Below are 115343 nucleotides of genomic sequence, written 5' to 3' on the forward strand. Positions count from 1 at the left end.
GCCGGTCGATGCCCGTCGGCTTCGCGGCTGAGTCCGCGGAGTGACCGGCGAGCGGTGTCGGCGGCGTTGCCACCGCTTCGGCGCCGGTCCCCCCGGCCTCCGGCACGGACTTCGTCCGTTCCTTCCGCCGGGGTCGAGTCCTTCCCCACCCCGCCCTGCAATGACTGCCGGATGCGGGTGGAGGTGGCTGGTCCTGCGTGTCCGGTTCGCTTTGGGGGTCGCCGGACATGAAATGGCCGTTCGGCCGGACACGGCCCCGGTCGTCGATGTCGCGGGCACGCTGGCGGTTGCGCCACGGCCAGCGGAGCGCCGGTGCCGATCCGCGCTCCTTGGACGTGGCTGGGAGCGACCCCCCATTTCGGCATGCCTCAATCGGCACCGGGGAGGATGAAGCCGGACAGCCCCATCCTCCCCGCCGTTGCGGGGTCACTCCCAACCAGCAGTCCTTCCAGGAAGGGGGTCGGGCGCCGCTTCGAGGCGGGGCATCACCAACTCGCCAGCCGAAGCCGCGGTGCTGCCTAGGCCGGGGCCATGGTCGGGGCGGACGTTGTCCGTGCGTGTGCGGCCAGGCATGTCGGATTTGGCCTTCCCGCGCGGGATTGCTGGACCGGGAGCGACCCCAGGCGAGGGGGGGATGGCCTGCACATCCCAACCGCCGCCGTGGCGTGTGAGGCGTGCCGAACACCCGGGTCGCTCCCGTCAACGGACGCAAGCGTCCGCCCGTCACCGGCCGCTCCGGCGGATTCGTCACAAACGCAACGACTCCAGCAACATGCGGCATCGGAGGCGTGTCACATCCAAGCGCGGTTTTCATGCACAACGACCCCGATGTCACACGGACACTCCTGGATCGGCAACGGGCCACGTCCACGGGCGTTCAAATCCCGACTCCGCCGAAGCGACTCGAACGCCATACCGAATAGCTGTCGATCATGCCTCCGGGGAGGCCCGACCGGAGCAAAGCCCTCATCTCGACGAGGCGGTGAAGGCAGCCGTTCCGCCAGCGCATTCCAGACCGCACGACCGCCGGTGAGGCAGTTGGCGCATCGTTCCAAGCCAAGTACTGTCCAACCACACAGGGACGCCAAGGAGCCAACGTGTAGGTGCAGCCATGCGAACGACCCCCAGGAAAGCGAAGCAGGCCCCAGGCGATCGGCCACTTCACCCGCGCTCGCGTATCGGAGGACTGGTTTCAGCGGCAACCGCCGCTCTCCTCATCGCCTGCGGACCCGACGCGCGCTCCTCCGACCGGATGCTCGACACCGTCGTGGAAACCATCGGCGATACCGGGGTTGTTCGCACGCTGGCCGGAAGCGTCTGGGTCGAGGAGGCGACGCTCGTGCCGGAGATCACGATCGGCATGCTCGACGGGCCCGAGGAGTATCTCTTCGGGCGCATCGGGTCGGTCGCCGTGAACGACGACGGCACGGTATACGTCTTGGACCGGCTGGAGCAGCATGTCCGCGTCTTCGACTCGCTCGGAGTCTATCTCGAAACCCTGGGACGCCGGGGTGAGGGCCCCGGCGAGTTCAGCAGCGCCGAGGCGATTGCTGCGTTGCCCGGCGGACGCCTCGCTGTGCGCGACCCCGAGAACCAGCGCGTCACGGTATTCGGTCCCGGCCCGGGGGAGACGGCCCTGTGGAGGTATTCGGCCAGTGCCGAAACCAGGGCACCGCTCTACACCGATGCCCGCGGCCGGACTCTACTACTCGCCAGCGATCCGACACCCGGGCGTGCGCTTGTCATGCAGATCATCGTTCTGGGTCTGGACGGGACGCCTCTCGACACGCTTCCGGAACCGTCGAACGACTACCAACCGCCCTTCGTGAGAGCTGAGGCTCCCGGGCTGTCGTTGAGTTACGGCGTCCCCTTCACTCCGCGGTTTCTCTGGACCGTCCACCCGAGCGGCCACTTCCTCACCGGCCTCTCCTCCGACTACCGAATCGACCTCGCCCGCAACGACGGCGTACTCCGGATCGAGCGCAGCCGGGACCCGGTCCCCGCGTCGACCGCGGAGCGGGCCTACCAGCGCGAACGCATCGTCGGGAGCATACGCCGGTTACTCCCGGGCTGGGAGTGGGACGGTCCGGCGATTCCGAGTCACAAACCGTTCTTCCGGGAGCTGCTGGCCGGCCGGGACGGGCGCATCTGGGTGCGGCTGTGGACCGAGGGACGACCGGTGGACAACGTGGATCACGATCCCGGCGATCCCGGGTCGCTTTCGATAATCTGGGAGGAAGAGGCCCGGTACGATGTCTTCGAGCCGGACGGGACCTATCTGGGCGTCGTTGTGACACCGGACGAGTTTTCCAGCTTCCCGGCCCCGGTATTCGACGGCGACCGTGTGTGGGCAGTGACGGCGGACGAGCTGGGAGTGGAACGGGTCGTGCGGTACCGGATCCAGACGGGGCGCCTGTGAACCTCCCCGACAGTGAGGCGTTGAGTTCACTGCGTCGTTATCTCAGGCTCCAGCGCGAAGGGCGATCCGCTTCGCGGCGCTTTGGAGCCACGCTGATGGCGAACCGTTGGTAAGTGGCCCCGAGCTTGCTGAAGTCTGGGGTGTTGGTGGTCATGGCGGGCCTTATCCTTTGCTTTCCCGAGCGAACGGGCAACCCACCAAGGGCGACGCCGGGGCACGGAATTGTCCTCCCGGTGGCCGTCTACCCTGGTAAGTAGCATCCCTGTCAAAGGGGTGCCGGCACTGGTCAAGACGCCTCTTCCCGGCGAAGTTTCGTTCGCGCAGATCGTGCAGTCCGTCTTCGAGGAGGAATCGAACGATGGCACGCACGAAACGAAGCCGCCGGAGCTACGGCGCCGGCGAATGGGGCCGGAACCGGGTAAGGGTGTTCCCCGATCCCAAGACCGGCATCTTCCAGATCGAGTGGCGCGAGAACGGGCGCAGGCTCACCCGGTCGCTGAAACACCGCGACTGGCGGCGCGCGAAGAGGCAGGCAGATCAGTTCGCCGCCGGGTTCATCGACGCGCCGAACGGCAAGGCCGAAGCGGAGTCCGAGCCGCTCACGCTGGAAAAGCTGTTTGACATCTACGGTGAGGAGGTGACGCCCGCGAAGGGCAGGCACACCCGGCTGCACGACAGGGCCGCCATGGCGATGTTCCTCGCGTGCTTCGGCAGGGACCGGAAGCCGGGAACGCTCTCGCAGCGCGACTGGGACCGGTTCATCCGGTTGCGGCGCGCGGGGAAGGTCGGTCCGAGCGGCGAGCCCGTGTCCGACCGGACGGTCGAGCGGGACCTGAGGTTCCTGCTCGCGGTCCTCAACTGGGCCGGGCGGTCGAGGGACGAGGAGGGAAGGCTCCTCCTCGAAGCCAATCCCCTGAGGGGCCTCAAGCCGCCCAGGGAGAAGAACCCGACTCGGGTGCTGCTCGCCGCCGCTGAGTACGAAGCCCTGTTGGAGGCGTCGCGGGAGATGGACTGGCGCTTCCGCGTCGCGCTGGTCCTGGCGCACGAGACGGGGCACCGCATCGGCGCGATCCGCCAACTCAGGTGGTCGGACATCGGCCTCGGAACCGGGGTCATTCGGTGGCGCGGCGAACATGAGAAGACGGGCTACGAGCACCGGACCCCGTTGACCGACGAGGCGCTCGCCGTCCTCGACGAGGCGCGGAGGCGGAACCCGGGGATCGGAAACGCTCCGCTGCTGCCCGCGCCGAAGAACCCCACGAAGTGCATGCACCGATGCCTGGTCGCCAAGTGGTGGAGGAAGGCCGAGGCGCTCGCCGGGCTGGAACCGAAGCGGGGGCGCGGCTGGCATTCGCTGAGGCGCAAGTTCGCTAGCGACCTCATGGACCAGCCCCTCAAGGTGCTCTGCGAGCTGGGCGGCTGGAAGACGGCCCAGACGGTGCTTCAGTGTTATCAGCGGGCCGACGAGGACAAGCTCAGGAAAGCCCTCGCGGAGCGCGGGCGCATGGCCTCCTAGCGCAATCAGCGGGAACAGAATAGCGGGAATCGGGCCAACGATTTCCGTAAGTTCATTGGTCGCATAAGATGTGGATTCGCGACCCCATGCCATTTTGGCAGACTTTTGCCTTTCGTCCCCCGGATCGCAACCCCGCCCCATCCCGCGCATCCGCCACCTGACAAAATGGCAGACTCGGGGCTGGCACGCTCCCTGCCACTGCCGGGGCCGAACGCGCATGACAAGCTCAGGCATCAGGAAGCCTGACGACGCGGATTTCAGTCACAAGAATCCAATGGAGAACACACATGACGACCATCGCCAGGTATCGTTCGCTTTCGCCCTCGCAGGTGCTGCGGGCCTTCAACGCCGCTCTTCCGAGTGGCCCGGCCTTTCCCTTCGGGGCCTTCATCAACACGGACTGGGTGCCCCCGGTCGACGTCGCGGAGACTGCGGACTCGATCCTCGTGACCGCGGAACTCCCGGGCGTCTCGTCCGACGACGTCGAGATCCAGGTCGAGGAGAACGTGCTCACGATCCGGGGCGAGAAGCATGAGGAGCGCGAGGAGGAGGACACCGAGCGCCACATGCACATCTCCGAGCGGATCACGGGGAGCTTCAGCCGCTCCTTCACCCTGCCGCGCAAGGTGGACATCGAGGGCATCAACGCCGACTTCGGCGAGGGGGTGCTGAAGGTCAGCGTCCCGAAGGCGCCCGAGACTCGCGCCCGCAGGATCGAGGTGAAGGCGCGCGCCTGACGAGTCGCGACCCGAGGCCCGCCCCTGCCGCGGCGCCGCACAACGCAGGACCCCATCGGACCCGGTTCCCGCCGGGTCCGATTCTCATGCCGGACCCAGGTTTGATGGCATCCCCGGGGATGCTACTTTGGTGGCGACGTTTCTCCGTTCCCGGGCAGGCGGGCATGAGCCCATCCGCCGATCCCGGTCCCGTCGGCGCCCGTAACCCGAGAAGAACCCGCGCATGACCCACGCCAGCACCCGGCCCCCGCCGGGATCGCGCGTCTTCAGCGGAATGCAGCCCAGCGGCGAAGCCCACCTCGGCAACTACCTGGGTGCGCTGCGCCAATGGGCCGCCATGCAGGACGACTACGACTGCATCTACTGCATCGTGGACCAGCACGCCATCACGGGGCGCTACGATGCCGCGGCGCTTCCCGGGGCGGTCTTCGATCTCGCGATCAGCTTTCTGGCCTCGGGGCTCGATCCCGAGCGCTCCATCATCTTCGTGCAGTCCGACGTCCCCGAGCACACCGAGCTGAGCTGGCTCTTCAACTCGGTGGCGCCCATCGGCGACCTGGAGCGCATGATCCAGTTCAAGGAGAAGTCCGAGCGCATGGAGTCGGTGCCGGTCGGCCTCCTCAACTACCCCGTGCTGCAGGCCGCGGACATCCTCATCTACCGCGCCGACGTGGTGCCCGTGGGGGAGGACCAGCGCCAGCACCTCGAGCTGACCCGGGACATCGCGCGCAAGTGGAACGCCCGCTTCGGCGACTACCTGCCGGAGCCCCAGGCCTACATACCGCGCGCGGGCCGCATCGTGGGGCTGGACGGCCGCTCCAAGATGAGCAAGTCGCTCGGCAACACGGTCGGCATCCTCGACGAACCCGACGAGATCCGCAGGCGCGTGCGCACGGCGGTGACCGACCCGGCGCGCATCCGCAAGACCGACCCCGGCCGCCCCGAGGTCTGCAACGTCTATTCGCTGCACGAACATTTCGCGGACGACGAGCGCCTCGACGACATCGCCCACCAGTGCCGCACGGCGCAGCGCGGCTGCGTCCAGTGCAAGGGCATGCTGGCCGAAGAGATCGACGAGGCCTTCGCCCCCATGCGGGAAGTCGCCGCGCACTATCGCGCGCACCCCGAGGAGGTGCGGCGGATTCTCGACGATGGAGCGCGGAGGGCCGGGGCCATCGCCCGGGAAACCATGGCGGAGGTGCGGTCGCGCATGGGGCTCGACTGGAAGCGCACCGCCCGAGCATTGACGGAGGAAACGGAGTCATGAACCTGGCCGGAGTCTTCATCCCCGCGGTTACGCCCTTCGACCCCGTGACCGGAGACGTGGACGTTGTCGCGATGCGCGCCAACCTGCGGAGCTGGCTGGCGCATCCGGTGCACGGAATCGTCATCGCCGGATCCACCGGAGAGGCGGTGCTGCTCAGCCGCGGTGAGCGCAGGCGCCTCATCGAGGCGGCGGCCGGCGTCATGAGCGACGACCGCCTGCTGATCGCCGGGACGGGGGTGGAGTCCACACGCGGCACCATCAGGCTCGGCCGGGAGGCCGCCGACGCCGGCGCCGACGCCGTGCTGGTGCAGCCCCCCGCGTATTACCTGGGCGCGATGACGCCGGAGGCCGTGCGCGACCACTACACCGCGGTGGCCGACGCTTCCCCGGTGCCGGTTCTCATCTACCAGGCGCCGCTGCGCTTCAGCACCCTCGACTTCCCCTCCGGGCTGGTGGCCGAACTCTCCCGGCATCCCAACATCGTCGGGATCAAGGATTCACGGGGAAGCCTGGAGAAGGTCGCCGAACTGCTGGACTGCACCGGGCGCGACTTCGCGGTGATCGTCGGCAACGGCGCAGGGCTGTATGCCGCCCTGGAGCTGGGCGCGGCGGGCGGGATTCTGGGAGTCGCCAACCTGGCTCCCGCCGAGAGCGCCGGGATCTTCCAGCGCTTCGCGGAAGGGCGCACCAGCGAGGCGGGCCGTCTCCAGGAGCGGGTCGCGCCGGTCCACAAGAAGTTGGTGGCGGGATTCGGGGTGCCGGGGGTGAAGGCCGGGCTGGATCTGCTGGGAGGGCATGGCGGAGCGCCCCGCCCGCCGCTCAGGCCGCTCCCGGCCGGCAAGGTCGGGGCGACGGAGGCCGTTCTGCGCCGGGCCGGGCTGCTCCGGCCGGAGCGCGCGCTTTCCGGTTCCGCCTCCGCATGAGGACGGGCTCGAACCGCCTCACACCGCACCCGCCGGGAGCCTGATCTTGTCGACGAACGCCGCCCGAGGCCGCTGCACGGTCGTGGTGGGTTGCCAATGGGGCGACGAGGGCAAGGGCAAGATCGTCGACGTGCTGGCGGAGTCGGCTGATATTGTCGCCCGCTACCAGGGGGGCGCCAACGCCGGTCACACCGTCCATGTGCACGGCGACGAGTTCATCCTGCACCAGATTCCCTCCGGCATCCTCCACCCCGGCAAGCGCTGTCTGCTCGGCAATGGCGTGGTCCTCGATCTGCCGAAGTTTTTCGCGGAGTACGATGCCCTGGTGGAGCGCGACATCGAGCTGGAGGGGCGGATCGGGATCAGCCAGCGCGCCCACCTGCTGCTGCCCTACCACCGCGCGCTCGACCACGCCGCGGAAGTACGCGCCCGCGAGAAGATCGGCACCACCGGACAGGGAATCGGGCCGGCCTACGTGTCCAAGTCCGGGCGGCGCGGGGTCCGCGTCACCGACCTGGGCAATGCCTCGCGCCTGGAGCGTCTGGTGGAGCGGGCCATGGGGGATGCCGTGGAGGAGCTGCAGGTCGGGGAGTTCACGGCCACGGAGCTCGAGGCCCGGGTATGGGCGGCGCTCGCACTGGCGGGCCGCACCCTGCCGCTGGCCACCGACACCGGCCGCGAGATCGTGGAAGCGCTCACCGCCGGGCGTTCGGTCCTGATGGAGGGGGCGCAGGGGACGGCGCTCGACCTCGACCACGGCACCTATCCCTTCGTGACGTCCTCCAACACCACCGCGGCCGCGGCCGCCACCGGGCTGGGGATCGGCCCGACCGCCATCAGCGCGGTGCTGGGCGTGGTCAAGGCGTACACGACGCGGGTGGGCAACGGCCCCCTGCCGACCGAGTTCGACGAGGAGATGGGCGAGCGTGTGCGTGAACTGGGCGGGGAGTTCGGCGCGACCACCGGCCGGCCGCGCCGCTGCGGCTGGTTCGACGCGGTGCAGGCGCGCTACGCGGCCCGGGTGAACGGGCTCACCGGCCTGGCGGTGACCAAGCTGGACGTACTCGACTCCCTGGACGAGATCCGGATCGCCACCGGCTACCGCGTCGACGGCGATCTCACCACGGAGTTTCCCGCCGATACGTGGTCGCTGTCCCGGGTGGAGCCCGTGCTGGAGCGGCACCCGGGGTGGCGCTTGCCGACCACGGAGGCCCGTCACATCGCCGACCTTCCGCCTGAAGCGCGCAGCTACCTCGACCGCCTGCAGGAGCTGACCGGAGTCCCCATCGAGATCGTCTCGGTCGGATCCCGGCGCGAGCAGATCATTCACGTCTGATCGATGTTCGACCGCCTGGGAAAGAGGCTCGACAGGGCCCTGGGGCGCTTTCGCCAGCGGGGCATCCTCACCGAGCCCATGATCCGCAAGGGGCTGCGGGAGGTGCGCCGCGCCCTGCTCGAGGCGGACGTCAACTTCAAGGTCACCCGGGACTTCCTGAAGCGGGTGGAGAAGCGGGCGGTGGGCGAGGGGGTCATCCGCTCGATCTCGCCTGGACAGCAGGTCGTCAAGATCGTGCACGACGAGCTGGCGGGGCTGCTGGGCGAGGAGGTGGCCGACCTGACCTGGGCGCGAAAGCCGCCCACGGTGATCCTCATGGCCGGCCTGCAGGGCTCGGGAAAGACCACCACGGCCGTGAAGCTGGCGCACCTGATCGCGCGCGAGGGGCGCCGTCCGCTGCTCGCCGGGTGCGACGTGTACCGCCCGGCGGCGGGGGAGCAGCTGCGCACCCTGTGCGGGCGCGCGGACCTGCCGGTGCTGGCGGGCGCGCGCGGCGACGACCCCGTGGAGGTGGCGCGGGCCGCGCTCGATGACGCCCGCGCGCGCGGGCGCGACGCGTTAATAGTCGACACGGCGGGCCGCCTGCAGATCGACGAGCCCATGATGGCCGAGCTGGGGCGCCTGCGGACGGAGCTGGCGGCGACCGAGGTGCTGCTGGTGGCCGACGCGATGACCGGACAGGAGGCGGTGAACATCGCCCGCGGATTCGACCGGGCGCTGGGCCTCACCGGGGTGGTGCTCACCAAGCTCGACGGCGACGCGCGCGGCGGAGCGGCGCTCTCGATCCGCGGGGTCACCGGCAGGCCCATCAAGTTCGTGGGCGTGGGCGAGGGACTGGACGACCTGGAGCGGGTCGATCCCCGCCGGCTGGCGGGGCGCATCCTCCAGATGGGCGACGTGGTGGGGCTGGTGGAGCGGGCCCAGCGCTCCATCGACGCCGAGGCCCAGGCGCAGATCGAGGAGAACGTGCTGCGCAAGGGACGCTTCACCCTGGAGGACTTCCTGGTGGCGCTTCGCCAGGTGCAGGCGATGGGCCCGCTGGAGCAGGTCATGAAGATGATCCCCGGGATGAGGCGCAAACTGCCGGTGGGCAACGTCGACCCGAAGAAGATCAGGCATGTGGAGGCCATCATCCTCTCGATGACGCCCGCGGAGCGGAGCGAGCCGCGCCTCCTCGACCGCTCCCGCCGCATCCGCATCGCCCGGGGGAGCGGCCGGCCGGTGTCGGAAGTCAACCGCCTGTTGAAGCAGTTCAAGGAAATGCAGAAGTTGATGAAGCAGATGCGGGGCATGGCGCCCCCGCTGAACCAGATGCGCTGACCGCCCGGGAGAGGCGGGCAGGCAAGAACCCGAGGAGACACATGTCGGTACGAATTCGACTTCGCAGAATGGGCCGGAAGAAGGCTCCCCACTACCGCGTGGTGGTGGCGGACGGCGACTCGCCGCGTGACGGGCGCTTCGTCGAGACCATCGGCTACTACAAGCCACTTTCCACGCCTGCCCGCGTGGTCGTAGACCTGGAGCGCGCCGACTACTGGCTGGGCCGGGGAGCGCAGCCGTCGGCCACCGTGAGGTCGCTGCTGAACAAGGCGCGCAAGGGCGGGGACGCCAGCGTGGCCGTGGGCGAGGCGGATACGGCCGCCGAGAAGGCCCGGCGCTCGGAGCAGTTGGCCGCGCGGCGCCAGGCGGAAGCGGACGCGCAGGCGAAGCTGGAGGCGGAGGCGAGAGCCGAGGCGGCGGCAGCCCAGGCCGCGGCTCGAGCGGAAGCCCAGGCCGCGGCCGAAGCTGGCGAAAACGGCGAATCCGGGTAGTACCGGGGTCCCGAATGGACTCCGCCCATCCTTCGCACCTCGTCGTCGGGCACCTCAACAAGGCGCACGGCACCAAGGGCGAACTCTTTCTCTGGCCGCTGACGGCCGATCCGGGCGAGGCGTTCGCCGCCGGAGCGGGGTTGCATCTGGCCGACGAAGCCGGGGAGAAGCCGGATCCCGCGTTCGCCGAGGTCCGCGTGCGGGGGGTCCGCCCCTTCAAGCGCGGCTTTCTGATCCGGCTGGAAGGCATCGATTCCCGGGACCAGGCCGAGTGGCTTGCGGGCCGCTACGTGCTCCGGCCGCTTGCCGACGTGCCCCCGCTCGAGGAAGGGGAGGTCTATTACCACGACCTGCTGGGCATGCGCGTGGAATCCGGCGACGGGGAGGCGGTCGGAGAGGTCGTCGAGGTCTACGAGCTGAGCCCGGTGCATCTGCTCCAGGTGGCGCGCGAGTCCGGCACCGCGCTGATTCCCTTCGCGCGCGACATGGTGCGCCGGCTGGACCGCGAGGGGAAGCGGCTGGTCATGGACCTGCCGGACGGCTTGCTGGACCTCTGAGGAGGTGCGGGCGGTGACGTCGGATGCCGGTTCGGGCGCGCAGCCCGGCACGCCCATGCGGCTGACCTTCGTGACGATCTTCCCGGAGTTCTTCGAGGTTCCGCTGGCCACCAGCATCCCCGGGCGAGCCGCCCTTGCGGGGGCCGTGCAGTACCAGGTCGTCGATCTGCGCGACTTCACCCGCGACCGACATCGCACCGTGGACGACGCGCCCTACGGGGGCGGCGGCGGGATGGTGATGAAGCCGGAGCCGTTCTTCGAGGCGGTGGAGTCTCTCGACCGGGCGGGCCGGGTGATCCTGCTTTCCCCCCGCGGCCGGCTCTTCACCCACCGCGACGCCGTGCGGCTCTCCCTGGAACCGTCCCTGACCCTGCTCTGCGGGCACTACAAGGACGTCGACCAGCGCGTCGCCGACCACCTCGCCGACGAGGAGATCTCGATCGGCGACTTCGTGCTGTCGGGGGGCGAGGCCGCGGCGCTGGTGGTCGCGGACGCCATCGTCCGGCTGCTGCCGGGGGTGCTTGGGGACCACGACTCGGCGGCTTCGGACTCGTTCTACGACGGCCGCCGGCTGAGCGCGCCCTCCTACACCCGTCCCGCCGAATACCGGGGTCTCCCGGTGCCCGAAGTGCTGCGCAGCGGCGACCACGCGCGCATCGAGGCCTGGCGCGAAGCGGAAGCCGAACGCATCAGCGCCGCACGTCGATCCGAGCCGCCCGGAAGGGGTGGCCGCTAACGTCAACGCACGCGCGCGACGAGGTGCCGGACTGGTAATTCGGATTGAGTTCTTACAGAATTATTATCCGCGCATTCTGCGCGCGCGGACGGGGTGGATGTGGGGTGGCGGGGAAACGTTACCCTTCGCAAGAGGAGCAGCGCATGAAACACAACCAATGTCCAACACGTAGGGTGTGGGGCGCCTTTGCGCTTCCCCTGCTGGCCGCCAGCCTGGCCTTTGCGCCCGGCCTGAGCGCGCAGCAGGGCGGAGTGATCACGGGCCGCGTCACGGAGGAAGGCTCCGGTCGCGCCCTTGCCTCCGCCCAGGTGTACGTCGAGGGCTCCGGCCTCGGAACCCTCACCAACTCAAGCGGGCAGTTTCTGCTGCTCAACGCCCCCGCCGGGGAGCACACGGTCACCGTCGAGCTGGTCGGCTACCGCTCCGCCTCGCAGACGGTGACGGTGGCGGCGGGCGAGACCGCCAGCGTCGACTTCGCCATCGCCGTGACCGCGCTCGCCCTCGACGAGATCGTGGTGACCGGAACCGGCGTCGCCACCGAGAAGCGCAGGCTCGGCCATACCATCGCGACGCTCGATGCCGCCGAACTCGAGAACGCCCCCATCTCCGACTTCAGCCAGCTCATCGCCGGCCGCGAGCCCGGCGTGGTGGCGCTGCCTTCCTCGGGCTACACCGGCGAAGGCGCCCGCATCCGCATCCGCGGGTCGGCGTCGCTCTCGCAGCTCAACGAGCCCATCGTCTACGTCGACGGGATCCGGGTGGACCGCTCCGCCGTGCAGAACTTCAACGGCCAGGGCAACCCATCCCGCCTGGACGACATCCCTCCAGAGTCCATCGAGCGGGTCGAGATTCTGAAGGGCGCCGCGGCCGCGACGCTCTACGGAACCGAGGCCTCGAACGGCGTGATCCAGATCTTCACCAAGCGGGGCAACGTCGGCGCGCCGCGCTTCACCTTCCAGACGGACCTGACCGGGATCTCGGTGCCTACCAACCGCATCCTGCCGGTCGCGGACTTCGCCGGGCGGGTATGCGCCAGCCCAGGATGCACCGGAGACGGTGACGCCAAGAGGCTGGCCGATGCAGTGAACCGGATGTCAACGCGCTGGGGACAGTCGGTCTCCCCCTGGGAGCCGGTCGAGCGCGACCTCATCCCCGAGCTCCTCACCACCGGTTTCGGCCAGACCTACTCCGGGTCGGTTCAGGGCGGTTCCAGCGTGTTCCAGTACTTTGCCTCGGCGCGCCTTGCCAGAGAGGACGGTCCCTACGATGCCGCGCGGAACTTCGACGCGGTGGAGGGAGTCGAGCCGGAGAACGACACCAACCGGCGGGCTTCGATCCATTCGAACTTCACGGTGGTCCCGAACGACAATCTCCGCATTGGCGTGACCACGCTCTATTCGGACATGGAGCACCACACGCCCGACAACTCCAACAACATCTACGGGGTGTTCTCGTCCGCGCTGATGTCACAGCCGCGGCTCGCCAACGCCGACCCGAACCTGGGGCAGATCAACTACTACGGCCAGCCGGCCTTCGCCACGCTGCGCGAGAACGCGTACCAGTTGAACTTCGTGAACTCGCAGCACTTCGCGGGTGCCACCAACATCAACTTCACGCCGACCGAGAACTTCCGCCTCGACGGAACCTTCGGCATCGACTTCACCTCCGACGACGCGGTCTCCTTCCGGCCCTACCGCTGGAACGTGGACGGCTTCTCCGGCTCGACGCCGGACGGCAGCAGGAACGTCAACGAGGACCGCAGCCGGGAGATCACGGCGGACGTCAAGGGATCCTACATCTTCAGCACCGACCGGATCGAGAACACGTTCCTGTTCGGCGGCCAGGGATTCCTGCGCCAGCGGCAGTCCGCGGGCGGAAGCGGACGCGATTTCCCGGGCCCGGGTCTGGAGACCCTGTCGGCGCTCGGTTCCGAGTCTTCCTACGAAAACTGGCTCAGGGTCACGCAGATCGGCGGATACCTGCAGGACCAGATCGGGTGGGACAACTGGCTTTTCCTCACCGTCGGTGGGCGCTGGGACGCGAACTCGGCGTTCGGTGAAGCGTTCAACTACGCCTTCTATCCGAAGGCCAACTTCGCGGTCGTACCCAGCGAGATGTGGGAGAGCGAGACCTTCTCCTCACTGCGCGTCAAGGGCGCGTACGGCACCTCCGGACTGCAGCCGGGCGCCTTCGACAAGTTCACGACCTTCTCGTCGCTGGGCACCGAGGTGGGTCCGGGCGTCCAGCCCTCCAACCTGGGCAACGACCAGTTGAAGCCCGAGGTGTCCACCGAGTTGGAATTCGGCTTCGACCTGGGGCTCTTCAACGATCTCTGGTCCGTTGAGGCGACGTACTGGGATCGCACGGTTACCGACGCCATGGTGGCACGCCAGTTCCCGGTGACGGGCGGATTCACCCAGACGCAGCTCGACAACATCGGCGAAGTGAAGGCTTCCGGCCTCGAGATCGGCGTGCGCGGCGCCCTGGTGCAGCGGCCGGGTCTCTCGCTGAACGTCTTCGCCAACACCGCCTACCTCAAGGAAGAGATCACCGACATGGGCGGTGCTCCTCCCCTGAAGACCGGGGGCAGCTACCCGCGCTACCGCAACTTCCTGACCGAGGGCTACACGCCCGGGGCCTTCTTCGGCGCCAGGGTCGCAGACCTGGCCATTCCGCTGAACATTCTCGCTCCGGTCAACGGCGAGTGCGTGGCTCCCACCCAACAGCAGGCTCTGGACTACTTCAGCGTGCCCCGCAACCCCAACAGCTTCAAACCGCTGGCGATCGGCAACGAAACCTTCGGTACGCCGAACGGCGGGCTGGCGTCCCACAACTGCGGAGCGGGGCTGCTCGACAGCTATCTCGGCAAGCCCACCCCGGACTTCGCCGGTTCCTTCGGATTCAACCTGGCGTTCCTGGGCAATTTCGAGCTCAACTCGCTGCTGGAGTACAAGATCGGTCACCAGGTGCAGGACCTGTCGGGGATGTTCCGGCGGGCCAACAACTTCATCGGCCGCAACACGCCGCGCTCCGCAGAGCTCTACGCGGCCATGCTGAACCCGAGTTCGTCCGCGCAACAGCGGCTCGATGCCGCGATCGCGTGGGCCCACGAGGTCGAAGGGCTCTCGCCGATGAGCGGGATGAACGGGGTGTACGACGCCGACTGGATCCAGTGGCGCGAGCTGTCGCTCACCTACCGGGTGCCGGCATCGGTCGTCGAGGGCTGGGGCCTTTCCACCGCCACCGTGAACCTGGGTGTGCGCAACCTCCGGCTCTTCATGCTGGGCGACTACCCGGGCATGGATCCCGAAGGCAACGTCCTCGGGCGCTGCAACTCGGGCCTGAGCTGCAATTTCCTGGACTCGACGGAGGGCTGGGGCATTCCGGTGCCGCGTCGCCTCACGCTGTCCACGCGCTTCACGTTCTGATCCAGGAGAGAGACTCATGAAGAACCGAAACATCAAGTCTTGCGCCGCGACGCTCCTGGCCGCTTTCGCGCTCGGGGGCTGCGACATCCTGGACGTCAACAACCCCAACAGCCTGGTCGAGGAGGACATCCGCTCCGAAGCGGCCGCGTCAGCGGTCGTCAACGGAGCGCTCACCCTCGTTTCGTCATCCGTTTCCCAGTCCTGGCAGCCGTATCTGGTCGCCTCCGACGAGATGCGCTGGATCGGGTCCAGGGACGCCTGGCTCTCGCTCGATCTGGGGTTCGTGAGCGATCCGCTGAACGAGTTCATCGACGGCCCGTTCCCCGCCATGGGGCAGGGGCGCTGGATGAGCGACGAGGCGATCGAGATCCTTACCGAACACCAGGCCAACAACCCTTCCACCGCGATCAAGACCGATCTGGCCCGGGCGTACCTTTACTCGGGCATCATGTACATGGTGATCGGCGAGATCCAAGAGGACTTCGCGTTCTCGGACAAGACCGAGAGCGGAGCTCCCATCGGGCCCGACAACATGTACCAGGTGCTGGACGGGGCAATCGAGAGGTTTTCGACCGCCATTTCCGGCTTCAACGAGGTCGGAGCCACCGACATGGCCCTCCAGGCCAAGGCGTTGCGCGCGCGGGCGAGGCAGTCGCGGGCGATCTGGGACGTGATCAACCCGTCGCCCTCCGGGGATGGGCTGGTTTCTTCCGCCGAAGCCGGCGCGGACGCGAGCGACGTGCTTGCGAACGTCGCCGCGGACTGGACCTACAACCTGACGTTCTCCAGCGCCAGCCGGTCCAACTCCATGGCCTCCTGGGTCAACGACCGCAAGGAGAACCAGATCGACCTGTCGATCGCCACGGTCGACGACCAGAACGACATCAACGGCATCGCGCTGCAGGACCCGATCGATGGCGTCGATGACCCGGCCGTCATCAAGTGGCTGAACCAGTGGAAGGGCGGCAGCTACCTTGACAAGGGCGGCATCTATCCGCCCCTGACGCTTGCATCGGCCAGGATGATGCATCTGATTCTGGCCGAGAACGCGCTCAAGGGCATGGATTCGGGTGGCTTTGCCACCCACATCAACCACATCCGCGCGCTGGACGGCCTGACGCCGTACGACGGCCAGATCTCCGAGATGGAGATGCTCCAGCACACGCGCCGGGTGAACGTGATGCTGCAGGGCCTGCGCCTTGCGGACATGTACCGCTGGGGGCTTACGGATCCGAAGTGGCAGGGCGCCTCCGCCGCTTCGTCCCAGCCCGGCACGATGCTGCCGATTTCCATTATCGAAATCAGGGCCAACTGTCACCTGAACGGACTGGGTTGCGGCGGCTGATTACAAGGTTGGGGGTGCCCTCGGTTCGCCGTGGGTGCCCCCACCGCTGCCGCTTTTCGCCGGTGTCACACAGGCCCGCCGTGAGTCGCGCATCCACAGTGAAGAAGCTGCTCGTCGCCGTTGCGCTGGTCGCCATCTCCGGTTGCGAGATCTTCGAGGACCTTACTCCTCGCAATATCTTCTTCGAGATGAGCGGCGAGGCGGGCCAGCAGGTGCGCGTCATCTACTCCACGCAGTTCGTTGCCGGCGTGAACGACATCGGGGTGACCAGGGTCCAGGTCGTCAGGTCGGACACCATCCTTCACGAGGTCCCCTTCACCCGGGCGATCGACATCTCGGTCGATCGGCGCTGGTTCGTGCAGGCGGAGTCGCTGGGGTCCGACACGCTCGAAGTGCATGTGATCGTGGATGTGGACGACCGCAACCTGGTGAACGAGTCCGGTGGGATATTCCCCGGTGACCCCTGGCATTTCGTGTACGCCTTCAACCAGTTCCTGACACGTGATATCGATGTGGCGTTCTGACCTGTTGGGCGCGTTGCGCCGTACGTTTTTCGCCGCTGTGGTTTGCGGTTTGCCGCTTGTGTCCGGCTGCTACACCTACCGTCTGGTGGAGGAAGCGCCGGTAGGTTCGGTGGCCAGACTGCGCGTACCGATTCAGTCCGCGATCGTCGATCCCAACTCGCCGCCGGAGACGGTGGCCATCGAGGGGCTGATCATCAGCTTCGGGGATACCATCTCGTTCGAAGCCAGCAATCGGCAGATCATCGGCGCGTTCCGCGAAGTCGTGCAGTACGACACCCTGCAGGTGGCCCGGGACGGGCTCGCGAGCATCGAGGTGCGCGAGTTCTCGAGGACGCGGAGCGTTGTCCTCGGCGTCGCCGTGGCTGCGGGAACCGCGGGCCTGGCCCTTGCCGCGCTCGGCGTCGAGGGCGGGGAGGCCGGGGACCGACCCGGCGAGGGAGGCACCCAGAGCTTTACCGCAGGCCTCGCCGTCGGCGTGGGGGCGCTCGGAAGATTGTTCGGGCGGTAGCGCGAAACATCCATCTCGCGCCGGGGCGTTCGGGACTTGGCGTCCGGACCCCGGCCTTCACTGATGAATCGGCTCGCGTTAGCTTTTAATGCTGCACAGGAGATTCCTCCCTGTGGCGCAACCGCTACGCAATCGATAACGCTTCTCGGCCGAACGGCGCCTGAGGGGGTGGACCATGGGCGATCTGCTGCAGGAACTCGACAGGGAGCATGTGCGCACCGATCTGCCGGACTTCGCCGCGGGCGACACGGTGCGGGTCCGCTACCGGGTTCGCGAGGGCCGCAAGGAACGAATCCAGGTCTTCGAGGGCGTATGCATCGCCCGGCGCGGCGGGGGCATGGGCGAGACCTTCACCGTGCGCAAGATCTCGGGTGGGATCGGGGTGGAGCGCATCTTCCCCTACCTGTCGCCCTGGATCGAGGGCGTCGACGTGGTGCGGCGGGGGCGTGTGAGGCGGGCGAAGCTCTACTACCTGCGCGGCTTGCGCGGGAAAGCGGCGCGCATTCCGGAGAAGCGCACCCGCTGACACCGTGCCGGCGATGACGCCGGGACCAGGCGTTGATTCGGGGCTCCGGATCCCGCTCCACTACGAGCGCGGGTTCTGGAGCCGCGCTCTTTCGTGGGTCGCGGGCGTGGACGAAGCGGGCCGGGGGCCGCTCGCGGGTCCGGTGGTGGCTGCGGCCGTGGTTCTGCGGGAAGGAGTCGGCGTGGAGGGAGCGGACGACTCCAAGCGGGTGTCGCGCGAGGAGCGGGAAGAGGTGGCGCGGCGGATCCGGGAGCAGGCGGTCGCGGTCACCGTGGGGGCCGCATCGGCGCGCGAGATCGACGAGATCAACATCCTGCGGGCAACGGCGCGCGCCATGGAGCGGGCGATTCGCCGCCTGCCCCGACACCCCGACCACGTCGTGGTGGACGGTCTGCCGATGCGCGGCCTTGCCTGGCAGCACGAGGCGGTGGTTGGCGGCGACGCCCTGGTGCACTCGGTGGCCTGCGCCTCCATCGTGGCCAAGGTGTGCCGGGACCGGCTCATGACCCGCCTTGCTCGCCGTTATCCGGAGTACGGCTGGGAGCGGAACATGGGCTACGGCACGGAGGAGCACCGCGACGCCATCCGGCGCGTCGGCCCCACGCCCCATCACCGGATGACGTTCGGGCTGGAGCAACTGGAACTCCGGATGACGGGAGAGGAAGCGGGGCCGGGCCCCCCGGTGTAGATGGCTCGGAGGGCGGACTGCCATGTATTATTGCGTCGAGCCGGTAGCTCAGTTGGTAGAGCAACGGACTTTTAATCCGTAGGTCGTGGGTTCGAGACCCACCCGGCTCATGAGAGGAGACGCCGCGCGAAGGCCGGCTGCGGCCGAGGGGACAGGGAAGCGGACGGGGCGGGCTGAACAGAGGCGGAGCAAGGGGACAGGCGATGATGATGGCAGCATCCAGTGGAAAAAGGAGGCCGCACCGAGGCGTGTGGGTCGGGCTCGCGGGCCTGCTCCTGACCGTGGTGCTGGGGTTGGCGTTTCTCATACTTCGGGAAGCGCCGCTGCCGGAGCTTGCGCCGGTCGAGGTGGGTTGGGAACCCGCTCTGCCCGTTCAGGGCCATCTCTTCCTCATCCGCGTGACGGCGCCGGGGGTGGACGGCATGGTGTCGGCCGCGGGAGAGGCCGGAGGCGAGGAGCTGCACTTCCAGCAGGACGGCTCCGTGTCGACGCCCCCCGCGCCGACGCCCGCGGACGAGGAGGCCGCCGCAGACGACGAAACACTCGCCACCACCGTGCTGGTGAGCCTGGCGCCGGTTCCCATCGGAGCCACCGATTCCATCGACGCCTGGGTCACGGCGAGCTACGCCGACGGCCGCACCCAGACCGACTCGCTGCGCATCGCAATCGTGGCGGGGGAGTACGAGCACGAGCGCCTGACCGTGGCGCCGCGCTTCGGGTCGCCGCTGAACGAGGAGGACCAGGCGCGGCTGCGGAGCGACCAGGCCAAGGCCAACCAGGTGGCGCGCGAGGCGCACGCGACCCCGCGGCTGTGGAGTCCGCAGGTGGTGCTTCCGCGCGACTCCCGCGTGACCAGCGGCTTCGGCACCGGCCGCGAGTTCAACGGCCAGATCTCCAGCCGCCACATGGGGCTCGACCTGGCCGGGGTCCCCGGTGACACGGTCCGCGCGGCGGCCGACGGGGTGGTGGCGCTGGTGGACGGCTTCCTGCTGGCGGGCAACATCGTCTACCTGAACCACGGCGGCGGGCTGCTGACCGGCTACTTTCACCTGAGCGGACAGCTGGTGGAGGCGGGCGACACGGTCACTGCCGGGAGCCCCATCGGGCTGGTCGGGGCCACCGGCCGGGTCACCGGCCCGCACCTGCACTGGGTGGTGCGCTACGGCACCACCAGCGTCGATCCCCGCAGCCTGCTGGCGCTGTCCGGGAATTGAAGAACCCCGACGTCGTCATCGCCGGCGCCGGCATCATGGGCGCCTCCTGCGCCTGGCACCTGGCCCGCCGCGGGCTGCGCGTGCTGGTGGCCGAGATGGACGTGGCGCCCGCCATGGGCTCCACCGGCAGGAGCGCCGCCGGCGTGCGCGTCCAGTTCACGACCGCCGCGAACATCGGCCTCTCGATGTACTCCCTCCCCGTCTACCGGGAATTCCCGGAGCGCCACGGCCACGAGGTCGGCTACCGGGACATCGGCTACCTGCTCCTGGTGCCCCACGACAAGTGGGAGCGGCACCTGGAGTCGGTCGCGCTGCAGAAGAGCCTGGGAGCGCCCGTGGAGGTGGTCGACCCGGGCGACGCCCAGCGCTACGTCGACTTCGAGACGGAAGGGCTGGCGGGCACCACCTACGGGCCGTGGGACGGGGTGATCGACCCCCACATGGCCACCCACGCCTGGGTGGCGATGGGCCGGGAGCTGGGGGTGCGCTACCGGTTCTCCTCCCCCGTGACCGGGGTGAGGGCGGAAGGGAAGAGGTGGCGGGTCGAGTGCGGCCGCGAAGTCTTCTCGTGCGCGCACTTCGTGAACGCCGGGGGTGCGTGGTCGGGAACGGTCGCGGAGCTGGCCGGGCTGCATCTCCCCGTGGGGCCGAAGCGCATCAACATCTTTCTCAGCGCGCCCGTGCGCGACACGCGCACCTATCCCCTCACCATCGACCTCGCCACTGGCGTGTACCTGCGCAGCGAAGGCGACCGCGTACTCTTCGGCCTCGACGATCTTACCCAGGCGTACGGCTTCACCGAAGGAGTGAACTGGGAGTGGCTCGAGCACGTTTTTCTCACTGGCGTCGAGCGCTTCCCCTGGTGGGAGGACCTCGGGGTCGACCGCCGCGGGAGCTGGTGGGGGTACTACGGCGTCACCCCGGACAACAGCCCGATCATCGGTTTCAATCCGGGCGCTCGTGGATGGATCGACGCGTGCGGCTTCTCCGGACACGGGATTATGCACGCCCCGGCCACCGGGCTCGCGGTGTCGGAGCTGATCGCGGACGGCGAGGCGCACACCGTCGACGTGACCGCCTTCCGCCACGGCCGTTTCGGTGACGACATCCCGGTCGAGGCCAACATCTTTTGAGGGCAGGGCAGGGGCCGTACATTCCCCGGCGGCGGATTCCACCGCCACGGCCCACGGGAGGGGTAGTGAATCCAGTGAGATGGCTCCGTAGCGCGCTCATACTTCTCCCGGTGCTGCTACCAGCGATGGCCGAAGCCCAGGAGGCGGGGGAGGCGGAAGCAACGGGCAGCGTGTTCGGCCGCATTCTCGACCAGGACACCTTCCAGCCGGTGGCAGGGGTGGTGGTCCGCATTACCGTCCCGGACGGAGTCCTGCAGGACATCTCGGGCCCGAGCGGCACCTTTCTCATCGACGATGTCCCCGTGGGCGAGCGCGTGGTGGTCATGGAGCACATCGCCTACGGCGAGTACGCGCAGCACGTGGGCGTGGAGACGGGCAGGGACCTGAGGATCGAGGCGTACATGTCGCCGCGCGCCATTCAGTTCCAGCCCCTCGTCGTGGAGGCGCTGAGCGAGGTCGAGCGCCGCCGCCTTACCTCCGGGTTCAGCGTCAATGAAATTCCCGCCGAGGAAATCGAGCAGGCGGCTCAGACCGGCCAGCACCTCGGGGACCTGCTGCGCGGCGGCGTGTCCGGCATACGAGTGCGCGGCGGCATCCGGCCCGGCGACGACCTGTGCGTGGAGTACCGGGGCAGCGGAGCCGGCGTCTGCGACGAGGTCGCCGTCTACCTGGACGGAGTCGCGGTGGCGGAGCCCGGACAGATCTACGCGAGCCTCTCGCTGGACGATATCGATCGGGTGGAGGTTCTTTCGCCCCTGGAGGCAGTCGTCCGCTTCGGCGACCGGGGGGCGAGAGGCGCGCTGCTGATCGAGTCGCGGGTGCCGAGCCTTCCGGAGCGGCAAAACCCGTTCCGTACCTCTCCGACGCGAGGCTGGGACTGGTCGCTCGAGGAGGAGCCGCACCCGTCCGCGAAAGTGTTCGGGAACACGATCCTTGCCAACGCCCTGGGCGTGGGGCTCGGCTACCTGGCCCTGAGGCAGTGCGTGGGGACCGTAGCCACCGACCAGGGCACGCGGTTCGACACCCAGTGTGGAGCTCTGACCACGATGGGGACCGGCGTGTTTGCGCTAAGCCTGCCCGGCGCCGTCGGCGGCATCGCCGCGACGCGATCCGGAAGCACGAGGCGATCGCGTGGCCGCATCTTTCACGTCGCCATGGCCGGACTGATCTCGACCACCGCCGGATACGTGATGCTGATGCACGGCGAGGATCCGGAATACAGGAACAACGGCCTCCGGATCGGGGGACTGCTCACGATGACGGTGGGCACGCCGTTGCTGCTGACCATTTCCGACCGCTTCTTCCGGTCCCTGCGCTAAGGCCCATGACACGTCTTTCCGTCCGTCGCGCGCTCGTCTTCTGTTTGGCCGCCACCGTTCTGCCCGCCGGTGCGGGAGCCCAGTCGCTCCCGCTTTCCGAAGCCACCATCGCGGACATCAACGCGGCCTTCGACGCGGGTTCGCTCACCGCCGAGGGGCTGGTCGAACTCTACCTGGCGCGCATCGAGGCCTACGACGACCAGGGGCCGATGCTCAACGCCGTCCTTACGCTCAACCCGCGTGCGCTCGAGAGGGCGCGGGCCCTGGACGAGGAACGACGCACCCGGGGCCCCCGGTCGCTGCTGCACGGCATCCCGGTGTTGCTCAAGGACAACGTCGACACGGACGACATGCCCACGACCGCGGGGTCGCTCCTGCTGAAGGGTTCGATTCCGCCCGACGACGCGTTCATCGTGCGCAAGCTCCGGGAGGCGGGAGCCATCATCCTGGCCAAGCTCAACATGAGCGAGTTCGCGTCGGGCGTGCAGCTCAGCTCCATCGACGGGCCCATGCGGAACCCGCACGACCTTACCCGCAACCCGTCCGGTTCCTCCGGCGGCACCGGCGTGGCCATCGCTGCGTCCTACGGGCAGCTCGGGATCGGCACCGACACCGGAGGCTCGGTGCGCGGCCCTTCCACCGCCAACGGCATCGCCGGGCTCAAGCCCACACACGGGCTGCTCAGCCGGGACGGCATCGTGCCGCTCGCGCTCTCCTTCGACACGGCCGGCCCCATGGCCCGCCACGTCTACGACGTCGCGGCGATGATGAACGTGATGGTCGGCGTGGACCCCGCCGACGAGGCGACGCTGGCCAGCGAGGGGCGCTACGAGACCGACTACACCGCATTCCTGGACGCGGACGCGCTGGATGGCGCACGCATCGGCGTCGCGCGCGACTTTCTGGGCTACGACGACGAGGTCGACTGGATCATCGAGGCTGGGCTCGATGCCATGCGCGCAGCCGGGGCGACGGTGGTGGACGTGCGCTACCCGCCGTGGCTGCTCGAGGCCAAGGCGCAGTACTACCAGACCATCCGCTGGCGCGAGTTCAAGCCGCAGATCGAGGCGTACCTCGCCGACCTGGCGCCGGGATATCCGCGCACGCTCGAGGAGATGATCGAGCGTGCCACGAAGATCCTCGCGGCTCCGCCCGAGGGCGGTGTCCCCAACCCCACGCGCTGGACCCTCTTCGAGCAGGAGCTGAACACCGGCACTCCGGACGACTACCTGTACAGGGCCATGTACGACCACGGCCTGCCGCTGGTGCGCGCCAACCTGGAGGGGCTGCTGGACGCGAACGACCTCGACGCCATCGTCTATCCCACTTCGCCGACCCGGCCCGGACAGGCGGGGGTCTACCGGGGTTCCTCGTCTCCCAACCCTTCGCCGTCCGCGACCAACCTGGCCAACCTGAGCGGGCTTCCCGACCTGATCGTGCCGGCCGGCTACACGAGCAATCGCCTGCCCGTCGGGATCTCGTTCTTCGGCCGGCCCTTCAGCGAGGGCCGGCTGTTCGCCCTGGGCTACGCCTTCGAGCAGGCGACGAAGGTGCGCCGCGATCCGGTGCACGCGCCGGCGCTTCCCGGAGAGGTGATCCGGCGCTGAGCGCGGCGATCCTCCCCTTCATTCACCAGCCCACGCGAACTCGACTCCGTCGAGTGACCCGGCTCGACGCAAGAGGCAACCCATGACCCCCGCCCCCGACCGCGAGAAGGTCGCCCGCTGGAACGCCATCCTCAAGCCCTACTGGGGGCCGGACACCGGCGCCAGCGTTCGCCAGCTGCTCACCTCGGCGATCCCCTTCGTGGTGCTCTGGTACGCGACCCTGCGCAGCCTGGAGGTGAGCTACTGGCTGACCGTCCTGCTCGCGATGCCCACCGCCGGGTTCATGATGCGCCTCTTCATGATCCAGCACGACTGCGGGCACGGGTCCTTCTTCCGCTCGCACGCGGCGCGCCAGTGGTTGGGGCGCTGCATCGGGGTCCTGCTCCTGACCCCGTACGACTACTGGAAGCGCACGCACGCGTACCATCACGCGCATTCGGGGGATCTCGATTTCCGCGGCTTCGGCGACATCGACACCTTCACCGTGCGCGAGTACCTGGCGTGGCCCTGGTATCGCCGTCTGCGCTACCGGCTGTACCGGCATCCGTTCGTGCTCTTCGTACTGGGCCCCCTGTTCATCTTCCTCATCAAGCACCGGTTTCCGTGGGATGTGCCGGCGCGATGGAAGCAGGCGTGGCGCGGGGTCTTCTGGACGAACCTGGTACTGGTGGCCGTGGTGCTTCTGATGGGAGAGACCATCGGATACCAGCGCTTTCTGCTGACCCACGCGCCGGTTCAGCTCTTCGCCACTACGGCCGGCGTCTGGATGTTCTACGTGCAGCACCAGTTCGAGCAGACCTACTGGGACAGGCACGAGGAGTGGGACTACTACGATGCGTCGCTCTACGGAAGCTCGTATCTCGTGCTTCCCGCCCCGCTCCGGTGGCTGTCGGCGAACATCGGCTTCCACCACGTGCACCACATGAGCATGCGCATCCCCAACTACAAGCTGCAGAGGGCGCACGAGGAGAACGAGGAGTTCCACGTGGTGCGCGAAGTCCGCGTTCGCGACACGCTGAAGCTCATCAACCTGGCGCTGTGGGACGAGGACAGCCGCCGGCTGATCCGGTTCCGGGATCTGAAGGCGTTGCAGCCCGCGTGAGGTCGGCTCTTCAGCGCGTGCCGCCCGTCTGCCGCTGAGCGCGCGGCGCCCTCGGGCGTTGGGTGATCGGTCGGACGGACGAGGTCAGCTGGACGAGGAGGCGGCGATGCTGGCCACGACGGCGGCCTGAGTGGCGGCCACCGCCGCCTGGGACGCCGCAACTGCCGCCTTGACTGCCTTCTGAGCGGCAATGGCGGGGTGACCGGCTCCCGCGGTGAAGGGCTCCCCGGCGCTGATGGCTTTCAGCCGCGCTTTGCGCTCCTTGAGTTCCTTGCGCTCGAAATGGATGCGGAGCGAACCGGTGGCGTGCGCCAGGGAGAGCACGACGCCCAGTCCGGCTTCGATGTCGCCATCGCCCATGATGGCGTCCCGCAGGCCGGCGATGAGCTTGCGCTCGGGTCCCGGGTCGATGGTGGGATAGAGTTTGCGCCTGAAGACGAGCAGGATCTGCGACTCCTTCGTGCGCAGGATGCCCCGGCGGCAGAGGCCGAGGGCGGTGCGGTGCCGGAGCCGCTTGAGGTTGCCGAAGGTCGATACCCAGGAAGATGCGCGTCGACGTCTCTTCGAATTGCGAACCCGCTCCAGCGCTTCGGCCATGATCTCGTCCCGGGGGCGGCCGGTTACCGGCGCGGCCTCGACGAACGCCTTCTTGCTTTCCTCGATGCGAATGACGCCAGCAAGCGCGAGTTCGGCGAGGACGGCTCCGCCCATGGCGAGATTGTAGAAGCCGGCTCGATAGTCCACGGTGCCCTTGCGGTCGCGGAGCACCAGGAGCAGAAGCTGTTCGTGCAGATGGAGGTCGTGGCGGGACGATGACATGGGAGGGTGCCCGGGTTGAGGGTCGTCGGGTGCGCTCAGGCCCAATACTCCACACTTTGAACGCCTGTTTCGCAAGCTCGGAGTTGGCATGGGATCACGCATGACCTGGAACCGTGTTCGCAGCCCGTTGGCGCTGGCGGCGCTGTGGGCTGTCGTGTCGGCGTGCGGCGAGCCCGACCCGGCGGGCGAATCCCGGGGACCCTACGGCATCGGAGCCACCATCGAGGTGGGCGCGGCCCCGCACGGCATCCGCTTCAGCGGGGACGGCGACACCGCATACGTTGCGCTGAGCGGGGACGGGCAGATCGGGGTCGTGGATCTCGCGGCCCGCTCGGTGGTCGCACGCTGGGAGGCGGGGGACACGCCCCTCGACCTCGTGCGGGTTGGCGACGGCTGGCTGGTCAGCCAGTTCCGGGACTCCACCCTCATCAAACTCGATCCTGACGGTGCAGTCGTGCCGGGGGCGGTATGGAATGTCGGCTCGGGTCCGTCTCTGTTCTCACCGGGCGAGGTCCGGGGCGAGACCTGGATCACGTCCGAGTTCGCGGACCTGCTGTGGGTCGTGGACACGGAGACCGGGGTGCCGGTGCGGTCTCACGCGACCGGCGACCGGCCCTACCCGGCCGACGTGATGTGGGACGGGTCGCACGCCTTCGTGCCCAACCTGGACGGCGGCACGGTGTCCGTGATCGATCTGCTCAACATGGAGACGGACGCCACGGTTGACGCGTGTCCGGGTCCGCCCGGGGGCGCCCTCACGCCCGATCAGGTCACCTACGTCGTGGCGTGCGGCGGCTCGGACGAGCTGGTGTTCGTGAATTCGGCTTCGTTTGCGGTCACCGGCCGGGTCCCGGGCCTCGGACCGCGGCCCTTCTCGGTGGTCGTGCCGGGCGGCGGCCGCTACGCCCTGGTGAACAATGCCGGCGGCAGCACGGTCTCGGTGGTGGACATGGAGGCACGGGCGGTCGTGCAGACCATCGAGGTGGGGGAGCAGCCGATCGTGCTGAGGGCGCACCCGGACGGTGAGCGGGTGTTCGTCGCCAACGAACTCTCCGGAACGCTGGTGGAGCTGGTTCCGGTCGCGGAAACAGGGGATGCGCGGTCATCCACGGCGGCCTCCGGCGAAGCAGCTATCGTTGCCGGCGAGGCGGCCGATAATCTCAACGAAGTCGTCGTCCTGGGGGTGATCCACGGCGGGCACACCACCAGCGAGGTCTTCAGCCTCGAAGTCGTGCGCAACCTGGTGCGCGAGATCGATCCCGACTACTGGCTCACCGAGATCCCGCCCAACCGCTGGGACCAGGCGTGGGCCGAGTACCAGTCGTCGGGCTCCGTCGAGGAGCCCCGCGTGCGCCTCTTTCCCGAGTACATGGAAGCGCTCTTCCCGCTGACGCGCGAGCTGGGCTTCGAGGTCATCCCCACGGCCGGATGGACGGAGCCGATGTCCGATTTCCGCGCGGCGTATCTCGACGCGTATTCGCGGGATCCGGAGCGGGCCGAAGCGTGGGCCGAATATCAGGCCGCGGCCGCGGCTTCGGCCGAGGCGCTCGCCGCCGGCTCCGGGGACGATCCGCGCTGGATCCACACCGATGCCTACGACGACGCATACGACATCCGCATGCAGGTGTACGCCCGTCTGTTCGATGCCGATCTGGGGCCGGGAGGCTGGGACGCCATCAACGCCTCGCACTGGGCGAACATCGAGCGCGCACTCGACCGGCACGGGGGCGGAGGAGCTCGCTTTCTGCTGACCTACGGGGCGGGCCACAAAGGTCCCTTCCTGCGCGAGCTGCGGAGGCGCGACGACATCGTGCTGCTCGAGGTCGCGCCATTCCTGGATCGCGTCGAGAACAGATGAGTCCCCGGCGGCTCGCTTGACGAAGGAGGAAGAGAGATGAAGTGGAACGGCAGACGCAACTCGTTGATGGTGGTGCTGGCGGCGGGTGCGGCGGCCGGCGCGGTGACCGTCTCGCCGGGCGGAGTCCTGGCCCAGTCCGAACCGGTTCTCATCCGCGCCGGCACGATCCACACCGCTACCAACGGCACGATTCAGGACGGCGAGATCCTGATACGCGACGGCGTCATCGAGGCGGTGGGCGCCTCCGTGGACGCTCCCGCCGACGCGCGCGTGTACGAAGCCGAGGTCGTGATCCCGGGGCTGATCGACGCACACGCCCACATGGCCCTCGACCGCTCCAACCGGGCGCGTATTCCGGGCCCGGTGACCGCCGAGTGGAAGGCCGTGGAGCACCTGAACCTGGAGGACCCCATGATCCAGGTGGCCCTCTCCGGGGGGGTGACCTCGCTGATCACGCGTTCCGGGAGCGGCATCATCTCCAGTGGCCAGTCGGTGGCGCTGAAGATAAAGAGCACGCCGGGGCCGGAGATGATCTTCAAGCCCTACGTGGACCTGAAGATGGCGGTGCGCCCGCTCATCAACCTGCGCCCGGGGGAGACGCCGCAGACGGTGATGGGCTGGTACGCCACCGCTGACGACTACTTCCGGCGCGCGCAGGCGTACGTGGCGGAGCAGGACGCGCACGCGGCGGGCGAGGGGCCGGCTCCCGAGCGGGACGAGCGCCTGGAGGCCTTCGCGGCCGTGCTCCGGGGCGAGGTGATGGTGCACGCGCACTCGCACTACCCCAGCGAGGTGATGATGGTGTTCCGCCTGGCGCGCAAGTACGGCTTCTTCGACCGGCTGGCGCTGGCGCACGCGGAGGAGATCTTTCCGCTCACCGAGCTGCTGGCCGGGACGAAGGTCGTGCCGGTGATCGGGCCGATGATGATCGTCCAGTACTACAACGACCCCGAGCCCCTCAACCTGCTGAAGGACCTGTTGGACGCGGGCGTGTACGCGAGCATCCAGACGGACATGTCCAACCAGCACTTCAAGGACTTCCGCGAGTACGGGGCGTTCCTGGCGCGCCACGGCCTGACCGACCAGCAGGCGCTCGAGGTGATGACCATCAACGGGGCGCGGGCGATGATGCTCGACGACCGCGTGGGGAGCATCGAGGCGGGGAAAGATGCGGACCTGGTGCTGCTCGACGGGCACTTCCTGGACCAGACGGCGGACCGGGTGGAGCGCGTGTTCGTGGATGGGGAACTCGAGTACGAGCGCGGCCGGGTGCTGCAGCCCGAGCGGCCGCGCAGCGTGGGGCCCTTCAGCCCGGTGAACGGCGCGGTCACCGCCGACGACGAGGCCTTCGCCATCACCGGGGCGCATGTGTTCACCGTGAGCGGCGGCACGATCGAGAACGCCACCCTGGTGGTCGAGGGCGGCCGGTTCATCCGGGTGGAGGAGGGAGCGGTCCCGCCGGAGGGAATGCCGGTCATGGATGTGGGGGGGCGGGTGGTGATGCCGGGCACCGTGATCGCGCGCGCCTTCGCCAACGACTGGATCGGCGACCTCAAGTGGCAGGTGCAGAACGACGAGATCACCGCGCCGGTGGTGCCGGAGATGAACGCCCTGTACGCCGTCGACCCCTGGTTCCCGTCGTACCGCGTGAACACGACCATCGGGGTGACCGCCATCCACGTCACGCCGGGGACGCGCAATCTGGCCGGTGGCAACGGGGTGGTGGTCAAGACGCCGGGCATCGACTTCGAGGAGATGGTGCGCCGCGAGCCCGCCAGCATGGTGTTCGCGCTCACCGCCTCGGCGCTGCGGGAATGGCCGGACGACTCCGGGGCGCCGCTCACGCTCGCGAGTGCGTCGGCGATGATCCGTGAGACCCTCGACGCGGCGAACGCCTACGCGGAGGCCGGTGAGACACGGGAGTACGACGCGCGCATGGAAGCGCTGCTGCCGCTGCTCGCCGGGGAGGTGCCCGCCATGATCCACGCGGACCGGGTGGTCGAGATCGAGGAGGCCATGAGCATTGCGGAGGACTACGGCCTGCGGCTGGTCGTCACCGGCGGCGTGGAGGCGCACCGCCTCGCGGACCGGCTGGCCGCGGCCGACGTGGGCGTCATTCTGGGCAACTCCGGGAGCTACGCTTCCGACATCCGCGGGGGCGGAGAGGGGTGGAGCATGGAAGGACCGGCGATCCTGAACCGGGCGGGGGTGAAGGTGGCGTTCTACGGTCCGGGGGCATCGCGTCGCGCGTCACCCATCGGACGACTCGGAGGCGAGCCCATCCTCAACTCGGCGTGGGCCTTCCGCAACGGCGTGCCCGAAGTGGACGCCTTGCGCATGGCGACGCTCAATGCGGCCGAGCTGCTCGACATGGACGACCGCATCGGCAGCATCGAGGTGGGCAAGGACGCGGACTTCGTCATCCTGGAAGGCCATCCCTTCGACTACCGTGTGCTGCCGGGGTGGGTGTTCGTGGACGGGAAGCTGGAGGCGGGCGGAGGTTGACGAAGGGCGAATTGCACCACTAACTTGCCCATGTGTCGGTCAACGGTGCATTACCCATGGAGGCGAGCAGCATGTCCCGCATCCACTTCGTCGTGAAAGAGACCGCCAAGATGGCCTACCAGACGCAGGCCCGACGGGAGGGCAAGTCCCTCGGGGAGTGGCTGCGCGAGGCTGCCGAGGAGAAGCTGGCGACCGCACGCCCGCGCAAGTTCACGGTTGAGGAGCTGCGGGAGTTCGCGGCCAGGTGCGACGCGCGTCACCCGCCCGGCGCGCGGGAGTTGGACTGGCCGGAGATCAAGAAGATCATCGTCGAGACGCGTTATCCGGACTACGACATCACATGATCTTCGTCGACGCCAACGTCTTCATGTACTTCGTGGGCGCCGACCATCCCCTGCGGAAGGAAGCCACGGAGTTCTTCATCCGGTCACTAGAACGGGACAGGCCCCTCGTCACTTCGGCGGAAGTGCTCCAGGAACTCCTCCATCGCTACCTGCGCCGGGACAGGCGGCCGCTGCTCGACGCGGCCTTTGACCTGGTCGGTTCCACGGTGGACGAAGTCTGGCCCGTCGAGAAGGCCGACGTCGAGCTTGCGCGCAACCTGTCCGCTCGCCACCGCGGCTTGGAGGCCCGCGACCTGGTGCACCTGGCCTGCTGCATCCGGCGAGAGCCGCGTGAACTCATGACGTTCGACCGAGGGCTGGCCGCGGCGTGGCGGAGCCGGAGCTAGCGGAACGCGGTGGCCGGTCTGTCGTGATGCCGGCGCTCGACCAGGTCTACTTGTCGCCCGACACTCCCGTGCGTACCGTGCCTGTGCGGAAGGCAGCGCGGCGGCCGAGTTGTCCGCCTGCCGCCGATGGCAAGCATCGCCCAACGCACACATCACCCCACCGCACTTACCCGGAGGCCCCACCGATGACTGGACGAACGCGCGCCACGATCGCTTCTGGAATCTTCACCGTCGCGGCTCTCGCCGTCGCGGTTTCGTCACTTCAGGCCCAGTCGGTGACGACCAACCCCTTCCGGCCGGTCTACGGCTGGGGCGAGCTCCCCGACGGCAGGGAATGGGGCTCCACCAGCGCGGTGGAGATCGCGCTGGACGGAAACATCTGGGTCGCGGAGCGCTGCGGCGCGAACACCTGCGTCGGCTCGGATGTGGATCCCATCCTGCTCTTCGACAAGGAGGGGAACCTGCTGCGGAGCTTCGGCGGCGGAATGATCGCGTGGCCGCACGGCATTGACGTCGATCATGACGGCAACGTCTGGGTGACCGATGCGTGGCGGCCGGGCGCGACCACCACGGGGCACTCGGTGCTCAAGTTCTCCCCGGAGGGCGAGCTGCTGATGACCCTGGGCACGCCGGGGGAGGCCGGCGACCCTCCCACCCACTTCACCCAGCCGTCGGACGTGGTGGTGGCACCCAACGGTCAGATCTACGTCGCGGACTCGCACGACCGCACCCGGGGCCGGATCGTCCGCTTCGCGGCCGACGGCACCTACATGGAGACCTGGGGCGAACTCGGGTACGGGCCGAAGCAGTTCCGGGATCCGCACGCCCTGGCGATGGACTCGCAGGGCCGCATCTTCGTGGGCGACCGCTACAACAACCGCATCCAGCTCTTCGACCAGGAAGGCGAATTCCTCGCCATCTGGACGCAATTCGGCCGGCCCAGCGGGATCTACATCGACGCCGACGACAACATCTATGTGGCCGACTCCGAGTCGAGCCCGGCGCCCAACCAGTTCACCGGCCAGCGCAACGCCGGCTGGGAGAAGGGAATCCGTATCGGCGACGCGAACCAGGGATGGGTCCACTTCTTCCTGCCGGACGACATCTCCAACCCGATGGGGTTCAGCGGTCCCGAGGGCGTTGCCGTTGACGACGAAGGGAACGTCTACGGCGCGGAGGTGAGCCAGCGGCGCATCACCAAGTGGATTCGGTTCCGGCCGTAGCGCCTCGAAGTCAGGAGCCGGCCCCGTGCTGACTGCCTGACCCACCGGATTCCACAAACGAAGCCCCGTCCCGTTGCGAACGCGGGACGGGGCTTTCGACTGCGCGTCTGCGTTGGGCTTCAGGCGCTCCGTACCGCCCGCGCCACCAGGTTCTTCACGAGCGGAATCTTGAAGTGGTTGTAGTCCAGGGGCCTGGCGCCCTCCGTGGCCAGTTCGCCCGCCTCGTCGGCCGTGGTCTCGTTCGGCACCCGACCGCGAACCAGGTCCTCGACGTCGGTCAGGCGGCGGGGGATGCACTCGACCGCGCCGAGCACGATGCGTGAGTCGTCGATGCGCCCGTCGGCCACCCGGAACGCCGCGGCCACGTTCACCAGCGGGAAGTCCCAGGTCTTGCGGTCCGACACCTTCTCGAAATGGAAGCGGGCGCCCGCCCAGCGAGCCGGGATGCGCACGGCGGTGAGCAGGTCGCCGGGGTCGAGCACGGTCATGCGGGTGATGTCCACGCCCGGTGGCATGAAGAACTCACCGGCCGGGATCACCCGCTCGCCGCGGGCGTTGCGCACCACCATCTCCGCGTCCAGCGCCACCAGCGCCGGGGCCGAGTCGGACGGGGTCACCGCCACGCAGCGGTCCGCGCCGAAGAGGGCATGCTCGCGGTTCATCGCGTCCGGCGCGCCCGCGTAGCAGACGTTGCCTCCCGCCCGGTAGCAGGGCATGCCGTAGCGGTAGTACCAGCAGCGCGTATCCTGGCAGAGGTTGCCGCCCAGCGTGCCGGCGTTGCGGATCTGCGGGCTGGCCACCACGCTCACCGCCTCCGCGAGCAGGCCGTAGCGGTCGCGCACCACCGGGTCGTTCTCCACGTCGGTGAGGCTGGTCATGGCGCCGATCTCGATGCCCTCGCCGTTCTCGCGCACGCCCCTCAGTTCGTCGAGCCCTTCCAGGTCGACCACCACGGAGGGCTGCTTGCCGCGGTTCTTGAACCAGTCGAAGCTGTCGTAGCCGCCTGCCAGCGCCCAGGCGTCGCGGCCGTGCTCCCGCAGCAGATCCAGCGCCGACTCGACGTCGGTCGGCTGAACCAGATCGAAGTGGGGCATCATGTCCTTCATCATGGGGATCCCCCCGGCCTCAGATGGTCTCGTTGCGAGAGACTGCGATGCCAACGCGGCATCATCCCTATCCCGTCCATATGGACTAATCTTGCGGGTTCAAGCCCAGCGGCGCAAAAGGCCGGTGATCCGGCGCGCGCACCCGGACCCCGTCGCCAGCTCAGGCTCGACGTCCGGGCATGCGGTAGCCGACCGCGCGCTCGTTGTGAATGTACGTCGGGTTGGTGGCGTCGTCGCCCAGCTTGCGGCGGAGGCGCTTCACTACCGCGCGCACGAGCTTCGGGTCGGTGGAACCGCGATGCCGTGAGCCCCACGCCTGGCGCAGCAGCGATTCGTAGGTCAGCACCCGTCCCGCGTTGATCGAGAGTACGCGGAGTAACTCGTACTCCGTGGGGGTCAACTCTACCGGCTGGCCACCCACAGCTACCCGCCGCTGGTTGTAGCGGATGGCCAGCTCTCCGAGCACGAACGGCTCGGGTCCCGTCGTCCTGCGCAGGGCGGCGCGCACCCTCGCGGTCAACTCGGCCCGAGAGAAGGGCTTGACGAGATAGTCGGCCGCGCCCGCGTCCAGCGCCCTGACGATGGTTTCGTCCCGACCATACGCGGAGATGAGAATGACCGGAAGGTCGGTCAGTTCGGCAAGGCGCTCCATGAGTGCGATGCCGTCGGTCCCGGGCAGCAGCAGATCCAACAGGACCAGCCCGGGACGGTGTATTCGCACAAGACGGGCCACTTCTTCCGGATCGCCGGTCACCACCGGGACGAAGTCCGCCTCGGTGAGCGCTTCGCGCACGTGACGCAGCATCTGCGGATCGTCATCCACCACCAGAATGCGCGTCCGCTCCTGCCCTTCCGCGGCGGCGCGCGGACCGTCCATCGCCATGTCGGCTGCAGGTCCCGTCCGTTCGGCGACCGGGACGGTGAAGGTGAATCGCGTGCCGCGTCCCGCACCCCCGCTTTCGGCCCGGATGCGGCCGCCGTGCGCCTCGACCAGGCCCTTGCAGATCACCAGGCCGAGATCGTCGGATCCCGCCCCGCGCTTCCGGTTGGTGTCCGCGTTCGAGGCGTACTTGCGGAACAGGTGCGGCAGTCGGTCAGACGGTACGCCCTGGCCCTCGTCGGTCACCGAGATCGCCACGTGGACGCCCTCACGCGCGGCGCCGATCCGGATGGGAGACGAGTCGGGCGAACGCCTCGCCGCGTTGGCGAGGAGGTTGTTGAGAACCTGGACGATGCGCGGCCGGTCCGCCATGACCCGCGGCAGGTCCTCCGGCACGTCGATGCTCACGGCATGCCGGCGGGTGCCGATCAGGAACGTGTCCCGTGCCTGTTCCAACAGGGAGCCAACGTCCGAGGGCTCGGGAGAGACCGACAGCGTGCCCGTCACTATGCGCCCATGGTCGAGCAGATCGGCGATCAGGCCGCGCATGTGGTCGGCCTGCTCGTCGACGACCCGGAAGAACTCCAGCATCTCGGCCGGGTCCGGGGGCGGCGAAGCGCCGAGCACGGTCGCCGTCGAACCCTTGATCGAGATGAGCGGGGATCGCAGCGCATGGCTTACGATGCCCAGGAGCTCGCCGCGCATCCGCTCCAACTCCTCCAGCGGCGCCAGATCCTGCAGCGTTACGACAACGGACTCGACGGTGCCGTCTTCCGTCTGGATCGGCGTAGCGTTGATAAGCGTCGTGACGCTCCGGCCGTCCGGGACCGAGAGGGTCAGCTCCTCGGCGCGCACCCTCTCTGCGCTGCTGAACTGCTGCGCCAGCGGAAACTCGGCCAACGCGACTTCCCGCCCGTCGGTGCGACGGCAGGTGATCGTATTCAGCAACTCCACCGGTGGTAATCCGGGCGAACTGAGAGCCTCGACGATCCGCCGCGCTTCCAGGTTGAATGACAGGGGCTCGCCCGTCCGGCCGTCGACGACCACCACACCCACCGGCGAAGTCTCGATCAAGGTCTCCAGGCCGGACCGCGCCCGCTGCACGTCGCGGTGCGCGCGCGCGTTGGCGATTGCCGCCGCGGCCTGGGATGCAAACAGCATCACGACTTCCTCGTCGTCGTGCGTGAACTCTTCACCACCTTGCTTCCCGGCAAGAAAGAAGTTGCCGACGGGCATGTCACGGTGCCGCAACGGCACGGACTGAAGCGTCTTCGACCGCATCAGTTCCGACGAGAAGCCCAGCGCCCGGACATAGGCGGGCAGGTCCGCCAGTCGAAGCGGCGCCGCAAGGCTCCGGAAGTGCTCGAAGAGCAGAGGTCCGTCGGCCCAGGCCGCCATCTGGTCTTTCTCGGAAGACGTAAACCCGGAGGTAACGAAGTCTTCGATACGCCCTGCGCCGTCGACGATGGCGATCACGCCGTAGCGGGCACCGGTCAGGGCGCAGGCGCTGTCGACGACCTCCTGCAGCACGGTGTCCAGATCGAGGCTGGCGTTGATGCGCAGCACGGCGGTGCTCAGTCTTGAGACCCGCTCCTGGAGCACCTCGATCTCTCGCCGCAGCCGTCCGGAATCCTCCATCATCGGCTCACCCTCACCCGGCCTTCGACGCGGCACAGGCGCACCGGGGGATTCGCCCTTCGCGAGCAGGTGAGTTGGCCGTCCGCAGCCCGGCGGTTCAGTCCCTGCCGGGGAACAAGGGCGTGACGATTCCCCGCAGGATGCAGACAAGACCGATCCCGCCGATGGCCAACGTCACGTCGCGTGGGATCCAGTCCCAGAACCGGTCGAGCAGGCCGCCGGAGGAAGCGACGGCCCCGACGATGAACACCGGCCACCAGGACTTCAAGAACTTCATTGTCGCTCCCTCGGTTCTGTTCTGGCGGACGTGGTCGATACCAATCCCGGTCCGCGGCCGAGGGCTTCTCCGATGCCCGGGCGCCTGCCCTCGATCACTGCGTGTTGACCTGCAGCGGCCGATGCGACGGGGGCTGCTGGGCCACGGCGTTCACGATCATGTCCGGGACGACCGGGATGCGGTTGAAGTAGTGCCCGCCGAGCGCATCCGAGATGGCGCACAGCAGAGCCGCCCCCGAGCATCCCATGAGGGGTTCGCCCACCCCCTTCGCGCCCACCGGGTTCTGCGGGTCGGTGATGTCGGTGGCGTCCCAGTCCATCTGCGAGGGCACGTCCAGGTATGACGGCGGCTTGGCCTGATGGAAGCCGATGTTGCCCGCCACCCCGTAGCGCGTGTCGTAGACGTGGCGCTCGAGGCACGCCATCCCGAACCCCATCACCGCGCCGCCCCTCACCTGGGCCGCCAGCCCCATCGGGTGCACCACGGTGCCGCAGTCGGCCACGCCCAGGTAATCGATGATCTCGTACATGCCGGTCTCGAGGTCCAGCTCGATCTCGATGAAGCCGGCGGCGAGCGCGGGCACGACGTCGTGGCGGGGGAGGTTGTCGCGGGCTACGCCGATCAGGCCGCTGCCCGCCAGGTTCTGCACGGAACGTTTGGTGATGTCGTTCAGGTCGTCGGGGAACTCCTCGCCGCTGAAGCGCCCGCCCAGCTCGATGGCACGCGCCGCAGCCCTTGCGTGGGTGATGCGGCGCGAGGGGTTGGCGCGCGCGAAGGTCACTTCGTCCCCGATGTCGTAGTCGTCCGGCGAGCCGCCCAGCTCCATGGCCGCGATCGCTTTCAGCTTCTCCACCGCGTCCGCGCCCGCCGCCCAGCCGGCGCGGGTCATGGTGAAGGTCGTGTTGCTGCCCACCTGCGCGCTGCTGGATGCGAGATTGCGGGAAGTGTCGCCGCGCACCAGCTCGACGTTTTCCCAGTCGTACCCGAGCATCTCCGCAGCGACGCGCGAGGTGGCCGCGTAGGAATACGTCCCGAGGTTGCCCACCCCCGTGTGAATGTGCAGCCTGCCGTCCGGCGCGATGCGCAGCAGCCCGTCCTGACCGCTGTTGCCGGCCCCGTGATAAGCCTGGCCGATGCCGACCCCGGTCACGCGCGATCCCTGGCGCCGGCCGCTGCGGGCGCGCCGCTCCTCCCATCCAAAGCGCTCCGCGCCCTGGGCCAGCGCTTCGCCCAGATGAGCGCTGGTGACCGGCACCTGGCCTCCGCCGTAGAGCGAATTCGAGTCGGGCGCGTTGATGCTGCGGATGGCAAGCTGATCGATGCCCAGTTCGGCCGCTGCCTTGTCGAGCAGAGGCTCCACCGCGCACGCGATCTGGTTCTGGCCCGGACCGCGCTGCGCGCCCCGCGCGGGCGTGTTGGTGAGCACCGGAATGCCGCGGAAGCGCATCGCCAGCGGCGTGTAGACGATGGTGACGGCTCCGGCGGCGCTGTTGAAGTCGCCGAAGCCGCTGTTGGGCCCGTTTTCCTGCACGATGAAGAGGTCGACCGCGCTGATGCGCCCGTCGGGCCGGAAGCCCATGCGGATGCGGCCCTGGAAGCCGGCCCGCGCGGAGCCGATGGCGTATTCCTCGGCCCTGCTGATGCGCATCATCACCGGCCGGCCCGTCTTTCGGGACATGTGCGCCGGCACCGACATGATCGGGTAGGCGCTTCCCTTGGAACCGAACCCGCCCCCGCAGTATTCGCCCACGAACACCACGTCCTCGGGCGGGATGCCGATGTAGCGCGCCAGCCCGTTCAGCGTCGCGCTCTGGCTCTGGCTCGAGCCGAAGACGTGGCACCTGCCGTTCTGCCAGTAGGCCATCGCCGTGCGCGGCTCCATCGAGTGATGCGACGTGCCGGCGGTGACGAAGGTCTCGTCGAACACCAGCGCGGCATCGCGGAAGCCGGCTTCGACATCTCCGTACGACCACTCCGTGGTGACCTCGCCCATGGGCAGTTCACCGTCGGTGGCGGCGGCGAAGTCCTCCTCGGTCCACTTCACCTCGCGGATTCCCTCTCCCCGCTGCGAGGTGTTGCCCTCCGTGCGCGCGTTGGGGCCGCCGGGACGCAGGCTCTCCAGCGGGTCCACCACGAACGGCAGCGGTTCCAGGTCGAGCCTGACCTTCGCGATGGCGTCCTGGACGGTGGTCTCGTCGACGGCCGCCAGCGCGGCAATCGGCTCGCCCACGAAGTGGGGCGTGTTGGTGAGGATGGGGTTGCCGGGCGCCTCGATCCCGGGCACCTCGTCCGCGGTCAGGATGGCGACCACGCCCTCCATCGCGAGTGCCTCCGACGCGTCGATGGCGCGCACCCGCGCGTGCGGCATCGGGCTCGTGATGAGCCGGCAGAAGAGCATCCCGTCGGCGCGGAAATCCTCCGCGTAGCGGGCTCTCCCGGTGACTTTGGCGATGACGTCCGGGGGCGCGAAATCCCTGCCGATGAGCTCAGCCATTGGACACCTCCTCGGCGACCGCCTGCCCGTTTGCGGCGGCGGCCATGACCCCGTTCAGGTAGTGGTCGTAGGCCCCGCACCGGCAGAGATTGCCGGACATGGCCCGGCGCGCCTCCTCGCGGGTGGGGTTGGGGTTGGCCTCCAGCAGCGCCGCGGCCGCCATGACCTGTCCCGGGGTGCAGAATCCGCACTGGGGACCCAGCTCGTCGATGAACGCCTGCTGCACCGGATGCAGCGTGCCGTCCGCGCTCTCGAGCCCCTCAACCGTGACCACCTCGCGCGCCCGCACCCGTTGCGTGAGCGTCGAGCAGGAGTAGTGGGCGACGCCGTCGATCATTACGGTGCAGGCGCCGCACTCCGCCCGGTCGCAGCCCAGCTTGGTGCCGGTGAGCCCCAGCTTGTAGCGGAGCGTCATCGCCAGCGTCTCCTGCGGCAGCACGTCGACCCGCCGGGTCTGTCCATTGACGTTGATGGAGACCAGGCGCGGAACGCTGCCCCGCGCGGACGTCGCCGCCGGACCCGAAAAGTAGGCGAACGCCGACACCGAAGCGCCGGTCGCGATGACCCCCTTGATGAACTGGCGGCGGGAGACGTTGCCGCGCCCGGGGAGGTTCGCCAGAAAGCCTTCCCAGGCGGCATCTTCGGCGGGTGGGACGCCGGGATGCGCGGACGGGTCGATGGTGGATGACCGCTCGGCCATGTGTCCTGCCTCCTGCTCCGGTCCACGGTGGGATGTGCCCTTGATCGTACGCTGGCGCAGGACTCCGGACAACCGCAGTTTGCTCGCGGATTCACGACCGCGCCGAAGCGTGATTCCCGGCCTCATTCCACGAGATTGGAGTCGGTTCCGTCCGATGAGGCGAGGTCACGAAACGAGAGGCCCTTAGAGATGAGCAAGATCGCCGAGACCATCGAGATCTTCGAGGCCGCGCGCCGACCCCTCTTCATGGTGCTGGACGGCATCTCGCGCGAGGATCTGGACTGGAGCCCGAGCGAGAAGGTGCGGGGCGTCGGCAAGATCTGCCGGCACCTGTACCGGGTCGACATCTGGTTCCTCAAGCGGCTGGGCGTCGTCCCCGTAATCACGGAGGATCGCCCCGGGCCGGCGGAAGATATCGCGGCGCGCATGCGCACGATCCAGGAGCAGGTCATCGCCGAGGTGAAAGCCTGCGAGAGCGATGACGACCTGTTCGCCGAACGCACGTCGCTGGACGGCAAGACGACCTCGCAACTCGGCCCCGACGTCATCCATATGGCGCAACACTACCTCTACCATCTGGCTCAGATCACTTACCTGCGACGGGTGCGGGATCGCGCGTGGCCGGCGCCACAGGAGGAGTGGGAGCACGCGACGCACGTGATCGGGGACCGGGTGCTGGATCGCGAGCACCAGGCGTGACGCCATGAACACCCGCGCCATCCTCATCGGGCTGATCCTCGGGCTGGGGCTCGGAGTCGCCGCCTCAGCGACCGGATCTCCGGCGCTGCTGCAGGCAGCCGAAGCGGTCGAGCCGCTGGGGGCAGTGTTCCTGCGCGCCATTCAGATGGTCGTCATCCCGCTGGTGGCGGCGGTGGTATTCGTGGGCGTTGCGCGGATCGGGAACCTGCGCAGGCTTGGGCGGCTCGGGGGGCTGGCGGTGGGCTTTTTCTGGGTTACGACGCTTCCCGCGATCCTGATCGGGATGGGGGTGATGGGGCTGGCGCTCACCTTCACGACGCCGGTGCCGCCACCGACGCCCATGACGGAGCTGGACACCGCGACGCCGGGCGTGGTGGACTTTCTGGTCAACCTCGTGCCGCGCAACCCCGTCCAGGCGGCCGCCGATGGGTCGCTTCTGTCGGTGCTGATCTTCGTCGTCCTGCTTGCCGCGGCGGCGACGACACTGCCGGCTGCGAAGCGCGAAGCGCTCACATCCCTCGCCGAAACGCTCGGGGACGCGCTCATCAAGCTGATGACCTGGATCCTGTGGACGGCGCCCGTGGGGGTCTTCGGTCTCGCGGCGCCGGTGGTCGCGCAGACGGGGTTGGCGATGCTTCAGAACCTCGCCGTCTTCATCGTCGCCGTGGTCGTGGGCTTCTTCATCCTGAAGGGCGTCGTGCTGCTGCCGCTGGTCTGGATCCTCGGCGGGATGAAGCCGGGGCGGTTCGTGCGCGGGACCGTGGGCACCTACACGGTGGGATTCACCACGACGACGTCGGTGGGGACGCTGCCGATGATGCTGCAGGAGGCGGAGAAACTGGGTCTGTCGAAGAGCACCTTCTCGCTGGTCCTGCCGCTGGCGGCTTCGATCAACCGTCCGGGGAGCGCGCTCTTCCAGAGCACCTCACTGGTCTTTCTAGCCGCGATGTACGGGGTGCCGCTCGACGCCGGGCTGATCGCGGCGGTCGTGCTGGCGATCTTCCTCGCATCGATGACGGTCGCCCCGGTGCCCAGCGCCAGCATCGTGACCATGGCGCCCGCGCTCGACGTGGTGGGCGTGCCGGTCGCGGGGCTCGGCATCCTGCTGGGGATCGACCGCGTGCCCGACGTGTTCCGCTCCGCGACCAACGTGATCGCCCACATGGCGGCGGCGACGACGGTGAATGGGATGACGGGGGGTGAGCAGGGAACCGACGCCTGACCTTGAGTTATGGAGCCGGAACCGCCGCGGTCCCCCTCCCCGGGCTCACTCGTACATCATCCCCGGCACCTTGCCCAGGAGCCGCGCGTAAACCGTGAGCGCGCCCCGGTGGTGCGCCGTGTGATCCACGAGGGGAACCACAATGGCGGAACGCGACGCGCCCGGCATGATGCGGTCGTCGGGGATCGGGGCGGCAAGCTCCTCGTCCGAGGCCGCCTCGAAGGTCGCGATGGCCTTCTCGAATGCGCGGTCGAGCCACGCGACGGCCTCATCAAGCGTCTCCACCGCCCGAGCCGCGGCGATCAGGCCTTCGAAGTCCATGTTCCAACCCTCCCCGAAGGCGCCCTCCACGAACCATTCGACCGAGTCCGCGGCGTGCGCGATGTGGCCGGCGACGGTGTAGAGTTCGGGCTGGGGAGCGAACCCGGCGTCCTCCTCCTCGAAGATCGAGATCATCTTCCGGATGTACCCGTGGGACGTTTCCAGTTGTGCGACGAGATCGGCGGCCTGCGACATGGGCGTTTCTCTCCGGTGGAGTGTTCGTTCGCGGTTGGAGCGGCGGCCAAGTCTAGCCTTGGCCTGAAGACTTCTCCAGCCCGAATCCCGTTAGCTTTCCGCCGCCATGAATCCGCACGAGACCCCCAAACCGCCGCCCGCACACGCATCCGAAACCTGGTGGGACCTCCTCGTCCACGCCGTGCGGGGCACCGGGGGCGATCCCACCCACGGCCCCATCCGGCGCGCGGTCATCCTTCTGGCCGTGCCGATGGTGGTGGAGATGTTGATGGAGTCGCTCTTTGCGGTCGTCGACATCTACTTCGTTTCCCGGCTGGGGAACGAAGCCATGGCGGGCGTGGCGCTCACCGAGTCGGTCCTGTCGCTCATCTACACGGTCGCCATAGGGCTGAGCATCGGGGTCACGGCCGTGGTGTCGCGCCGGATCGGCGGAGGCGACAGGGAAGGGGCGTCGCGCGCGGCCGCGCAGGCCGTCCTGCTGGGACTCGCACTGGCGCTCGTGTTCGGCATCGCCGGAGTGGCGTTCGCGCCGGACATCCTGCGGATCATGGGCGGCGACGAGAGCGTCGTGGCCACGGGGGCGCCCTACACGCGCATCATGCTCGGCGGCAACGTCGTCATACTGCTGCTGTTCCTGCAGAACGCGGCCTTCCGCGGGGCGGGCGACGCCGCTATCGCGATGCGCGTGCTCTGGATCGCGAACGGACTCAACATCGTGCTCGATCCCCTGCTCATCTTCGGCCTCGGGCCGTTCCCGGAGATGGGGGTGCAGGGGGCCGCGGTCGCGACGACCATCGGCCGGGGAACGGCGGTGCTGGTGCAGGTCTACACGCTCTTCCGTCTGGGCGGCAAGCTCCGCATCCTGGCTTCGCATCTGCGCATCCAGCCCGCGCTCATGGCTCAACTGGTGCGGCTCTCGGGGACGGGGATGCTCCAGACCTTCATCGCAACCGCGAGCTGGATCGGCCTCATCCGCGTGACGGCGCTGTTCGGGGCCGAGGCGCTGGCGGGTTACGTGATCGCGATCCGAATCATCCTCTTCGCGATTCTCCCCGCCTGGGGACTCTCCAACGCGGCGGCGACCATGGTCGGGCAGGGGCTCGGGGCCGGAGATCCGGAACGTGCCGAGCGGGCCGCGTGGATTTCCTGCAAGATGAACCTCGCCTTCCTCGGGGCGGTCAGCGTGTTCTTCATCGCCTTCGCGCCGGCGATCGTGGGGTTGTTCGGCGGGACCGAGGGGGCGTCCGTCGTCGGCGTGACCGGCCTCCGCATCGTGTCGATCGGCTTCGTCTTCTACGCCTACGGCATGGTGCTCACGGCTGCGTTCAACGGGGCAGGGGCCGTGTGGACGCCCACGATTCTCAACTTCTTCTGTTTCTGGCTGTGGGAGATCCCGCTTGCGTGGGGCCTGTCGCTTCCAGGCGGACTCGAGACGACCGGCGTGTTCATCGCGATGACGGTGTCGTTCTCGACGCTGGCGGTGGTGGCCGCGGTGCTGTTCAGGCGGGGGCGGTGGAGGCAGGCGGTGGTGTAGCCGCGGGAGCCCGCATGTGTCCGATCGCGATTCGGGGGGCGAAGCTGGCAGCCAAGCGCCGCAAGTCGGGGCGTCGGTCGGTCACACCCGCGGCAGCACCTCCGCTCCGGTCAGTGCGAGATGGTAGTCGGTGGCCCACGCAGTCCGGATCCCGTGCTGCTCCATGAGCGTCAGGCTGGAGGCGTCCACGTAGGTGAGCCGCGCTCCCCGCAGGCGGTCGAGCATGCGGCACGTGTCCCGGTGGAGGTCGGCGGTCGCTTCCAGCACGACGAGGCCGTCGAGGTTGTCGAGAAACAGGCGGCAGGTGCGGGCGGGCTCTTCTCCGTGGCGATGGAGGAACCAGGAGTACGCCTCGGACCACACCAGCACCGACGTGTGCCAGCGGGGCGTGGGACCCGCGAAGAGGGAGCGCGCCTGCTCGTGATGCTGGTCGCGCCGGTTGAAGGCGGCGATGAGGATCCCCGTGTCGAGGAAGACCTTCGGGTTCGTCACGGCGACTCGCGCCCGTAGACCACGTCGTCAACGGTAGTGCTGTCTTCGGGCCGGCCTTCGAAGACGCCCACCCAGGCCATCCAGGGATGGCAGACGGGCTCGCGGGACAGAGTTTCGGCCAGGCTCCTCCGGCAGAGTTCCGCCAGCGAGATACCCTGGCGGCGAGCGGCTTCCTTGGCGCGCGCGTACATCTCCTCATCCACGGAGATCTGGGTTCTGATCACGGGGTGGGACACCTCGTTGGATGTTATCACAATTGCTTCTCATGATAACATACGATGACGAACATCTTCAAGCGCCCGCGATGCGGATCGGTGTCGGCGAACATGGCGAGGAAACCTACCCAGGGATCAGGGGCGCCTACATGGCACGATGCGCCCATCGCCGATCCTGGTGTCCCCTCCCCCGGTCGGTGACAGCGGGCCGCCCGCCGTAGTAGATTCCGCGCCATGCAAGGACTTCTCTCTTCCGGACATCCGCTCATCTCCGAGGCCGGCGCCGACATCCTCCGCGCCGGAGGCAACGCCTTCGACGCAGTCGTGGCGGCGGCGTTCACCAGCACGTTCGTGGAGCCCACCATGGCGAGCCTGGCGGGGGCGGGCTTCGTGCTGGCGCGCACGTCTTCCGGGGAGGAGATCCTCTTCGACTTCATCGCCGCCACTCCTGGCCGGGCGCACCCCGGGCCCCCGGACGACGGTGATCGCGACTTCTACGCGGTGGACATCCTCTTCGGGGATATCCCGCAGGAGTTCACCATCGGGCTGGCGTCGGCCGCGGTTCCGGGCACCCTGAAGGGCCTGGTGCACGTGCACCGGCGTCTGGGACGGCTCCCGCTCGCGGAGGTGGTCGCGCCCGCTATCGCCGCCGCACGGGCCGGTACCGTCATCACCTCGTTCGTGTCGGACTCGCTTCAGCTGATGTTTCCCGTGCTGCGGGATTCGCCGGCAGGCACCGCCCTCTTCCTGGATGACGGAAGGGTTCTACCGGCGGGCCGGCTGCACCGCAACCCCGGGATGGCCGATTTCCTGGAAAGCCTGCCGGGCGATCCGCGCGGGTTTTACGCCGGGGACCATGCCGAGACCATCGAACGCGACATGCTCGAGGGCGGCGGGCTGATGACGCGAGCCGATCTCGAACAATTCGAGGTCATCGAACGCCGTCCGCTCTCCGTGGACTATCGCGGGCGTCGCGTCCTCACCAACCCGCCGCCGGCGCTGGGTGGATCGCTGATGGCGCTTCGCCTGCTGCTTCAGGAGGAGACGGATCTGTCGCGCTGCGCCTGGGGAAGCCGCGCGCACGTGACCGCGACGGCGCGGGCGCTCGAGCAGGCGGTCCGCCTCCGGGGAGGAGAGGCGGTCCCGCGCGATCCCGCGCACGCGGAGCTTCTGGAGAGCATCCATGCCCCGTTGATCCACGCCGTGCATGGCACCACCCACCTCAACGCCTCCGACGCCGAGGGCAACGTCGCCGCGCTCTCCATGTCGAACGGATCGGGATCGTCGTATTTCCTTCCCGGAACCGGCATTCACTTCAACAACATGATGGGCGAAGGCGATCTTCACCCGGCCGGACTTGACGCCTCGGAGCCGGGGGACCGGGTGGCGTCGATGATGTCGCCCACGCTGCTGCTGGAGGGAGACCAGGTGCTCGCCGCGCTCGGCACCGGGGGCAGCAACCGCATTCCGTCGGCGGTGTTCCAGGTGGTCTCGTCCCTCCTCGACCTGGGACTCTCGCCCGACGAGGCGTCCAACTTCCCTCGCATGCACTTCGACGGCGAACAGCTCCAGATCGAGCCGGGATTCCCGGATGAGGCGATGGAAGCGCTCGCGGAGGAGTGGGACTTGTCGCTCTGGCCCGAGCAGAGCCTGTACTTCGGCGGGGTGCATGTGGTGGCGCCACGCGTGGGACGCGTCGGCGGCGACCGGCGCCGCGAGGGCCACGGGATCGTCGTGGAGTAGACTTACCTCCCGCCGGTGCCGGTCCGTCTGCGGCGGTGCCCGATGTCCCGGGCGGTCCGGATCAGGGATCGGGTAACAGTTCCATCGTGGTCGTCACGTTCGTCTCCATCGTCATCCCGGCCATGCTCACGTCGAAGCTGGCGCGGGTCGACTGGCTCCGGAATCGGCCCTCGGCGAGGTCCACGATCATGGTGCCGGACATGGTTCCGGTGGCCGTCATGCCTCCGCCCGCCACTTCCATATCCATCTCGATGGGCCCCTCGAACGAGAGGGTTGCGAGGCTTCCGTCCAACCCGACGAAGGTGTACGTCGTTGCGATCCCCATGGACATCGATCCCCCGGGACCCATGGGCAACTCCATCGGCACGTCCTGGGTCCAGGAATCCCCCGGGCTGACCTCCTCCTCGGGAAGTACGAAACTGCCCGACTGCTGGAGGAGGTCCTCCGGGTTGAATCCGGCGATCGCCGGCATGCCTTCGGTGTCAATGACGCCGAGCACCCGGCCGCGTGTGTCCATTTCCGTGGTGATGGCACTCCCGGAAAAGTCCGGCATCTCCATCCCGGGCACGGGCATCGGCATTGCCGTGGAGGTCGAGTCGATGGTCGTCCGGAGTCGGATCACCTCGTCCGCAACCCCGACCACGGTCCGCGTCTGATACGTGCGCATGGTCATGACAGGGCTTGACGGCATCATCGGGCTCTCCACTTCCGCCTGCGTGGAGTGGGCGTAGCGGGATACCTGCCCCTCGGGTGGCGCCAGCCTCAGCAGGATGGGCGTGTCGAGCGGTTCAGCCGGTCTGGGCGGATCCTGCCCGTATGAGGCGAGAGGGGTCGAGAACAAGAGGGCCGCGGTAGCTGCGGCCATGCACCATGCTGACTTCATCGATCCTCCTGACGTTGCAGAGATCGCGACCCGGGGAAGCGCGCCGTCGAGCGAGAGCCGGATTCCGCGCTCACCGACGCCAGGACGTGTACCAGGTCCGGAATCCCCGATGAGCGCCCGTACGGTATGTTAATGTCGGTTGCCGGTGTCGGGCATCCGGGTTACGGTTCGCCAATGAGCCTGCCCTTCCACCCGATCGTCGCCGGCTGGTTCACCGAGACGCTGGGGCCGCCGCTCCCAGCCCAGGAGCGCGCCTGGGCCGCCATCCGCGATGGCCGCCACACGCTCCTCGCCGCCCCGACCGGGTCCGGCAAGACCCTTGCCGCCTTCCTGAACGCCATCGACGAGCTGCTGCGCGAAGGGCTCGAGCATGGTCTCGAGAACGAGGTTCGCGTCCTCTACATCTCGCCCCTGAAGGCGCTCAGCGCCGACATCCACAAGAACCTGGAGGAGCCGCTCGCCGCCATCCGCGAGCGCGCCGAGGGCGCGGGGCTGCCCGGCGTCCGCATCCGTTCCGCGGTACGCACCGGAGATACGCCCTCCTCGCGCCGCGCCGCCATGCTGCGCACCCCTCCACATATTCTGGTCACCACGCCGGAATCCCTCTACCTGCTCCTGACCGCCGAGCGCAGCCGGGCGATGCTCGGCACCGTGCGCACGGTGATCGTGGACGAGATCCACGCCGTGATCGATTCGCGCCGCGGATCGCATCTGGCGCTCAGCTTGGAGCGGCTGGGGCACGTCGTGGGCCGGCCCCTGCAGCGCATCGGGCTCTCGGCCACCCAGAAGCCGGTCGGCGAGGTCGCGCGCTTCCTGCTGGGGAGCCAGAACCGGGATGCGGAGATCGATCCGGAGCGCTGCCAAATCATTGACGCAGGGCATCGCCGCACCATGGACCTGGCCATCGAGGTGCCGCCATCGCCCATGGAAGCGGTGATGTCGCACGAGGTATGGTCGGAGGTCTACGAACGGCTGACCGAGTCGATCGAGGCCCACAGGACCACCCTCGTCTTCGTCAACACGCGCCGGATGGCGGAGCGGCTCGCGGCCCGGCTGACCGACCGGCTGGGCGAGGAGGCGGTCACCGCGCACCACGGCAGCCTCTCCAAGGAGGCGCGGCTGTCCGCGGAGGACCGTCTGCGCGCGGGCACGCTGAAGGCGCTGGTGGCCACCGCGTCGCTCGAGCTCGGCATCGACATCGGGCATGTGGATCTGGTGTGCCAGATCGGCTCCCCGCGCTGGATCTCGACCTTCCTGCAGCGGGTGGGGCGCTCCGGGCACACCGTGCGCGGCACTCCGAAGGGCCGCCTTTTCCCGCTCTCCCGCGACGACCTGGTGGAGTGCGCTGCGCTCGTGCGCGCTGTGAACGACGGGGAACTGGACCGGCTGGTCATGATGCCGCAGCCGCTCGACGTGCTGGCGCAGCAGACCGTGGCCGAGTCCGCGTGCGAGCCCTGGTCCGAGGACGACCTCTACCACCTCTGGCGCGGCGCGTACCCGTACCGCGAGCTGGCGCGCGCCCACTTCGACGAGGTGGTGCAGATGGTGGCCGAGGGCTTCGTCACCCGGCGCGGCCGGCGCGGGGCGCTGGTGCACCGGGACCGGGTCAACGGGCGCATCAAGGGCCGGCGCGCGGCCCGCCTCACCGCGATCACGGCGGGGGGCGCCATCCCCGACAACGCCGACTACCGGGTGGTGCTCGATCCCGAAGAGACCTTCATCGGCACCCTCAACGAGGACTTCGCCATCGAGAGTTCCGCGGGCGATATCTTCCAGTTGGGCAACACCTCCTGGCGCATTCTCCAAGTCAATTCCGGCACCGTCCGGGTGGCGGACGCGCACGGGGAGCCGCCGACGATCCCGTTCTGGCTGGGAGAGGCGCCCGGGCGGAGCGCGGAATTGTCGACCGCGGTGGCCCGGCTGCGCTCGGATGTCGAGGCCCGCCTGGACGGGGAGCAGGAGGATGCGGCCGCGAAGTGGCTCGAGGAACTCGGGCTTTCGGACTCGGCCGCGCGCCAGATCCAGCACTATCTGCGGGAGGCGAAGCACATCCTCGGAGCGCTGCCCACGCAGGACACGCTGGTGCTCGAACGCTTCTTCGACGAGGCCGGGGGCATGCAGATGATCCTGCACGCGCCCTTCGGCTCGCGGGTGAACCGGGCGTGGGGGCTCGCGCTGCGCAAGAAGTTCTGCCGCCAGTTCAACTTCGAGCTCCAGGCCGCGGCCACCGAGGAGGGCGTGCTGCTCTCGCTCGGACCCCAGCATTCCTTCCCCCTGGAGGATGTCTTCCGCTACGTGCACCCGGACACGCTCGAGCGGACGCTGGTGCAGGCGCTGATCGACTCGCCGGTCTTCCCGACCCGCTGGCGCTGGAACGCGACCATCTCGCTGGCTGTGCTGCGCAACCGGGCCGGGCGGAAGGTGCCGCCCCAGTTGCAGCGCATGGAGGCCGACGACCTGATGGCGGCGGCCTTCCCGGACGCGGCCGCGTGCCTGGAGAACATCGGCGGCGACCGCGAGATCCCCGATCATCCCCTCGTCCGGCAGACGATGCGCGATTGCCTGGAAGAGGCGATGGCGATGAGCGAACTCGACGCCGTGCTGCGGCGGGTGTTGGCGGGGGAGATCCGCTACGTCACGCGCGACACCCCCGAGCCCTCGGTGCTCAGCCACGAGATCCTCAACTCGGCCCCGTATTCGTTCCTGGACGATGCCCCGCTGGAGGAGCGGCGCGCGCGGGCGGTGCAGACAAGGCGCGCGTTCGAGCCCTCGTCCGCGGATGAGCTGGGCGCGCTCGACCCGGCGGCGATCCAGCGCGTGCGCGAGGAGGTGTGGCCCGATCCGCGCGATGCGGACGAACTGCACGACGCGCTGTTGACGGCGGGGGTACTGACGACCGCCGAAGGGGAGCAGGGGAACCGGGGCGCGGAAGGGGATGGACGTTCGTGGCAGGGCCTCTTCGAGGAGCTGTGCGCGACCGGACGGGCGGGGCGGCTGCAAGTGGGTGAGGCCGGCAGTTCGGTCGATTCGGACGCCCTCGCCTGGTGGGTGAGCGCCGAGCGGTTGCCGGAGGTGCTTGCGGCGGCGGGTGCGGAAGTGCGGCTCGAGCCGGCTCTGACTCCGCCTGCCGACCTGGCCGCGCGCGAGTGGAGCCGGGAGGAGGCGGTGCGCGAGCTGGTGCGCGGGCGGTTGCAGTTGTGCGGCCCGGTGACGGCCGGCGAGATGGCGCAAGCGCTCGCGGTGGACGAACCGGAGGTGAAGGCGGCGCTGCTCGCGCTCGAGGCCGAGGGCTTCGTGCTGCGGGGGGCCTTCACCAGCCCGGACGCGGGGGTGGAGTGGTGCGAACGCCGCCTGCTCGCCCGCATCCATCGCTACACCCTGAACCGGTTGCGGGCGGAAATCCGGCCGGTGTCGCAGGCCGACTTCATGCGTTTCCTGTTCGCGTGGCAGAGGGTCGCCGAGGGCGAGCAGGCCGCGGGGGTGGAGGGGCTGGCCGGCGTGCTCGCCCAGCTCGAGGGATTCGAGACCTGCGCGGGCGCGTGGGAGGCGGACGTCCTCGGCCGGCGGGTCACAAGCTACGACCCCGGGCTGCTGGACGCGGTCTGTCTGGCGGGACGCGTCACGTGGGCGCGCATCTCTCCGCCGGCGGGGAACGGTCGCTCGATGCGCGGGCCGCTTCCCGCGACCCCGATCGCCTTCCTGGACCGCAGCCGGATGGAGGTGTGGCTGCGCCCCGGCGGAGATCCCTCGACCAACGGCGCCGCCTCCCTCCTCTCCGCCCACGGACGGGCCGTGCACGACGTGCTGGCCGATCGCGGCGCCTCCTTCTTCCACGAGCTGGTGGGTGCGTCCGGCCTGCTGCCCACCCGGGTGGAGGAGGCGCTGGGCGAGCTGGTCGCCGCCGGCCTGGCCACCGCGGACAGCTTCACAGGGCTGCGCGCGCTGCTCGTGCCCTCCGACCGGCGCAAGCCGCTCGGGCCGGCGGGGCGCTCGTCCCGGGCGGCCAGTGTGGTCGGCGCGCGAGGCCGCCTCGGTCGCCGCGGCCGCCGCCGGTCGTCGGTCGCCTTCGGGGTGGACTCGGCGGGGCGGTGGTCGCTTCTGCGCCGCGACCTGCCCGACAGCGGGGGAGGGGCGGGGGAGGAAGCGCGCGCCGCGTCGATAGCCCGCGTTCTGCTGCGCCGCTACGGGGTGGTGTTCCGCCGGTTGCTCGACAACGAGCCGCGCACGCTCCCCTGGTGGCAGCTGGTGCGCGCGCTCCGCCGCATGGAGGCGAGGGGCGACGTGCGCGGTGGCCGCTTCGTTAACGGGGTGTCCGGCGAGCAGTTCGCGCTCCCCGAGGCGGTGGGCCTGCTGCGCCGCATCCGCCGGAGGACTCCTTCCGGCCGGCCGGTCCCGGTCAGCGCCGCCGACCCGCTCAACCTCACCGGCATCCTCGCACCGGGCCCGCGTATCGCGAAGAGCACCAGAAGCCGAGTGGTCTACCGGGACGGCGTCCCGGTGGCGGCACACGAGGGGGGCGCCTTCGTACGGCTGGGCGAGTACGAAGACGGGGTCGCAAACCAGATCGAGCGGGCCGCGCGCATCGGATCGCTGCCCCCGGCGCTTCGCTCCTACATGGGCCGCAAGCGGCGCGCGGCCGCGGCCGGCAGAACAAACAACTGACACGGAGCAGGACCATGCGGATCAAGCAACAGAGCGTATTACGGGCGCTGGCACTGGTGGCCGTGCTCCTGCCGGCCTCCGGCCTGGCACAGCAGACCCATCCTCTCCTCGTAACCGAGGACTGGCTCGCGGAGCGTCTCGACGATCCCGGTCTGCTGCTCCTGAACGTCGAGTACGACGAGTCGACGTTCCTGGAAGGGCACATTCCGGGCGCGCGCTTCCTCCCCTACCAGGAGATCGTGACCCAGGTGGGTGAGCGGCTGGTCGAACTTCCTCCGCTGGAGCAGGTGGTCGAGGTGTTCCGGCAGGCGGGCATCTCCAACGACCTGCACGTCGTCCTCTACGGCACGCCCATCCCGGCCGCGCGCGCCTTCGTCACCCTCGAGCACCTCGGCCATCAGCGGGTCTCCATCCTGGACGGCGGGCTCTTCGCGTGGCGGGAAGCGGGACGGGATGTAGCGACGGGCTCTGTTTCCGGCGGACGAGGCGCCTTCGAGCCACGCGTGCGCGACGATGTGTTCGTGGACGCGGAATGGGTGGACGAACGCCGCGGCCAGACGGGCTACGCCCTTCTCGACGGCCGCCCCGACAACGAGTACACGGGCGCCGACAACGGGCGCGACGGCACCTATCGTCCGGGGCACATCCCCGGTGCCGGGCACGTCTACTGGGAGGAGTTCATGGTCTCGCGCGAGGAACCGCGCTTCGTCTCGCGCGAACAGATGGAGACCCTCTTCCGGCGCGCGGGCATCGACCCGGACGAGACCGTCATCAGCTACTGCTACATCGGGATGCGCGCCAGCGTGAACTACTTCGTCTCGCGCCTGATGGGCCACGAGACCCGCTTCTACGACGGCTCCTGGAACGACTGGAGCCTGCTGGGGCTGCCCGCGGAGACGGGAGCGCAGCGCCCGCCGGGCTGAGGAGGCGGCAGACCCTCCTGGATCATGGCCGCAGCGAAACGCAGGCGAAGGCGCCGCCGGGACGCGAGCACCGAGCCGGGACCCGGGCCGCCGAAGTCGACCGTGAGGCCCGGCTCTCAGGCTCCAGACCTCCGCCGCGTCTTCCTCGTCCCGCTCGTCCTGACGCTCGGCCTCCTTCTCCTCTCGCTTGCGCCGCGGGTCGCCGACAACGCCCGGCTCACCTTCGCGTTCCTGGCGGCGGTGGCCGGGCTGCTGGTCTGGCAGGGGGTGCTGTTCGCGAGGCTGTCGCGCGCCGGCGCGTCCCGCGGCTTCCGGGTCGTCCTGCGCCCGCAGCATTATCTGCAGGCCCTTGTGCAGCTCACCGTGTTCGCGGTCTGGGGCTGGTACTGGCGTCCGGTCTACGACTTCGCCGGGCTCCTGCTGGCGCAACTGATCTTTGCCTACGCGTTCGACATGCTGCTCGCGTGGTCGCGGGGCGAGCGCTACGTGCTCGGCTTCGGGCCCTTCCCCATCATCTTCAGCACCAACCTCTTCCTCTGGTTCACGGACGACTGGTTCTACCTGCAGTTCCTGATGGTGGCGGCGGGCTTCCTGGGGAAGGCGTTCGTGCAGTGGCGGCGCGGGGGCCGGCGCACGCACATCTTCAACCCCTCGGCGTTCTCGCTGGGACTGTTTTCGCTGGTGCTGATCGCGACGGGGACGAGCGATCTGACGTGGGGGCAGGACATCGCCACCACCCTCACCTTTGTCCCCGCCATCTACCTGCTGCTGTTCGGGCTCGGCCTGGTGGTGATGTACTTCTTCCGGGTCACCCTGGTGTCGGGGTTCGCCGCAGCCGCGCTCTTCGGGCTGAGCGCGCTCTACGGGGCGGCGACCGGGGTCCCGTATTTCATCGATTCCGAGATTCCGGCCGCCGTCTTCTTGGGGCTGCACCTGCTGGTCACGGACCCCTCGACCTCACCGCGCACTCGCACCGGCAAGGCCATCTTCGGAGCCCTCTACGGCGCCGGGGTCTTCGGGCTGTTCTGGTTTCTCGAGGCGGTGGGTGCCCCGACCTTCTACGACAAGCTGCTGTGCGTGCCGCTGCTCAACCTGAGCGTGCCGCTGATCGACCGCTTCGTGCGCTCACTCCAGAGCCGTCCGCGCATCCGGCGCCTCACCGAGGTCCGGTGGGCGACAGCCAACCTGGTACACATGGTGGCATGGACGACCTTCTTCGCCGTCATGACCGCGACCGGGCGCACCGATGGCCTCCACCCGGGCGACATGCTGCCGTTCTGGCAGGAGGCGTGTGAGGAGGGCCGGGCAGGCGCCTGTGACCGGTTGGTGCAGATCGAGGCGAGCTACTGCGCCAACAACGCGGGATGGGCGTGCAACGAGTTGGGCGCGCATTACGTGGAGGGCCGGATCGTGGAGCCCGACGCGGAGCTGGCGCTGGGCTTCTTCGCGCGGGCGTGCGAGGCGCAATTCCAGGCCGGCTGCGTGAACCTGCTCGATCCGTCGGTGGTGAGTCGCGCGCCGCCGCGCCCGCTGGATCTCAGGCTGATGCTGCGCCAGGGAGGCCTTAATCTGGTCGATATGCCGGAGCGGGATCTTCTGGAGCGCGCCTGCAGCCATGGTTGGCAGTTTGCGTGTGAGCGGCTGGGGATGGAGGTGCAATGAGCGATGAAGCGGAGGTGCAATGAGATTGGGAATCGAGGCCCGATGAGGCTCCTGGCGGCGTTCGCGGCGGCGGGCCTGATCCTGGTGGGCGTGTGGCTGGACTATCGGAGGCAGATGGAGCGGGGCGAGCCCGGAGCCCGGGAATCCGAAGGGATCGCACCCGCATCCGCGGAGTTCGCGACTCCCTCTTCCGAGCTCACCGGCTACCGCGCCGACCTCGGCCATCTGCCCGACGCACCGCTGCTGGGGTTCGTGGAGATCGCCGAAGGACCCTTCCTCATGGGGAGCGATCCCGGCATCGACACCCTCGCCTACGACGTCGAGCGCTGGAGTGCCGACCGCCCGCAGGGCGTCGTCGATGTGCCGCCCTTCCTCATCGGCCGCAGCGAGGTGACGGTGGCCCAGTTCGCGGCCTTCGTTGAAGCGGCCGGCCATGAGGTCGACCCGCAGGCTCTCGCCGGGTCGCCGCTCCATCCCGTGTCCTTCGTCTCCTGGCCCGACGCCCTGGCGTACTGCCGATGGCTGGAGGAGCTTCTGCGCGAATCCCCGGCAACGCCCCCGGAGCTACGCGCGCTGCTGGCCGAGGGCTGGCGCGTGACCCTGCCGAGCGAGGCGCAGTGGGAGAAGGCGGCCCGTGGCGGCGACGGGCGCATCTTCCCGTGGGGAAACGAGTTGCGGCGGGACAGGGCGAACTTCGCGACAGGCAGGCCGGCGCCCGTGGGAGAAGTGGCCTGCCCGGAGTGCGTCCACGGTCTGAGCGACATGAGCGGCAACGTCTGGGAGTGGACCCGCAGCCCCTGGCAGCCCTACCCCTACGACGAGGCGGACGACCGGGAGGGGCTCGACGCCGACCCCCTCTGGGTGATGCGCGGCGGATCCTTCGCCGATCCCGTGCGCAATGTGCGCGCCGCCATCCGGGGCGCTGCGGGGCCGGACGTGAGGCGCGAGTTCATCGGGTTTCGCGTGGTGATTGCGCCCTAACGTCCAGGTGGCTACGTGCTCACGTCCATATCGGCGACGTGGACGACCCGGTCCCCCAGATAGGGGTGTTTCCGCACCTTGTCGTAGAAGCGCGTGTCAGCGGTGACGACCGGGAAGTCTTCGGCAATCGCCAGCGCGAGGTAGAAGCAGTCGTAGACGGCGTGACCGAGGTCGGCGGCCAGCCGGGCGCTCGAGGCGGCAAGCTGGCGCATTGAGAGCGGCGAGGCGACAGGCGCGGCACGCAACAGGTTCACGGTCTCCGCGAGTTCTTCGCGGTCCATCTCCCCTCGCCGGCACTTGGCGGACAACGCGCTGGCGGCCTCCGCAAACAGCAGATCGGGGGCCAGGAGCGTTACGCCGGGGTCAAGCAGGGTGGCTGCTTCGTCAGACAGGGGCTCGGTCACCAGCCACTTGACCGCCACGCTTGCGTCGACGACGTACCCTCTCACTCAGGCGCGTCCCGGTCCCGGTCAGCGCGGATCGTGTCGGTGCTGTCGATGCAGGAGTGGAGCCGCTGCCGCAAAGACTTGGCGCGCTCGCCGAAGTTCCCTTCGGCCGGGAGGAGCGCTCGGCGCAGAATCTCCCGGTGTTCGGCTTCGGCAGACCGTCCGTTGGCGGCTGCGCGCTGTTTCAGGGCGTCCATGATCTGATGAGGCACCTTGCGAACCGTGAGTTGAGCCATCTTGCGTCATCCGAGTGTGCATGCAATGCCATCACACTCTCGCATCCGCAGGCAATGCTGTCAAGCCCTCACAGGTTCAGCCAGTAGTTCACCTTGACCAGGAAGATGTTGTCCGGGCGGATGCGCACCAGTTCGCGGGCGTCGTAGCGGAAGTCGAAGTCGCCGATGCCGTCGGACGCGAGCGGGTCCCAGGCGTCCCGCAGCGCGCGGTGGTAGCGGCGCTGCTGCCACACCAGGAAGAGCGTCGAGCCGGGGCTCCACTCCCAGCGCAGCACCGCGTTGCCGCGCAGGCTGCGCACGTTGAAGTCCTGGTCGCGGATGGTGATTTCGGGGGCCCCGCCGGCGCCGTCGGGATCGATCAGGAAGCCACCGTTGTCGAGCCGGTACATCGTGCCGGCGTCCTCGCCGTAGCGCAGGAAGTCGAAGGTTCCCGGGGTCCGGAACTCCTTCAGGCCCCCGTAATCTCCGCTGGAGATGAGCGGCTGGGCGTACACCTGCAGCGTCAGTGTGGGCGAGAAGGTGACGTTCAGCCGGGTGTCGAGCGCCAGCGTGGTCTGATCGATGGGCGCGAAGATGTAGCGTCGGCCGAAGGTGGCGGTGGCCAGCGGGTCGGAGCGCGAGGTCACGTACTGGGCCTCGGCGTAGCTGCGGGTGAGCCTGGGACCCAGACGCAGCTCCAGCTTCTCGCCCGACTTGTAGGTGACGTTCAGCGATCCGGTGTGGCTCCAGGATCCGGCTTCGTCGAAGGCCCAGTTGTAGCTGGCCCGTCCGCTCACGGGCTGCCGGGAATCGGAGGAGAGGTTCGCGTTGCCGGCATAGGACTGGGGTTCACGGGCGAGGGGGCCGCCGCGGGTGAGGCGGTCGTTGTCGGTGGGAGCGCGGATGACCCCTCGGACCGAGCCGCCCCAGTAGTTCAGCCACTGCCAGTTCAGGTTGGCGTTGAACTCCGAGTGCAGGCGGTCGCCGGCCGTGTTCCACTTCCCGTCCGGGCCGCCGGACACCGACCAGTTGCGCAGCCAGCTTCCGGGACGCGGCTGGCGCCAGGTGAGGTGGGTGTCGAGCATGATGCGGTCGGCTTCGGTCTGGAAGCCGATGTCGTTGACCTCGTAGCCCGGGCTGATGCTCGCCATGGCGATGCGCGCCGTGAACGATCCCGACTGCTTGTTCACGTCGAACATGGCGTAGTGACCGCCCAGCGAGGTGGCGTCGGGGTCCAGCACGCGGTTGTCGTCGGGGCGCTGGAAGTACCGGGCCGAGGAATGTTGTGTGCGCATAATGGCCGCCTCGCTGCCCGAGACGAGGCTCTGCGAGAGGGCGCCGTTGATGCGCCAGGAGCGGTCCTCCCACTCGTGGATGAAGTCCACCCCGGCGACATACGCCGAAGAGTGCAGGCGGTCGCCCAGGATGCTGCCGGAGAGGTTGCGGTTGACGGCCGTGGCCATGGCGCCCAGCTGGGTGAGGCCGTCCCGGAGGTCGCGGCGCACGCGGCCCGCCAGGTAGTTGGTGGCGGGTTCGAGTTCGGCTTCGCCCCGGATCCCGACGGCGTCGACGTAGGGGGCCATTTCGCGCCCGGTCACAGCCTCCAGCAGCCCGACCGACCAGCCGTCCCCCACCTTCCCGGTGACCTTGGCGGCCCCGAGGATGGTGGTCGAGGTGGGTGCGTCCGAGAAGACCGCGTCCGACGCCATCGGCCCCTGCGGCCGCCGGCCGATGCGGCGCGAGTACATGACCGTCGGGGGACGCCCGGTACTGCCCCCGGGTCCGCCGCGCGCGAACTGGAAGATCTCCCCGCCCTCCACGAAGAAGGGGCGCCGCTCGTCGAAGCGGGTCTCGAAGGCCGTGAGGTTTATGACCGCCGGGTCCACCTCGACCTGGCCGAAGTCGGGATTGACGGTGGCGTCGAGGGTGAGGTTCGAGCCCAGCCGGTACTTGAGGTCGGCGCCCGCCCGCCCGAAGTAGTCGGAGCCCGAGCGGAACGGGTTGTCGAACGCGACGTCGGCCGGCGCCGTTCGGCGAATGTACTCGGCGCTCAGCCCTGCGTAGGGCAGGATCTCGAGCCTGCGTCCGGAAGCGACGCCGGCGATTCCGGAGAGGTGCCCGAATCGGGCCACGCCGCCGGGTTCCAGCTTTGGCGTGAAGGAGAAGACGGCGCGCTCCTGGTTGCGATTGATGGTGCGCTCGATCTGAAGACCCCACAGCTGGTCGTCGGCCGTACTGAAGCGCAGTTGGCTGAAGGGGATGCGCATCTCCACGAACCAGCCCTCGTCCGTGACTGTAGTGGCGACGTCCCAGACCGGGTCCCAGGAGCCGTCTCCGCGGCCGTCCCCTCTGCCTCCCCCGAAGATGCCGGAGCCGCCGCTCAGGACTTCGTCGCGCTTCATCCCCGAGGGGTTGGTGGAGAAGCGATAGGCGGTGCGGTGATCGTGGTAACTGTCGACGGTCAGGGTGAAGAAGTCCGAGTCGGGCACCCCGGCGTCACGGCGGGCGAGCCGGGTGGTGACCGGCGCCGAGTCCAGCAGCCTCGCGCCCACGTAGAGCGCGTCGTCGTCGTACAGGAATCGGACCTCGGTGCGCTCGCTGACCGGGAAGCCCTCGTCAGGGTCCATCTGGGTGAACTCCGTCACCGGAGCCGCGTCGTTCCACGGCGCCTCCTCCAGCCGGCCGTCGATCCGGATGTCGGTGGGCGTTCGGAGGGCGCGCGCCTCCGGGGCTTCCGCGTGGGGCACGACCGCAAGCGCGGGGACGCCGCCGCCGTCGTTCTGCTGCGCGGCCAGAGACCCGGGGATGAGGAGCAACGGGAGGGAGGCGACCAGCAGGAGCGCAGCCATCGACCCGGCCGGACGCACTGCACCCGGCGGGCGCAGACCCGTCCGGCTCGAGCGGTTCACCACCTGTGCGGGCGCCTCGGCCCTGCCCGACGCCGCGGCTTCACCTGACGTCCCGAGGGGGAGGGAGTCTCGATGCCGGCGAGCTCGAGGTCGTCCAGGTAGCGCACCGAGTCGGGGGCGGACACGGACTTGCGCAGCTCGCGGTCGAAGTTGGCCATGGCCCTGGCCGACTCCTCCTCAGGGGTGTCCGCGCTCGAATAGACCACGCGTCCGACCGAACGCTTGTCGAGGCGGAGGGCGGACCGCACCTCTTCTCCTCCAAGGAGGGCCGAGCGAATCGAGGGGAAGCGGTAGATGATCTGGCCGGAGTCGGCGGGCTCCACCTCGGCGTCGAACTCGGCGGCGATGCCCTGGAGCTGTTTGCGCACATCGGCCGCACCGATGTTCGGGTCGACCAGCGCGATGCGCACATCGTCCGTGGCGCGCTCCGCCGAGAGCGCAGCTCCGCCCCCGAGGCTCTGCCGGAAGACCATCCCCAGCAGCACCTTGCGCACGTTGCGCAGGCGTCGGCGGGCGTTCTCGACCCGGTGCCCCACCCATCTGCCGAGCGGCACCGAGAAGAAGAGCGTGCTGAAGACCGCGGGCACCCAGATCAGGCCGATCTCGGCCCCCAGTCCCCCCAGACCCAGCGGGGGAAAGATCAGCACCGGGGCGGAGAGAGCCGCCAGCAGGTTGAACCCGTTCAGAGAACCGATGAGCACGTTGGTTCCGGTCTTGTTCCCGGTGAACTCGGCCGCCTTCTCCAGGCGCTGCCATGCGGGCGCGGGTTCGCGCGCTCTGACCTTGCCGTGGGCGCTCACGAGCAGTTCGCCGAAGCTGTAGACCAGTTCGCCGCCCCGGGAGACGTGCACATCACCCGCGTAAGCTCCCATCAGCCGCCCCATCTCCTCCTCCGCCTCCGGGACCGTCAGCCCGCTGTGGCGTACGAGTTCAGGCACGGTGAGCGTTCCCTTGCGCGCCCGGATGAGGCGGATGACGCTGCGGTCGCGGTCGCGAAGGGTCGCGCGCGGCCGGTCGGGGCCGAAGACGAAGGCGAACACCTTCTTGTAGAAGGGCACCTTCCTGCCGCTGCGGCGCTCGAAGCGGTTGCCGTAATACGGATGGCCGAGGCGCCAGTCCGGGGCCCAGATCCAGAACAGGAAGGGAAAGTTGAAGCCCCCGCCGCGCCGTCCGCCGCCCAGGATGGAGCCGCCGTTGCGGTCGTTCCCCCTGGAGGCGGCGATCAGGGCCGCGATCAGCAGGGTCACGAAGACGACGAAATAGACCACCAGCATGACCACGATCCAGATCTTGAAGGCGGTCTTGAGCACGCGCGCCGCGGCCGTCCGGAAGCGAATCCAGAAGGGCGTGTGGTCGCGTCGCAGCAGGCGGCGCTGGAAGGCGTACACGATATCGCCCTCTTCCCCGACCTCCACGTGTCCCTGGTAGGTTTCCAGCAGCCCCTTGAGGCCGGACTCGGCGTCCGCCTGGGCGAGTCCGGTGGCGGCCATGAGGTCACCGACGGTGGCACGGCCGCCCAGGCCGCGGAGGGCGCGGCGAAGCGGGTCGGCGATCGGGGTGTCGAGACCGGTGGCCGGAATTGCGGTCGCCATCGTGTCGCGTCCGGGGTTTCGGGGGTCGTGGATCGCGGTACCAGCGCGCGCGATTCTTGTCAACGGGGCTACGTACTCTAATCTATTCCGTGTTTCGCCACAGGCGAACGCCGCGCGGCGATGCAGGGTACCCGGCCGGGGCGGTGGGTCGGGCGACAGGCATAACGGGAACGAAACGCAAGGAAGGGTTGGACGGGATGCTCGATAGACTGTGGTGCTTCGGGTCGGCCTGGCGCTCAGGTCGCAGAGGATTCCTGATCTGCGCGGTCACCCTGGGCAGCGGTCTGGTCGCCGGGTGCGGCGACGGGGGGGATGCGGGGGAGGTCCGGCTGCTCCCCGGGAGCGAGGAGATCCTGCACCGCGTCCTCGAGGCCGAGGACTCCCGTTCGCGCGACCCCGCCGCGCACTTCACGTTCCTCGAGGGAATCTCCTGGCCCGACCCGGAGGTGCAGCGGATCGCCGTGCGCGCGCTGGGGCGCCAGGAGAATCCTGCGGTTCTGGTGGACATCGGGTCCATGCTGGAGAGTTCCTACGCCGACATCAGGGTCGAGGCCATCAACGCCAGCGCGCAGGCGGTTGCCGGCAGCGACCCCCGCCGGGCGATGGCGGCGCTGATCAACTACCTGCCCCGCGAGAGGGATCCCGAGGTGCGGGGCGCGGTCCTGGAGGCGATGGGCCGGCTCTCGTACCGGGATGCCGATGAGGTGCGGCAGGCCTACGACCTGCTGCTCGAGAATCTGGTCGCGGGACTCACGGGAGGCGGGGCCGTAACCCTGCGGTCGGTGCCCCACCCCGTAGTTCTAGGCGGGACTCGCGCGCTGGAAAACCTGGTTCGCACGCAGTCGCAGTTCACGCCTCCCCCGTTCGTGTTGGCGGCACTCGCGGAGTTGGCCGGCTACCGCGGGGCGGACGGCGAGGAGGGCGCGCAGGTGCGGCGGCTCGCCCTGGCGGGACTGGTGAGCGCGGGAAGACCCGCCGAAGACGTGATCGCGGCCGCGCTGGCGGACGAGGACGCGCAGGTGCGACGCCTCGCCGTCCTCGCCATCGGGGAAGGCGCGCTCGACGAGGTGCGGGCTCCGCTCGCGCAGGCGCTCGCCGACACGAGTCACTTGGTGCGGGTGGAGGCCGTGCGAGCGCTGAGCGAACGTGTGGACGGCAGCCAGGCGTGCGTGGAGCTGGCGGCGTTGCTCCAGGACCCGAGCGCGCACGTGGCTCTGGAGGCCATCGACCGCCTCGCCGGTTGTCCGCCGGAGACCGCTCTGACGCCTCTCGACGCACTGGCCCAGCGGGCCGATTCCGTGTCGGCCGGCGACTGGCACCGGGCGGCGCGCAGCCTGGTGGCGCTGGCCGCGGTGTCGTCCTTCACGGCCGCCCGCCGGCTGCCCGCATTCTCCGCTCATCCGGTCTGGCAGATGCGCATGTACGCCGCGCGCGCCGCGGCCCGCCTGGAACTCGTGCCCGCGCTCCTGGCGCTGGCCGGTGACGAGCACTGGAACGTGCGTGAGGCGGCCATCGCCGGGCTCGCGCCGCTGGTGGGCAACGACGCCGACTCGGTCTACCTCGACGCCCTGGGCGCGGACGATCCGCAACTGGTGCTGACGGCGGCCCGATCGCTCGCCGGAAGCCCGCATCCGGACGTGCTGCCGGCCGCCTTCGCCGCGCTCGAGCGCATGAGCGCCGATCGCAAGGAGACCCACCGGGACGTGCGCCTGGAACTCCTGCAGAGGATACGCGAACTGGGTTCCCTGGACGACCTCGATCGCGTACAGCCCTACATGGAGGACTACGATCCGGTGGTTGCCCTGGTCGCCGAATACCTCCGCAACGAGTGGACCGGAAGCGACCTTCGCTGGGCTCGTCCCTCGCCGCCGGAGCGGGCGCCGATGCCCACCTTCGAGGAGATGCGCGAGATGGCCGCTTCCCGGGCCGTGATCCGCATCGCCGGGGGCGGCGAGATCGTCCTCGAGCTGCTCCCGTTCGAGTCGCCCGCCAACACGGCGCGCTTCGTCCGCCTCGCGCGCGAAGGATACCTGGACGGTCTCACCTTCCATCGGGTGGTTCCCAACTTCGTCATCCAGGGGGGCAGCCCGGGGGCGAACGAGTACCACGGGGACGGGCCCTATACGCGCGACGAACTGACCATGCGCTCGCACGTGCGCGGCACCGTCGGCATCTCGACCCGGGGGCGCGACACCGGCGACGGCCAGATCTTCGTGAACCTGGTGGACAACCCCCGCCTCGACCACAACTACACCATCATCGCCAGGGTGGTGGAAGGGATGGAGGTGGTCGACGGCGTCCTCGAAGGGGCCGTCATGGAAGAGGTAAGCGTTCTGGAACCGGCGCCCGAGTAGGCTCCCGTCACCCGACCCCATCCCCGCGCACCCGCGAGACCAGCGTCATGTCCCAGCGAAACATCCTCTACCTGTCGCGTGCCCACGTCGAGCAAGCCGGGGTTTCCATGGCGGAGATCATCGACGCGCTCGAGTTCATGTTCCGGGAGAAGGCGGCGGGCCGGGTGGAAATGCCGCCCAAGCCGGGCATCCATCCGCGGCCGGACTCCTTCCTGCACGCGATGCCGGCCTACGTCGAGCGTCAGAATGCCGCAGGGATCAAGTGGATCTCGGCCTATCCCAACAATCCCGCTCACGGACTGCCCTACATCAGCGGGCTGATCACGCTGAACGACCCGCAGACGGGGCTGCCGCTCGCGGTGATGGACGCGACCTGGATCACGGCCATGCGCACGGGGGCCGCGTCGGCGCTGGCGGGCAAATACCTCGCCCGTCCGGATGCGGCGAGCGTCGGCATCGTCGCCTGCGGCGTTCAGGGGCGCAGCAACCTCGAGGCCCTGTGCACCTTGTTCCCTGTGGAGCGGGTGCACGCGTACGACATCGACCAGGCCGTGATGCACGCCTATGCCGAGGAGATGGGCGAGCGCATGGGCGTCGAGGTGCGGCCGGTGGGAACCGTTGCGGAGGCGGTGCGGGGGATGGACATCGTCATCACCAGCGGCCCCATCCTGCTCGATCCCGACCCCGCCATCCCGCCCGGATGGCTTTCGCCCGGCGCCTTCGCCTGCCCGCTGGACTTCGACTCCTACTGGCAGGCGGACGCGTTTCGCGAGGCGGATCTGCTGACCACCGACGACAGCGCGCAGTTTGCCTACTACCAGAGCGGGAGCGGCTACTTCCGCGACACGCCGACGCCCCGCGCCGAGCTGAGCGACGTGATCGCGGGCAAGGTCGGACGGCGGGCGGCGGGCGATCGCATCATCGCCATCCATCTGGGGCTGGCGCTCGAGGACATGGCCACGGCAAGACTCGTCTACGACCGGGCGCGCGCCGCCGGGATCGGCGTCGAGCTGGACATCTAAGTGGCTGAACGGGGCAGGACCGAGATCCGCCGGCGTGACCGGGCCAGGGACGACGCCTGGACCCGCGACTTCATCCGGCAGGCACGCGTCGGGGTCCTCGCCATGACCCGCGGCGAGCAGCCTCTCGTGAACAGCAACCTGTTCGTGTACGATCCCGCCCGGCACGCCGTCTACATCCATACCGCGCGCACGGGGCTGACCCGCGACACCCTGTCCCGTTCCGTGCCGGTGTGTTTTTCGGCCTTCGAGATGGGGCGCCTGCTGCCGGCGGACGAGGCGCTGGAGTTCAGCGTCGAATTCGCCAGCGTCACGGCGTTCGGGAACGGGAGCGTGGTGGAGGATCCCGTGGAGGAGCGCGAGGCGCTGCAGATGCTCCTCGACAAGTACGCGCCCGAGCTGCGGCCCGGCCGCGACTACCGCGCAATCACGGAGGGCGAGTTGAAGCGCACCGCCGTGTACCGCATCGACATCGAGGACTGGACCGGAAAGCTCAAGCTGGTGGAGGACGAGTTTCCCGGCGCCTTCCGCGTGCCTCCGCCGGAGATCTTCCCTCGGGCCCGCTGAGTTGGAGCCTTAAGCGGGACGGCTCAGGGATCGGCGTGGAGAAACGTGCACAGGGCGAAGACCTCGACGCCCATCGCCTCGAGGTGCTTCCGCCCGGGTAGCTCTGGCAGATCCACGACGAAGCCGGCCCCCACGACTTCACCACCCATGCCGCGGATCAACTCGATCGCGGCGGCCGCGCTCCCGCCGGTCGCGACCAGATCGTCGATGAGCAGGACGCGCATTCCCTCGCGGATCGAGCCGGTCTGCATCTCCAGGCGCCCGGTGCCGTACTCGAGCGCGTAGTCGGCGCCCACCACCTCGCCGGGCAGCTTCCCGGCCTTCCGCACCGGCACGAAGCCGACCTCGAGCCGCTGCGCCACCGGGACGCCGAAGATGAAGCCTCGAGCCTCGATGCCGGCCACGGCGTCCGGCGTCTCCGGGGCGAACCGCCGCGCCAGGGCCCTGGTGGCCTGCTCGAAGCCCTCGGGGTTCTCGACTAGTCCCATGATGTCGCGGAAGCGGATACCGGGGGTGGGGAAGTCCGGGACCAGCCGGATGAGGGATTTAATGTGGTGTGTCATGGGTATCCGGGTTTCGAAGACATCCCGCGTCCATACTGGTGACTACTGACGATATAACTGTTGAGAACTGACAATATTATGAGCGGCGAAGCGGGCTGGCAAGGCGACCTGCGAAGCTCAGGCTTCCCATTCCGCAAGCAGAATCGCGTTGGCGAAGGCGTAGGGGCTGCCGTAGCGGCAGCGGACCGCTTCGGATCGGGATACCTGGCGCCAGCGCCGGCGCGGGAACCGCTTGAACCAGGTCGCGCGATCCCACCCCAGCTCGCCGTTGGCGATCATGGCGTCCAGGGCGGGGTTGTAGCCCAGGGGCACGGTGATGGCCAGGAGTCCGCCCGGCGCGAGCAGGCTGCGGCATCGCTTCAGGGCGGCGCTCACCTTGGCGGCGATCGCCTCGGAGGCCGGGGTCGCCCCGGGCTCGTCGAAGGCGATGTGCTCGAAGGTCGAGATCGAGAGGATCAGGTCGAAGCGCTCGGCGGGGGCGAAGTCCACGATGTCGACCTCCAGCGACCCCGGTTCGTACTTGTCCACGACCAGGTGGCCGCCCTGGAAGTAGTGCGGCGTGACGTGACCCACCTCCAGGAGCCGCTCGGACGGGATGCCCGTCATCAGCGCGCGGGCCAGCGCCAGCTCCACGCAGCGCTCATTGGCCCAGGTCACGTTGTGGCGGGCGTACACCAGGGGATGGGATGCGCCGCGGTATTCGACGGAGCGCTCCCGGAGCATGGGAAGGATCAGTGGGGCCAGTACCCGGCGTGCCGGCTTCAGGAAGAGCTGCGCGAAGCCGAAGCGCCGGATGAACCAGCGGATGCCGCCCGCGCGCCGCACCCAGCCCGAGACCGACGAGGTCGTCGACCGGGGTTGGGCCGGAGTGTTCGCGCGAGTCAAGATCCTGACCGGGGTCGAGGGAAGCGGCCGGGCTACATCAGCCGGAAGATGCTGGCGAGCGCGTTCAGAAAGCGCAACGCCTCCGAAGCCGTGTGCAGGAGGGCGGTGCGCTCGCGCCCCGAGGCGTGAGCGAAGAGGCCGGTGACCGTGGTCGTGACGTCTGCGTCCGGCGGGAAGGCGCGTCCCAGTTTGATGGTCTGGGTGTAGGGGAAGAGCTGGTCGGCGGTGCCGTGCACCAGCCGCACCGGGACGTCCACGCGCGGCAGATACGGGACGGGGTTCAATTCCCGGATGCCCGCCATTACTTCGCCCAGCCCCTCGGCCACGAGTCCGCCGCGCATCGGGTCGGGCAGGTCGCCGGCGGGTGGGGCGAGCGTCTCGAAGACGGACCGCCCGCGGGATGCGAGGCTGGCGGCCAGGCGGCACCTCTCGGGCTCGATCCCGGGGTCGGTGGCGAGCACGTTGTTGTCGCCGGTGTAGGCGGCCAGTGCCCGCAAGGCCTCCGCTGCCTCTTGTGCGCCCTCGTACCCCGGGATGCGCGTGAGATAGTTCGCGCCCACCACCCAGCGCGCGTAAGGGTCGGGGGCAAGCGACTCCTCCCGGCCATCGAGTTCGTGGGTGCCGGTAAACTGGAAACGGGACGACTCCTCTACGGAACAGTAGCCCCCGAACGCGACCACGCAGGCGATGCGCCCAGCGAGCGCCGGGTCGGTAGGAGCGATGATGGCCTGGGGGGCACCGAAGGAGAAGCCCACCAGCCCCACCTGGCGGGAGGCGAGGACCGGCTTACCTTCCAGCGCGCGCAAGCAGGCGGCGACCGTTGACGCCGTCGCCTCGGTGGAGAGCCGGATCTCCCGCCACTCCGGGATCTCCGGCACCAGCGCCGCCTGACCGGTGGACGCAACTGCGCGTGCGAACCGCACCAGGTAGGGGTGGTCCCGTCCGGAGCGCGTGATCCCGTGGAGGACCACCCAGACGGGGATCGGCCGGCGCCGTTCCGCGCGGGCGCGGCGGACCACGGCGCGCGGCAGGAACAGCGAAGCCGGGAGTCGGTGCCCGCCGCGCTCGATGTGGATCTCCCGCTCCACCACCGGGGCCCAGCCCGTCATGAAGCTGCGTGCAAAGCGGAGTGCCGGCCCGTATCCCGAGGTCATGGCCACAAGCTAGCTTATTCTCGCGCACACCCGCATCATCCTGCGGCACGATGCTGCTACAGGGATCGGCCGGCGCGGGCCGGCACCGACCGGAACTCCGAGGCCAACCTCATGGGACAACACCACCTTCGGTCATCGTGTTTGCTGCGCGCACCAGGGGCCGTCCCAAGCGAACCCGCCCTGGCGGCCTTCTCCATCCCGGCGCATCCGTGATCCGACTCCCGGTCCGTTCGGAGGCCGCCAGCCGCGGCGGGCAGGCGAAACCCGCCGTCTGGTTCCACACCTTCGGGTGCCGGGCCAACCAGTACGACACCGAGCGCATGCGCCAGGAGCTGGAGGTCGGGGGCGCCCGCACCGTCGCTCGGCCCGGCGAGGCGGATGCGCTGGTGGTGAACACCTGCACGGTCACCAACCAGGCGGATGCCGAAGCCCGCCGTCTTGTGCGCCGGCTGAGGCGGGAGCACCCGGGCGCGCGCATCCTGGTGGCGGGCTGTTCGGCTGCCCTGCGCGAGGACGACTACCGGAGCATGCCGGAGGTGGACGGCGTGGTGCCGGGACAGGACGCGCTCGCGCTCGCGAGCCACCTGGCAGCGGTCGATCCGGCCTTCGGTCCGCCGTCGGCCGGGGAAGGGCCCCTGCTGCGCAACGCCAGAGGCACCCGGGCCTGGCTGAAGGTGCAGGACGGGTGCGACCGCAAGTGCTCGTTCTGCGCCACCCGGCTGGCCCGGGGCGCTTCCGTCTCGCGCCTGCCCGCCGACGTGGTCAAGGAAGCCCGGGCGCTCGCGCGCGTCCACCCCGAACTCGTGATCACCGGCATCCACATCGGGCACTACGGGAGGGATCTGGAGCCGCGTACCACGCTGGCGGAGCTCTGCGCCCTGCTGCTGGACGCCGTGCCGGTCCGCATCCGGCTCTCATCCATCGAGGCAACCGAGGTCGACGACGCCCTGCTGGCGTTGCTCGCCGATTCGGGGGGGCGCCTGGCCCCTCATCTGCATGTCCCCCTGCAGAGCGGTTCCGACAAGGTGTTGAGGCTCATGCGGCGCTGGCACACGCGCGCGGCGTATCGCCGCCGGGTCCTTGAGATCGCCGGGAGAATGGGGCCGCTGGGGCTCGGCGCCGACATCATCGTGGGCTTCCCCGGCGAGGGCGAGGAAGAGTTCGAGGAGACCCGCGCGCTGGTCGAAGAGCTTCCGTACACCTACCTGCACGTGTTTCCGTTTTCCGTCCGCCCGGGAACCGCGGCCGCCGAGCTGCCGGATCGGGTACCGGGCGATGTCGCTGCGGCGCGCTCACGTGTGCTCCGGGAGATGGCGCTGGCCAAGAACGAGCGCTACCGGCGTAGCCGGGCCGGAACCGTCGCGGACATCGTGGTGGAGGGCTCGCGGGAGCGGATTGCGGGCGTCACCGGCGACTACCTGCGCACCCGGATCGACGGGCACGCGAGCCCCGGCGACCGCTTCCGTTCCGTCCTCGAGCTTCGCGACGGAGAGCTGGTCGCCGCCGTGAACTGATCCCCCCCCGGGCCCACCGTCCGGGGCAACCCTTTCGGACCCGCACATCGTCTCCCTCAACGGGAAGGGCAGTGGAACCGAGACGAGGAGGGGGGGATGAGGTGGGGGAACGTCATACCGGCGAGCCTGCCGAAGACCGGGCTGTTCGGCCGCGCGCTGACTCTGATTGCGGCAAGCCTGGCGTGGGGCGCGAGTCCGGCCGCGGCGCAGGTCGACCTGGTCGGCACGGTACGGGACTCGGTCAGCAACGAAGTGTTGCCCAACGTGCTGGTGTCCGTGGACGACCACGCGTTCCGGGCATTCACCAACGAGTTCGGCCGCTTCGTCCTGATCGGTCTGCCCCAGGCGACCGACCGGGTCCTGCGGGTAGAGCACCTGGGCTACGAGACCCGGGAGGTCGCGCTCAGTACCGAGACGGGCCGCGAGCTCTCGGTCCTCCTCGTGCCGCGCGCCATCGAGATCGACGGCGTGACCGTGACCGCGACCACCGCGACCGACATCGTCGCGCAGGGAGAGGCGGCGGGACAGATCGCGCTTTCCCCGCAGCGGCTGGGGACGCTTCCCTCGCTCGGGGAAACCGACGTCTTCCGAGCGCTCCAGCTTCTTCCGGGCGTGAGCGGCACCAACGACGCCACCTCCGGTCTCTTCGTCCGCGGAGGCACGCCCGACGAGAACCTGGTGCTTCTGGACGGCATGACCGTCTACCATGTGGACCACTTCTTCGGGGTGTTCAGCGCGTTCAATTCGGATGCCGTCCAGGACGTTCGCCTCTTCAAGGGGGGCTTTCCCGCGCAGTACGGAGGACGGACCTCCAGCGTCGTCGAGATGGTCGGCAAGTCGGGGAACCCGGAGGAATTCCGCATGTCGGGCGGGCTCAACCTCCTGAGCGCCCGCGCCGTGACCGAAGTCCCGCTCGGCGGGAAGGGGTCGTGGCTGGTCTCGGCGCGCCGGTCCTACACCGATCTGATGCGAACCGGCCTGTACAACGACATCTTCGGAACCCTGGAGGGAGCCGACGATGCGGACGCGGGGCTGCCTGGGCCGGGTGCGGGCTTCGGGGACGGCTTCGGCCGCTTCGGCAACTTCCAGCAACAGACCTTCGAGCCCGACTTCTACTTCTACGACCTGAACTCGAAGCTCACCGTCCTGCCCACGTCGAACGATGTCCTGACGCTCTCCGTCTACGGCGGCGAGGACCGCCTGGACAAGTCGACCCTCGGCCAGGAGATCACGACCCCCGCGGGTGACAGGCGGCTGACCCCGGACAGGGCGGACCTCTCCAACTGGGGCAACCGCGGCGTGAGCGGCCGCTGGGCCCGGCAGTGGGGCAGCCGGCTGGCGACGGACGCCCTGTTCGCGTACTCGCAGTATTTCTCCGAGGCGACCCTCGACGTGGCCTCCTCGCAGTTCGCGCGCGGGTTCGACGAAGACAACCGCGTGAAGGACCTGACGGCCCGCCTGGACAACACCTGGCGGCCCTTCCCGTCCTCCGAGATCGGGTTCGGGGCCCAGTTCACCCGGAGCGACGTGGGGTACGCCCTGACGCGTTTGAGGGGCGATTCGGCGCAGACCCTGAACCTGGACGGCGAGAGCAACCTCACGGCCGGATATCTCCAGCATTCCTGGACGCCCTCCGCGCGCGCCGACCTGACGGCAGGGCTTCGGGTGACCAACTACGACGGGACGGGGCGGACCTACTGGGAACCGCGCGCGTCGGCGCGCTATTCCCTCACCGATCAACTCTCCCTGACCGGCGCCTGGGGCCGCTACAACCAGTTCGTGAAGCGGGTGGAGAACGAAGACATCCTGGAGGGAAGCCGCGACTTCTGGATCCTCGCCGGCGACAACATCGCGCCGTCCTCCGCCGAGCACTGGATCGCGGGCATCGGCTACGAAACCGACGACTATCTCTTCGACGTCGAAGCCTACGTGCGCGACCTGGGAGGCGTCGCACAGTTTTCGACCCGGTCGCGGCGGGCGCCCGGTCAGCAACTCGCCGAACTCTTTTTTGAGGGCACGGGCACGGCCCGGGGGATCGAGCTGCTGGCGCAGAAGAAGCGCGGCGCGCTAACCGGCTGGATCGGCTATACCCTCGCGAACGTCGAGCACGAGCTGGACGGGTTCAACGACGGGTTCGCGTTTCCCGCCAGCCACGACCAGCGCCACGAGGTCAAGGCCGTCGGCAGCTACCAGCTTGGCCGTTGGACGCTGACCGGCGGATGGGTCTACGGGTCCGGCAAGCCGTACACGGTGCCCGAAGCCCAGTACCCGATCACGCTGCTGGACGGGCGCACCGTCAACTACATCCACGTCGGCCCGAAGAACGGCGAGCGCCTGCCCGCCTATCACCGCCTCGATCTGGCCGCGAGCCGCCGCTTCGAGGTGCGCGAGTTCTTCTACGAGGTGAACCTGTCGGTCTTCAACGTCTACGGCCGCAACAACGTGTGGTATCGCCAATTCGACCTGACGGACCTGCCCATGCTCGTCACGGACGTCACAACGCTCGGATTCACGCCCAGCATCGGCGTTCGCGCGGGCTTTCGGTAGAGGAGAACGATCATGAGGAATGGAATTGCTTCGTTGTTCATCACGGTTATTGCGCTGGGCGTGGCCACCGCCTGCGACGACGACCTGGCCTTCGCGCCCGAGATCCCGGACACTTTCGTCGTGCAGGCGTTTCTCTTCGCCGGAGAGCCCGTCACCGAGGTCACCGTGACGGGGGTGCTCCCCATCGACGCCGACTCCACCGCGGTCGCCGCCTCGATCGCGGACGCCCGCATCGCGATCTTCCGCGATGGGGAACGGTTCGACCTCAGTCCCACGGAGGGCGAGCCGGGCCGCTATCACTATCCCGGTGACGACCTTCTGGTCGAAGTCGGAGATGTGTTCACCCTGGAAGCCTCCCACGGCGGCCGCACGGCGACCGCGGAGACGGTCGTTCCGGTCCCGCCGCGGGGGTTGTCGCTGTCGGCGACCGTCATGGCGCCCCCGCAGTTCGGCGTCCGGGGCGGCGGCTTCCAGCCGGGAGCGGAGGGCGCGCTGGTGGCGCGCTGGGAGAACTCCGCCAACGCGCTCCACTACGTTGTGGTCGACAACATCGAGGCGGATCCGGCGCCCTTTGCCGAGAGCCCGCTCGGGGGAGGATTCGCGCGGCGCTTCGTCCAGCGCCCGACCGCGGGTGACAGCGCGCTCGTCAGCGCCCGCTCGCTGTCCTGGTTCGGTCGTCATCGGGTGAAGCTCTATCGGGTCAACGAAGAGTACGCCGACCTCTACGAAGGCCTCAACCAGGATTCCCGGGATCTCAACGAACCCCCGTCGAACGTGCGCGGGGCGCTGGGCGTGTTCTCGGCGTTCAGCGCCGACAGCGCGTTCTTCGAGGTGCGGTGACCGCGTCGTGAACGAATCGCGGACCGTGCCAGGGGCAGTCTCGCGGGGGCCCGTCACCGATTGTTGGCCATGTGCCCAACCTTGTCCCACGCCATCGGACACGTCCATCATTAGGAATGAGGGGATGGATTCAACGTCGAGGATTGAAGAAGCGCGCCGCCGCCGCGACGTCTCGTGACCGGCGATGCGCGCGCCATCCGACACCTTTCGGCATCCTGCTGGTGCTCCTGACGTCTGCCGCGTCCACACCCGCGGCGCTTGCGGGCCAGGACGAAGCCGCGATCATCCGCCAGGTTCCGCGCTGGTCCGTGGAGGGCAGCCTGGGCTCGCGTTTGGTGGGCACCCTCTACGACGACTTCGTCACCCGGAAGACCCTCGCCGACCTCCCGAGCCAGACGCGCTGGAAGGAAACCGCCAGCCTGGGCCCGGAGGCGCGAGTGGTGCTGCGGCACAATCCCGTCGGGGGCGCGGGCCTCTACCTGACGCTGCTCGGCGGCCATTCGGGAACCGTCGCGCGCTACTCCGGTGCGCTCTCACCGCCCGAGGACATTTCGCGCAGCACGAACTACTACGGCGTCGGCTTCGGCCTGGGCATGAAGCTGTCGGAGTGGGACCGCGGGCGGGGCCTGCTGTCGTACAACCTGGGCACCGTCGCACTCACGCAGACCATCGATCTGTCGCCGGGACATCGCGATGCGTTCGCGCAGATGGATGCGCAACATCCCGGGGAGATCGAGTGGACCTCGCGCACGTCCACGTCGTGGGGACTGGATCTGGGGGCATCGCTGCGCGTCCCCATCGGGGAGAATTCGGCGCTCCGTTTCTCGTTCCGGGACCTGGTGATCCCGGTCAACACGGCCCAGCTCGCGGCCCAGGAGCGCGACGACGTCAAATCGGTCTCCAGCGAACGGGTCGCCTTCAGCCTGGCGCCGTTCACCGCGCACCAGATGAGTCTGAGCGCCGGCTTCGAGTACGTCTTTTCCTGGGCCCCGCCGCGGCGGGACGTGGTGCGGGTGCTGCCGGAACGGGTCGATGTCGCGGTCGTCGACCCGGCGGTCGAGGCCGCGCTGGAAACCGCGGCGGCAGGGGATACGGCGCGCGCGGTCGCCTCCCTCGGGCAGCGTGTCGCGCTGGTGCCGCACGACGGTCTCGCATGGCGCGCACTGGCGCTGCTGCAGGCTCCGCGCGCCGAGTTCGATCCCACGGTGCGCGACCAGACGCTGGCCAATCTCGAACGTGCCCTCAACATGAATCCCGGAGACACGGAGCTGTTGCGGGCGTACGGCCGCATCCGCGGCATGGTGCAGCGGGAGGGACGGGTTCCGGAAGCCGTCGAGGTGCGCAGACTCGAGCTTTCCCGGCTCGCCGTCCAAAGCGGAAGCGACGGAAGCCTGCGGCTGTCCGGGGCCGCGCGCGGGCTCGGGGCCGACTCTCAGGGGACCTACCGCTACGCGATCACGGTAGAGGTGTTCGATGCCGATGGCGGCATGATGCGCGTCCGGCCCGGGCTGGACGAGGCCCGGGTGGACGCGGAAGGGCGTCTGGTTGTCGAGGGAGACGGGGATCGGCTTCCCCTGGCGCTCGCCCTGGACCTCTTCCTGGTTCAGCCCGAACCCGGCATCTATTCGCTCCGTCTGAGACTGACCGATCTGGAGTCGGGGGCCACCGTTGAGACCAGCGAAGGCTTCGAGGTGCCGGGGAGCTGACCGCGGATTCCCGGCCCATTGAGATGAACGAGCACCGCCCGCCCTACCTCGCCGCCGTCATCGCCGCCGCGGCGATCTTCCTCCTGTACGTCGTCACGCTGGCTCCCACCACGGCGTTCTGGGACACGAGCGAGTACATCGCGACCGGATACATCCTCGGGATCCCGCACCCGCCGGGAAACCCCCTCTTCGTGGTGCTGGCGAGAGTGTGGATCGTTCTGCTGTCGCCGCTGGGGCTGCCGGTCGCGGTGCGGGTGAACTTGCTGGCCGCGCTCACTTCCGCCGCGGCGAGCGGGTTCTTCTTCCTGGTGGCCCACCGCATCGCATGGGGGCTGCTGGGCGACCACCGGCGGGCGCTGGTGGGGGCGGCGGCAAGCGCGCTGCTGGGCGCCACGGCGTTCACCGTGTGGAACCAATCCGTGGTCAACGAGAAGGTCTACACGGTCAGCGTGCTGGTGATCGCCGCGGTGACCTGGCTGGCGGTGCGCTGGCGGGACCGGCGCGGCGAACCCGGGAGCGGGCGCCTCCTGCTGGTGGCGGGCTACCTGATGATCCTGGGCTGGTCCAACCACACCATGTCGCTCCTGCCCGTGCCGGCCCTGGGCCTGATGCTGCTCATGACGGCCCCGAGGGTGCTTCTGCGCCGCGACCTGTGGATCCGCGCGCTCCCGCTCGTCGTCGTCGGCCTGTCCTTCAACCTGTTCCTGCCCATTCGGGCCGCCCAGCGCCCGGTGATCAACGAGGGCGACCCGCTTTGCGAGTCCCCCGGGGGGGTCGCGGCCGCGGTGCTTACCGCCGGGAACGCGGGTTGCCCCAGGCTCGCCTCGGTTCTCCAGCGGGACCAGTACGCGCCGCCGCCTCTGACGCAGCGCCAGTCGCCCCTGTCCGCGCAGTTCCAGAACTATTTCCAGTACTTCGACTGGCAGTGGGCGCGCGGGCTGGATCCCTCTCCGGTACCGAGCGGCACGAGGGCTCCCGTCACCGGGGTCTTCCTGGCCCTGGGCCTGTTCGGCCTGCTCGTCATCCGGCGCACCGACAGGCATCTGTTCGCCTACATGGCGACGTTGACGGTGACCGTGACGGTCGCGCTCGTGATCTACCTGAACTTCAAGTACGGCTATTCGCTGGCGCCCGAGATCGCCGACCCGGACCTGCACGAGGTGCGCGAGCGGGACTACTTCTACATCGCCGGGTTCATCGTGTGGGGCGTGCTGGCGGGGATCGGGCTCACCGGCATCTGGCATATGGCCGCGCGTGGGCTGAGGCGGACGAGCCCGGTCACGGGCGGCCGGGTGCGCGTGGCAGGAGCACGGCTGGCGCTGGGGATCGTGACGTTCCTGGCGGCGCTGATCGCGCTGACGCCGCTGGCGGCGAACTGGCGCTGGGCCAGCCGCGCCGGGGACTACGCGGCCCGCGACTGGGCGTACGATCTGCTTCAGAGCGTCGAGCCCTACAGCGTCCTGTTCACCAACGGAGACAACGACACCTTCCCGCTCTGGTATCTCCAGGAGGTGGAGGGAATCCGGAGGGATGTCACCGTCATCGTGGGGCAGTACCTGTTCACGCAGTGGTATCCCCGGCAACTGCAGGAGTTGACCCGGCCGGACCGGCAACGGCCCTTCGAGCCCGACGAGCGCGTGGCCGGCCTGTATCCTGCGCGTGCGATGCCCGGTCGTCCCGTGCTCTCTCTGGCGCCTGCGGACATCGACCAGATCCAGGGAGCCGCCACCCGGCAGGACGCCAACGTTCGCCTGGGACCCGTCGTGGTGCAGTACCCGCGCGGCACCTATCTCGACCGGGGGGACCAGGTGGCGCTGGCGATCATTCGCGACAGCATCGCCGAGCGGCCCGTCTACTTCGCATGGACCGGGGGGATCATCCGCTCGCTGGGCCTGCACGAATTCGGGGTCCGGCAGGGACTCGCGACCCGGCTGGTTCTGCGGGACATCGAGACGGACGAGCGTTTCGTCAGGACCGACGCCGCCCTGGGCGGGGAATGGGTCGATCTGGAGCGCACGCGGCGGCTCTCAAGCGAGGTGATGATGGCCCGCAGCCTCCGCTATCGGGATATCTGGGCCGACCGCACCACTCTGAACATTCCCTACTACTACTTCCACTTCAGCCGCGTGCTGTTCGACCGGGGTTCGGCGGCCGGGCTGCCGGCGGACGAACTGGCTCGGTACCGCGCCGACATGGAAGCGTTCGGCGTCACCATGCAGGGCGGATACCGGGTGATTCCCGAATCGGAGCCCGGAGCCGGATGAGGATGCACGTTTCCGAAGGACAGCGGGGCCGGAACGGTCCCCAGGCGGCGTCGAACCGCCTGTCGCCCCCCGAACTGCTCCGCTACGCCCGGCACCTGGTCCTGCCCGAGGTCGGCCTCTCCGGCCAGCGCAGGCTCAAGTCGGCCCGCGTGCTCGTGGTGGGGGCGGGAGGGCTCGGCTCGCCGGTGGCGCTCTATCTGGCCGCGGCGGGGGTGGGCACGCTCGGGCTCGTGGACTTCGACGAGGTCGACGCGACCAACCTGCAGCGTCAGATCCTGCACGGGGAATCCGACGTGGGGCGGCTGAAGCTCGACTCCGCCCGCGACCGGCTGGCCGAAACCAACCCCCATGTCCAGGTCGTCGCCCATGACGCCAGGCTGAGCGGCGGGAACGCCCGGTCCGTGCTGGCCGACTACGACGTGGTCGTGGACGGCACCGACAACTTCCCGACCCGCTACCTGGTGAACGACGCCTGCGTGATGCTCGGCAAGCCCAACGTGTACGGCTCGGTTCACCGCTGGGAGGGGCAGGTGTCGGTGTTCGCCACCGAGGGCGGTCCCTGCTACCGGTGCCTGTTCCGCGAGCCGCCCCCGCCGGGCCTGGTGCCCAACTGCGCCGAAGGCGGAGTTCTGGGGGTCGTCCCGGGAGTGGTGGGTTCGCTCCAGGCACTCGAAACCGTGAAGCTGATCCTCGGGCAGGGAAGTCCGCTTGCGGGGCGGCTGCTCATCTTCGACGGGCTGGAACTGGAGTGGCGCGAGGTCTCCATCCGGCCCGATCCCGCCTGTCCGGTATGCAGCGACAGCCCCACACAGACCGAACTCATCGACTACGAACTCTTCTGCGGCGTCGAGCCGGAGGCTGAACCCATGACCCATCCCGCGAACGACGAAGGCCGTGAACCGGCGGGACCCGGAGGCATCGACGTACTGGAGGCCAGCGCCCGCCTCGGGGGCGCGGCCCCGCCCTTCCTCCTGGATGTGCGCGAGACCTACGAATGGGACATCTCCAACCTCGCGCTGCAGGGCGCGGTGCTGATTCCCATGGGTGAAGTGGGGGCCCGTCTCGAAGAGATCCCGCGCCAGCGCCAGATCATCGTCCACTGCCGCACCGGCGTCCGCAGCGGGGACGTGGCGAATCAGCTCTGGCGGGCGGGGTACCGCGACGTGCTGAACATGGAGGGGGGGATCAACGCCTGGGCCCGGCAGGTCGATCCCGGGCTCCAGATCTACTGAAGCAGTCGAACCGCGCCTCGTTCCGGGACCAGGTCTGCAGACGGAGCCTCAGAACGCCGCCAGCTCCCGGATCGCCGACACGACATCGGCCACCTGCGGGAGGATGACCTCCTCGAGCTGAGGCGCGTACGCGACCCAGCAGTCCCTGGAGGCGATTCGCCGCACCGGTGCGTCCAGCCACTCGAAGAGTTCGTCGGCGACCCGGGCCGCGATCTCGGCGCCGTAGCCCCACGAGAGCCCGTCCTCGTAGGCCACCAGCACGCGGTTGGTCTTGCGCACCGACGTGGCGACGGCGTCCATGTCGAAGGGCGACAGGCTGCGCAGGTCCACGATCTCCGCCTCGATGCCGTCCCGTTCCGACGCCACGCGGGCCGCGTCCAGACTGCGCTTCACCAGCGCCCCGCAGGTCACGATGGTGAGGTCCGAACCCTCGCGCGCGACGCGCGCCTTCCCGAAGGGGATCATGAAGTCCCTTCCGGGCTCCGCACTCTTGTTGTACACCTGCCGGTACAGGTGCTTGTGCTCCAGGAAGATGACCGGATCGTCGCACCGGATTGCGGTGCGCAGGAGCCCGCTGGCGTCGAGCGCGTTCGAGGGAAGCACGACCCGCAGCCCCGGCGTGTGCGTGAACAGGGAAGCCCCCGTCTGCGAGTGGTAGATGCCTCCGCCCGTGAGATAGCCGCCGAAGGGCACCCGGATGACCACTGGCGCATCGAACGCGCTGTTGGAGCGGTATCGCACCGTGGCCAGCTCGTTGCGGATCTGCATGAACGCCGGCCAGATGTAGTCGAAAAACTGGATCTCGACGACGGGCCTCAGCCCGCGGGCCGCCATCCCGATCGCCCGCCCGACGATGTTGGCCTCGGCGAGCGGCGAGTTGAAGACGCGGTCGCTGCCGAAACGCTTCTGGAGCCCGTGGGTCACCTTGAAGACCCCGCCCTTGCCCGGCACCTGCTCGAGGGCTTCAGCGCGCGAAGCGTCGGCTATGTCCTGACCGAAGACGACGATGCGCGGGTCCCGCTCCATTTCGTCGCCGAGGCAGCGGTTGATGAGGTCGACCATGGTCAGCTTCTTGCTTCCACGGTCGAACTTCGCTGAAGCCTCGGTGTCGAATTCCGGCTTCGTGGGCGGCGCGGTCTCGGAGTACAGGTTCACGAGCGCCCGTTCCGGCGGAGGCTGGGGACGCTCCAGCGCCCGGGCGGCAGCCTCCCGAACCGCGGCATGCGCCTCGGTCTCGATGCGGTCCAGCTGCTCGGCTGTGGCGACCTTGAGGTCAAGCAGCAGTTGCCGGGTGCGGGTCAGGGGATCCTTTTCCTCTTCCGCGAAGCGCTCTTCCACCGTTCGATACGCGCGCTCGTCGTCGGACATCGAGTGCGAGTAGGGCCGGATCGTGAAGGCGTGCACGAGCGCCGGTCCGCGGCCCTGCCGGCAGTGGTGCACCGCGGCGCGGCTCGCCTTGTAGCTGTCGATGACATCGGTGCCGTCGCACTTGGCGATGAACAGATCCGGGAAGGACGATGCCAGCGCCGAGATGCTGCCCCCGGCGGTCTGCACCTCCACCGGCACCGAGATCGCGTAGCCGTTGTCCTCGATCAGAAAGATGACGGGCAGCTTGAGCGTGCAGGCGGTGTTGAGCGCTTCCCAGAACTCGCCTTCGGAGGTGGCGCCCTCTCCGGCCGAGACGAGCACGACTTCGTCCTCCTCCACCTGCCCCACGCGCTTCCGCATTTCCGGCAGTCCGGCGGCCCGGCGGCCGCCTTCGGCGCATCCCACGGCCTGAAGGAACTGCGTTCCGGTCGGAGACGACATGCTCGTGATGTTGAGGCGGGGGTCGCAGAAATGGCACGGCATCTGGCGCCCGCCGGATGCGGGATCGGCCTCGGCGGCCACGGCCTGCAGGAAGTGCTCGTACGGGGTCTGGCCCAGTGCCAGGGAGAGCGACCGGTCGCGGTAATACAGGTAGAACCAGTCGTGAGCGGGCCTCAGGTGGGCGGCCATGGCCACGCCAATGGCCTCGTGGCCGGCGCTCGAGATCTGGAAGAAGGTCTTGTTCTGCCGCTTGAGCGTGATCTCGCGGTCGTCGATGCCGCGCGAGGTCACCATGATGCGGTAGAACTCGATCAGTTGGGTCGAGGTAAGGGCGAGCCCGTCGCCGGGGACCTTTCTGCGGCCGCCGGCGGGTGCGTCGGGTCGTAGCGTTCGGGTGTCAGGCGCCATACCGGAAGATAGCCGGAGCGGGCAACCGGGTCCAACCACCGGCGGCCCGCAACCTCCGTCAGCGCGCTCCCGCGGCGTCGAGCTGGTCGGCCAGCGTGTGGGGATCGGAGACCGGCTTCCGGCAGGTGTACTCGTGGCAGACGTGGGCGCGCGGCGCCCGGTCGCCCCGGTCGCCCGCCGCGAGCCGCCACGGCGCCCGCGGCGTCCTGCCCGCCTCGTCGCCGGTGACCAGCCGGTCGGGCAGGTAGCGGCCGTGCGCCGCCTGCAGCAGCGCTCGAGTGGCGTCGTCGTCGGGGTCGCCCTCGATGACCACTTCCACGCCGGGCCGGTCGAAGGCGTCGGCCACCGTGAGCAGCCTCCCGTACGCGCTGGGGAAGCGCGCTATCGCAGCCGCCTCGCTGGCCAGGACCCGCGCCGCCAGGATGCGAAAGTCCTCGCGGTCCAGCAGGCGGCCCAGGCGCAGCAGCACCTCCGCAGCCAGGGAATTGCCGGCCGGGGTGGCGTTGTCGGTGGCGTCGCGGGGGCGTACCACCAGCGCCTGGTCGGCCCGGTGCGTGTCGAAGAGCAGGCCGCTCGCGCGGTCGAAGAATCCCTCTGCGAGGGCCTCGGCAAGCTCCGTGGCGCGATCGAGCCAGACGGCGCGCAGCGTCGCTTCATGCAGCGCCAGGAAGGCCCCCGCAAGCGACGCGTAGTCCTCCAGAAACCCGCCCACGGGGGAGGGGCGTTCCCTGTGGCTGCGCAGCAGGCGGCCGTCGCGCCGCAGTTCGGCGAGGATGAACTCTCCGGCCTGCTCGGCCGCGCGCACGTATTCGCGCCGTCCCAGGGCCGCGCCGGCTTCCGCCAGCACGCGCATCGCAAACCCGTTCCAGGCCACGATGATCTTCTCGTCGCGGAAGGGCGGTTCGCGCAGCGCCCGGGCTTCGAGCAGAACGGCCGACGCCCGCGCGAGCACGGTGTCGAGTTCGTCGGGCGCGAGCCCCTCCGCCCGCGCCACCGACTCCGGATCGTGGGGGATGTGAAGGATGTTGCGGCCCTCGAAGTTGCCGGCCGGGGTGACGTCGTAGCAGCGCCGGAACAGGCGCGCCGTGGATGGGTCGAGCAGGTCGTCGATCTCCTCCGCCGTCCAGAGATAGAACAGCCCCTCCTCGCCCTCGGAGTCCGCGTCGCGCGCGGAGTAGAAGCCGCCCTCCGGCGAACGCAGGTCGGTGAGCATGTACGCCAGCGTCTTCTCGGTGACCGCCAGGAATTCGGCGTCCCCCGTATACAGATGAGCCTGCAGATACGCACTCGCGAGCAGGGCGTTGTCGTAGAGCATCTTCTCGAAGTGCGGCACCAGCCAGCTCGAGTCGACCGTGTAGCGGTGGAACCCCCCGCCCAGCTGATCGTGGATGCCCCCGCGCGCCATCCTGCGCAGCGTGTGCGTCGCCATCGACAGCAACTGATCGTCCCCCGAACCGCGGTGAACCCGCAGCATGAGTTCCAGCACCAAGGGCTGAGGGAACTTGGGCGCCCGCCCGAAGCCTCCGTTGATCGTGTCGTAGCCGCGGGCGATGTTGCCGCAGGCGGCGCGCGCCAGCCCGGTTCGCGCCTCGAGGTCTTCGGGTGACGCCCGTCCCGCGTCCGGAGGGCTCATGGAGCGCTCCAGCAGCCCGCGCATCCGGCTCGCGGCCTCGCGGACTTCGGCCTTGCGCCCCGTGTAGGCCCGGCCGGCGGCCTCGAGCACCTGGCGGAACGACGGCATGCCGTGGCGGGGCTCCGGCGGGAAGTAGGTCCCCCCGTAGTAGGGCAGGCCCTGCGGGGTCAGGAAAGCGGTGAGCGGCCATCCCCCCTGCCCGGTGATGCTCTGAACCGCGCGCATGTAGATCGCGTCTAGGTCGGGCCGCTCCTCCCGGTCGACCTTGATGTTGACGAAGTGCTCGTTCATGAGCGCGGCCGTCCCGTCGTCCTCGAAGGACTCGCGCTCCATCACGTGGCACCAGTGGCAGGCCGAGTAGCCAATGGAGAGGAGGATGGGCCGGTCCTCGTCGCGCGCCCGGGCCAGCGCTTCGTCGCCCCACGGGTACCATTCCACCGGGTTTCCGGCGTGCTGCAGCAGGTAGGGGCTGGTCTCGCGCCCCAGGCGGTTGCGCGGGCGCCCGCCGGAAGCCGGCGGCGTGTGGTCGGAGGAATCGGGCCGCGCGGATGGTGGCGTGTCGGTCATGGCCGCATCACCTCCAGAACCTGCTCCCGGAAGGCGCGCGCGCGCTCCAGCACTTCCGGCTCACTCACCGTCAGCACCTCGCGGTCGCGCACCACCACGCGTCCGTTCACCAGCACCGTGGCGACATCGCTCCCGCGGGTCGCGTACACCAGGTGCGAGTAGACGTTGTAGAGCGGGGTGAGGCCGGCCCGGCGGGTGTCGATGAGCACCACGTCGGCGCGCTTCCCCGGCTCGAGCGACCCGATCTCGTCGTGCAGCCCGAGGACCCGGGCGCCGCCCATGGTGGCGAGGCGGAACACGGTCTCGGCCGGGAGCGCGGTGGGATCGGCTGCGGCGAACTTGTGGATCTTGGCGGCGGTGTCCATCTCGTCGAAGAGGTCCAGGTCGTTGTTGCTGACCGGCCCGTCGGTACCGATCCCGACCGGAATCCCCGCGGCCAGCGCCTCCACGATCGGAGCCGCCCGCGAAATCCCCAGCTTCATGTTGCTCTCGGGGTTGTGGGCGATGCCCGCCCCGCTGGCCGCGATGTGTCCGATGTCCTCCTCGGAGAGATAGATGGAGTGGGCGAGCACCGTTCCCGGCCGCAGGGCGCCGATGGACTCGAGCGCCTCCACCACCCCCATGCCGGTCAGGCTGCTCACGGTGGCGAACTCCCCCGCGTCCTCGGCGGTGTGGATCTGAAAGGGAGCGCCGTAGTTGTTGGCCAGCCGCACCGCGGCCGCCACGTCCTCGAGCGAGGTCGTATAGAGCGCGTGAGCAGCCACCCCGGGGGTCAATGTGGGATGGTCGCGATAGCGCTCCATGAACTCGGCGGCGTCCGCGAGGGATGCGGCGGGCGACGGAAAGTCCGGGGCGGGGAAGCCGATCACGCTCGGCCCGAGCACGGCGCGGATGCCGGCGTCGATGGTGGCCCTCGCCCCGTCGTCCCGGAAGTAGTACATGTCCGCGAAGGTGGTCGTCCCGCTCCTGAGCATCTCGATGCACGAGAGCAGCGTGCCCCAGTACACGAAGTCGGGGCTCACGAGGGCCGCTTCCGCCGGGAAGATGTGCTCTTCCAGCCAGGTCATCAGCGGCAGGTCGTCGGCGAGTCCCCTGAGGAGCGACATCGCCGCGTGCCCATGCGTGTTCACCAGCCCCGGGATCACGAGGTGTCCGGTTGCGTCGAGCACGGCCACATCGGAGGGTCGGGGATCGCCCGGGGCCAGCAGGCCGGCGATGCGTTCTCCCTCCACGAGCACCGCGCCGCCCTCGAGCACGGTTCCGGCATCGTCCATGACCACCACCGTGCCACCGTCGATCAGAAGCCGCTCATCCGCCTGTGGCACAGAAGAGGCGGTACACGCTGCCGAAGGCACCACGAGCAGCGCCGTCAGGGCGCGAAAGCCGGGCCACCGGCTCCAGCGTTCAGGGGTGACCGTCATTTTGCATTCCATCCTGTACATGTTCTTGTTGTCGCGTTTACGCGATTGCGCATTGCGGTCCTCCGAATCCCGCTTGCCATCATCAGAACCTAAGATATCCGGCAACGCCTCCCTCCGGACAACCACGCCGCACGCCCGCTTCCCTCACCCGGATACCCAGCCTTCACTTCGACGATGACCTCTCCCATCTGGCAACCGACGCGGGAGCGGCGCGAGGCGGCGAACCTCACCGACTTCCGCGCGTTCCTGATCCGGCGAGGACACGATCCCGGCGCGGGCTACGAGGCTCTGTGGCGATGGTCGCTCGCGGACCAGGCGGCCTTCTGGGACGCGTTCTGGGACTGGAGCGGGGTGGTGGGCGACAAGGGCGATGCGATTCTGGAGACGGGACCGGGGCCGATGGACGCCCGGTATTTTCCCGGCGCGCGGCTCAACTTCGCCGAGAACCTGCTTCAGCGCGCCGATGCCGCCCCCGCCGTCATCGCGTACTCGGAAGCCGGGCCGGGGCCGACCCTTTCCTGGGGGGAACTCCGGGATCTGGTGTCGCGCGTGGTCCAGGGGATGGAGGCCGCCGGCGTCCGCCGAGGCGACCGGGTGGCGCTGCTGCTCCCCAACGTGCCGGAGGCGATTGCGGCGGTGCTCGCGGCGGCGAGCCTGGGGGCGATCACCGCCAGCGCATCCCCCGACTTCGGAGTGGACGGCGTGGTGGACCGCTTCGGCCAGATCGCGCCACGCCTACTGATCGGGGTCGACGGCTACCGGTATGGGGGAAAGTGGCATTCCACCCTGGACAGGCTCGCGGAAGTCACGGCCAAGCTTCCATCGGTGGAGCGCGTGGTGGTCGTGCGAGCCCGCCGCGCGAATGGGGCGACGCGTCCGGACCTCGGTCCGCTCCCCGATCTCCCCGGCGCCATCGATTTCCCGGCCTTCATCGCGCCCTTCGAGCCTCGCGAGATCCCCTTCGCGCGGCTCCCCTTCGAGCACCCGCTCTACATCCTGTTCTCCTCGGGGACCACGGGGCCGCCCAAGTGCATCGTCCACAGCGCCGGCGGGGTGCTGCTGCAGCACCTGAAGGAGCAGCGCCTGCACGCCGACGTGAAGGCGGGCGACCGGGTGTTCTACTTCACGACCCTGGGATGGATGATGTGGAACTGGCTCGTCTCCATCCTGGGATCGCGCGCGACGGTGCTCCTGTACGACGGTTCGCCTTCGTTTCCCGGCCACGGCGTCCTCTTCGATTTCGCCGACTGGTCGCGGATGACGCACTTCGGGACCTCCGCGCGCTTCATCACCACGCTGCGCACCGCAGCGGCGCGCCCCCGCGCGAGTCACGGGCTGGACTCGCTTCGCACCGTGCTGTCCACCGGCTCGCCCCTGGATGCGGCTGGCTTTCGGTACATCCACGAGCACGTCAAGCCCGACGTACACCTGGCTTCGGTGTCGGGCGGGACGGACCTGTGCGCCTGCTTCGTCGGCGGGCTGCCGACCCGTCCCGTCTTCGCCGGGGAAATCCAGGGGCCCGCGATGGGGATGGCCGTGGAGGTGTACGACGACGGCGGCCGTCCGCTGGACCGGGGCAAGGGGGAACTGGTGTGCACCCGGCCCTTCCCCTCCATGCCCCTGGGCTTCTGGGGCGACGAAGGCGGCGAGCGCTACCGCGACACCTACTTCCGGCGCTTCCCCGGCGTCTGGCACCACGGCGACTTCATCGAGAGGACCGCGAGCGGCGGATACGTGATTCACGGCCGCTCCGATGCGACCCTGATCGTTGCCGGCGTGCGCATCGGGACCGCGGAGGTGTACCGGGTCGTGGAGGCCTTGCCCGAGGTGCGCGAGGCCATCGCCATCGGCCAGCGCCGCGCGGAGGGCACGCGCATGGTCCTCTTCGTTCGCCTGCGCGCGGGGCACGCGCTCGACGAGGGTCTTCGCGACCGGATGCGAGCCCGGCTGCGCAAGCGCGCAAGCCCGCGCCACGTCCCGGCGGTGATCCTGGAGGTGCCCGACATTCCGCGCACCCGGAGCGGAAAGATCGTGGAGCTGGCCGTCAGAGCCGTGGTCCACGGCGAGGCGGTCCGCAATCGCCAGGCGCTGGCGAACCCGGAGGCGCTGGAGCATTTCAGGGATCGGCCCGAGCTCACCGGCTGAAACGCCGGTGCGCGTCCGGCTCCCTCCGCCATCTGCGGTCTGTCGTCACAGCGGCGCGGCGATCGACTAGATTGGAGTCGTGCGCCGACCAACCCGCCCGCGGAGAAGCGATACGCCTTGGGGATCTACCGGAGTTTCGTCATGCTGGCGCTGCGCCGCCCCTCCGTGATTCCCGCGCTTCTGGGAGCGGGTTGGGCCTTTCGGCGCCGCGGCTGGTACCGGAAGCCCCCGTTTCTTCCGCTTCCCTCGGCTTCGTTCCTGCGCTGGAGGCTGGATACGGCCTACGGCGATCCCGGGGCCCGTCCCCCGGCGGACGAGGCCGAGCGGTTCCTGCGCTGGGCGGCGCGCATGCGGCGAGGCCGGTGAAGGCAGGCGGGCCGGCCTGGCGGGCGCCGTGAGCAAACGCGCGCGCATCCTGATCGCCGTGGTCACCGTGCTGATCGCGGTGGCGCTGGTTTCCTCCACGGTCGGACGGGCCATCTACGCCGGCCGCACCCCCGGGCTCGGCTCCTTCGCCGCCGTGCACTTCGCCGGGTATCTCTTCTTCCTGCTGATGCCGGTCGAGGCGCTCGTCCCCTACTATCAGACGGAGGGACACCCGGGCGGCGTGCTCGTCCTGCTGGCAGTCACGACCGCGCTGGCGGCCCAGGCCATCGACTACGGCATCGGCCGCGCCGTCGGGACCGGGATCCTGGAGGATCTCCTGGGACGCAAGCGCTACGCGAAGTTCAGCGGCCTCATCGCCCGGTGGGGCGGCTGGGCGATTCTCACCTTCAACCTGTTTCCGCTCTCGTCTCCCAACATGCTCCTGGTAGCCGGCATGTCGCGCTTCGGCGCGATCCGCGCGCTCGCCCTGAGCGCCGCTGGCCTCGTCGCCAAGTACGTCGCCATCGTCTACCTGTTCGATGCCCTGGGGGGAGAAGCCGGGTGAGCGGATTTCTGCCGTCGCGCTGCGCGTGCGCGGATGCTCGCGCCTGGCCACACCCGACCATCGTCCCGAGTCGCTGCCGGGGGTTACGCCGACCCGAAGGGCGCCCGTGCTGAGCGTCGCGGTCACCGGAAACATCGCATCCGGCAAGTCGACCGTGTTGAGGGCCTGGGCGCGGGCGGGCGTGCCGGTGATCAGCGCGGACGATCTCGCGCGCGAGGTGGTGGAGGCGGGGACGGACGGGCTGCGGGAAGTCGTGCGCGTCTTCGGAGAGGAGGTGCTGGGGCCGGACGGACAACTGGACCGGGCCCGGCTGCGCGACCGGGTGTTCCGCGACGAAGATGCCCGGCGCAAGCTGGAATCGATCCTGCATCCCCGCATTCGGGAGTCGCATGAAGGATGGCTGCGCGAGCAGCGGCGCCAGGGGGTGGAACTGGTCGCGGCCGAAATCCCGCTGCTCTTCGAGACCGGCTATGCTCGTGGGGTGGACGTTGCTATCGTAGTCGCCGCGCCGCGGGCCGTTCGCCTCGAACGCCTTGGGCGCCTGCGGGGCCTCGACGCGGAGGAGGCGGCCAGAATCATGAGCACCCAGGCGGACGCGGCCGAGACAGGCGCGATGGCGGATCACGTGATCCCCAACGACGGCACCCCGGCCGACCTCGAGTTGCGCGCGCTGGAGCTCCTGGCCCGGTTGAGGGCGCGGATTCGCCGGGAGCGCGGTTAGCAATGCCGGTGAACGGCCTTCTTCGCATCGACATGCACCTGCACACGCACGCGTCCTGGGACTGCCTCAGCGACCCGGAGAAGGTGCTCGAGAAGGCTCTCGCCAGAGGCCTGGATCGCATAGCCATCACCGACCACGACCGAATCTGGGCCGCGCGCGAGATGGCGCGCCGCTACCCGGACCGGATCATCCCCGGCGAAGAGGTGAAGACCGCGGAGGGCATCGATGTGATCGGTCTCTATCTCGAGGAGGAAATCGCAGGGGGGACGCCCGCCAGGGAGGTGTGCGCACGCGTCCGGGAGCAGGGCGGACTCGTGTATCTGCCCCACCCGTACGCCCGCGGCAAGGGCGGCTCGGGGCGCTACGCGGAAGAGCTGGCCGACCACGCCGACATCATCGAGGTCTTCAACGCCCGTCTGCATGACCCGGCGCTCAACCAGGCCGCGGCCGATCTGGCGGATCGCCGCAGGCTGCCCGGTGGAGCCGGATCGGACGCCCACACCTTGTGGGAGGTGGGCAGAGCCCGCGTGGAGCTCCCGGCCCATCCCAACCGGCCCGACGCCTTCCTGGAGGCGCTGGGTTCCGCCCGCGTCTCCGGGGCCGCCTCTCCGCACGTTGTGCACCTGGCTTCAACGTTCGCCAAGGTCGCCAGGCGGGTGGCGAGACCCGGAAGACCCGCAACAGGCGCCCGCGCCGACTGACAGGCTTTCAGCGACCAGTTCCCCGACCCGGCATGCGATACCACACCCCTTCCCATCGGCAGGAACAGGCCCGGCGAATGGCGTCCCGCCTGGCCCGCGCGAACAGCATCGTGCTCACGACCCACATGAACCCGGATGCCGACGGAGCCGGATCGGCAGTCGCGCTGCTCGCGTGGTTGCGCGACCGGGGCGCCGAAGGCTGGTTCGTGCCGCCGACGCCGCTTCCGGAGCGCTACCGATTCCTGCTTCCCGAGCAGGATTGGCACCTCCCCGCGAGGTCCGCCGACGCCGCGCGGGCGTGCGCGGCTGCGGACCTGGTCGTGGTGGTGGACGCCGGAGACCTGCGCCGCCTGGGCCGGGTGAAGCCGATGGTCGAAGGGCGGCCCACGGTGGTGATCGACCACCACACCACGCCCGTCCGCCCCATCCCCGGCGACCGCCTGGTCGACACCGGAGCATGCGCAACCGCGGAACTGGTGTACGACATCCTGATGGCCGCGGGAGCGCGCTGGACGCCGGCCATCGACAACGCGCTCTACACCGCCATCGTCGACGACACGGGGTCCTTCGCCTACAGCAACGTCACCCCCGACACCCATCTGCTGGCGGCCGAACTGGTGCAGCGGGGCGTCGATGTGGTCGGGATCCACCGGCAGCTCTTCGAGTCGATGGACGTGCGGCGGCTCAAGCTGCTGCGGGAGTGCCTGGGAGAGTTGCGGGCCGAGGACGGCCTGTCCTGGATCACGGTGCCCGACCAGGCCTATCGTGACCTGAAGGCCACAGGCGACGACCTGGAGGGGCTCGTGAACTATCCCCGGGCCATCAAGGGGGTGGAGGTCGCGATGTTGTTCCGCACTACGAACGACGGCGCGACCAAGGTGTCGTTCCGTTCCAACGGGGCGGTCGACGTGGACGGGATCGCCCGCAGCTTCGGGGGTGGCGGCCACGCCAAGGCGGCAGGGGCGCTGGTGTCACGCCCCCTGGAGGAAGTGCGCGCCGACGTCGTGAACGCCGCCCGCGCCCTGGTGCGGGAATGAGCGACCCGGGGGTCCCCGAAGGGCTGGCCACGACCCTCGCCCTGGTGCGCAGCCGCCTCGGCGCGGACTCCATCGATCGTCTCTGGATCTTCCCCCCGATGACCCGGGGGCGGCGCGAGCGCGGGCTGGTTGCGATAAGTTGCTTTGCTGGAGAGGAGCGTCGCCGATTGTTCACGGCCGCCTACCAGGCCAGGAGGCGTGGCCTCGACCTCGGCGTGGACCCCGAGTTCGTCGAGCAGGGCCTGGCTCCCGTGGATTCGCTTGCGCGCGTGATGGCCGGGGTCGTCCGGCGCGAATCGCTCCAGCTCGGAGATCCGCGCGAGATCGTTATCGGGGGCGACGCTGCGGCGCTGGACGGTCTTGTGGCTGAACTTGAGGAGCGCGTCAGGGTCCAAGGATTATGAAGACGACGGCAGCCCACCCCTTCGTTCGCCTGTTTGGCCGTTATCTGCGCGACCAGGGTTTCCCAATGACCCAGCAGCGCGCGTCCGTCGCCGACGTGGTGTTCGGTTCCGACGAGCACCTCTCGGTGGAGGAGATCGAAGGCTGTCTGCGCGCTCGGGGCGAGCGCATCGGCAAGGCCACCATCTATCGCACGCTCGATCTGTTGGTGCGCTCCAAGCTGGTCGACGAGCACGACTTCGGGGAAGGCTTCAAGCGCTACGAACATCGCCTGTCGCGCCAGCCGGTGCACGAGCATCTCATCTGCCTGTCGTGCGGCAAGGTCACCGAGTTCCACTCGCGCGAGATCGTGCGGCTGGAGGCGCGGGTGGCGCGCGAGCACGGCTTTCGGCCCTCCCGCCACAAGCTCGAGATCTACGGCCTGTGCGCCGATTGCCGGCAGTCGGGAGCGAGGCTCGACGATGAAGGGCTGACCTGCCCCATCGAGACCATCTGAACGGGCACCGTACGATGCCGAATCTGAGGTCGCCGGGCACGGGCCGGGGCACGGTCGTCGACGAAGCGGCGACCGGGTCCCTTCCGGCAGCCTTGACGGGACTGAGCTGGGGGCTTCCGCGCACGTTTCTCGGCCTCGACGAGGCGACCAGCGCCTTCGCGTCCGCGCGCTCTCTCATCCTTCCCGTCCCCTACGAGGCCACGACCTCGTGGGGCACGGGAACCCGCTACGGGCCGCGCGCCATCCTGGATGCGTCCCAGTACGTCGAACTCTACGACAACGAGCTGGATGCCGTGCCGTGCCGTGCCGGCATCCACACGCTGCCCGCCCTGGAGCTTACCCGCGACGGGCCCGCCGCCGCCCTGGCGGAGCTGGAGGAAGCCTGGGGAGCCGTTTACGATGCAGCCGACGGCCGCTTCCTGACGATGCTGGGCGGCGAGCATTCCATCTCCTCCGCGGCCATCCGCGCGGCTGCGGCGCGGCATCCGGAACGCCTCTCCGTGCTTCAGCTCGACGCCCACGCCGATCTGCGCGCCTCACACGACGGCTCTCCCTTCTCGCACGCGTGCGCGATGACCCGGGTCGTGGACCGGGCCGACATCGTCGCGGTCGGACTGCGCGGGGTCAGCCTCGAGGAGGTGGAGGCGGCGCGCCGCGAGCCCGGCGTCACGTTCATCTTCGCGGACGAGATGGAGCGGGACGAAGCCTGGATGGACCGCGCCCTGGACGCGCTCGGGCCGCTGGTGTACCTCACCTTCGACATCGACTACTTCGACCCGTCGCTGGTTCCGAGCACTGGAGCGCCCGAGCCGGGAGGCGGCGCATGGTACCCGACGCTGCGATTCCTGCGCCGGGTCTTCGCCGAGCGCCGGGTGGTGGCCGCCGACGTGGTGGAGCTGGCGCCCATTCCGGGCCTGCGGGCGCCGGACTTTCTGGTCGCCCGACTGGTCTACAAGCTGATCGCGTACGCGACCGCGGACGGCGCATCGTGAGCGCTTCCGCCCGCCCCCAGCCGGTAGACACGCCGGGCGCCGTTCAGCCCTCGGACCGGCCGCGCGCCCCGGCCGGCCCCGCAGACCTCGGCCTCGCGCGCGCACCACAGCGGACATCCACTCTGTCCTTCGGCCTGGAAGTCACGCCCTACGACGTTCTGGCGAAGGCCATGGATCGCTCCGCGGGCGCCCCGCGCATCGACGACAACGAAATCCGGCTGAACTTCGATGGACCGCATACCTTCGAGAGCTGGATCGACGCCATCGAGAGCGCCCGCCGTTTCGTCCATTTCGAGAACTATGTCGTTCGCGACGACAGGACCGGCCGCGCCTTCCGCGATATCCTGGTGGCCAAGGCGGAGCAGGGCGTGGAGGTACGGGTCCTCTACGACTGGGTGGGATGCTGGGCGACGCCCGCCCGCTACTGGAAGCCGTTCCGCGAGAAGGGCGTCCAGGTGCGCGCCTTCAACCGGCCCGCCCTGCGCGATCCCTTCGGCGTGCTTCAGCGCGACCACCGCAAGCTGGTGTGCGTAGACGGCGAAGTGGCTTTCGTCGGGGGGTTCTGCATCGGCGACGAGTGGGCGGGCACCGAGGATCGCGCGCCCTGGCGCGACACCGGCGCCGAACTGCGGGGTCCGGCGGCGCTGGCGGCGGCGCGCGCGTTCGGACGGCTGTGGGACGAGATCGGCGACCCCGTGCCCGCGGAACTGCTGGACGAGGTCGTGCCGGAGGCGGCGGGCCAGACCCCGGTCTGGGTCATCGAGGGCAGACCCTGGAGGGCCCGGGTCTACCGGGTGACCCAGTTGGCCGCCGCCAGCGTGCGCCGGCGACTCTGGATCACCGATCCCTACTTCATCGCGCCTCGCCCGGTCGCCGAAGCGCTGGCCGCCGCCGCCCGGGACGGAGTGGATGTGCGCATCCTGGTGCCCGCCCACAACAACTGGCCTCTGGTAGGAAGCCTGGCGCGGGGGGGATACCGGGATCTCCTGAAGGCGGGCGTGCGGCTGTTCGAGTGGCAGGGGCCGATGATTCACGCCAAGACGGCGGTCGCCGACGGGGTCTGGAGCCGCATCGGATCGAGCAACCTCAACGCGGCCAGCCTGCTCGGCAACTGGGAGATCGACATCGGCGTGCTCGACCGCAAGCTGGCCCGGCAGCTGGAAGGCCTCTTCCTGGCCGACTTGGCCTCGTCGATCGAGATCGTCCTGCCCTCCGGACGGCACGGACGTGCGGCGCGACCTCCCGCCAGGGAGCCCGAGCAGCGCCCCATCGAGCCTCCGGAGCGCCTCCTTGAGCGGCTGGAGCACTGGCGCCAGTCCCCCGACCGCGGTGGCTGGCGCATCAGCGACCTGGTGCGCGCGGGCTCGACCCTGGGCGACGCCATCGCCGGCCGCCGCCTGCTGGAGCGGGAGGCGCGCACCGTGCTGGGCACCACGGCCGGCATACTCATCGGGCTCGCGCTGCTGTCCGCCTTCTTCCCCCGAACCGTGGCCTGGACCTTCGCGGCCATTCTGGGGTGGCTGGGGGTCACGGCCGGTGCCCGCGCCTGGGCGGAGGCCAGACGCGCCCGCTCGGGCCCGGCATCCGAGGAAACCGCGCAGACGGACATCCGGCCTCCACCGACATCCGCAGCTCGTCCCCAGCCCCGGAAAAGCAATCCGTGACCGATTCGATACCCTTGGCGGGCGTCTTCCTGGCGGGAACGATTTCCTTCCTCTCCCCCTGCGTGCTTCCTCTGGTGCCCGGCTACCTCTCGTTCATCACGGGCATGAGCCTGGAGGACCTGCAGGCAGGCGTGGACCGGCGCGCCGCGGTGATCCATTCGCTCCTGTTCGTCTCCGGGTTCACGCTGATCTTCGTCCTGATGGGCGCGTCGGCCTCCTTCCTGGGCCAGTTCTTCCGCGCCTACGACCTGTGGATCGCGCGCATCGGCGGTGTGATCATCATCGTCCTGGGGCTGTACCTGGCCGGCGTGCTGCGGCTGACCCCGCTGGACCGGGAACGGCGCGTGCATCTGAACGACAAGCCCGTCGGCCACCTGGGAACCCTGGGCGTGGGGGCAGCCTTCGCGGCGGGATGGACGCCGTGCATCGGGCCCATGCTGGGGACGGCGCTCACCCTGGCCGCAACGGCCGAATACATGTGGGCGGGCGTGGGATACCTCTTCGTCTACTCGATGGGGCTCGCGGTGCCGTTTCTTCTGTCCACGCTCGCAGTGGATGCCTTCCTGCGCGGCTTTCAGCGCTTCCGGCACCTGCTTCCCGCGCTTCAGGTCTCGGCGGGCGTTCTCCTGATCGTCCTCGGCGTGATGCTGGTCAGCGGCTCGTTCACCGTGCTCAGCACGTACCTGATCCGCTTCACGCCCGACTTTATTCTGGAGATGCTCTGACCTCCGCCTCGGCTTCGATCTCCACCCGGTAGCCCTCGCCGACCAGCCCCGTGCGGATGAGGGTGTTGGCGGGCAGCACCTCGCGAAAGCGGTGTCCGTGCGCGCGCGCCACGGCCTCCCAGTCGGCGGCGTCCCGGATGTAGAGCCGGGTGCGCACGACGTCGGCGAGCCCGGCGCCCAGCGAGTTCAGCGCGCCCTCCACCTTGTCGATGGCGAAGTGGGTCTGGGCGCCGGCGTCGTCGCCCCCGATGAGGCGGCTGCCGTGGGTCGCGGTGGTGCCCGCGACCCAGATGCGGTTGCCGGACCTCACGGCGCGGCTGAAGCCGGCCACGTCCTCCCACATGGTCCCGGACGAGACCCGCGCGCGTCCGTCGCTCCGGTGTCGCACCGGATATGGTGAAGGGAAGCGGGTGACGTGGTGGCGCAGATCGCCCGCCGCGGTCAGGTAGGGCGGGCGCCGGTACTCGTCACCGCAGTCCCCCGGGATGGGATCCAGGCGCGCAGCCGCCCCATCCAGCTCGGCGAGCGCATCGCCGTCCAGCGAGAAGTCGAAGAGCCGCAGGTTGTCTTCGAGGTAGCTCCGCCCGCCCGGCCGCGCACCCACGATCACCCCGGCCACCCCGGGCTGCTCGAGCACGTAGCGTCCGGCCACGTTGGCCACCGACACGCCCAGCCGGTCCGCGACCCGCCGCGCCGCCCGCAGCACCTCCTGAAAGCGGTCCCACCCCCCCGCCTGGTCCACGAAGCGGCGGTACTTCATCTGCGACCAGGTGAGCGCGTCGTCGATCGGAGGCGCCGGACGGCCCAGCCAGCGGTCGCTCAGCAGCCCCCCGGCGAGGGTCCCGTAGGCCAGCAACTGCACGCCGTGGGTCCGGCACACCTCGGCCATGGCGGTGGCCGGGCGCCGGTCCAGCAGCGAGTAGCACACCTGGTTGCAGACGATGGGGATGCCGCTGTGGAGCGCCATGTCCAGATGCACCGCATCCAGGTTGGTCACCCCCAGGTGCAGGATCTGTCCGTCGGCCTTCAGGTCGGTCAGGTGGAACAGGCAGTCCAGCCAGCTCGGGTCGGCGTAGTTCCAGGCGTGGAACTGGAGCAGATCGATGCGCTCCACGCCGATCCTCCGGAGCGCGCGGTCGACCGCCGCCTCCACCTCGGCCCGCGACGACGCGCCCGGGGACGGCACCCACTTGGTGAGCACGCGCACCCCCTCACGGCGCCGGGCCAGGGTCCCCGCGATGATCTCGGCGGAGCCGTAGTGATCCGCGGCGTCGAAGGTGTCGAACCCCGCCTCCACATGGGCCTCCAGCGCGCGCGCCGCCGCCTTCGGGTCGAGTTCGGTTCCGCCGCGTTCCGCGTCCGCGACCTGCCAGAGCCCGTTCAGCACGCGGGACACGCGCAGTCCCGGAGCCAGCAGCCGGCGTTCTACGCTCATTCAGGCGGGAGTTCGCGGAAGATGCGCTCCACATCCGCGCCGGAGGTCCTGAGCGCGGCCATCTCGCGCCAGTAGACGCCGGAGGCGACGGCCATCACCAGCAGCCACACCCACGTGGGATGGAAGTACCACGCCGCAACTTCACTGGTGAGGTCCCGCATCACCTGGACCACCAGGAAGGTCCCCAGCACGACCACGCCCGCGCCGCCCACCAGAGTCCGCGCGGTGCGCCCGGTGAGCACGGACACGCGCGCCGCCAGGTCGGGGTTGCGCCGCGGCAGCGTGAGCAACGCCAGGCACATCAGTCCGAAGTTCACCAGCATTGAGATGACGAGGATGTCGATACCCAGGAAGAAGTCGCCCGCGAGATGACTTCCTACGATCCCTACCGAGGCCATGACGCCGCTGGCGATGATGGCGATGTGGGGTGTGCGCCGGCGCGGGTGCACCGCGGCGGCCCTCTTCGGGAAGATGCCGTCCTCCGCCCACGCGAACATCATGCGCGAGACCGCCAGCAGCATCGCCGGGAGGTCGTTGATGAGCGCCACCGCGGCCCCGCCGACGATGACCACCGTCCATCCCGCGGGGAGCAGATACCCGAGCAGTCCGGGCGCGGTAAGATCCCGCACCTGCGCCTCGGCGGCGATGAAGCTCCAGGGAACCGCGTGGTACACCGCCGCAGTGAACAGGAAGTAGAAGCCCCCCACGATCGTGATCGCGAGCCCGATCGCGAGCGGCAGGTTGCGCCCCGGGTTCTTCGCCTCGCCCCCGGCCTGGGCGATGGAGTCGAAGCCGATGAAGGTGGCGAAGAGCAACACGGATGCCGCCAGCAGGGTGCGAGGTTCGAGCGCCGGCGCGGCCACCTCCGGGACGGACCGGCCCTCCGACGCCGAGAGCGCGGCTGCGAAGTCCCCGTGGTCGAAGGCGAACCCGGCCACGATCACCACCGCGCCCAGCGCGAACATCAGGAACATCATCGGGACGAGAGTCCGCTCGTAGAGCTCGAGCCCGCGCACGTTCACCAGCACGAAGGTCCACAGGAACGCGAGCGCCAGCCCCACCCGCACCGCACCGGTGTCGAGGGCGTCCGCGAGGGCGACCAACTCGAGCGCACCCGCGATGTCGCGCAGGAAGGGAATCAGGATGTAGGAGACCACCCCGATCGCGATGGACAGCCCGAACCACTGCGAGAAGCTGGCCACGAAGCCCCAGTACGGACTCAAGCCCCGGCTCGCATAGATGTAGCTGCCCCCGGCCCGCGGCATCGCCGAGCCCAGGCTGGCGTAGGCCAGCGCGGCCAGGACCGCGGGCACGGCCGCGAAGAGGTACGCGGGCAGCACCCAGGGCCCGATCCCGGGCACGCTGCGCTGGATCATGAAGGGCATCACGTTGATGGCGGCGCCGAGCATCGCACAGATGCCGGTCGCCACCAGCCCCATGAGCCCGAGTTCCCGGGCGAGCCCGGTTGCGGGCCGGGATCCGGCGGACGCCTCTCGATCGTTCATCGGTCGCGCTCTCCTCCTTCGCTGGCAGTCCGGGGGGAGTTCGTAATCGCGGGCCGTCAGAACCAGCGCCGCATCAGCCGCGGCTCGATTTCGACGACTTCACCCTTCACCGCGTCCAGCACCACCCGGACCCAGCCTATGTCCGGGGATCCCCAGGTCTCGAGACGCGTGAAGTTGGCGAGTCCGCGTCCCTTCCCGTCGGTCAGGGGCTGGTCCATCCGGAAGGTGTGCGTGTCCCCGTGGATGAAGAGGACATCCCCGGGAAAGGCGGCCACATGATCCCGCAGAGCGGCGACCAGGGCTCCGTAGCCGTCCCCGCCCCCGCTCTCGAGGCGGACGTTGGCGTGCGCTGCGAGCACGATCGTGGAAGCCTCGATGGCGCGCGCTTCCTGGAAGACCGCATCAACCCACGCGAGCGCTGCCTCGTTTCGCCGGGCCACCTCCTGGTCATGGCGGTGGTCGCGTCCCGGGAACTGCGCCGTCGCGTCGAACGACCCGACCACGTGGAGGGTGGCGAAGACGAAGCCGCCCCGGGTCCAGCGCACGTTCTCGGGAAACTCGGAGAACCCGGCATCCCTCGCCTGCGATGCGACGGGCATCGGGACTGCGCCGAGACTGGATGAGGGATCGTCGAAGTAGATCTCCCGAAGCCGTTCCAGCCGCTCGAGCGGATCGTACCCGCCCGCATTTGGCGCATGGCAGTCCGCCCACTCGTTGTCCCCCGGAGTGTACACGACCGGAAGCGGCACCTCGTCCAGCCGCCTGCGTATGTCGTGCAGCTTCTCGTCCGCGCACGATCCGCCCAGGATATCCCCGATGTGGATGAGGAAGTCCACCCCCGCCGACTCGGCGTCCGCCAGCAGCCGCTGGGCGCGTGGCTCCTCCCATGGGTAGTAGGGCCCGTCCCCGTAGACGCCGAAGGCGATGGCGCCGGGCGGGGGAGGATCGGCGGGAGGCGGGTCGGAGCAACCGACGAGAATCAGGGCCGACGCCAGCCAGAGCAGCGAGGTCGCGACAGGCCCCCGGCCCGCGCGCATCGGCGGGTGAAGTGCGGGCAGCGCCTGACCGACCTCGCCCGCAACCCGGCCCCGCCCGTCGCCTTCTGGCTCCGTTTCCATGGGACTCCCCTGGCATGGCCGCGACGGGAGTACGCTCTGTCCCGCCCCGGTTTCTCGCCGGCCTTCCGAGCAGGCGCCGGAAAGCGGACAGGCGTCACGCCTCGATGGCGTGGGGAACCGGAGCCGCGTTTTCCGGGGCGCGAAGATTAGCGCGCAAGCGCTTGCCGTGCCAGATGTTTCCCAAACCCTGACGTAACGTAAGGGTTGGCATGGGAGGCCTGTGGAACGAGAATCCCGGCCCTGGCGTCACCTCCGCAGCCGCACCGCCTCCCTGAGCCCGCGCGTCATGCTCACCTCCAGGTCGGCCTCGTCCCTGAGCGCGTCCGGCAGCGCCCCTTCCCAGTCCCGCAGAATCGCGCGCAGGCGTCCGGTCCCGGGCTCGGTGACGACGGTGATGCGGCGCTCGTCGGTGTGGTCCACGTACGCCTCGCCTTCAGGCCCCGTCAGGGTGACGCGTTTGAGCGCGTCCTCCCACTCGGCCTCGATCGGCACCGTGAAGAAGAAGTGTCTGCCCCCGTGCTCGTCCTCCGTGGGCGTGAAGTCCAGCGAGAAGAGCGTCCGACCGTCCAAGCTCATCCCCCGAACGCGGTACGGACCCCGGGCCTCGGGCAGTCTCGCCGCCGCCTTCATCGACAACACCGGCTCGATCCACAGCTCGCCATCCACGGCCCCGCCCCACAGGACGAGCATGTCGGACCGCGAGGCCGATGCAGCCAGGGCTGTGCTCGCGGGGCCCGCGGCCAGCTCCGCGCGATGGTCGATCACCTTTTCGAAGTAGAAATCGCTGAGCCAGGGGAACGACCGGCAGTAGCTCATGAGGTCCCGGCCGCCGTCCGGAGGTACCACCGATCCGCTGCGGAAGTCGTATCCCCACACGCCAACGTTTCCGTCCGGGTAGGGGAACGCCGGATCGGGGCCGAAGGCACCCCCGCAGGGCGCGTGCCTGAGCGAGAGGTTGTGTCCTACTTCGTGCGCCAGCGTGAATGGACTCATGATCCCGATGCTCAACCAACCGGGCAGCTGTCCCCGACCGCGGATGGACCCGAGGTCGGCGGCAACCCCGTAGTAGTGACCCACACCGCCTTCCGATGCTCGCAGCATCGCCAGCTCTCCGAAGAGCGCCGCCTGCCCCATTACAGTGGTGAGATCCAGAGACGTGACATAGGCGGCGTGCTGCCTGACGCTGAACCCGGCAAACGGGAAAGCGTGCCTCAGCAACGCTACCTCGGGGCTGTCGGCGGAGATGCGGCGGACCCACTCCACAGCCGACGAATCAGGCTCCGCGGCTTCCACGACCGGCACCAGATTAAGCAGCGTCGGGGGCACTTCCACGACGTTCAGCAGCCGGGCACCCGAGGGCGGGAAACGGGTTTCGCTCGCGGCGGTGAGAGGGAGTGTGCCCCCGGGGTCGACCTCCACGACCATCTCGACGCCCGGGACGATGACCTCCGCGGGAATGACGGCGTTGTACGACGTGCCCAGATCGCCCTCTTCGGCAACTGCAGGGACCTGGTTGCCGTCGCGCGTCATGACCACGCGGTGAACTTCGTCCCCTTCCGGTCCCGTAAAGACCGCAACGACCTCGGGCTCGAAGAACCCTCTCGGTTCATCAGCCGTCACGAATGCCCTCAGCAAGGCGTCCCGGTTGGCGACCAGACGCACGGTCCCCGGCGGAGTCTGGACCGACTGAATGAGGTAGACCGTTGGCAGGGCCACCGTGACCTCATCCGGGTTGTCGCAGATCGTGCCCGCCGTCTGCTCGATCGCGGTGTACCATGCCTGAAAGTCCGGCGCGGGGGACGCGCACAGGCCGGTGTCATCGTGTAGAAGCGTGCGAACCCGTTCCAACTGCCGAAGAGCGAACGGCAGCGCGCCCTCGAGCCTCGGATTCCGGCCCAGCCGCAACTCGGCGAGTTCCCGCAACCCACCGATGGCGCTCGGAACCGCACCGGACAGGTCGTTTTCGGCCAGGTCGACCGCCGTGAGCTCGGTAAGGTTCGCAATCTCCGCGGGGATGGCACCGGACAGGCCGTTGGCGGGCAGCGCCACCTCCACGACGCGTCCCTCCTCGGTGGCCACGCCATGCCAGTCCTCAAGGGGAGCCTCCGTCGCCCATGCCCCGCGGTTCGTCCAGGACGGGCCGCCGGTCATGTCGTGGAAGCCGATGAGCGCAAGTCGTTCGACCCGCGCGACATCACAACCCGACCTGTCGCCATCCGGTATCGCGCGCAGCCACGCCTGGAACTCCTCGTCGATCTGGGCGCAGAGATCGGTGCCCGCGTACGACAAACCCCGCATGGACTTCAGCTTGAGCATGCTTCGCGGGAGCAGGCCAGCAAGGTCATGGTTCCCCTGCAGCCAAAGCCCGTTAAGCGAGCGCATGCCGCCAATGGCGAACGGGAGCTGCCCGCTCAACGCGTTGCCCTGGAGATCGAGTCGCGCCAGGACCTGGAGGTTGCCCAGACTGCGGGGCAACTCGCCGCTCAACCCGTTGTTTGCCGCATGCAGGTCGTGAAGCGCCGAAAGGTTGCCGAGTTCCTCGGGCAGAGCTCCGGAGAGCTCGTTTTCATGAATCCAGAGCGTTTCCAGGTTCGACAGATTCCCCAGCGAGGCGGGGATTTCACCGGTGAGCTGGTTCTCGTAGAGATACAGCCCTTTCAGTGCGGCCAGGTTTCCCAGTTCGGCCGGAATCGCACCCGTGAGGTTGTTCCGCGACGCCGACAGGATCTGAATCGCCCACAGGTTCCCCATTTCCGGCGGAATCGGGCCAGTCAATTCGTTACGGCTGACGGTCAGACGCACGAGGCTGCCGAGGTTGCCAAGTTCCGGCGGCAGGGCACCCGAAAGCTGATTGAACCCCAGGCGCAGCCTTCGAAGAGAACGCAGATTCCCCAACTCACCCGGAATCGAGCCGGAAAGCCGGTTATTCGAGAGCAGCAGGGTGTCGAGGCGCGACAGTGCCCCGAGTTCGACCGGAATCGTCCCGTTCAACCTGTTGTGTCTCAGATCGAGCCTGGTGAGCTCGCTCAACCTCCCCAACTCCGCCGGGATCGGGCCCGTCAACTGGTTGCCGTAAAGAGTCAGCCGTCGCAGGTGCGCCAGGTCCCCGAGCTCGGGTGGGAGGGTTCCCGAGAGGTTGTTGCCCGACAGCGACAGCGCGGTGACGAAGCCGGCCGAGTTGGTCGATACCCCCCTCCAGTTCCTGATGCTCTCCGGGGTGTGCCAGTTCGTCCTGTCGTGCCAGTTCGGCCCCCCGGTCGCGCCGTACAAGCCGATGAGCGTGGCCCGATCGGGGGTATCGGTCTGCTCAACCTCGCGCAGGGCTGTGATTGCCGGGTCTTCGTCCGAGCAGGCGGAGAGCAGGAGCGTGCAGAAGCCCACTGCCCAGACGCGCGATCCTCGACGAGTCATGCCGCCTCCGTGAGGGTCACCTCCGCAGCCGCACCGCTTCCCTGAGCCCGCGCGTCATGCTGACTTCCAGGTCGGCCTTGTCCCTGAGCGCGTCCGGCAGCGCCCCTTCCCAGTCCCGCAGAATCGCGCGCAGGCGTCCCGTTCCGGGCTCGGAGACCACGGTGATCCGGCGCTCGTCGGCCTGGTCCACGTACGCCTCGCCTTCCGGCCCGGTCAGGGTGATGCGTTCGAGCGCGTCCTCCCAATCGGCCCCGATCGGCACCGTGAAGAAGAAGTGCCTGCCGCCGTGCCCATCCCCGGTGGGCGTGAAGTCCAGGGAGAACAGCGTCTCGCCGTCGTCGTCGGTCCCGCGAATGTGGTATGGGCCCCGCGCATCGGGCGGCCTTGCCGCCGCGCGCATCGAGAACGTCGGATCGATCCACAGCTCTCCATCCACCATGCCACCCCGGAGCACGAGCATGTCGGAGGCGGGGCCTGCCGCGGCCAGCCCTGCGCTCGCGGTGTCCGCCGCCAGTCGCCCGCGATGGTCGATCACTTTCTCGAAGTAGTAGTCGCTGAGCCACGGCAACGTGCGGCAGTAGGTCATGATGTCCTGGCCGCGGTCGGGAGGCACCATCGATCCGTTGCGGAAGTCGTACCCCCACACGCCGATGCTTCCGTCCGGGTAGGGGAAGTTCGGATCGACGCCGCTGGGATCGCCGCAAGGCGCGTGCCTGAGCGAGAGATTGTGGCCTACTTCGTGCGCCAGCGTGGTCGATCTCGGCACGCCGACGCTCACCCAGCCGGGGAGCTGCCCCCGACCGGCGATGGATCCCAGGTTGGCGGTGACCCCGTAGTAGTAGCCCGTGCCGCCTTCCGATGCCCGCAGCGCCTCGAGTTCCCCGAACAGCGACACCTGCCCGGCCGAGGTGGTGAGATCCAGCGAGGTGTGATAGGCCTCGTGCGGCCTGACGTCGAACTCGGCGAACGGGAACGCGTGTCTCAGCAGTCCCACCTCGGGACTGTCGGCGGAGATGCCGCGGACCCACGCCAGAACCGACGTGTCGGGCTCCGCGGCCGCGATGACCGGAACCAGCGTGAGCTGCATCGGAGGCACCTCCACCACGTTCAGCGAGTCGGATCCCTCGTCCGGGAATCGGGCTTCGCTTTCGGCGGTGAGGGGCAGGGTTTCCTCCGGATCGACCTCGACGACCATCTCGACGCCCGGGATGACTGCCTCGGCGGGGATCACCGCGTTGTACGAGAGTCCGAGATCGCCCTCGTCCGCTTGCGCCGGGATCTGGTTGGCGTCGCGGGTCATGACCGCGCGGTGGACCTCGTCCCCTTGCGGATCCGTGAAGACCGCGACGACCTCGGGCTCGAAGAACCCGCGCGGCTCCTCGGCCGTGACGAACGCCCTCAGAAGCGCGTTGCGGTCGGCCACCAGACGCACGCTCCCGGACGGGGCCTGCACCGACTGGGTGAGATAGACCATGGGCAGGGATACCGTGACCTGATCCGGATTGTCGCAGACCGCGCCGGCGGTCTGCTCGATCGCCCCGTACCACGCCTGGAAGTCCGGCGCGGGAGAGGCGCACAGGCCGGTGTCGTCGTGTAGCAGCACGCGAACCCGTTCCAACCCCCGAAGCGCGAACGGCAGGGCGCCCTCCAGCCCCGGATTCCGGCCCAGGCGCAATTCCGCGAGTTCGTGCAAACCGGCGAAGGAGCCCGGGAACGCGCCGAACAGGTCGTTTTCGGCCAGGTCCAACACCCTCAGTTCGCCGAGGTTGGCGATCTCCGCGGGGAGCGGACCGGACAGGGCGTTGGCGGGCAGGGCAACTTCAACGACACGTCCGTCTTCCGTGGACACGCCATGCCAGTCTCCCAGGGGAGCATCCGTCCCCCATGCCGCCCGGTTCGGCCAGGATGATCCCCCGGTCACGTCGTGCAGGTCGGTGAGAGCGAGTCGTTCGACCTGCGCGACATCGCAATCCGCCCGGCTGCCGTCCGGTATCTTCCGCAGCCACTCCTGGAACTCGTCATCGATCTGGGCGCACAGGTCGGTGTCCCCGTAGGACAGCACCTGCAGGAACTCGAGGCCGATCATGCTCCGCGGCAGCAGACCGGTCAGGCCTTCGTTTCCTTCGAGCTCGACTCGGGCGAAGGCCCGGGGTCTGCCCAGATTGCGCGGCAGCGCGCCGCTCAACTCGTTGTCCGCGGCTCGCAGATCCTCGAGCGCCGCGAGGTCGGCAAGCTCCTCGATCAACGGGCCCGTCAGGCCGTTGTCGTGAATCCAGAGCGTCTCCAGTTCCGACAGGTTGCCCAGCGAGACGGGGATGGGGCCGGTGAGCTGGTTCTGGTAGAGATAGAGTCCTTCCAGGGTGGCCAGATTGCCCAGCTCGGGCGGAATCGTCCCCGTGAGGCTGTTGCGCGAAACCGACAGAATCCGGATCGAGCTCAGCTTCGCCAGCTCGGGCGGGATCGTGCCCGTCAACTGGTTACGGCTCAGGCTCATGTAGGTGAGATTCGCCAGGTTGCCCAGTTCCGGCGGCACGGGACCCGTTAACTGATTCAACGCCAGCAGCAGCCTCCGCAGCGAGGCCAGGTTGCCGAGCTCGACGGGTATGGGGCCGGTCAGTTCGTTGCGGTGAACCAGTAGGGAATCGAGGCGCGGCAGCGATCCGAGTTCGGAAGGGATCGTCCCGTTCAGGCTGTTGTTGCCCAGATCGAGCATGGTCAGTTGGCTCAGCCTGCCCAACTCGGCCGGGATCGTGCCCGTCAGTTCGTTGGTGCCCAGAACCAGACGTCTCAGTTGGGGCAGATCTCCGAGTTGCGGCGGGATCGAACCGGTCAACTCGTTGTCCTCGAGATCCAGTTGTCTCAGTTGGGTCAGATTCCGGAGTTCGGGCGGGAGCGCGCCGGACAGGTTGTTGTCCCGAAGCAACAGTTCGGTGACGAAGCCGGACGAGTTGGTGGACACCCCCTGCCAGTCCCGGATGCTCCCGGCGGTGGTCCAGTTCCTCTGCCGATGCCAGTGCGTCCCGTCCGTCGCGTTGTAGAGGGCCATGAGCGCCGCGCGCTCGGCCGCATAGGGCTCCAGCGGGGGAGGGGCAGGGGGAGGGATGGTCGGCGGGGCCGTGGTCGCCGGATCGTCCGAGCAGACGGTTACGAGGATCGCGCAAAGGCCCGCTGTCCAGACGCGTGGTCTCCGACGTGGCATGCCGCCTCCGTTAGGGCCGGGTCCATTGCCCGAATGATGAAGAGGATCCGCCGGTCGTGCTACACCGCTTGCGATCTCGGGATCGCTGGACGTTCGAGGCACCGCGCCAGCCCGGCGTCTCGCCGCTCCGGGTTCTCGCGCGGATTCATCCACGGGCTGCTAGCTTTGCGTGGTTGAGTCGGAGAGGAGTCACGTCTGTCCCGGGTCCGGACGCGCAGCATGCTCGATGATCGTCTGACCGAACAGCGCAATCCACGCTCGCGTGGCGTCGACCGGCTGTCGCCGGCCGAGATCGTTGCGCTCATCAATGACGAGGACCGCACCGTGGCCGCGGCCGTCGGGGAGGAGGCTGCCGGCATCGCCCGCGCAATGGAGCTGGCGCGCGACGCGTTCTGCCGCGGCGGCCGGCTGATCTACGTGGGCGCGGGCACGTCCGGCCGGCTGGGGGTGCTCGACGCGGCGGAGATGCCCCCGACCTACCGGACCGACCCGTCGATGGTGGTCGGCGTGATCGCGGGGGGCTACGACGCGCTGGTGCGGGCGCGCGAGGGAGCCGAGGACGACCCGCGCGACGGCGCCCGCGAGATGGACCGCCTCTCGGTGGGCGCCGACGATTTCGTGCTCGGCATCGCCACCTCAGGCACCACGCCCTTCGTGCACGGGGCATTGCGGCAAGCCCGTGAGCGGGGCGCCCGCACCGGCTTTCTGCTTTGCACGCCTCCGTCCGCCGAGCTCCTCGCCGCCCACGATGTCGTCATCGCCCCCCTGGTCGGTCCCGAGGTGATCACGGGCTCGACGCGCATGAAGGCGGGCACGGCTACCAAGCTGGTCCTGAACACCATCACCACCGGCGCCATGGTCCTGATGGGCAAGGTGTACGGCAACCTCATGGTCGATCTGCAGGTCACCTGCCGGAAGCTCCAGGACCGGGGTGAGCGCATCGTGATGTCGACCCTTGGGCTGGAGCGGGAGCTCGCCCGAGCCCTGCTGCAGGAGGCCGGCGGCCACGTCAAGACGGCCATCGTGATGGCTCGCCGCGGGATCGACGCGGAGGCGGCGCGCGTCCTGCTCGAGGAGAGCAGGGGCCGGGTGGCGGATGTCCCCGGTGCCGCCGGATGACCGCGGCGGCATCCCGAAACGGGTGCGGCCGGACGCGCGGCGGACCGCCCTTTTCCACGTGACGCCCGGGCCATGAAGGTTCTCGGAATGATGTCGGGTACGTCGCTCGACGGTGTCGACGCCGCCCTGCTGGAGGTGGGCGGGACCACCCCGGCAACGTTCTCGTGGCGATTGCTGGGATTCCACAGCGAGAGCTACCTGCCGGAGGAGCGGGACTCGATCCGCCGCGCGATCGAGGGGGGCGGGCCGGCCGATCTGGCCCGCCTGCACGCGGTCCTGGGTGAGCGCTTCGCGCGCTGTGCCCTCGCCGGGTGCGCGCGCGCCGGGGTGGATCCGGGATCGGTCGCGGCGATCGGTTCGCACGGACAGACGGTGTGGCACGATCCACCGTCCGGGGACGGCCGCGGCGCCACCCTCCAGCTGGGCGATCCCGCGACCATCGCGGAGATCACCGGCATACCGGTGGTGAGCGACTTCCGGACCCGCGACGTGGCGGCTGGCGGGCACGGCGCGCCCCTCGTTCCCTGGCCGGACCGCCTGCTCTTCTCCGCACCAGACCGGCCGCGTGCCCTCCAGAACCTCGGAGGGATGGCCAACGTCACCTGGCTGCCGGCGGCTTCGGAAGGCGAACCCGTCCTGGCCTTCGATACGGGCCCCGGGGTCGCGCTCATCGACACCGCCGCGGAACTCGCCACGGATGGCCGTCGGACGTTCGACGCCGACGGTGAGCTCGCGGCGGCCGGCGAGGTCGATGAAGGCCTGCTGCAACAGCTTCTGCAGCACCCGTTCCTGCATCGCCCGCCGCCAAAGTCGACCGGCCGCGAAGTGTTCGGCAGCGCGTTCGTCCAAGGGCTGGTGGAACGCCGGGCGCCGCGTACCAGCCGCGACTGGGCCTGCCTGGTCGCAACGCTTACGGCCTTCACCGCCGCCTCCGTCGCGGAAGCCTGTCGCTGCTGGGTGCTTCCCCGGGGCGTGAGCGAGGTCCTGCTGGCGGGCGGCGGCGCGCTGAACCCGGTCCTGGCGGCGATGATCTCCGACCGGCTCGCCCCGGTCCCGGTGCGCGACCTGTCCGTGCTGGGTCTCGACCCGGAAGCGCGCGAAGCCGCCTGCTTCGCGGTGCTGGCGTGGGCGCACCTGCGGGGTCTGCCGGCCAATTCGCCAGCCTCCACGGGGGCTTCGGGGCGCCGGGTTCTGGGGTCCCTCACGCCCGGTGGAGCGTGAAGGCACCGCGTGCTCGCAGCGCTTCGTCTGCTAGGCGGATCCGGGAGTTCCGCGCCGGTAGAGCAGCACGAACGCGGTCGCGAACGCCGCGTGTTCGAGCAATCCGCCATTGCGGCCGCGCTCGGGGGCCAGGGCGGAGAGGGTGCGGATCGTCCCCGGTGCGATGGGACGGATGACGCGCGGGAGCCCTCCCCGGGTAGCCGCGGCATGCCTCGCCACGCTGCACAACCCGATCTGCACCAGGCGGCCAGCGGGCAGATGGCGGCTCAGGACCGCCAGGGCCAACCCCTCGACCGCGCCCTGCGCCAACTCGAGCCCAAGCCCGGCCTCATCCCCGGATGACGCATCGGGAGCGAGCAGCCTTGCGAGCGAGCGCGCTGCGAGCGCCGCTCCAGCACCCGCCAGAGCCGCGCGCGGAAAGTCCTCACGTGGCGACGAGCGATCGGCCCGCGCGACCACGACCCGCCGGGCCAGCCCGCCGGCCTGGTCGAGCAGGTTTCTCCAGAGGAGCGAAGGGGCGATCTTGCGTGTGGCGGAGGGCGCGCTCCCATTTCCGGACCGGAGGGGCGGACGGCGCCGGCCGGATGCCCCGCCGCTCCCGGCCGCCTGGCCCAGGCGCGCGGTCTCCCATGCGTAGCCCAGCCGGTACCAGATACTTGCCCTGGTCTGCATGATTTGATGACAACCCTCGTCTGCTTTGGCCCCGACAACATTGACGGGCGCGGCAGCCCCCTGACAAGGCTGCTGCTCCTGCCGATGCTCCTCGCGGGCGCGCTCTCGGCCACCGTCCCCGCCTACGGCCAGGTGCCCCCCGACGAGGACTGGCGCACGCTCGACACCGAGCATTTCCGGATCACCTTTCCCGAAGCCCTCCATCCCCTGGCGACGCGCCTCGCCGACCGGGCGGAGCGCGCCTACGGGCAACTGGCTTCATCCTTCAGCGCGCCACCGCCGGGCGCCATCGACATCGTGCTCACCGACCACGCCGACTACTCCAACGGGTTCGCCAACGTGGTCCCCGGCAACCGCATCACGCTCTTTGCCCGCCCGCCCGCGGACGCGGGATCCCTCAACTATTTCGACGAGTGGATCGAGCTGGTGGTCACGCACGAGCTGGTGCACATCTTCCACCTGGATCCCGCGGGCGGTCTGGGCGGCATCCTGCGCGCGGTCCTGGGCCGCTACCCCGCCACCTGGCCCTTCTTTCCCGGACGCGCCACGCCCACCTGGCTCACCGAAGGGATCGCCACCTACTACGAGTCGACGCTGACGGACGCCGGCCGTGTCCACGGCACCTGGCAGGACATGGTGCTGCGCACCGGCGTTCTCGAGGAGGACCTCGAGTCGCTGTCCGTGGTCTCCGGCAGGAGCCCCGTGTGGCCGGCTGGACTTCGCCCTTACGTCTACGGCTCCGAGTTCTTCCACTATCTGATGGAACGCACCGACACCACGGGCATGCGGCAGCTCGTGGAAGAGGTGGCGGGCCAGTTGGTTCCCTATCGGATCGACGCCGCGGCGCGTTCGGCCTTCGGCATCTCGTTCTCTCAGGCGTGGGACGAGTGGCGCGCGTCGCTCTCCTTCAGGTACAGCGGCCTCGCCGGCTCCCTCGCCGCACTGCAGCCGGTCACCACCGGCGAAGCGCTCACCCGCGGGGCGCGCCAGGCCCTCTACCCGCAGGTGTCTCCGGCCGGCCGGCGCCTCGCCTTCGCGCTCTCGGACGGGCGCTCCGATGCGCATCTGCGCCTGCTCGACCTGGATGGTGGCGCAGGGCGCCGGTTCACCCGCACCAACGGCCTGTCCAGCTTCTCGTGGACGCCCGACGGCGGGATGGTCTTCGCCCAGTTCGAGCTGGCGGACCGCTACCGCCTCTACAACGATCTCTACCGGGTCGATGCGGACGGCCACGTCACCCGCATCACCAGCGGCGGCCGGCTCGCCTTCCCGGACGTGCATCCGGACGGCGAACACGTCGTGGCGGTGCAGGAGGGAGAGGGCACCAACCGGCTGGTTCTGGTGGACCTGGCCACCGGGGACATCACGGCGTTGACCGAGGCGGCTCCCGCCGTCCACTGGGGCTTTCCGCGCTGGTCGCCGGACGGGTCCCGGATCGCCGTATCGCAGTGGCGTACCGGCGGCCGCTTCGATGTCGTGATCCTCGATGCCGCCGGCGCGCTGATCGCAAGAGTGACCGACGACCGCGCCGTCGACGCGAGTCCTGCCTGGTCCCCCGACGGGCGCACCCTGCTGTGGTCTTCCGACCGCACCGGCATCCCCAATCTCTTCGCGGCTTCCATCGACGGGGACGGACGGGCCGGGCCGGTGCGCCAGGTTACCAACATGCTCACCGGGGCCGCCCATCCGGCCATCGATCCGGAGGGCGAGTGGATCTACTACTCCGCCTACCACCACGACGGCTGGGACATCGAGCGCATCCCCTACGCTCCGGGCGAGTGGTTCGAACCCTTCGCGGACGACCCCCGCTTCCTGCTGGGCGCGGATCGTTCCCCGGACCGCTTTCAGGCCGCGATCGAGGCCGAGAGCAGGCCGTACCGGGCCTTCCGCTCGCTCCTCCCGACCTACTGGCAGCCGCTCTACTCCGCGCCTCGAAGGATCCGGGAGCGCGATGTCATCGGCCCGGGCTTCGGATTCTCGACCTCCGGCCGGGATCTGGTCGACCGGCACGCCTTCCGGGCCTGGGGCCGCCTGATTCCCGAGAAGCGTCGCGGGGAGGGCCGCTTCGGCTACACCGCCCGAGGGTTGGGGAACCCGGTGGTGACCTTCTCGCTGGGCCAGCTCTACGATCCCGCGGGTCTCACCCTGGGAGAGCGCCAGAACGGGGACGTGGACACTCTCTACGTGGTGGACCGGGAACGACGCGTGCAGGTGAGCCTGGACCTTCAGCGTGCCCGCTTTCGCAACCGCATCGGCCTCACCCTGGAGGCCAGCCACAACTGGGTGTCCTCCGAGCTCCTGGACGCGACGCTGGAACCCTCCACCCTCTTCCGGCTCAACCGTCCCACGCGGCGCGTCGGGGAGGTAGCCGCAACGCTGGGGTTCAACACCGCTCGCTCGCACGCCATGTCCATGACCCTGGCAGACGGCGTCTCGGGAGCCGTTCGGGGCCGGGTCTCGCGCGTGCTCGATCTCCCCGAGGAACTCGCCGGAGACCGCGCGGCCGACAGGGGGTTCGAGGAGGTCACCGGCCGCCTTTCGCTCTACCGTGCGCTCGGCAACGTCGGATTCGCCCAGCAGGTGTTCGCCCTGCGGGCGAGCGGCGGGATCGCGCGCGGACCGGGCGCCGACGGCTTTCACTTCGAGGTGGGCAACGCCGCGGGCACGCGCGAGCGGCTCACCGGCTTCGGTCTCTTCGGGGGCTCGCCGCTCCTGTTTCCCGTGCGAGGCTATTCCGCCGCTTCCCGGCGCGGGCGCATCGCCTGGTCGGCATCCGCCGAGTACCGGCTTCCGCTCTCCATCATTCGCCGGGGCCTCGGGGCCTGGCCCCTGTACTTCGACCGGGCCGGCGCAAGCCTGTTTGCCGACGCAGGCAACGCCTGGGGCCCGGAAGGCGAGCGGGATCCCACCGCGAGCCCGAAGCGCGCCGCCCTCGCCTCCTTCGGCCTGGAGGTGACGGTGAACACGCTGCCCTTCTGGACGCTCTCCACCGACGTGCGGGCCGGTTTGGCGTTTCCGCTCAGGGGTGTAGACGATCCGCCCGGGGCAGGGTTCCGCCTGCGCGCGGGGCGGCTCTACCTCCGTCTGGGATCGGCGTTCTAGAAGAGACTTGCGGCGCGCAACCGGGGCACCTATGGTGTAGGTCGCACCGCGACATACGGTGCCCCGGAGACATCGACCCACAAGATGTGGTGTCGAGCAGTTTCAACAAGCCCACACCTTGGCTGGCGTGCTTTCCGTTTGTTTTGCACGGAGGTGGGGGCTGTTTCCACTCATTTTTCCACATCTCTCGGCAAAACAGCAAACGGAAAACAGCATGTCCGCCCAACGACCCGCATCTCCAGACGCTCCGCCGGCGCACGACGTGCCGCCCGCAGACCTCCCGCGCGCGACGCTTTCCGACAACGCGCGCATCGTTCTCGGGCTCCGCTATCTCAAGAAAAACGAAGAAGGCGAGCCTGTCGAAGAGCCCGAGACCATGTTCTGGCGGGTCGCGCGCGTGATCGCGGAGGAAGACCGCCGCCATGGCGCAACGGATGCGGCGATCGACGAGGTCGCGCGCCAGTTCTACGACCTCATGGCGACGGGCACGTTCGAGCCCAACTCCCCCACGCTGATGAACGCGGGGCGGCCGCTCGGGCAGCTCTCCGCGTGCTTCGTGCTTCCCGTCGACGATGCCCTCTCCAACGGCGAGTGCGGCATTTACGACACCCTCAAGAGCATGGCGCTGGTCCACCAGTCCGGGGGGGGCACGGGGTTTTCCTTCTCCCGGCTTCGCACCGAGGGCGACACGGTGCGCTCCACCATGGGGGTGGCTTCGGGCCCGGTGTCCTTCATGCGCCTCTACGACTCCTCCACCGAGGTCGTGAAGCAGGGGGGCACGCGCCGGGGCGCCAACATGGGCATCCTGCGGGTCGACCATCCCGACATCCGCTCCTTCATCACCTGCAAGGACGACACCTCCCAGATCACCAACTTCAACATTTCGGTCGCCATCACCGACGCCTTCATGCAGGCGGTGGCGAAGGGCGAGGACTACGACCTCGTCAGCCCGCGCACCGGCGATGTCGTAGGCCGCGAGAACTCGACCGAGATCTTCGACATGATCGTGCAGGGCGCGTGGAAGACCGGCGAGCCGGGCGTCTTCTTCATCGACCGGGCCAACGAATTCAACCCGGTGCCGAAGCTGGGCGAATACGAGGCCACCAATCCGTGCGGAGAACAGCCGCTCCTGCCGTACGACGTGTGCAACCTGGGGAGCCTCAACCTCGGCCCGTTCGTGCGCAAAGGGTTCTCGTGGAGCGTGGATCCGCAGGATGCAATCGACTGGGACGGGCTCCGCCGGGTCGTCCACCTGTCGGTGCACTTCCTGGACAACGTGATCGACGCCAACCGCTATCCGCTGCCCCAGATCACCGAACTGGCCGAGAACATCCGGCGCATCGGGCTTGGTGTGATGGGCTGGGCGGACATGCTGGTGCGGCTGGGAATCCCGTACAACTCCGACGCCGCCGTGGCGGTCGCCGAGGCCGTCATGCGCTTCATCGACGAGGAAGCCAAGGTCGCGTCCGCGAAGCTGGCGGAAAGCCGGGGCGTGTTCCCGGCCTGGGCGCAGTCCATCTGGGGTCCGGAGGAAAGCTGCGCCCGCCGTCCCGACGGGAGCCGCATTCGCCCGATGCGTCCGCTGCGCAACTGCAATCTCGACACGGTCGCCCCGACGGGCACCATCTCGATCTTCGCCGGCTGCTCGGGCGGCATCGAGCCCCTGTTTGCGGTGGCGTTCATGCGCAACCAGGCCGGCGTGTTGATGCCGGACGTCAACGAGGACTTCGTGCGCGTCGCAAAGGAGGGCGGCTGGTATTCGAAGGAACTCATGGAGCGGGTCGCGGAGAGCGGCCACATCCACCACGACGAGGTGCCCGCGAAGGTGCAGCGGGTGTTCGTGACCGCGCACGACATCACCCCGGAGTGGCATGTGCGCATGCAGGCCGCCTTCCAGAAGTACACCGACGCCGCCATTTCCAAGACCACCAACTTCCCCCACGAGGCGACGCCGGAGGATGTCCGCGAGATCTACGAGCTGGCCTTCTCCCTGGGGTGCAAGGGCGTGACCGTGTACCGCGACGGGTCCCGCCCCATGCAGGTGCTCTCGACCGGCAAGACCGAGCAAAAGCCGGAAACAACCGGCGAGAAGGCGCCATCGGCCGGCGAGATCGAGCAGAAGCTCGCGGATGCGCGCGAGGAGTGTCACCGGCTGCGCGGCGAGATCGAAAAGTACCGGCAGCGCGAAAGCGACCGCGACCGCCTCGCCGGCGCGGGCCGCCACAAGCGCAAGCGTCCCGCGCTGCTGAAGGGACGCACCGTGAAGATGGACTGCCCGCTCGGCGATCTCTACGTCACCATCAACGAAGACGAGACCGGCCGACCCTTCGAGGTCTTCTGTACGCTGGGCAAAGCCGGCGGCGCCGCCATGGCCGATGCGGAGGCGATCGGGCGGCTGATCTCCCTCGCGCTGCGGTCGGGAATCCCCATCACCGCGGTCCGCGATCAGCTTCGCGGCATCTCCTGCGATCGCGCGGTCGGGTTCGGGCTGCGCAAGGTCCTTTCCGCCCCCGACGCCATCGGCCAGGCGATCGAGTACTACCTCCAGGAAAAGGACGGCATCCAGGAGGAACTCATCCTCACCGCTCCGGTGACCTCGGCCGCGGGTGCGTCCGCCCCCAGCCGTGCGCCATCGGGTGGCGGTTCCTCCGGGTTGGGCTATCTGGGCACTTGTCCGGACTGCGGCACCGGCCAGCTCTCCTTCGAGGAGGGGTGCGTGAAGTGCCATGTGTGCGGCTTCAGCGAGTGCAGTTGACCCCGCTTCCGGGATGCCGGGATGAAACGCGTTGTCGGGTACTCGGCGTTTCTGCTCGCGGCGACGCTGGCGTGCGGAGGGGAGCCGGGTAGCGAGCCTGCCGAGCGCGTCGAACGCCCGGCCTTCCCGGGCGCGCGTGCCTTCGAACTGATCGAAGCCCAGCTCGCGTTCGGGCCCCGGGTGCCCGGCACGCCCGGCCACGCGGCACAGCTGGAGTGGATGGCCGGGCAGCTGGCGGCGCACGCCGACACGGTCATCGTCGACCGCTTCCGGTACACCACCACCACCGGAGACACCCTGCCGCTGGCCAACGTCCTGGCCCGCTTCAACGCCGCCAACCCTGACCGGCTCCTGTTCCTGGCCCACTGGGACACCCGGCCCATCTCCGACCAGAGCACCAATCCGGAGGACCGCGACACCCCCGTCCCGGGCGCCAACGACGGCGCCTCCGGCGTGGCCGTGCTCATGGCGCTGGGCGAACTCTTTTCCGTCCAGCCGCCGCCGGTCGGCATCGATCTGCTCATGGTGGACGGCGAGGACTACGGCCCGACCACGGCGGACATGTTCATCGGCTCCGAGCGCTATGCCGAGCAGCCCCTGGGCGGCCAGCCCCGCTATGCGGTCCTCCTCGACATGGTCGGGGACCGCGATCCCGGCTTCCCCGTGGAAGGGTATTCCTCCCGCTACGCCCCCCGCGTGGTGCAGCGCGTCTGGGGGATTGCGCGCGACCTGGGATACGGGCGCCTCTTCCCCATGACGGTGCGTCCTCCCATCCAGGACGACCACGTGCCGCTGAACGAAGCCGGCATCCCCACCGTGAACATCATCGACTTCGAGTACGGGCCGGGGAACTCGCTCTGGCACACGCCCAACGACGTCGCCGCCAACGTGAGCCCGGCAACGCTGGAGGTCGTGGGCGAGGTGGTTGCGGAGATCGCGTATCGAGGAGGCTGACGCGATGGCGGGCCCTGTCGCGCGAAGCATATGCTTGATGCATTATTCCACGCAGGGAGACGGAATCCACCGGCGAGAAGCGTGACCGTGCGGAAGACGTCTCCGGAGTTCCCGAACCAGAGCACTGGACCAGAACCTGGATGAACGACAACGAGGGCATCGGGGTCGCGGTGGTACAGGGGGCCGGGGTCCCCTTCGACCTGGAGGCGGCGATCGGGAAGGTGCACGCGCTCACCGCCGAAGCCGCCGCGCAGGGAGCCCAGCTGGTTCTCTTCCCTGAAGCCTATGTCGGCGGGTATCCCTGGGGCCTGGCGTTCGGCACGTCGGTGGGCGGCCGCTCGCCGGCGGGCCGCAGGACATGGGACCGATACCTGAAGGGGGCGGTCGAAGTCCCCGGGCCGGCCACCGATCGCATCGGCGAAGCCGCCGCGGCTCACCGGGTCTACCTGGCCGTCGGGGTCGTGGAGCGGGATGCCGACTACAGCGGAGGCACGCTCTTCTGCACGCTTCTCTACTTCGGTCCCGACGGCGCGCTCCTGGGCAAGCATCGAAAGCTCAAGCCCACAGCGGCCGAACGCTTCATCTGGGGTGAGGGCGACGGCAGCACGCTGACGGTTGTGGACACGCCCCTCGGCCGGGTCGGCGGCCTCATCTGCTGGGAGAACTACATGCCGCTGGCCCGCACCGCGATGTACGCGAAGGGCGTTGAGATCTACCTCGCCCCGACCGCCGACGGGCGCGAGCGCTGGCAGGCCACGCTCCGGCACATCGCCCTCGAGGGACGATGCTTCGTCCTCGGCTGCAACCAGTACGCCACCCGCGCCCAGTACCCGGCCGACCTGGAGATCGCCGGTGAACTGGAGGGCTGGCCGGAACGCCTGTGCGCCGGCGGAAGCGCGATCTATTCGCCGTCGGGGGCGTGCCTGGCGGGACCCCTCTGGGACCAGGAAGGGATTCTTTTCGCCCGCCTCGATCCCGACGCGGTCACGCGCGGGAAGTTCGACTTCGACGTGGTGGGCCACTATGCCCGCCCCGACGTATTTCAGCTCAGCGTCAACGAAAACCCGTTTCCGCCCGTGACCTTTCGGGGCGGCGCCGCATCGACAAGCTGACGCGACCCCCGCGGGATCCGCGTCGGGAGGCCGACACCATGCAAGACACCGCAACGCAGGCGATCACGTCATCCTACCTCGATGAAGCCGACCGCTTCGGCGCCCACAACTACCATCCGCTCCCGGTCGTGATCGAACGGGGCGAGGGCGTCTGGGTCTGGGATGTGGAGGGGCGTCGCTATCTCGACATGCTGAGCGCCTACTCCGCCCTCAACCAGGGGCACCTGCATCCGCGCATCATCGGCGCCGCCCGGAGCCAGATGCAGCGCCTGACGCTCACCTCGCGCGCGTTCCACAACGACCAGATGGGCCCCTTCCTGCGCGAGCTGTGCGAACTCACCGGCTTCGAGCGCGCGCTGCTCATGAACACCGGGGCGGAGGGCGTCGAAACCGCGATCAAGACGGTCCGCAAGTGGGGCTACCAGGTGAAGGGCATCCCGGACGACAAGGCGGAGATCATCGTCTGCGACAACAACTTCCATGGCAGAACGACCACCATCGTGGGCTTTTCCTCCGAGTTCGAGTACCGGAGGGGATTCGGCCCGTTCACGCCCGGCTTCCGCAGGATCCCCTACGGGGACATCGACGCCCTGCGCGACGCCATCAACAAGCGCACCGCGGGCTTCATGGTCGAGCCCATCCAGGGCGAGGGAGGGGTCATCGTGCCGCCGGACGGCTACCTGCGCGCCGCCCGCGACCTGTGCTCGCGGCACCGGGTGGCGCTGGTCGCGGACGAGATCCAGACCGGGCTGGGGCGCACCGGACGGCTCCTGTGCTGCGACTGGGAGGATGTGCGCCCCGACGTGCTGATTCTCGGGAAGGCCCTCGGCGGCGGCGTCTACCCGGTCTCGGCCGCGATCGCGGACTCGGAGTTCATGGACGTGTTCCGGCCCGGCGACCACGGATCCACTTTCGGCGGCAATCCGCTGGCGGCCGCGGTCGCGCGCGCATCGCTGAAGGTCATCGTCGAGGAAGGGCTGATCGAGCGCTCCGCCCGGCTCGGCGAATGGTTCATGCGGAGGCTGCGCGCCATCGACTCGCCGCACGTCGAAGAAGTGCGGGGCCGCGGGCTGATGATCGGCCTGGTCATCCGGAAGTCGTCGGGTCCGGCCCGGCCCTTCTGCGAAGCCCTGTGGCACAGGGGGATCCTGGCCAAGGAGACGCACCAGCAGGTCATTCGCTTCGCGCCCCCCCTGGTGATCGGGCGCGAGGAACTCGAAGAGGCTCTGGCTCAGGTGGAGGCGGTCCTCTCGACCTGAACCGGGTCGAGTTGCGCGTCAGGCCGGGCGTGCAGCCCCCGCCCGCTCACCAGTCGATTTCGCCCTTCCGGGACGTGTCCACCTGCTCGGCCTCGCCGTCGCCGAGCAGCACCTGCTCGATCTGCTCGTAGAGGAACTTCCTCGAGCTGGCTTCGCGTGGATCCAGCCCGTAGTGGTTGATCAGCAGCGTCTGGTGCTGAAGCCAGTCGGACCAGCAAAGCCGGCAGATCCGGCGCAGCAGCCGTTCGCCCAGCTCCGTGCGGAATGGGGCCTTCTCCATTGAGGACGATTCCTTGCCGCAGCGTCTACAGTCGATCGTGTTCACGGAACTCGTCGTTTGGAGGACGGAGAGCCTGAGGCCCAAGTGTGAGGGAGATGCCCCAACCGGCGGCGGAGGCCGGGTCAGGAAAGCGCGGCACGTTGGAAACCCCGTCGGATTATTGTAATTTCCTCGCGCACGGCCGAAGGCGCCCCGGTGCCGGCACCCCGGTAGCGACAGCCCGCACAACCGTCTACCAAGGTACAGAACGTGGCGATTCTCACCAAGGAGCAACTGGCCCACAT

General features: G+C 69.2%; 88 protein-coding genes, 1 tRNA gene and 1 pseudogene (1 of these 90 running past the window's edge). 63 read left to right on the forward strand and 27 right to left on the reverse strand.

The features are described from left to right. The first annotated feature begins 1111 nt into the window (after positions 1-1111). The 22 genes and pseudogenes from OXU32_02870 (at position 1112) to OXU32_02975 (ending at position 24696) form a co-directional block, all read left to right on the forward strand. Positions 1112-2419 (forward strand): 6-bladed beta-propeller, encoded by a 1308-nt coding sequence (locus OXU32_02870; GenBank protein ID MDE0072912.1) that lies wholly within the window; start codon positions 1112-1114, stop codon positions 2417-2419. A 358-nt stretch (positions 2420-2777) separates the two neighbouring features. After that, positions 2778-3935: a site-specific integrase gene (locus OXU32_02875; protein MDE0072913.1), complete on the forward strand. Its 1158-nt coding sequence runs from the start codon at positions 2778-2780 to the stop codon at positions 3933-3935. 287 nt (positions 3936-4222) lie between these two features. Beyond that, positions 4223-4672 (forward strand): Hsp20/alpha crystallin family protein, encoded by a 450-nt coding sequence (locus OXU32_02880; GenBank protein ID MDE0072914.1) that lies wholly within the window; start codon positions 4223-4225, stop codon positions 4670-4672. Positions 4673-4895: 223 nt separating this feature from the next. Continuing rightward, positions 4896-5939 (forward strand): tryptophan--tRNA ligase, encoded by a 1044-nt coding sequence (gene trpS, locus OXU32_02885; GenBank protein MDE0072915.1) that lies wholly within the window; start codon positions 4896-4898, stop codon positions 5937-5939. Further along, complete coding sequence (locus OXU32_02890) at positions 5936-6862, forward strand: dihydrodipicolinate synthase family protein (protein ID MDE0072916.1); 927 nt, start codon at positions 5936-5938, stop codon at positions 6860-6862. The genes trpS and OXU32_02890 overlap by 4 nt, the downstream gene beginning before the upstream one ends. Before the next feature lie 46 nt (positions 6863-6908). Beyond that, on the forward strand, positions 6909-8198 hold the full coding sequence (locus tag OXU32_02895; GenBank protein MDE0072917.1) for an adenylosuccinate synthase: 1290 nt from the start codon (positions 6909-6911) through the stop codon (positions 8196-8198). Between the two features lie 3 nt (positions 8199-8201). Further along, positions 8202-9518 (forward strand): signal recognition particle protein, encoded by a 1317-nt coding sequence (gene ffh / locus OXU32_02900; protein MDE0072918.1) that lies wholly within the window; start codon positions 8202-8204, stop codon positions 9516-9518. Between the two features lie 41 nt (positions 9519-9559). Next, positions 9560-9778, forward strand: a pseudogene (gene rpsP, locus OXU32_02905) (30S ribosomal protein S16). 245 nt (positions 9779-10023) lie between these two features. Further along, positions 10024-10566, forward strand: coding sequence for a ribosome maturation factor RimM (gene rimM / locus OXU32_02910; GenBank protein MDE0072919.1), 543 nt, complete (start codon positions 10024-10026; stop codon positions 10564-10566). 13 nt (positions 10567-10579) lie between these two features. Next, positions 10580-11302: a tRNA (guanosine(37)-N1)-methyltransferase TrmD gene (gene trmD, locus OXU32_02915; protein ID MDE0072920.1), complete on the forward strand. Its 723-nt coding sequence runs from the start codon at positions 10580-10582 to the stop codon at positions 11300-11302. Between the two features lie 143 nt (positions 11303-11445). Then, positions 11446-14730, forward strand: a complete 3285-nt coding sequence (locus OXU32_02920) for a SusC/RagA family TonB-linked outer membrane protein (GenBank protein ID MDE0072921.1) — start codon at positions 11446-11448, stop codon at positions 14728-14730. A gap of 16 nt (positions 14731-14746) precedes the next feature. Next, positions 14747-16075 (forward strand): hypothetical protein, encoded by a 1329-nt coding sequence (locus tag OXU32_02925; GenBank protein ID MDE0072922.1) that lies wholly within the window; start codon positions 14747-14749, stop codon positions 16073-16075. A gap of 98 nt (positions 16076-16173) precedes the next feature. Further along, positions 16174-16599 (forward strand): hypothetical protein, encoded by a 426-nt coding sequence (locus OXU32_02930; GenBank protein MDE0072923.1) that lies wholly within the window; start codon positions 16174-16176, stop codon positions 16597-16599. A 49-nt stretch (positions 16600-16648) separates the two neighbouring features. After that, positions 16649-17107 (forward strand): hypothetical protein, encoded by a 459-nt coding sequence (locus OXU32_02935; GenBank protein MDE0072924.1) that lies wholly within the window; start codon positions 16649-16651, stop codon positions 17105-17107. 175 nt (positions 17108-17282) lie between these two features. Further along, a complete protein-coding gene (gene rplS, locus OXU32_02940; GenBank protein ID MDE0072925.1) occupies positions 17283-17633 on the forward strand; it encodes a 50S ribosomal protein L19 in 351 nt (116 codons plus the stop codon). Between the two features lie 13 nt (positions 17634-17646). Continuing rightward, entirely contained in the window at positions 17647-18321 is a 675-nt protein-coding gene (locus OXU32_02945) for a ribonuclease HII (GenBank protein MDE0072926.1), read from the forward strand. Positions 18322-18358: 37 nt separating this feature from the next. Next, positions 18359-18431, forward strand: a tRNA-Lys gene (locus OXU32_02950). Positions 18432-18569: 138 nt separating this feature from the next. Next, on the forward strand, positions 18570-19535 hold the full coding sequence (locus tag OXU32_02955; protein ID MDE0072927.1) for a M23 family metallopeptidase: 966 nt from the start codon (positions 18570-18572) through the stop codon (positions 19533-19535). Continuing rightward, complete coding sequence (locus tag OXU32_02960; GenBank protein MDE0072928.1) at positions 19532-20668, forward strand: FAD-dependent oxidoreductase; 1137 nt, start codon at positions 19532-19534, stop codon at positions 20666-20668. The genes OXU32_02955 and OXU32_02960 overlap by 4 nt, the downstream gene beginning before the upstream one ends. Before the next feature lie 125 nt (positions 20669-20793). Next, entirely contained in the window at positions 20794-21987 is a 1194-nt protein-coding gene (locus tag OXU32_02965; protein MDE0072929.1) for a TonB-dependent receptor plug domain-containing protein, read from the forward strand. A 5-nt stretch (positions 21988-21992) separates the two neighbouring features. Beyond that, positions 21993-23594: an amidase family protein gene (locus tag OXU32_02970; GenBank protein ID MDE0072930.1), complete on the forward strand. Its 1602-nt coding sequence runs from the start codon at positions 21993-21995 to the stop codon at positions 23592-23594. Positions 23595-23676: 82 nt separating this feature from the next. Further along, entirely contained in the window at positions 23677-24696 is a 1020-nt protein-coding gene (locus tag OXU32_02975; GenBank protein MDE0072931.1) for a fatty acid desaturase, read from the forward strand. 84 nt (positions 24697-24780) lie between these two features. Here the strand turns inward: OXU32_02975 and OXU32_02980 are convergent, their stop codons facing one another. After that, a complete protein-coding gene (locus tag OXU32_02980) occupies positions 24781-25515 on the reverse strand; it encodes a GPP34 family phosphoprotein (protein ID MDE0072932.1) in 735 nt (244 codons plus the stop codon). A 100-nt stretch (positions 25516-25615) separates the two neighbouring features. On the opposite strand from OXU32_02980, the gene OXU32_02985 reads away from it, so the two are divergent. The 5 genes from OXU32_02985 to OXU32_03005 all read left to right on the forward strand — a co-directional run bounded on the left by OXU32_02985 (position 25616) and on the right by OXU32_03005 (position 31831). Then, positions 25616-27373 (forward strand): hypothetical protein, encoded by a 1758-nt coding sequence (locus OXU32_02985; GenBank protein MDE0072933.1) that lies wholly within the window; start codon positions 25616-25618, stop codon positions 27371-27373. Positions 27374-27409: 36 nt separating this feature from the next. Next, positions 27410-29878: an amidohydrolase family protein gene (locus OXU32_02990; GenBank protein MDE0072934.1), complete on the forward strand. Its 2469-nt coding sequence runs from the start codon at positions 27410-27412 to the stop codon at positions 29876-29878. A 71-nt stretch (positions 29879-29949) separates the two neighbouring features. Further along, positions 29950-30222, forward strand: coding sequence for a hypothetical protein (locus tag OXU32_02995; GenBank protein ID MDE0072935.1), 273 nt, complete (start codon positions 29950-29952; stop codon positions 30220-30222). Continuing rightward, positions 30219-30608 carry a type II toxin-antitoxin system VapC family toxin gene (locus OXU32_03000; GenBank protein MDE0072936.1) on the forward strand — a complete coding sequence of 130 codons (390 nt, stop codon included), beginning with the start codon at positions 30219-30221 and terminating at the stop codon, positions 30606-30608. The genes OXU32_02995 and OXU32_03000 overlap by 4 nt, the downstream gene beginning before the upstream one ends. Positions 30609-30793: 185 nt before the next feature. Next, positions 30794-31831, forward strand: a complete 1038-nt coding sequence (locus OXU32_03005; protein MDE0072937.1) for a peptidyl-alpha-hydroxyglycine alpha-amidating lyase family protein — start codon at positions 30794-30796, stop codon at positions 31829-31831. 119 nt (positions 31832-31950) lie between these two features. Here the strand turns inward: OXU32_03005 and OXU32_03010 are convergent, their stop codons facing one another. From OXU32_03010 to OXU32_03030, 5 genes are all read right to left on the reverse strand, one after another. After that, positions 31951-32940: a xanthine dehydrogenase family protein subunit M gene (locus OXU32_03010; protein MDE0072938.1), complete on the reverse strand. Its 990-nt coding sequence runs from the start codon at positions 32938-32940 to the stop codon at positions 31951-31953. 157 nt (positions 32941-33097) lie between these two features. Further along, positions 33098-35458 carry a response regulator gene (locus tag OXU32_03015; GenBank protein ID MDE0072939.1) on the reverse strand — a complete coding sequence of 787 codons (2361 nt, stop codon included), beginning with the start codon at positions 35456-35458 and terminating at the stop codon, positions 33098-33100. A gap of 94 nt (positions 35459-35552) precedes the next feature. Further along, on the reverse strand, positions 35553-35732 hold the full coding sequence (locus OXU32_03020; GenBank protein ID MDE0072940.1) for a hypothetical protein: 180 nt from the start codon (positions 35730-35732) through the stop codon (positions 35553-35555). A gap of 94 nt (positions 35733-35826) precedes the next feature. Further along, positions 35827-38226, reverse strand: coding sequence for a xanthine dehydrogenase family protein molybdopterin-binding subunit (locus OXU32_03025; protein MDE0072941.1), 2400 nt, complete (start codon positions 38224-38226; stop codon positions 35827-35829). Then, positions 38219-38845, reverse strand: coding sequence for a (2Fe-2S)-binding protein (locus OXU32_03030; GenBank protein MDE0072942.1), 627 nt, complete (start codon positions 38843-38845; stop codon positions 38219-38221). Before OXU32_03030 ends, OXU32_03025 begins: the two co-directional genes overlap by 8 nt. Positions 38846-39115: 270 nt before the next feature. Here OXU32_03030 and OXU32_03035 point away from each other — a divergent pair, with 270 nt between their 5' ends. Both OXU32_03035 and OXU32_03040 read left to right on the forward strand, forming a co-directional pair. Further along, positions 39116-39625, forward strand: coding sequence for a DinB family protein (locus tag OXU32_03035; GenBank protein ID MDE0072943.1), 510 nt, complete (start codon positions 39116-39118; stop codon positions 39623-39625). Between the two features lie 4 nt (positions 39626-39629). Beyond that, positions 39630-40847, forward strand: coding sequence for a dicarboxylate/amino acid:cation symporter (locus OXU32_03040; protein MDE0072944.1), 1218 nt, complete (start codon positions 39630-39632; stop codon positions 40845-40847). A gap of 45 nt (positions 40848-40892) precedes the next feature. On the opposite strand, the gene OXU32_03045 is transcribed toward OXU32_03040, so the two are convergent. Further along, positions 40893-41363, reverse strand: coding sequence for a DinB family protein (locus OXU32_03045; GenBank protein ID MDE0072945.1), 471 nt, complete (start codon positions 41361-41363; stop codon positions 40893-40895). A gap of 106 nt (positions 41364-41469) precedes the next feature. Between OXU32_03045 and OXU32_03050 the strand changes: the two genes are divergently transcribed. Then, positions 41470-42897 (forward strand): MATE family efflux transporter, encoded by a 1428-nt coding sequence (locus tag OXU32_03050; protein ID MDE0072946.1) that lies wholly within the window; start codon positions 41470-41472, stop codon positions 42895-42897. An 81-nt stretch (positions 42898-42978) separates the two neighbouring features. Here OXU32_03050 and OXU32_03055 read toward each other — a convergent pair whose 3' ends face one another. Both OXU32_03055 and OXU32_03060 read right to left on the reverse strand, forming a co-directional pair. Beyond that, the gene (locus OXU32_03055; GenBank protein MDE0072947.1) at positions 42979-43389 is read right to left on the reverse strand and encodes a PIN domain-containing protein; all 411 of its coding nucleotides are present in this window, start codon (positions 43387-43389) and stop codon (positions 42979-42981) included. Beyond that, positions 43386-43613: a ribbon-helix-helix domain-containing protein gene (locus tag OXU32_03060; protein ID MDE0072948.1), complete on the reverse strand. Its 228-nt coding sequence runs from the start codon at positions 43611-43613 to the stop codon at positions 43386-43388. Before OXU32_03060 ends, OXU32_03055 begins: the two co-directional genes overlap by 4 nt. A gap of 225 nt (positions 43614-43838) precedes the next feature. On the opposite strand from OXU32_03060, the gene OXU32_03065 reads away from it, so the two are divergent. After that, the gene (locus tag OXU32_03065) at positions 43839-45347 is read left to right on the forward strand and encodes a gamma-glutamyltransferase (protein MDE0072949.1); all 1509 of its coding nucleotides are present in this window, start codon (positions 43839-43841) and stop codon (positions 45345-45347) included. A 61-nt stretch (positions 45348-45408) separates the two neighbouring features. On the opposite strand, the gene OXU32_03070 is transcribed toward OXU32_03065, so the two are convergent. Continuing rightward, on the reverse strand, positions 45409-46230 hold the full coding sequence (locus OXU32_03070) for a DUF6263 family protein (protein MDE0072950.1): 822 nt from the start codon (positions 46228-46230) through the stop codon (positions 45409-45411). Between the two features lie 174 nt (positions 46231-46404). Here OXU32_03070 and OXU32_03075 point away from each other — a divergent pair, with 174 nt between their 5' ends. The 4 genes from OXU32_03075 to OXU32_03090 all read left to right on the forward strand — a co-directional run bounded on the left by OXU32_03075 (position 46405) and on the right by OXU32_03090 (position 54458). After that, a complete protein-coding gene (locus tag OXU32_03075; GenBank protein ID MDE0072951.1) occupies positions 46405-50892 on the forward strand; it encodes a DEAD/DEAH box helicase in 4488 nt (1495 codons plus the stop codon). Between the two features lie 14 nt (positions 50893-50906). Next, positions 50907-51815, forward strand: a complete 909-nt coding sequence (locus tag OXU32_03080; protein MDE0072952.1) for a sulfurtransferase — start codon at positions 50907-50909, stop codon at positions 51813-51815. A 102-nt stretch (positions 51816-51917) separates the two neighbouring features. Continuing rightward, positions 51918-53477, forward strand: a complete 1560-nt coding sequence (locus OXU32_03085) for an RnfABCDGE type electron transport complex subunit D (GenBank protein MDE0072953.1) — start codon at positions 51918-51920, stop codon at positions 53475-53477. A 42-nt stretch (positions 53478-53519) separates the two neighbouring features. Further along, complete coding sequence (locus tag OXU32_03090; GenBank protein MDE0072954.1) at positions 53520-54458, forward strand: SUMF1/EgtB/PvdO family nonheme iron enzyme; 939 nt, start codon at positions 53520-53522, stop codon at positions 54456-54458. Positions 54459-54469: 11 nt separating this feature from the next. On the opposite strand, the gene OXU32_03095 is transcribed toward OXU32_03090, so the two are convergent. The 4 genes from OXU32_03095 to OXU32_03110 all read right to left on the reverse strand — a co-directional run bounded on the left by OXU32_03095 (position 54470) and on the right by OXU32_03110 (position 59620). After that, positions 54470-54907: a type II toxin-antitoxin system VapC family toxin gene (locus OXU32_03095; GenBank protein MDE0072955.1), complete on the reverse strand. Its 438-nt coding sequence runs from the start codon at positions 54905-54907 to the stop codon at positions 54470-54472. Then, a complete protein-coding gene (locus tag OXU32_03100) occupies positions 54904-55140 on the reverse strand; it encodes a hypothetical protein (GenBank protein ID MDE0072956.1) in 237 nt (78 codons plus the stop codon). The genes OXU32_03095 and OXU32_03100 overlap by 4 nt, the downstream gene beginning before the upstream one ends. Before the next feature lie 68 nt (positions 55141-55208). Then, the gene (locus OXU32_03105; protein ID MDE0072957.1) at positions 55209-57968 is read right to left on the reverse strand and encodes a DUF5916 domain-containing protein; all 2760 of its coding nucleotides are present in this window, start codon (positions 57966-57968) and stop codon (positions 55209-55211) included. Positions 57969-58024: 56 nt separating this feature from the next. After that, complete coding sequence (locus OXU32_03110; GenBank protein MDE0072958.1) at positions 58025-59620, reverse strand: hypothetical protein; 1596 nt, start codon at positions 59618-59620, stop codon at positions 58025-58027. A gap of 197 nt (positions 59621-59817) precedes the next feature. Here OXU32_03110 and OXU32_03115 point away from each other — a divergent pair, with 197 nt between their 5' ends. The 3 genes from OXU32_03115 to OXU32_03125 are packed head-to-tail and all read left to right on the forward strand — an operon-like array spanning position 59818 to position 63560. Then, the gene (locus tag OXU32_03115; GenBank protein MDE0072959.1) at positions 59818-61974 is read left to right on the forward strand and encodes a peptidylprolyl isomerase; all 2157 of its coding nucleotides are present in this window, start codon (positions 59818-59820) and stop codon (positions 61972-61974) included. Between the two features lie 47 nt (positions 61975-62021). Beyond that, positions 62022-62996: an ornithine cyclodeaminase family protein gene (locus OXU32_03120; protein MDE0072960.1), complete on the forward strand. Its 975-nt coding sequence runs from the start codon at positions 62022-62024 to the stop codon at positions 62994-62996. Continuing rightward, the gene (locus OXU32_03125) at positions 62997-63560 is read left to right on the forward strand and encodes a pyridoxamine 5'-phosphate oxidase family protein (protein ID MDE0072961.1); all 564 of its coding nucleotides are present in this window, start codon (positions 62997-62999) and stop codon (positions 63558-63560) included. Between the two features lie 23 nt (positions 63561-63583). Here the strand turns inward: OXU32_03125 and OXU32_03130 are convergent, their stop codons facing one another. From OXU32_03130 to OXU32_03140, 3 genes are all read right to left on the reverse strand, one after another. Next, the gene (locus OXU32_03130) at positions 63584-64123 is read right to left on the reverse strand and encodes an adenine phosphoribosyltransferase (protein ID MDE0072962.1); all 540 of its coding nucleotides are present in this window, start codon (positions 64121-64123) and stop codon (positions 63584-63586) included. A gap of 117 nt (positions 64124-64240) precedes the next feature. Next, positions 64241-65008: a hypothetical protein gene (locus OXU32_03135; protein ID MDE0072963.1), complete on the reverse strand. Its 768-nt coding sequence runs from the start codon at positions 65006-65008 to the stop codon at positions 64241-64243. A gap of 32 nt (positions 65009-65040) precedes the next feature. Beyond that, positions 65041-66162: a hypothetical protein gene (locus OXU32_03140; protein ID MDE0072964.1), complete on the reverse strand. Its 1122-nt coding sequence runs from the start codon at positions 66160-66162 to the stop codon at positions 65041-65043. Between the two features lie 209 nt (positions 66163-66371). On the opposite strand from OXU32_03140, the gene OXU32_03145 reads away from it, so the two are divergent. The 6 genes from OXU32_03145 to moeB all read left to right on the forward strand — a co-directional run bounded on the left by OXU32_03145 (position 66372) and on the right by moeB (position 76265). After that, positions 66372-67676: a MiaB/RimO family radical SAM methylthiotransferase gene (locus tag OXU32_03145; protein ID MDE0072965.1), complete on the forward strand. Its 1305-nt coding sequence runs from the start codon at positions 66372-66374 to the stop codon at positions 67674-67676. A 96-nt stretch (positions 67677-67772) separates the two neighbouring features. Then, complete coding sequence (locus OXU32_03150) at positions 67773-70223, forward strand: TonB-dependent receptor (GenBank protein ID MDE0072966.1); 2451 nt, start codon at positions 67773-67775, stop codon at positions 70221-70223. A gap of 12 nt (positions 70224-70235) precedes the next feature. After that, positions 70236-71063 (forward strand): DUF4249 family protein, encoded by an 828-nt coding sequence (locus tag OXU32_03155; GenBank protein ID MDE0072967.1) that lies wholly within the window; start codon positions 70236-70238, stop codon positions 71061-71063. Positions 71064-71206: 143 nt separating this feature from the next. After that, on the forward strand, positions 71207-72769 hold the full coding sequence (locus OXU32_03160) for a hypothetical protein (protein ID MDE0072968.1): 1563 nt from the start codon (positions 71207-71209) through the stop codon (positions 72767-72769). Positions 72770-72792: 23 nt separating this feature from the next. Beyond that, complete coding sequence (locus tag OXU32_03165) at positions 72793-75033, forward strand: DUF2723 domain-containing protein (protein ID MDE0072969.1); 2241 nt, start codon at positions 72793-72795, stop codon at positions 75031-75033. A 2-nt stretch (positions 75034-75035) separates the two neighbouring features. Continuing rightward, positions 75036-76265, forward strand: a complete 1230-nt coding sequence (gene moeB / locus OXU32_03170; GenBank protein ID MDE0072970.1) for a molybdopterin-synthase adenylyltransferase MoeB — start codon at positions 75036-75038, stop codon at positions 76263-76265. 48 nt (positions 76266-76313) lie between these two features. Here the strand turns inward: moeB and OXU32_03175 are convergent, their stop codons facing one another. The 3 genes from OXU32_03175 to OXU32_03185 are packed head-to-tail and all read right to left on the reverse strand — an operon-like array spanning position 76314 to position 82103. After that, positions 76314-78482, reverse strand: a complete 2169-nt coding sequence (locus OXU32_03175; GenBank protein ID MDE0072971.1) for a dehydrogenase E1 component subunit alpha/beta — start codon at positions 78480-78482, stop codon at positions 76314-76316. A gap of 58 nt (positions 78483-78540) precedes the next feature. Beyond that, positions 78541-80682: a thioredoxin domain-containing protein gene (locus OXU32_03180; GenBank protein ID MDE0072972.1), complete on the reverse strand. Its 2142-nt coding sequence runs from the start codon at positions 80680-80682 to the stop codon at positions 78541-78543. Continuing rightward, positions 80679-82103, reverse strand: a complete 1425-nt coding sequence (locus OXU32_03185) for an amidohydrolase (protein ID MDE0072973.1) — start codon at positions 82101-82103, stop codon at positions 80679-80681. Before OXU32_03185 ends, OXU32_03180 begins: the two co-directional genes overlap by 4 nt. 174 nt (positions 82104-82277) lie before the next feature. Here OXU32_03185 and OXU32_03190 point away from each other — a divergent pair, with 174 nt between their 5' ends. The 11 genes from OXU32_03190 (at position 82278) to OXU32_03240 (ending at position 91917) form a co-directional block, all read left to right on the forward strand. Further along, on the forward strand, positions 82278-84248 hold the full coding sequence (locus tag OXU32_03190; protein ID MDE0072974.1) for an acetoacetate--CoA ligase: 1971 nt from the start codon (positions 82278-82280) through the stop codon (positions 84246-84248). Between the two features lie 141 nt (positions 84249-84389). Beyond that, positions 84390-84614 (forward strand): hypothetical protein, encoded by a 225-nt coding sequence (locus OXU32_03195; protein ID MDE0072975.1) that lies wholly within the window; start codon positions 84390-84392, stop codon positions 84612-84614. Between the two features lie 28 nt (positions 84615-84642). After that, complete coding sequence (locus tag OXU32_03200) at positions 84643-85179, forward strand: hypothetical protein (GenBank protein ID MDE0072976.1); 537 nt, start codon at positions 84643-84645, stop codon at positions 85177-85179. A 106-nt stretch (positions 85180-85285) separates the two neighbouring features. Continuing rightward, the gene (gene coaE / locus OXU32_03205; GenBank protein ID MDE0072977.1) at positions 85286-85900 is read left to right on the forward strand and encodes a dephospho-CoA kinase; all 615 of its coding nucleotides are present in this window, start codon (positions 85286-85288) and stop codon (positions 85898-85900) included. 8 nt (positions 85901-85908) lie between these two features. Continuing rightward, the gene (locus tag OXU32_03210) at positions 85909-86601 is read left to right on the forward strand and encodes a PHP domain-containing protein (protein ID MDE0072978.1); all 693 of its coding nucleotides are present in this window, start codon (positions 85909-85911) and stop codon (positions 86599-86601) included. Positions 86602-86678: 77 nt separating this feature from the next. Continuing rightward, on the forward strand, positions 86679-87638 hold the full coding sequence (locus OXU32_03215; GenBank protein MDE0072979.1) for a bifunctional oligoribonuclease/PAP phosphatase NrnA: 960 nt from the start codon (positions 86679-86681) through the stop codon (positions 87636-87638). After that, positions 87635-88042, forward strand: coding sequence for a hypothetical protein (locus OXU32_03220; protein MDE0072980.1), 408 nt, complete (start codon positions 87635-87637; stop codon positions 88040-88042). The genes OXU32_03215 and OXU32_03220 overlap by 4 nt, the downstream gene beginning before the upstream one ends. Further along, positions 88039-88536, forward strand: a complete 498-nt coding sequence (locus tag OXU32_03225) for a Fur family transcriptional regulator (protein MDE0072981.1) — start codon at positions 88039-88041, stop codon at positions 88534-88536. Before OXU32_03220 ends, OXU32_03225 begins: the two co-directional genes overlap by 4 nt. A gap of 14 nt (positions 88537-88550) precedes the next feature. Then, positions 88551-89528, forward strand: coding sequence for an agmatinase (gene speB, locus OXU32_03230; protein MDE0072982.1), 978 nt, complete (start codon positions 88551-88553; stop codon positions 89526-89528). Continuing rightward, on the forward strand, positions 89525-91192 hold the full coding sequence (locus OXU32_03235) for a phospholipase D-like domain-containing protein (protein MDE0072983.1): 1668 nt from the start codon (positions 89525-89527) through the stop codon (positions 91190-91192). The genes speB and OXU32_03235 overlap by 4 nt, the downstream gene beginning before the upstream one ends. Then, complete coding sequence (locus tag OXU32_03240) at positions 91189-91917, forward strand: cytochrome c biogenesis protein CcdA (GenBank protein ID MDE0072984.1); 729 nt, start codon at positions 91189-91191, stop codon at positions 91915-91917. Before OXU32_03235 ends, OXU32_03240 begins: the two co-directional genes overlap by 4 nt. Here OXU32_03240 and OXU32_03245 read toward each other — a convergent pair. The 5 genes from OXU32_03245 to OXU32_03265 form a co-directional block, all read right to left on the reverse strand. Beyond that, on the reverse strand, positions 91898-93352 hold the full coding sequence (locus OXU32_03245; protein MDE0072985.1) for an aldo/keto reductase: 1455 nt from the start codon (positions 93350-93352) through the stop codon (positions 91898-91900). The genes OXU32_03240 and OXU32_03245 overlap by 20 nt on opposite strands. Beyond that, the gene (locus tag OXU32_03250; protein ID MDE0072986.1) at positions 93349-94857 is read right to left on the reverse strand and encodes an APC family permease; all 1509 of its coding nucleotides are present in this window, start codon (positions 94855-94857) and stop codon (positions 93349-93351) included. Before OXU32_03250 ends, OXU32_03245 begins: the two co-directional genes overlap by 4 nt. Positions 94858-94913: 56 nt before the next feature. After that, positions 94914-95975 (reverse strand): metallophosphoesterase family protein, encoded by a 1062-nt coding sequence (locus OXU32_03255; GenBank protein MDE0072987.1) that lies wholly within the window; start codon positions 95973-95975, stop codon positions 94914-94916. A gap of 246 nt (positions 95976-96221) precedes the next feature. Further along, a complete protein-coding gene (locus OXU32_03260) occupies positions 96222-99386 on the reverse strand; it encodes a hypothetical protein (GenBank protein MDE0072988.1) in 3165 nt (1054 codons plus the stop codon). 16 nt (positions 99387-99402) lie between these two features. Further along, entirely contained in the window at positions 99403-102585 is a 3183-nt protein-coding gene (locus OXU32_03265) for a M66 family metalloprotease (protein MDE0072989.1), read from the reverse strand. Between the two features lie 219 nt (positions 102586-102804). Between OXU32_03265 and murQ the strand changes: the two genes are divergently transcribed. Next, entirely contained in the window at positions 102805-103704 is a 900-nt protein-coding gene (gene murQ / locus OXU32_03270; protein MDE0072990.1) for an N-acetylmuramic acid 6-phosphate etherase, read from the forward strand. A 72-nt stretch (positions 103705-103776) separates the two neighbouring features. Then, positions 103777-104925 carry an anhydro-N-acetylmuramic acid kinase gene (locus tag OXU32_03275; GenBank protein ID MDE0072991.1) on the forward strand — a complete coding sequence of 383 codons (1149 nt, stop codon included), beginning with the start codon at positions 103777-103779 and terminating at the stop codon, positions 104923-104925. A gap of 30 nt (positions 104926-104955) precedes the next feature. Here OXU32_03275 and OXU32_03280 read toward each other — a convergent pair whose 3' ends face one another. Beyond that, the gene (locus OXU32_03280) at positions 104956-105597 is read right to left on the reverse strand and encodes a hypothetical protein (protein MDE0072992.1); all 642 of its coding nucleotides are present in this window, start codon (positions 105595-105597) and stop codon (positions 104956-104958) included. 6 nt (positions 105598-105603) lie between these two features. Here OXU32_03280 and OXU32_03285 point away from each other — a divergent pair, with 6 nt between their 5' ends. The 5 genes from OXU32_03285 to rocD all read left to right on the forward strand — a co-directional run bounded on the left by OXU32_03285 (position 105604) and on the right by rocD (position 114779). Beyond that, positions 105604-108699 carry a BamA/TamA family outer membrane protein gene (locus tag OXU32_03285; protein MDE0072993.1) on the forward strand — a complete coding sequence of 1032 codons (3096 nt, stop codon included), beginning with the start codon at positions 105604-105606 and terminating at the stop codon, positions 108697-108699. 214 nt (positions 108700-108913) lie between these two features. Further along, a complete protein-coding gene (locus OXU32_03290; protein MDE0072994.1) occupies positions 108914-111454 on the forward strand; it encodes a vitamin B12-dependent ribonucleotide reductase in 2541 nt (846 codons plus the stop codon). A 21-nt stretch (positions 111455-111475) separates the two neighbouring features. Beyond that, positions 111476-112408, forward strand: coding sequence for a M28 family peptidase (locus OXU32_03295; protein ID MDE0072995.1), 933 nt, complete (start codon positions 111476-111478; stop codon positions 112406-112408). A gap of 140 nt (positions 112409-112548) precedes the next feature. Beyond that, positions 112549-113520, forward strand: coding sequence for a carbon-nitrogen hydrolase family protein (locus tag OXU32_03300; protein MDE0072996.1), 972 nt, complete (start codon positions 112549-112551; stop codon positions 113518-113520). 38 nt (positions 113521-113558) lie between these two features. Beyond that, entirely contained in the window at positions 113559-114779 is a 1221-nt protein-coding gene (gene rocD, locus OXU32_03305) for an ornithine--oxo-acid transaminase (GenBank protein MDE0072997.1), read from the forward strand. A gap of 46 nt (positions 114780-114825) precedes the next feature. Here rocD and OXU32_03310 read toward each other — a convergent pair whose 3' ends face one another. Beyond that, positions 114826-115104, reverse strand: a complete 279-nt coding sequence (locus OXU32_03310) for an oxidative damage protection protein (GenBank protein ID MDE0072998.1) — start codon at positions 115102-115104, stop codon at positions 114826-114828. A gap of 204 nt (positions 115105-115308) precedes the next feature. Between OXU32_03310 and OXU32_03315 the strand changes: the two genes are divergently transcribed. Next, positions 115309-115343 carry the 5' end (the start) of a TraR/DksA C4-type zinc finger protein gene (locus OXU32_03315; protein ID MDE0072999.1) on the forward strand. 355 nt of this gene lie beyond the right edge of the window, so the window shows 35 of its 390 coding nt (coding positions 1-35); its start codon is at positions 115309-115311; the stop codon falls past the right edge of the window.

The sequence above is a fragment of the Gammaproteobacteria bacterium genome (assembly GCA_028819075.1).
Lineage (GTDB): Bacteria > Gemmatimonadota > Gemmatimonadetes > Longimicrobiales > Gaopeijiaceae > BD2-11.

Bases quoted from the DNA above. Each gene is read 5' to 3' on its own strand.
- OXU32_03260 (MDE0072988.1), bottom strand. From the start codon at position 99,386: ATGACTCGTCGAGGATCGCGCGTCTGGGCAGTGGGCTTCTGCACGCTC.
- OXU32_03175 (MDE0072971.1), bottom strand. From the start codon at position 78,482: ATGGCGCCTGACACCCGAACGCTACGACCCGACGCACCCGCCGGCGGC.
- OXU32_03005 (MDE0072937.1), top strand. From the start codon at position 30,794: ATGACTGGACGAACGCGCGCCACGATCGCTTCTGGAATCTTCACCGTC.
- OXU32_03185 (MDE0072973.1), bottom strand. From the start codon at position 82,103: ATGACGGTCACCCCTGAACGCTGGAGCCGGTGGCCCGGCTTTCGCGCC.
- OXU32_03220 (MDE0072980.1), top strand. From the start codon at position 87,635: ATGAGCGACCCGGGGGTCCCCGAAGGGCTGGCCACGACCCTCGCCCTG.
- OXU32_03245 (MDE0072985.1), bottom strand. From the start codon at position 93,352: ATGAGCGTAGAACGCCGGCTGCTGGCTCCGGGACTGCGCGTGTCCCGC.
- trpS (MDE0072915.1), top strand. From the start codon at position 4,896: ATGACCCACGCCAGCACCCGGCCCCCGCCGGGATCGCGCGTCTTCAGC.
- ffh (MDE0072918.1), top strand. From the start codon at position 8,202: ATGTTCGACCGCCTGGGAAAGAGGCTCGACAGGGCCCTGGGGCGCTTT.
- OXU32_02920 (MDE0072921.1), top strand. From the start codon at position 11,446: ATGAAACACAACCAATGTCCAACACGTAGGGTGTGGGGCGCCTTTGCG.
- OXU32_03075 (MDE0072951.1), top strand. From the start codon at position 46,405: ATGAGCCTGCCCTTCCACCCGATCGTCGCCGGCTGGTTCACCGAGACG.
- OXU32_02870 (MDE0072912.1), top strand. From the start codon at position 1,112: ATGCGAACGACCCCCAGGAAAGCGAAGCAGGCCCCAGGCGATCGGCCA.
- OXU32_02880 (MDE0072914.1), top strand. From the start codon at position 4,223: ATGACGACCATCGCCAGGTATCGTTCGCTTTCGCCCTCGCAGGTGCTG.
- OXU32_03020 (MDE0072940.1), bottom strand. From the start codon at position 35,732: ATGAAGTTCTTGAAGTCCTGGTGGCCGGTGTTCATCGTCGGGGCCGTC.
- OXU32_03110 (MDE0072958.1), bottom strand. From the start codon at position 59,620: ATGGCGACCGCAATTCCGGCCACCGGTCTCGACACCCCGATCGCCGAC.
- OXU32_03040 (MDE0072944.1), top strand. From the start codon at position 39,630: ATGAACACCCGCGCCATCCTCATCGGGCTGATCCTCGGGCTGGGGCTC.
- OXU32_03150 (MDE0072966.1), top strand. From the start codon at position 67,773: ATGAGGTGGGGGAACGTCATACCGGCGAGCCTGCCGAAGACCGGGCTG.
- OXU32_02990 (MDE0072934.1), top strand. From the start codon at position 27,410: ATGAAGTGGAACGGCAGACGCAACTCGTTGATGGTGGTGCTGGCGGCG.
- OXU32_03100 (MDE0072956.1), bottom strand. From the start codon at position 55,140: ATGGCTCAACTCACGGTTCGCAAGGTGCCTCATCAGATCATGGACGCC.
- OXU32_02970 (MDE0072930.1), top strand. From the start codon at position 21,993: ATGACACGTCTTTCCGTCCGTCGCGCGCTCGTCTTCTGTTTGGCCGCC.
- OXU32_03165 (MDE0072969.1), top strand. From the start codon at position 72,793: ATGAACGAGCACCGCCCGCCCTACCTCGCCGCCGTCATCGCCGCCGCG.
- OXU32_02925 (MDE0072922.1), top strand. From the start codon at position 14,747: ATGAAGAACCGAAACATCAAGTCTTGCGCCGCGACGCTCCTGGCCGCT.
- OXU32_03290 (MDE0072994.1), top strand. From the start codon at position 108,914: ATGTCCGCCCAACGACCCGCATCTCCAGACGCTCCGCCGGCGCACGAC.
- rplS (MDE0072925.1), top strand. From the start codon at position 17,283: ATGGGCGATCTGCTGCAGGAACTCGACAGGGAGCATGTGCGCACCGAT.
- rimM (MDE0072919.1), top strand. From the start codon at position 10,024: ATGGACTCCGCCCATCCTTCGCACCTCGTCGTCGGGCACCTCAACAAG.
- OXU32_03080 (MDE0072952.1), top strand. From the start codon at position 50,907: ATGCGGATCAAGCAACAGAGCGTATTACGGGCGCTGGCACTGGTGGCC.
- OXU32_03300 (MDE0072996.1), top strand. From the start codon at position 112,549: ATGAACGACAACGAGGGCATCGGGGTCGCGGTGGTACAGGGGGCCGGG.
- OXU32_03025 (MDE0072941.1), bottom strand. From the start codon at position 38,226: ATGGCTGAGCTCATCGGCAGGGATTTCGCGCCCCCGGACGTCATCGCC.
- OXU32_02995 (MDE0072935.1), top strand. From the start codon at position 29,950: ATGTCCCGCATCCACTTCGTCGTGAAAGAGACCGCCAAGATGGCCTAC.
- OXU32_03250 (MDE0072986.1), bottom strand. From the start codon at position 94,857: ATGAACGATCGAGAGGCGTCCGCCGGATCCCGGCCCGCAACCGGGCTC.
- speB (MDE0072982.1), top strand. From the start codon at position 88,551: ATGCCGAATCTGAGGTCGCCGGGCACGGGCCGGGGCACGGTCGTCGAC.
- OXU32_03225 (MDE0072981.1), top strand. From the start codon at position 88,039: ATGAAGACGACGGCAGCCCACCCCTTCGTTCGCCTGTTTGGCCGTTAT.
- OXU32_03265 (MDE0072989.1), bottom strand. From the start codon at position 102,585: ATGCCACGTCGGAGACCACGCGTCTGGACAGCGGGCCTTTGCGCGATC.
- OXU32_03140 (MDE0072964.1), bottom strand. From the start codon at position 66,162: ATGACCTCGGGATACGGGCCGGCACTCCGCTTTGCACGCAGCTTCATG.
- murQ (MDE0072990.1), top strand. From the start codon at position 102,805: ATGCTCGATGATCGTCTGACCGAACAGCGCAATCCACGCTCGCGTGGC.
- OXU32_03090 (MDE0072954.1), top strand. From the start codon at position 53,520: ATGAGGCTCCTGGCGGCGTTCGCGGCGGCGGGCCTGATCCTGGTGGGC.
- OXU32_03045 (MDE0072945.1), bottom strand. From the start codon at position 41,363: ATGTCGCAGGCCGCCGATCTCGTCGCACAACTGGAAACGTCCCACGGG.
- OXU32_03050 (MDE0072946.1), top strand. From the start codon at position 41,470: ATGAATCCGCACGAGACCCCCAAACCGCCGCCCGCACACGCATCCGAA.
- OXU32_03255 (MDE0072987.1), bottom strand. From the start codon at position 95,975: ATGGAAACGGAGCCAGAAGGCGACGGGCGGGGCCGGGTTGCGGGCGAG.
- rocD (MDE0072997.1), top strand. From the start codon at position 113,559: ATGCAAGACACCGCAACGCAGGCGATCACGTCATCCTACCTCGATGAA.
- OXU32_03070 (MDE0072950.1), bottom strand. From the start codon at position 46,230: ATGAAGTCAGCATGGTGCATGGCCGCAGCTACCGCGGCCCTCTTGTTC.
- OXU32_03065 (MDE0072949.1), top strand. From the start codon at position 43,839: ATGCAAGGACTTCTCTCTTCCGGACATCCGCTCATCTCCGAGGCCGGC.
- OXU32_02875 (MDE0072913.1), top strand. From the start codon at position 2,778: ATGGCACGCACGAAACGAAGCCGCCGGAGCTACGGCGCCGGCGAATGG.
- OXU32_03015 (MDE0072939.1), bottom strand. From the start codon at position 35,458: ATGATGGAGGATTCCGGACGGCTGCGGCGAGAGATCGAGGTGCTCCAG.
- OXU32_03130 (MDE0072962.1), bottom strand. From the start codon at position 64,123: ATGACACACCACATTAAATCCCTCATCCGGCTGGTCCCGGACTTCCCC.
- OXU32_03120 (MDE0072960.1), top strand. From the start codon at position 62,022: ATGTCCCAGCGAAACATCCTCTACCTGTCGCGTGCCCACGTCGAGCAA.
- OXU32_03105 (MDE0072957.1), bottom strand. From the start codon at position 57,968: ATGGCTGCGCTCCTGCTGGTCGCCTCCCTCCCGTTGCTCCTCATCCCC.
- OXU32_02980 (MDE0072932.1), bottom strand. From the start codon at position 25,515: ATGTCATCGTCCCGCCACGACCTCCATCTGCACGAACAGCTTCTGCTC.
- OXU32_03155 (MDE0072967.1), top strand. From the start codon at position 70,236: ATGAGGAATGGAATTGCTTCGTTGTTCATCACGGTTATTGCGCTGGGC.
- OXU32_03295 (MDE0072995.1), top strand. From the start codon at position 111,476: ATGAAACGCGTTGTCGGGTACTCGGCGTTTCTGCTCGCGGCGACGCTG.
- OXU32_02985 (MDE0072933.1), top strand. From the start codon at position 25,616: ATGACCTGGAACCGTGTTCGCAGCCCGTTGGCGCTGGCGGCGCTGTGG.
- OXU32_02945 (MDE0072926.1), top strand. From the start codon at position 17,647: ATGACGCCGGGACCAGGCGTTGATTCGGGGCTCCGGATCCCGCTCCAC.
- OXU32_03195 (MDE0072975.1), top strand. From the start codon at position 84,390: ATGCTGGCGCTGCGCCGCCCCTCCGTGATTCCCGCGCTTCTGGGAGCG.
- moeB (MDE0072970.1), top strand. From the start codon at position 75,036: ATGCACGTTTCCGAAGGACAGCGGGGCCGGAACGGTCCCCAGGCGGCG.
- OXU32_03010 (MDE0072938.1), bottom strand. From the start codon at position 32,940: ATGATGAAGGACATGATGCCCCACTTCGATCTGGTTCAGCCGACCGAC.
- OXU32_03000 (MDE0072936.1), top strand. From the start codon at position 30,219: ATGATCTTCGTCGACGCCAACGTCTTCATGTACTTCGTGGGCGCCGAC.
- OXU32_03180 (MDE0072972.1), bottom strand. From the start codon at position 80,682: ATGACCGACACGCCACCATCCGCGCGGCCCGATTCCTCCGACCACACG.
- OXU32_02890 (MDE0072916.1), top strand. From the start codon at position 5,936: ATGAACCTGGCCGGAGTCTTCATCCCCGCGGTTACGCCCTTCGACCCC.
- OXU32_03275 (MDE0072991.1), top strand. From the start codon at position 103,777: ATGAAGGTTCTCGGAATGATGTCGGGTACGTCGCTCGACGGTGTCGAC.
- OXU32_03035 (MDE0072943.1), top strand. From the start codon at position 39,116: ATGAGCAAGATCGCCGAGACCATCGAGATCTTCGAGGCCGCGCGCCGA.
- OXU32_02965 (MDE0072929.1), top strand. From the start codon at position 20,794: ATGGCCGAAGCCCAGGAGGCGGGGGAGGCGGAAGCAACGGGCAGCGTG.
- OXU32_02975 (MDE0072931.1), top strand. From the start codon at position 23,677: ATGACCCCCGCCCCCGACCGCGAGAAGGTCGCCCGCTGGAACGCCATC.
- OXU32_03190 (MDE0072974.1), top strand. From the start codon at position 82,278: ATGACCTCTCCCATCTGGCAACCGACGCGGGAGCGGCGCGAGGCGGCG.
- OXU32_03285 (MDE0072993.1), top strand. From the start codon at position 105,604: ATGACAACCCTCGTCTGCTTTGGCCCCGACAACATTGACGGGCGCGGC.
- OXU32_03215 (MDE0072979.1), top strand. From the start codon at position 86,679: ATGGCGTCCCGCCTGGCCCGCGCGAACAGCATCGTGCTCACGACCCAC.
- OXU32_03280 (MDE0072992.1), bottom strand. From the start codon at position 105,597: ATGCAGACCAGGGCAAGTATCTGGTACCGGCTGGGCTACGCATGGGAG.
- OXU32_03115 (MDE0072959.1), top strand. From the start codon at position 59,818: ATGCTCGATAGACTGTGGTGCTTCGGGTCGGCCTGGCGCTCAGGTCGC.